Below are 98212 nucleotides of genomic sequence, written 5' to 3' on the forward strand. Positions count from 1 at the left end.
TCGAGGACGAGTTCGACATTATCATCACGATGAACATGCAGGCGGAGATCGAGAATGTCGGCCAGCTGGTCGACGCGGTCGAAAAGCTGAAGCAAGCCTGATCCCGAAGCGCCCGAGACGGACCCTGCCATGACCGAAGCCGCCGCCCAGCCCCATGCCCTGCCCGCCGATGCGCCCGAAATCGCACCCGAGCGCGACCTGCTGTCCAAGTTCGACGGCCTGATCGCCGAGCGGCAGGCGCTGCTCGATTCCGGCGTCACCGATCCCTTCGCGATCGTGATGGAACAGGTAAAGTCGCCCACCGAGGCGGTGATCCGCGGCAAGGACACGATCCTGCTCGGCACCTACAACTATATGGGCATGACCTTCGACGCCGACGTCATCGCGGCAGGCAAGGAAGCGCTGGAGAAGTTCGGCTCGGGCACCAATGGCAGCCGGATGCTCAACGGCACCTTCCACGACCATATGGAAGTCGAACAGGCGCTGCGCGACTTCTACGGCATGACCGGCGCGATCGTGTTTTCGACCGGCTATATGGCGAACCTGGGCATCATCTCGACGCTGGCGGGCAAGGGCGAGTATGTCATTCTCGACGCCGACAGCCATGCGTCGATCTATGACGGTTGCCAGCAGGGCAATGCCGAGATCGTCCGCTTCCGCCACAATTCGGTCGAGGATCTCGACAAGCGGCTGGGCCGCCTGCCGAAGGAACCCGCCAAACTGGTCGTGCTGGAGGGCGTCTATTCCATGCTGGGCGACATCGCCCCGCTGAAGGAGATGGTCGCCGTCGCCAAGAAGCATGGCGCGATGGTGCTGGTCGACGAGGCGCATTCGATGGGCTTCTTCGGCCCCAACGGGCGCGGCGTGTACGAGGCACAGGGGCTGGAAGGCCAGGTCGATTTCATCGTCGGCACCTTCTCCAAGTCGGTCGGCACGGTCGGCGGCTTCGTCGTGTCCAACCATCCGAAGTTCGAGGCGGTGCGCCTCGCCTGCCGTCCCTATATCTTCACCGCCTCGCTGCCGCCGTCGGTCGTCGCCACCGCGACCACCTCGATCCGCAAGCTGATGACCGCGCATGACAAGCGCGAGCGGCTGTGGTCGAACGCCCGCGCGCTGCACAGCGGGCTGACGGAGCTGGGCTTCAAGCTGGGCACCGAGCATTGCTACAGCGCGATCGTCGCGGTCATCCTGGAGGATCAGGAGCAGGCGGTCATCATGTGGCAGGCGCTGCTGGACGGTGGTCTGTACGTCAACATGGCGCGCCCCCCGGCGACCCCGGCGGGCACCTATCTGCTGCGCTGTTCGATCTGCGCCGAGCATACGCCCGAACAGATCCGGACGGTGCTGGGCATGTTCCAGGCGGCGGGCAAGGCGGTCGGCGTCATCGGATAAGTCGAAGCCTGCGGCTTTGCATTGTCCGATCGTTGCGATAGCGTCGCGGGCGTGATCGAGCAGCAGGATCTGGGAGGGGTCGGCCGTTGGCGGACCTTCGCACTGATCGCGATGGCGGTGGCCGGCGCGGCGACCCTCGTCCTGCTCATCGTCACGCTGGGCCACGCCAATCACGAACGCGACCGCGCTCTCGAACTGCAAAGCCGCAGCTATGACGTGATGATCCTGGCGCGGACGCTGGCCGGCACGATCGCCCGGTCGGAGGCGTCGCTCGGCCGTTACGTCATTTCCGGCGACCGCAAGCTGGGCCAGCTCTATTCGGAGGAATGGTCGCTGGCCGGCGCGCAGCTCGACCGGCTGGACCAGCTGATCGAAAATCCGCGTCAGCAGGCCTTTGTCGACCGGCTCCGTACCGCCTATGATGCGCGCGGCGACGAACTGTCCAGCATCGCGCTATCGACCACCTATCACCGCGACCGTCAGGCCTATTCGCTATATTATGCGGCGCGGCAGGCCGATGCGCTTCTCCAGATCAACCAGACGCTCAACGCGCTGATCGGCGGCGAGCGTACCTTGCTCGAACAGCGCAGCGCGGATGCCAGCGCCACGGTGGAGCGATCCAACCGACTGGCCGGCGGGCTGGCGCTGTTCGGCGTCGCGCTGGCGATCGGCGGCATCTTCCTTGCCTGGATGATCATCCGCGCCGAAGGCGAGCGCGCCGAAGCCCGTGCCGAGGCGCATGCCGAACGCGCCCGCGCCGAGGAACTGGCCAGCGCGGTCGAGGCCGCGACCGAGGAACTGAAGGTTCAGGAAGCCAAGCTGCGCCAGGTCCAGAAGATGGACGCGCTCGGCCAGCTGACGGGTGGCATCGCGCATGATTTCAACAATATGCTGGCGGTCGTGCTGGGCGGACTCGAACTGGCGAAGCGGGCGAGCGCGCCCGAGGACACCCATCGCCATCTCGACAGCGCGACCGAGGGCGCGCATCGCGCCGCCGCGTTGACCCGCCGCCTGCTGATGTTCAGCCGCGAAGAGGCGCTGACCCCGGAAGCGCTGCATCCTCGCCAGCTGGTAACGGGCATGCGCGACCTGCTCGACCGGACGCTGGGTGACGGGGTGAAGGTGACGGTCGAGGACCGGACCAGCAACTGGACGATCTTCGGCGATCGTACCCAGATGGAAAATGCCATCCTGAACCTCGCGGTCAACGCGCGCGACGCGATGGACGGGCGCGGCGAGCTGACCATCCGTACCGCCGAGGCGCGAGTGACGCCCAACGAACTGCCCCGCGCGGGTGCGGGCGACTATGCCGTCATCTCGGTCGCCGATACCGGCGCGGGCATGACGTCGGAGGTGGCCGAGCGCGTGTTCGAGCCGTTCTTCACCACCAAGCCCGCCGGCAAGGGCACCGGCCTTGGGCTCAGCCAGATTTTCGGGCTGGTCGGCCAGATGGGCGGCGACGTCACCATCCGCACCGCGCCGGGCGCGGGCACGACCGTCCATCTCTATTTCCCGCGCCATGTCGCGGCGATGCCGGCCCCCGCCCCCGTCGAGGCGGCCGCACCCGAGGCGGTTCCGGAGGATGCGGGCGGCCTGCGCATCCTGCTGGTCGAGGATGATCCGCGCGTGCTCGCCGCGACCATGGGGGCTTTGCAGGAGCTGGGGCATGATCCGGTGCCCTGCAACGATCCGCGCGAGGCCGAAGGGCTGCTGGCGCGTCATCCCGGCATTCGCCTGATCGTGTCGGACGTGCTGATGCCGCACCAGACCGGCCCCGAACTGATCGCCAGCCTGCGTCCGCGCTATCCGGATGTCGCGGTGCTGTTCGTCACGGGCTTTGCCGGCGACGCGCAGGCGACAGGGTTCGAGGGGCATGAGGTGTTGCGCAAGCCCTTCACGCTGATGGGGCTGGAACGCGCGGTCGCGGCGGCGCTGAAGCGAGCCGAAGGGCCGGTTTGCGCGGCGGCTTGAGGTGTGGGCGTGGCCTTCGACTTCGCTCAGGCTGAACGGCTGTTGTATTGAAGGCCTGTGCCCAAACCTCCGTTCAGCCTGAGCGAAGTCGAAGGCCAAGGGAATCCTTCGCAAACAAGGGGTGACGCGCCCTGCCCCGCCTCGTATAGCCATGGCCGTTTTATCGCGCGAGTGATGTCCCCCGCATGAAATCCATCGATCGCTACATGGCCAGGCTGATCGCGTTGCCGCTGTTCGCGACGCTGATCATCGCCGCCATGCTGCTGGTGCTCGACCGCATCCGCCGCCTGTTCGAATTCGTCGCGACCGAGGGCGGGCCAATCAGCGTGGTGTGGCGGATGCTCGCCAACCTGCTGCCCGAATATCTTGGTCTCGGCATCCCGATCGGGCTGATGCTGGGCATCCTGCTCGCCTTCCGCCGGCTGGCCACTTCGTCCGAGCTGGACGTGATGCGCGGCGTCGGCATGAGCTATACGCGGCTGCTGCGCGTGCCGTACATGTACGCGATCGTGCTCGCCGCGCTGAACCTGGCGATCGTCGGCTATGTCCAGCCGGTCGCGCGCTATTATTACGAAGGGCTGCGCTACGAGCTGCGCACCGGTGCGCTGGGCGCGTCGATCAAGGTCGGCGAGTTCACCCATCTGGGCGACCGCATGACGCTACGTATCGAGGAAAGCCGCGACAATGGCCGTGACCTGTCGGGCATCTTCGTCCATGCCAATACGTCGAAGGGCGACTGGATCGGCGTGACCGCCGAGCGCGGGCGCTTCCTGGCGACCGACGATCCCAACGTCATCATCTTCCGCCTGACCAACGGCACGCTGATCCACAATCGGCCCGAATTCCGCGCGCCGCGCGTGCTGACCTTCTCCAGCCACGACCTGCCGATCGACCTGCCCAAGTTCGATAATTTCCGTCAGCGCGGCGGCCGCGACCTGGAGTTCACCCTGCCCGAGCTTGCCCGCCACGGGCAGGAGGCGCAGAGTGCGGAGGCGCGCGCCGGCAGCCGGGCCGAATTCCACTTCCGCCTGGTCGAGGTGGTGACGATGTTCCTGCTGCCGCTGCTGGCGGTATCGCTGGGCATCCCACCCAAGCGATCGACCTCGGCGCTGGGCGTGTTCCTGTCGATCGTGATGCTGGTCACCTATCACAAGGTGAACCAATATGCCGCCGACATCGGCGCGCTCGGCCGGGTCGATCCGCTGATCGCGCTATGGGTGCCGTTCGCGATCTTCGCCGGACTGGTATTCTGGATGTATTATGTCACCGCCTATGTGCCCGGTGGCCAGCCGATCGGCGTGCTGGAGCGCGGCTTCGCCAAGCTGGCCAAGCTGATCGGTCGCCTGCTGCCCGGCCGCCGCCGCAAGAAGGCCTATACCGCATGAGCCTGTCGAGCATCTTCCCGTCGCGGACCATCGCCATCTACATGGCCAAGATGTTCCTGCTGCGCACCTTCGCGATCCTGTTCGCGCTGGTCATCGTGTTGCAGGCGCTCGACATCCTGAGCGAGTCCGGATCGATCCTGGCGGCGCCCGGCAATGGCGAGGCGCAGGTGTGGCGCTATGTCTCGCTGCGCGCGCCGCAGATCATCGCCTTCATCCTCCCCTTCTCGGTGCTGCTCGGCACCATCCTGACCTTCTTCACGATGAACCAGAATTCGGAGGTCATCGCGCTGAAGGCCGCCGGCCTCTCGGCGCATCAGGTGCTGGCACCGCTGCTCGTGGCCAGCGCGGGCGTGGCGGTGCTGAGCTTCGCCTTCAACGATCGGATCGTGCCGCGCGCCACCGCGACGCTGAGCGCGTGGCAAAAGGTCGAATATGGCCCCATCCCGATCGACAGCGGCGACCGCTCCAACGTGTGGGTGCGCGACGGCGACGATCTGATCTCGGTCAATCTGGTGCAGGGGCGCGGCGGCAACACCCAGCTGGGCGGCGTGACGCTGTACGACCGCAAGGGCAGCGGCAGCCTGCAGGCGATCATCCGCGCGCCGCGTGGGCGCCGCTCGGGCGATGGTTGGCAGATCGGCCCGGCCACCCGATTCGAGGTCGCCTCGGGCAAGCTGACATCGGTTCCGTCGATGATCATCGGGCGTGGCGTGACGCCCGAACAGCTGACGCTCGCCAGCGTCAATGCCGACGGCCTGTCGTTCAAGGGGCTGTCGAACGCGATCGACGACCTGCGCGAGGCGGGGCGGCCGACCAAGACGCTGGAGGGATCGCTCTGGCACAAATTGTCCGCGCCCATGTCGGCGGTGCTGATGCCGCTGCTGGGCGCGGTCGCCGCGTTCGGCATCGCACGCTCGGGCAAGCTGTTCGTCCGCGCCGTGATCGGCATGGCGCTGGGCTTCGCCTTTTTCGTGGCGGACAATTTCTCGATGGCGATGGGCGATCTGGGTGCCTACCCGCCCTTCCTCGCCGCCTGGGCGCCGATTTTGCTGTTCCTGCTGATCGGTGAAGCGGTGCTGTTCCGGACGGAGGAGTGAGGGGGTAAACCCCGTATGCCGTTCAGCCTGAGCGTCGTCGAAGGCCGGCCTAGCCGCTGGGTTCGCCCGTGCACTTCGACTTCGCTCAGTGTGAACGGGGCTTGGGGTGCTTGGCCCGACGCCTCGAGCCCTGCCTCGCCTTCACATTCTTAGACGACTGGCTTCGGCGACCTGGTCAGACAGAACGGGTATGGAAGGTATGGGATATGGGTTGGCGATTTGACGCCCGCCCCGAACACCACCTTCCGTTCGCACTGAGCGAAGTCGAAGTGCACGCCCCGGACATCGCCTCTTGGCGGACCGAGTCCCGTGGCCTTCGACTACGCTCAGGCTGAACGGAGGTAGTTCACTTCCCCCGACGGATCGTGCTCAGGCCGATCTTGGCGACCAGCCCCGGCAGGCCCTTGTAGCTCGCCTTGTGATAGGGCGATTCCGGCGTCACCGCCGCGCTGATCCGGCGATGCGCCTCGCCCAGCGCATGATAGGGCAGCGACGGCAGCAGATGGTGGAGCGCATGATAGCGCAGGCCCACCGGCGCCCACAGACCCGGCAGCAGCGAGGGCGGCGGGACGTTGACCGAGTCGAGATACTGCGCGGTCACCGTCATCGGCTCGCCGTCATTCTCCCAGAGATGCGCGACCAGCGTGCGAACCTGGTTTAGCACCGCGACGGCCGACCCGATCGCGAAGCCGATCGCGAAACCGCGCAGCGGGATGACGCCGGTCGCGACCATCGCCACCAGTGCCATCGCCCAGATCGAGGCGGCCGCATCGGTGCGGTTGAACAGCGTCAGTGCCTCGCCCTCGGGCATGCGGCGACGAAATTGCGGATTGATCGCCAGCGCCGAATAGCGCTCGACCACGATCTTGCGCAGACCCGGCACCACCCAGGACAAGGGCGACAGGATCGCGAACCGGATCAGCAGACCGAGCGGCGCCAGCGCCGACACCAGGATGAACACCGGCAGCGTCCATGGCTTCATCAGCGCCAGCGGCAGATATTCGGGATCGTCGGCGGTGCCGTAGCGCGTCTTGGCATGGTGCAGATTGTGCACGCCCTCATACATGAAGGCCGGTGTCAGCAGCGGCACGCCGACCAGCGCGTTCCAGCCGGTGCGGAAGCCCGGCAGCGCCGAATGCTTCATATGGCTGATCTCATGGATGAACAGCAGCGCGCGGTACAGCGCCAGCACCGACACGACCGACGCCGCGACGATCACGCCCGTGGACCCCGCCGTCACCGCGACGCCGAGCGCGGCATAGCCGAGCAGCGCGCTACCCACCATGTCCGCCCAATAGAGGCGCGGCCGCGGCGCGATCAGGTCGCGCGTCATCTCGGCGGCGGCACGCAACATCGCCTTGTCGTCCGCAATCGGGACGCGCGCCGCCGGGGCCGCATGGCCCGCCGTCGGGCCGGTTCGGAAAGAAAGCGTCGATTCCATAGGGCTATCCTTTGCTCCCACATAGTGGCGACACGGTGGCATTCCCACGGCCGGGGATGACGGAATCCTCACTCGCTATGATCGACCAAGCCGGTTAGGACGGGGCCATACATCTTTCCCGGACGCGATCACCCATGGCCCTTTCCATTCGCCCCGTCGCCGGCAAGCGCGACCGCAAGACCTTCGTCGACTTCCCCTTCTCGCTCTATGCCGACGATCCGCACTGGGTCCCGCCGCTGAAGGGCGAAGCGCTGGGCCTAATCACGCCGGAGAAGAATGGCTGGTACAGCCATGCCAAGGCGCAGCTGTTCCTGGCGGAGGAGAATGGCACGGTCGTCGGGCGCATTTCGGCGCATCTTGATACGCTGGCGCTGGAAATGGACCCGTCCAAGGGCTTCGGTCCGGGCACCGGTTTCTGGGGCCTGATGGACGCCACGCGCGAGGACGTGTTCCGCGCGCTGCTCGCCAAGGCCGAGGGCTGGCTGCGCGAACAGGGCATGACCCGCGCGATCGGTCCGGTCTCGCAATCGGTGTGGGAAGAGCCTGGCCTGCTGGTCCAGGGCTTCGATCAGGACCCGACGATCATGATGGGCCATGCGCGCCCCGAATATCAGGGCTGGATCGAGGCGGCCGGCTATTCGACGATCAAGCAGCTCTTCACCTATGAGCTGGACATCACGCAGGAATTCCCGCCGATCGTCCAGCGCATCATCAAGTCGGGGGAGAAGAACGAGCGCATCCGCGTGCGCGAGGTGAACAAGGCCAAGTTCGAGGAAGAGGCCGCGATCATCCTGAGCATCCTGAACGATGCCTGGTCCGATAACTGGGGCTTCATCCCGCTGACCCCGCCCGAGATCAAGGATGTTGGCGTCAAGCTGAAGCCGATCGTGTTCAACGACCTGATCCGCATCGCCGAACTGGACGGCAAGCCGGTCGCCTTCATGATCACCCTTCCCGACCTGAACGAGGCGATCAAGCCGTTAAAGGGCAGCCTGCTGCCCTTCGGCTGGGCCAAGCTGCTGCTCTGGCTGCGCGCGCCCAAGGTGCGGACGATGCGCGTGCCGCTGATGGGCGTGGTCAAGGAATTGCAGTCGTCGCGCATGGCCAGCCAGCTGGCCTTCATGATGATCGAATATATCCGCCGCGCCTCGGTCACCAAATATGGCGCATCGCGCGGAGAAATCGGCTGGATTCTCGACGACAATCAGGGAATGCGCTCGATCGCCGAGACGATCAACAGCCGGGTCAACAAGACCTACAACGTCTATGCGCGCGATCTGACCTGATGACCCTCACGGGCGGGGCCGCCATAGTGCGGCCCCTGCCCTGTCGGCCCTCACTTCTTCTTCTGGTTGAGATAGTCGAGCGGATCGATATTGCGCCACAGCCACTGGGCGCGCGTCCGGCAGACCTTGCCGCGCAGAATGTGGTCCTCCTCGACATCGTTGAAGCAATAGCGGACCGGCTTGGTCTTGGCCGGGGCGACGGTCGCGACCGCCGCTGTCATGGTGGCGGGCTTGGCCTCGCCATCGCGGGGCAGAGCGACCGGCTGGCTGAGGGCGGCGAGCATGGCGATGAACATCATGGCGTGTCTCCTGTCCTGCGGCTCAGTTGCGCTTGATCTTGCCGGTCGGCACCGCGCCATCGCGCGCGATCCATTCGTCGGCGGTGTGGCAGACCTTCACCGGGATACGCGAACCGGTCAGCCGGTCGACGACGCACAGCCGCGTGGCGGGCGGCAGGCTGGCGATGACGCTGGCAGCATCGACGAAGCGGCCGGCCTGGGGCTGCGGCGCCACCGGGGCGGCGGCCGTCGCCGGGTCCGGCGCGGCGGAGGAAAGGGTCGAGGCGATCAGCAGCGAAATCAGCATGGTGGTAACTCCCTTTTGCGTCGGAGCGTGTCCGACAGGTGCGTTACTGCATTAGTCATGCCATACAGTTAGGACGCTGTATTTGCGTTGTTTTCACTTTTTAGAGGGTGGTGAGATCACCCAACCATTGGGTTGTTGCGCCAATGATGGGTGAATGACCCGAACGGCCGGGCTACCAACGACGGCATTTTTCAATGCCGTGGAGGTTTCAGACCTGAGGTCGGATATTGAATCGGCGCTCCAAAGCCCCTCCCCTTCAGGGGAGGGGTTGGGGTGGGGCCTATCGACGAAACCTGCACCCGTGGAAGCGCCCCACCCCCGGCCCCTCCCCTAAAGGGGAGGGATGAGTACACGCCTAAGCCCCTCAGGCGTCGCGCAATTTCACCCAGGTTGGAGCATGGTCGCTGGCCTTTTCCCGCCCGCGATAGCTTTTGTCGACGCCGGCATCGACCAGCCGGTCCGCCGCCTGCGGGCTGAGCAGCAGGTGATCGATCCGGAACCCGGCATCACGCTGCCACGAGCCGGCCTGGTAGTCCCAGAAGGTCCACACCCCGCCCTTGGGCGCGCGGGTGCGCAGCGAGTCGGTCCACCCCTGCGCCAGCAGCCGGCGATAAGCCTGACGGCTCTCGGGCTGCATCAGTGCATCGCTGGCCATGGCGGGCACCGAGAAGGTATCGTCGTCATTGGGGATAACGTTATAGTCGCCCGCCAGCACCGCCGGCACTTCCTCCGCGAGCAATTCGCGTGCCCGCGCCGCCAACCGCTCCATCCAGCGCAGCTTGTAATCGAATTTCGGCCCTGGGCGCGGATTGCCATTGGGCAGGTAGAGCGAGGCGACGACCAGGCCGTTGACCTCACATTCGAGATAGCGGCTATGCTCGTCTTCGACCTCGCCGGCGAGGCCTCGCTGCCGCTCGACCGGCTGGGTGCCCCGCGCCAGCACCGCGACGCCGTTCCAGCTCTTCTGGCCGTGCCAGACGACGCCGTACCCCGCCGCCTCGATGTCCGCCACCGGGAAGGTCTCGTCACTGGTCTTCAACTCCTGAAGACAGACGATATCGGCATCCGCCTCCGCCAGATATTCGAGCAGGCGCGGCAGACGGGCCTTGATCCCGTTGATGTTGTAGGTGGTGATCTTCACGTCAGACCGCGAAGCTGGTGCCGCAACCGCAGCCCGAAGCCGCGTTGGGATTGGTCACGCGGAAGGCAGCGCCGCCCAGCGATTCGACATAATCGACCTGCGCGCCGCGGACGAGGTCCAGGCTGATGCTGTCGACGACCAGCCGGACGCCATCGGTCTCGGCGATCATGTCGTCATCGGCGGGCGTGTCGGCCAACCCGAATTTATATTGAAAGCCCGAACAGCCGCCGCCTTCGACCGAGAGACGCAGGATGGCGGGCTTGTTCTGCCGCTCGGCGATCGCCGCGACGCGAGCCGCAGCGGCCGGGGTCAGCGCGATTTCGGAAATGCTGGTGGCCATATGGCTCAGATAGGCGCGGGCGCGGCGGGCGGCAATCCCATGGGGCAGCGCTGGGACGGATCGACATTCCGTCCATTCCGCCCCTGCAAGGGGAGCTGGGACTATTCGAATGATGGTGGAGGGGTGTCCCCGATCACGCGGAAGCGATCCCATTCCGTAGACCGGCATACCCCTCCGTCAGGCCTGCGGCCTGCCCCCCTTTCAGGGGAGGAATGAGAGGAATGTCGATCCGGCCGGGATCGGTGCCGCGATCAGTCCTGCGCGGCGGGACCGTCGGTCGATACCGGGATCTGGTGGATGCTGTGGTCCTGCGACGCCATCAGATAGTCGCCGGTGGTCAGGAACGGCACGGGATTGACGGCATGGCCGTCCATGCGGACCTCATAATGGAGGTGCGAGCCGGTCGAACGGCCGGTCGAACCCATCAGCGCGATCAGCTGGCCGCGCGTCACCTTGGCGCCATCGGCCACCAGCAGCTTCGACAGATGGCCATAGCGGGTCGCGATGCCCTTGCCATGGTTGATCTCGACCAGGTTGCCATAGCCGCCCTGCCAGCCCGAATGGCTGACGATGCCGTCGGCGGTGGCGTAGATGGGGGTGCCGATGGGGCCGGGGATGTCGACACCGGCATGCATCGCGGCGGTGCCGCGGAACGGGTCGGAGCGGATGCCGAAATTGCTGGTGAACTGGAGCTTGTCGACCGGCTGGACCGAGGGAATGGCGATCACGCCCTTCTGCACCCCGTCCATCTTCTTCCAACTTTGGAACAGCGTGCGGAACTGCTGGTCGGCGCGGAAGTCGGCGGATGCCTCGGTGCTGCTGGCGGGGATGAATTCGCCGCCGACCGCTGCCGAGCCCTGATGCGGCGCCTTGGGGGCCGGTGCGGGTGAGGAGGCGGCGAATGCGCCCTGCGTGCCCAGGCCGATAATGGCGGTGGTGAAACAGAGAGTCCGAAGACGCGAGGCAATCGATTTACCCGAAATCACAAGCTGCTTCATCGAACCCCGACACCTTGCTGCCAAGCGCCCCCACAGTCGGGATTGCCGGCCTTCGTCCATCCAATCCTGTTTCGCAGCCCCACCGCGTTACAGACGCTCAGCTTGTGCCTGTTCGGGTTCCATGTCGGCAAGAGGCGCATAGAAGTCTCGCGTCAGACCGGCTGTCGCGCGCGCCGAGTCGTTCAACGGTGGCTTAACGACGCCCCGGAAATGGCGGCGGACCAGCATCCGCCACTGTTCCGCCGGGTCGATGTCCTGCCCGGCGGCCAGATAGCCGAACCATTTCGCGCCGAATCCGACATGGCGAATCTCGTCGGTATAGATGCGGTGGAGGATGCGCGCCGAGGCTTCGTCGCCCCCCGCCTTGAAGCGGGCCACCGTCTCCGGCGTCACGTCCAGCCCGCGCGCCTCCAGCACCATCGGCACGACGGCCAGCCGCGCCATGGCGTCATGCGCGGTTTCCTCCGCCGCTTCCCATAGGCCGGCATGGGCGGGCAACTCGCCATAACCCGACCCCAGTGTGCGCAGCCGCCGGTGGAGCACGGCGAAATGCATCGCCTCATCGGCGCCGACCGAAATCCAGTCGTCGACGAAGGTGCGCGGGAATTGCGCGCCGAACCGCCCGGCGGCATCGAAGGCCAGGTCGATCGCGGCGAACTCGATATGCGCCAGCGCATGGAGGAGCGCGATCCGTCCCTTTTCCGATCCCCCGCGTCCGCGCTTGGGCATGCGATTAGGGGGCAGCAATTCGGGACGCGCGGGCCGTCCCGGCGCATCGGGCATGGCCGTGTCGAATTCATGCGCCAGCGTGCCACGCCGCCAGGCGCGCGCGACCGCCCGCGCCCGCCGGACCTTGGTCAGCGGATCGCTCTCGCGCAGAACGTCCGCGCAGGCCTGGGCGATCGTCGTCAAAGCGTGCGCGCCGCCTCCAGCACGGCCTGCGCATGGCCGGGCACCTTCACCTTGCGCCAACTGGTCGCCAACCGGCCTTCGCGATCGAACAGGAAGGTCGCGCGCTCGATGCCCATATAGGTCTTGCCGTACAGCTTCTTCTCGCCCCAGACGCCGAACGCCTCGCACGCCGCACCATCCTCGTCGCTGGCGAGCTCGACCGTCAGGTCATATTTCGCCGCGAACTTCTGATGCCTGGCGGGGCTGTCCTTGGAGATGCCGATGACCCGCACGCCCGCCGCGCGGAAATCGGTGGCCAGCGCGGTGAAGTCCTGTGCCTCGCGCGTGCAGCCGCTGGTGTCGTCCTTGGGGTAGAAATAGACGACGAGCGGCCCCGCCAGATCGCCGAGCGCCAGCGCGCCGCCATCCGGGGTCGTCACCGTCACCGCCGGGATCGCATCACCCTGTTCCATCGCTCACTCTCCTTGCCAGACCCGCGTCACCTCCTGCCGCGTCGCTTCCAGCGTTTCAACCACCGCGTCCCAGTCGGCCACGCCCATGGCGCGTGCGATCAGCGGGCGGGTGGCCGGTGCCGGCTCCTGCCCATCGGGAATCAGCAGGCGGAAGGCGACGAGCGCACGGGTCAGCACGTCATGCGCCTGCACCATGCCAGCGGGCATCAGCCCTCGCTCGACCAGCCGCGCGATGGCGCGCCCCAGATCGGGGTCGAACCCGGTCCGCGCGATCAGCTGGGTCCGGTGCACCGCGAACTCCAGATCGACCAGACCACCGGGCAGCAGCTTGACGTCGAGCGGCCCCTGCGGCGGCTTATGCCGCGCCATCTCGGCCCGCATCTCGCCTGCTTCGGTCGCGATGTCGCGGGGCGGGCGGGCGCCGTCCAGCACCTCGGCGATGATCGCGGTGACCGAGGCGCGCGCTCCCTCCGATCCGAAGACCGGCCGTGCGCGGGTGAGTGCCATATGCTCCCAGGTCCAGGCATCTTCGCGTTGATAACGTGCGAAACTCTCGATCGACACGACCAGCGGCCCCTGCGTGCCCGAGGGACGCAACCGGGTGTCGACCGGATAGAGCGGCCCCGCCTGGGTCGGCACCGACAGCGCCGCCGTCACCCGCTGCGCCAGACGATTATAGTAAAGCGTCGCGCCGAGCGGCTTGGGGCCATCGGACTCGGCCGCAAAATCGCCGGTGAAAAGATAGACGAGGTCGAGGTCGGAGGCATGGGTCAGCGCCGCGCCGCCCATCCGGCCGAGCGCCAGGATGATCAGCTCACTGTCCGGCACTCGGCCATGCGCGGCGGTGAATTCATCGACCGTCGCCTGCGCCAGCACGCCGATCGCCGCCTCCGCCACCCGCGCATAGCCACCCGCCACCTCCAGCGGATCGGCGCGCCCCGCCACGATCTGCGCGCCCAGCGCGAAGCGGAGTTCGCCGACCACCCGGCGGACATGGTCCAGCCGGTCCTGATAATCCTGCCCCGCCTCGCCGCCGCGCATCGCCCGCTCGAGGAAGCGGACCGCCGGCAAGGGCTCGAAGGCCGAAGCGTCGATCAACCCGTCGAGCAGCGCCGGACGCCTTGCCAGTTCGGCGGCCAGTGGCGCGGCGTGGCTGAGGATCGCGACCGTCAGATGCGCCAGTGCGGGCCGCGCTTCCAGCAGGCGGAAGATGTTGATCGCACTCGTGATCCGCTCGAACAGCGAATCGAGCTTCAGCAGCGCGGCATCGGGATCGGGGGCCTCCCCCAACGCCTCGACCAGGGTCGGCAGGACGGCATCCAGCGCCTCGCGCGCCGCCGCGCTGCGCAGCGCGGGGTAATCGCCGCCACGCCAGGCCGCGATCCGCCGCGCCGCCGCCTCGATGTCTCGCAGCCCCGCCGCCTCCAGTCGCGCGTGGAGCAACACCGGATCATGCGGCAGGCGCGGCCGCTCATCGGCGTCGAGCGCGTCATAAAGGCGGCCGACCTGTTCGGTCACCGGTGCCAGCATCGCCACCAGCGCCGCGCCGTCCGCCATCCCGTGCAGATGCGCCACCCGGTTCAGCCCGTCGCCCTTGGGCAGTTGGTGAGTCTGGCGATCGTCGATCATCTGCACCCGGTGCTCGATGGTGCGCAGCGTCTCATAGGCCGCGCAGAGCGCCGCCGCGTCGCCCGCATCGATCCGCCCGGCCTCGGCCAGCCGGGTCAGCGCGTCGCGTGTCGCCGGCACCCGTAGCGCCGGGTCACGGCCGCCATGGATCAGCTGGTGGATTTGCGCGAAGAACTCGATCTCGCGAATGCCGCCGCGCCCGCGCTTCAGATCATAGCCCGGCCCCAGCGCCTGGCCCTGTGCATGATGGTCGCGGATACGCCGGGTCAGGTCGCGGATTTCGCCGACCGCGCCGAAGTCGAGCGCACGTCGCCAGACGAAAGGCCGGATCGCATCGAGGAACCGCTGTCCCAGCGCCATATCCCCCGCGGCCGCGCGCGCCTTGATGAAGGCCGCGCGCTCCCAGGTCAGCGCCTGGCTCTCATAATAGGCGATCGCGCCTTCGACGGGAATCGCGATCGGCGTCGCCTCGGGCGAGGGCCGCAGCCGCAGGTCGACGCGCAGCACATAGCCCTCCCCATCGCGCGCCTGGAGCAGTTCGACCACCCGCTTGCCGATCCGCACCGCCGCTTCCTCGGGCTCCTCGCGCGGACGGCGCGGCAAGGTCAGCGGATCGAAGATCAGGATGGGATCGATGTCCGAGGAATAGTTCAGCTCGCGACTGCCCTGCTTGCCCAGCGCGATCGCGGCGAAGCCGACCGGCTCGGCATCGGGCGTGCGCTCCAAAATCGCGGCGCGGATCGCCCGGTCGAGCGCGGCATCGGCGAAGTCGGTCAGCCGCCGCGTCACCGCCGTCAGGTCATAGACCCCCGACAAATCCCCGAGCGCAACCGTCAACGCCAAGGCCCGCCGCTCGCGTCGCAGGGCCATGCCCGCCGGCAGATTGGGGTCGAGCAGCGGCGGATCGGGCAAGCGCCCCTCCCGCGCCGCCGCCTCGATCCCCGGCTCCCGGTCGAGCAGCATCCCCAGGAAAGGCGAATAGGCGCGCGCGCGGGTGACGGCGTCGATCAGGGCGGTAGGGGGCGTGGCGATCATTGCCCATTCCTAATCGGCCGACGCGCGCAGGACAAAGGCTTTAGAAAGGCTTAATACCACCGCTTCATAATTTTAGAAACTTGTCAATCCCTCACCCGTTATAGAAACATGATGAGCACCGAACACGGCAACAGCGACGTCCATATCGTCCGCGCGCCACAGCGTACGGACGATATCGGCTGCGCGCTGCGTTCGGCGTTCTCGCGCCCGCTACGGCTGCCCGATCAATGGGTGAAGTTGCTGGCACGACTGGATCGGCGGTCGCACCGACTTTGAACGATTATAGCCGCTGGCCGGGTGGGCAACGGTCATAGCTTTTATCCATCCCTGCCAGATAGCCTGCCACGGGTGAAAGACCGACTTCTGCACGCAAACGGTCCACCGTCTTTTCATCCTCAAGCGGCTGATACACTCGCTGGCCGTTATCGCACATCGCTTGGGTCGCATAACGCTGCTTGCCAGTGATCTTCAGCATCACACGGTCGTAGAGATTAGGCATAGTCCCCCTTCGACACTTCGCCGCTCGGGACGAGCGGCTCCTTGGCGCGAAGCACACGGAGCTGGAACGCCGGGTCGGCATCGGCATGTTGGACCAACAGCCAAGCCTGACGGGCCGCATCGTCGCCAACCTCCGAACGCTTCGGCCACCCCTGAACGGCGAAGATGGTCTTGAGCCATTCGGTGTTTCTGAAATCCTCAACCCGTCGTGCCGTCATCAGGCGCGACAGGATGATCGCCTTTACCGGCTCGGGAACGGCGGGTGCGTTGGCCATGCTACCCGACCCCCACGTGGCGGAGTAGCGCAGCATCTGCTCACCCATCGGGCGCGCCATCAGCAGATCGTGAAGCTTGGCTGTTCTGGAAGCACCAATCTCCTTGGCCGCCTCCACCGCGATCAAATAGGTGTCCGCGATCGACACGGCCGTTTCGAGCGAGTGCCGGAAGGCAGCGAAACTCGACCAATGCGAGGTGTCGAGCGCCGAGGCCACCTGCGCGTAGACGAAGTCGCCGACAGGCGCACCGGTCAATTGGGGATGAGCAACGCCGAGCCCGCAAAGTTCTGTACGCGTCTTGGCAAGGGCATCCATATAGGAGCTTTCAGCCAATCCCGCACCTGCTTATCCTGTGCCTTTTCTTCGGGCGTCGCATCCGGGAAACGCCCCTTCATCCATTTGTAATCGCCCGGATCAAAGCGATCCCCCTTGATATAGGGCTTCAGGACGTCCGGGATCGGCGGCGTGGCCGCTGTCAGCAGAAAAACAGAAAAGATCAGAGCCAGTGTGCGCACGACCGGACCGGACAAGGTCACGCAAACCCTGTCAAGCCGAACACCTCCGACACAAAAAAGCCGCCCCGGTGGAAATCGGGACGGCCGTTCGTGAGGATAAAGGATGCGAGAGCGCTTACCGCCCGCCGCTCAACTGGTCGACATCGCCCATGATACTGTCCAGCGCGGTCTTGCTGCTGTCCGTTTCGTGCAGACGGCGCGAGGGCAGCGAACCCTCGGTCAGGATCGCCTCCAGCGCGACGCGGCCGCGTGCGACGCGGCTCTTGATCGTGCCCACCGCGACATTGCATATTTCGGCGGCTTCCTCATAGGCGAAGCCGCCGGCGCCCACCAGGATCAGTGCCTCGCGCTGCGGCTGGGGCAGATGCATCAGCGCACGCTGCATATCGCCGAGCTCGACATGGCGGTCTTGGCTGGCGGGGGCCGCCAGGATGCGGTCAGCGACCAGATCGTCCCACTCGCCCTTGAAGCGCGCGCGGCGCATCTGCGAGAGATAGAGGTTGCGCAGGATGATGAAGGTCCAGGCGCGCATATTGGTGCCCGCCTGAAAGCGCTTGCGCGCCGCCCAGGCCTTCAGCAGCGTTTCCTGAACCAGATCGTCGGCCAGATCCCGGCTGCCCGACAGCGAGCGGCCAAAGGCGCGAAGATGGGGAATGACACGCGCCAGCTCGGACTTGAACTCGGAATCGGGCAGGGCGATGTGCTCGACGGGTGCGTCGGCCTCGATTTCGTCCCGCGTCAGTGGCTGCGTCATGAAAATCCGATCGTCGGAGTCGACCGTCCCGGCGGTCGGCTCAAAATGTAAGACGGCTGAATGGCATTGGCCAGCCAAGCCCGAGATTTATTCAAGGCTCCCTGGGTCAGCGCAGCACCAGATAGGCAAAGATCACGATCACCAGCACCAACGATATGGGCAGGATGTACCGCGTGACGTGCGGCGTCGATCCTGCCCGGGCGTCCTGCTTGCTGACATGGATGGGTTTCTGGGGATCAACCATGTCAGCCTAACGCCTCCAAACCGTTTTGGGTCCGTAACCGAAATTCTTTTGCCCGTGCTTACTCCGCCGGGACCGTGCTCTGATCGAAGAACAGCGCCTGGCTGATCGCCGCCTTCACCGTCGACCGCTGGAACGGCTTGGTGATCAGGAAGGTCGGCTCGGGCCGCTCGCCGGTCAGCAGACGCTCGGGGAAGGCGGTGATGAAGATCACCGGCACCTCGAACTCGGCCAGGATGTCCTTGACCGCGTCGATGCCTGAGCTGTCGTCGGCCAGCTGGATGTCGGCGAGCACCAGCCCCGGACGATCCTCCATCGCCAGCGCGACGGCCTCGTCGCGGGTCACGGCGACGCCGGTCACTTCATGGCCCAGGTCGCGCACGATCGTCTCGATATCCATCGCGATGATCGGCTCGTCCTCGATGATCAGCACGCGCGCACGGGTCTGCTTCTCGATTTCGGCCAGCGCCTCGGAGACGAGATTCTCGACCTCGCTCGGCTCGACGTCGATCAGATAGGCCGCGTCCTCGGGCGTGAAGCCCTCCATCGCGGTCAGCAGCAACGCCTGGCGCGACAGCGGCGTCATCCGGGCGAGACGCGCGCGCGCCACGCCTTCGTTGCCGTCGGCATCGACACCGTCATTGTCCAGTTCGTCATAATTGGCCGACGACCAGATGCCCTGGAACATGCGGTACAGGCCAAGACGCGGATCGACGTCGCGCGGGAACTGGTCCGGCGCCGCGACGATCGCCTCCAGCGTCGCGCGAACATATTTGTCGCCGTGCATCTGGCTGCCGGTCAGGGCCCGGCCATAGCGCCGCAGAAAGGGAAGATGGGGCGCAAGCTGCTGTCCAAGCGACATGGGTAATAATCACTCCCTGAGGTGTTCGCGGGTACTCATGTGCTGGGCCCCGCAGCCGTTTTCAATGCCGTTACCGGAAATCCCGAATGCGGCGCCGTGAGCGATCACACCCATATGGAATTTTCGTATCTCTGCGGGAACCAACAAGATCGAATTTGGTTTCATCGGCACATCAACTATGGCTTTGGCGTTTCGCCCACGGCGGCGCCCGGGCCTGCCATTGCGTCGGTTGCCCCGCTAGTGGGTCATGCAGGGGGATATTTTGAGTTTGGGCAACAAGACGAAGAAGACGCCTTCCCCGACGCCGCAAAAGGGTGTGGAGAAAGATGCGGGCTCGGCCCTGCGCCAGGCGTATCAGAAGACCGTCGACGAACAAATCCCAGACGAGATGCTTGACCTTCTCAGCAAGCTGGACTGACGTCCGGCTGCATGGACAGCACGCCTCCCCAATCCGCTGATGTCGAACCGACCGAGCGCGTCCGCCCCCCCTCCCCGCGGCTGACCACCGGCGCCAGGCTGGTGCTGGTTCTCGGCAGTACTCTGTTCGTGCTGGCCGCGATCGCGGTTTTCGCCACCTTGCAGACGACCCGTCTCGCCGACAGCGAGGCGAGCGGCCGGCTGCGCATCGCCGCCAACGAAGACGCACGTGCCATCGCCACCGAGTTGATGGGTGACATGACCGCGCTGCGCGTCGCGGTCCGCGCGCTCGGCCAGGACCCGCTCGACGCCCCCAGCTGCGCGCGCGCGCAGGGCGTCTTCGCCCAGCAGTCGATGACCGGTGCGCGCTTCCTGATCACCGACCGCGCCGGACGCACGCTGTGCGGCGATCCGCTGCCCGCCGCGCTGCCGACGCCTGTCGACGGGTCGCCGATCGGCGCGGACCTGTTGCCCGGCCAGGGGCTCGTCCTCTCGGTCGCCAGCCATGACGGCCGTGCGCAGGCGCGCGCCTTCTTCCCGCTGGCCTTCCTCCGCTCGCTGGTCGACCAGAACAGCCACAGCACGCCGATCGAAAGCGTGATGGAGCTGGACGGCGAATCGCTTTCGATCGAAAGGCTCGCGAGCCAAGGTCCGCTGGAGCGGATGAAGACGATGCGCACCGAACTCGGCGTCGCCGGGCTGGTGTTGCGCACCTCGGCACCCAGCGCCCCGATCACCTCCTCGCTGATCGTCGCGCTCGCGCTGCCGCTGCTGATGTGGCTGGCCGCCGTGCTGATCGGCTGGATCGTCGTCGATCGCCTGTTGATCCGCCCCTTGCGTCAGCTGCGCGGCATCGTCGCCGCCTATCAGCCGGGCGAGACACTCGACATCTCGCAGGTCGAGGCCGCGCCCGCGCAGGAAATCCGCGATCTCGCCGAAACCTTCGAAGCGATCACCCAGACCGTCGCCACGCACGAGGCCGGGCTGGCCGACGGCCTGGTCCGCCAGACCAAGCTGACGCGCGAAGTCCATCACCGCGTGAAGAACAATCTTCAGGTCATCTCCAGCCTGATCAATTTCCACGCGCGCGGCGCGACCGGTCCCGAGGCGATGGCCGCCTATTCCTCGATCCAGCGGCGCGTCGATGCGCTGGCGGTCGTCCACCGCCATCATTTCGCCGAGCTGGAGGATAATCGCGGGCTGAACCTGCGGACGATGATCGGCGAACTGGCCGCCAATATTCGCGCCACCGCGCCCGAGGGTGCCTCAGGCATCGGCATCTCGCTCGACGTCGCGCCGCTGCTCGTCAACCAGGACGTCGCGGTCGCGGTCGCCTTCCTGGTCACCGAGACGCTGGAGCTGGCGATGAACTGCGATCCCGCCGCGCAGATCCGCGTCGCGATCAAGCCGGCCGAGGATGAAGGCCGCGCGGTCGTTCGCGTCGTATCGCGCGCGCTGGTCGAAACCGATCGACTGCGCGAACTGATCGGCAAGCGCTATGGCCGCGTGATGGAAGGGCTGGCCCGCCAGTTGCGCGCGCCGCTGCATCACGATCCGCTGACCGGCGCCTATGAGATCGCGATTTCGATCGTCGGACGCGATTGACCGCCTGGGGCGGATCGACACTCGGGCCGCCCCTTTTCTTTCCTTCCCGTAAAGGGGGCCATCGGAAGGCGTGTGAGGGGTATCTCCCTCGTGGTTGCGGCCGGTCTCTTAAACGCCCCCGTCAGACCTGTCGGCCTGCCACCTCCCCTTGCCTGGGGCGAAACGGGTGAACGTCAGCCCTATCCGCCTCCACGAAAAAGATTCGCAGTTGCGCAAATTCGCTGGAACCCATGCCCGCTCAGTGGGTTTTGATCTTCGGATAGCGAACTTATGCCCCCCCGCTCTCGCTGTCCAAGACATAGGCCTGGAAGCATCCACCCTCCCCCCCCCCCCGGTGATGCTTCCAGGCCTTAATCATTTCTCCCCACATCGCCGCACTTGTCCGTGACACAGCCGGAACGAAACCGTTTGCCGTGCATTCGGCAGGCACGAGTTTTGTCAAAAGGAGACACGGAATGCGCAAGCTCATGGGTCTGGCCATCGTCGCCAGCGCGCTGCTGGTCAGCGCTTGCAACACGGTCGAGGGCGTTGGCCGCGACGTCAGCTCGGCTGGCAACACGGTCGCCAAGACGGCCAACGACGCCAAGTAAGCCCGTCACCCGGCTGGATGCGTTTCAAGGGCTCCGGCGGTCTCCGCCGGGGCCTTTTTCGCGTCTTGGCATGCGGGGATTCCCTTGGCCTTCGACTTCGCTCAGGCTGAACGGGCGTTGTAGCTGGCCCCGATCCCCCACCGCGGTTCGGCCTGAGCGAAGTCGAAGGCCACGCCCCACCCCCAATAAAAAAGGCCCCGGCTTTCGCCGAGGCCCCTTCAACCAAGCCCACAAACCCGATCACGCGACAGCGTCGGCGTCCGCCTCTTCCGTGTCGCCCTGCTTCGCCCGGCTGCGTTCGGTGAACCAGATACCGATGATCGCCAGTTCGTAGAGGATGATCAGCGGCACCGCGAGCAGCACCTGCGACATTAGGTCGGGCGGGGTCAGCACCGCCGCGATCGCGGTCGCCGCCACGATCGCATAGCGCCGCGCGCCGATCAGCTGCTTGCGGGTGACGATCCCGGCCCGCTCCAGCAGCATCAGCAGCACCGGCAGCAGAAAGGCCAGACCGAAGGCGAACAGGAACTGCATCACGAAGGACAAATAGTTGCCGATCGCCGGCAGCGCCTCGCGCTTCACGCCGCCGACCATGCCGTCAAAGCCCAGCAAGAAGTGCAGCGCCATCGGGATGGCGATATAATAGGCCATTGCTGCGCCCATCAGGAACAACACGGGCGTTGCCAACAGGAAGGGCAGCAGCGCCTTCTTTTCCTTGCGGTACAGCCCCGGCGCCACGAACTGCCAGAGCTGGTTGGCGATTACCGGAAAGGCGATCATCATCGCTGCGAAGAAGGCGACCTTCACCTGGACGAAGAACGCCTCGAAAATCTCGGTATAGATGACGGTGCCCTGCCCCGCCGCCAATAGTGGCCTGGCCAGGAAGCCGAAAATCGCCTCCGAGAAGTACATCGACACGCCAAAGGCGATGCCGATCGCGACGATGCAATAGAGCAGCCGCCGACGCAGCTCGATCAGATGTTCAAGCAGAGGCGCGCGGCTGGCGTCGATTTCGTCATGCTCGCTCACGATGCGGCGCCCTCATTGGGGCGGGGCGTGTGAGGATCGACCGGCGCGGGGCCGATGACGGGCTTTTCGACCATCACCGGTCGGTCGCTCTGATCGTCATGCTGCGTAGCGGTCGCCGAGCCATGGTCCGGCGAATGATCGACCAAAGCCGGCGAGGTCGGGGTCGGGGTCGGGGCCGGCGCCGGATCGTTCACCGCCGGGGGCGCATCGGCGGCATGCTCGCGCATGATCCGCTCATTCTCCGCCGCCCAGCGCTTCTCCATCTCCTCCAGCTCGGCCTCGCGCACCATATTGTCAAAGCCCTGGCGGAACTGGCGCGAGACGCCACGCGCCTTGCCCACCCAGTAACCGACGACGCGCATCGCCTTGGGCAGGTCCTTGGGACCGATGACGACGAGCGCCACGATGGCGACGAGCAGGAACTCGCTCGAGTCGATGTTGAACATGGAAATCCGGTGCTAGCTGGGAAACCGGATCAGCGATCGTCGCGCACGCGCTCGCCATCGCGGTCGAAGGCGGGCTCGGCCGACTTCTGCGCCTCGATACGGGCGGATGGCTTGGCGGGCTTTTCGTCTTCCTCGGCCATGCCCTTCTTGAAGTTCTTCACGCCCTTGGCGACATCGCCCATCAGGTTCGAGAAACGGCCGCCGCCGAGCAGCAGGATGGCGACGATGGCGAGGACAAGAAGGTGGATCGGGCTGAAGCTGCCCATGGCACGTCTCCTGGGAATCTATGGTCTATCTAGGCCTTGGCATCGCCAGCGGCAATGGTCGAGCGATGCGGACAAGCCCCGATCAGGGATGCGGAGCCGTGCCTGCGCATTGTGACGTAGCGGTGACGCAAAGGAAAGCTCATTCGCCGTCCGACGCCGCCGATGCGGCGTTATCCGCCTCGTCATCCAGTTTTTCGAGAGCGAGGTCGACCGGATCGAGCAGCCCGGCGGCGCGCAGGTCCTCCAGCCCCGGAAGGTCGCGGCGGCTGGTCAGCCCGAAATGCTGGAGGAAAGCGGGCGTCGTCGCATAGATCAGCGGCCGCCCCGGCACCTCGCGGCGGCCGGCGGGGCGAACCCACCCCGCCTCCATCAGCACGTCGAGCGTGCCCTTGGAGATGGCGACGCCGCGGATCGCCTCGATCTCGGCGCGGCTGACGGGTTCGTGATAGGCGATGATCGCCAGCGTCTCGATCCCGGCGCGCGACAGGCGGCGCGCCTCCTCGCGGTCGCGGCGCAGCAGATGCGCCAGATCGGGCGCGGTCTGGAAATGCCAGCGATCGCCGCGCCGGACGAGCGCGATGCCCCGGCCGCGATACTGCGCCTCCAGCGTGTCGAGCGCGGCGCGGATGGCGGCATTGTCGGTATCCGCGACATAGGCGCGGATCGAATCGATCCCCATCGGTTCGGTCGAGGCGAACAGCACGGCCTCGACCGCGCGGACTATCGGGTCGATCTCGCTCATGCCGGCTGACGCACGAACAGCGGCGCAAAGGGTTCGGCCTGTCGCAGCTCGACCTTGCCCTGCCGCGCCAGTTCCAGCACCGCCAGGAAACTGGAGGCGAGCGCCGAGCGCCGCAGACGCTCGCTGCCATCGGGCAGGAAGGTCTCGATCGCCGACCAGTCGACGCGGGCTCCCACCAGCATCGAGACCCGCTCCAGCGCGGCCTCCAGCGTCATCACCTGTCGATCGGCGACGACATGCATGACCGGGCGGGTACGCGCGTTGATCCGGCCATAAGCGGAGATCAGGTCATAGAGTTCGGCCTGCCACAGCGCCTTGCGCTGCACCGCCAGCCCCTCGGGCGCGCCGCGTGCGAAGACATCGCGGCCCAGCCGATCCCGCGCCATCAGCCGCGCGCCCGCCTCGCGCATCGCCGCCAGCCGTTCGAGCCGGAGTTGCAGACGCAGCGCCAGTTCCTCAGGGTCGGGCTCCTCCTCGGGCTGACGCGGCAGCAGCAGCGCGGATTTGAGATAGGCGAGCCATGCCGCCATCACGAGATAATCGGCGGCCAGCTCCAGCTGCATCCGCCCCGCGCGGTCGACGAAGCGGAGATATTGCTCGACCAGCGCGAGAATCGAGATTTGGCGCAGATCGACCTTTTGCGACCGGGCCAGCGACAGCAGAAGATCGAGCGGCCCCTCCCACCCGTCCAGATCAAGCGTCAGCTGTTCCCCCGTCATCACCGAACAGCTTAGCGACGATCCGCCGTGAAGGCGAGACACGCCGGACCGACCGACTGACGACGACCTTTAAATCATCACCTGTTGATTTATCTGCAGGCGCCATGACGACCATGATCACCCGCCGCGCCCGAGGGCGTCCGCGTAAAGAGGAAGGCCCCGATCCCCGTCAGATCCTCGACGCCGCCGTCGCCGCCTTTGCCCAGCATGGTTGGGAGGGGACCCATCTGCGTCAGGTCGCGGAGGCGGCCGGGGTCGACGCCGCGCTGATCGCCCGGCGCTATGACGGCAAGATGGGGCTGTGGCAGGCGATCGTCGACGATGTCTCGCGCCGGCTGGAGGACATGTTCGCGGATGTCGCGCAAGGCCCCGACGCACCGGCGCGGGACCGGCTGGCCGGTGCGGTCGAGGCGTTTGTGCGACTGAACCTGAAGCTGCCCGATCTGGGCCGGTTCTTCATCGACCAGATTTCGCGACCGGGCGTGCGACGCGACTATGTGATCGCGCGGATGTGGGAGGTGTACCGCGCCGCCATGCTGCCGATCGTGGCAGAGGCGCACGGTTCCGCCCGGCCGGGACGCGATCCGGCGGTGTATGTCAGCCTGCTCCTGGGGGCGGTGGCGATGCCGTTGATGATGCGATCGGTGACGATGGCGGACTGGCAAGACCCGGTGGCGCGGGAGGCGTTTGTGCAGAATGTGCTGCGGCTGTTCGCCGAGCGATGACCCTTATTCCTCCCCTGCAAGGAGAGGGGGACCATGCGGCGCATGGTGGAGGGGGATCGCCACTTGGGATGTCCTATGGGGAAGCCCCCCTCCGTCAGGGCCGCGCCCTGCCACCTCCCCGCGCCGGGGAGGATTTGGGATTCAATCCGCCAGCGCGAGGAGCGCGTCGCGGCGGGCGATCAGGTTGGCGAAGTCACCCTCCCCCGCCCCGACACTGGCCATGGCCCGATCGAGCCGCGCCCGAGCCGCCTCGGTGATTGCAGGCACGCAGCCCGCGATCTCGACCATCTCGTCCATCCGCGCCCAACAATCGAGCACGAGGTCGCACCCCGCCGCCAGCGCACCTGCCGCCTTCTCGCCGGCAGTGCCGCTCAGCGCCTTCATGTCGATGTCGTCGGTCATCAACAGACCGTCGAAGCCGATGCGCCGGCGGATGATGTCCTCGATCACGATCGGCGACAGCGTGGCGGGGCGCTCGGCGTCCCACGCCTCGAAGACGATATGGCTGGTCATGCCCATCGGTGTGGCGGCCAGCGTGCGGAAGGGTTCGAGGTCGACCGCCAGCTCCGCCTCGCTCGCGGTAACGGTGGGGAGCAGATGGTGCGAGTCGACCAGCGCGCGGCCATGGCCGGGCATGTGCTTGACCACGCCGACGACACCCGCCGCCGCCAGCCCCTCCAGCATCGCGCGCCCGAGCGCCGCGACCTGCATCGGCTCCGCGCCATAAGCCCGGCACGCGATCGCCTCGGTCGTGTCGCTTTGCGCAACATCGAGCAGCGGCGCGCAGTCGACGGTGATGCCGACCTCGCGCAGCATCAGGCCCAGCGCCTGGCCATTGGCGCGCATCGCCTGGATCGCCGACATCGGCGCGATGGCATAGAGTTTGGCGAAGGCGGGCCCGGCGGGGAAAGCCGGCCATTCGGGCGGCCCCATCCGCGCGACACGGCCCCCTTCCTGATCGATCAGGATCGCCAGATCGTCACGCCCCGCCAGCGCGCGCAGATCGTCGGTCAGCGCGCGCACCTGCGCCCGATCGACGATGTTGCGCTTGAACAGGATATAGCCCGCCGGTTCGACCGAGGCGAAGAACGCCCGTTCCTCGGGGGTGAGCACCGGGCCCGACAGGCCGTAAATGACGGGGATCATGGCAGGCTCCGGCCCCCGGCGCGCCAGCACCGGGGGTGTGATCGATCAGCTGGCGACGAAGCAGGCCTCGCCCGCGACGCGCAGACGGCCGCAAATATCGGCGGCCTGGTTGGCGCTGCCGGTGTTGACGCGCAGGCGGTAGAGCGTCTTGCCGTTCGACGCGACCGGCTGGACCACCTTGCCCAGCGCCGCGACATAGGAAAAGCGCTTGGAGAAACGGTCCCAGGCCGCATTGGCCGAGGCCTCGCTGGGATAGGCGCCCAACTGGACCATCGAACCGCTGCCCGAAGGGGCAGCCGGCGCGGGCCGTGCGGCGGTCACCGGTGCGGGCGCGACCAGCTTGCCGCCCGATTCGGGCACCTGCGCCACGGCGTTGCGACCGCCATTGGGTTCGCTCGGCTTCTGGACGACGCGGGTGCCGTTCATCGGCGCTTCGGGCACGGCGCGCAGATCGATCGCGCCGGTGCCGCCGGTCTTGCCCGCACTGGTGGCGATGGCGGTGTCGCCCTCGCCCTTGACCTTCAGCCCGCCGGGATCGGCCGGACGCACCTTGTAATCGCCCTCGGGCGCGGCGATCAGCGCGCCGTCACCGTCGCTCGCGGCGCGGCTCGCCTGCCATTTGTAGAAGCCGAAGCCGATCGCGGCCAGGATCGCCAGGCCGATGATGACCAGCGCCACGACCTTGCCGATGCCGACGCCCTCGGGTTCGTCGGGCTCGACCGTCTCCAGCCAGGGGAGACGATCCTCCTCGGGCCGGTCATATCCGCGCAGGTCCATCTCGTCCGCCATCACTTCATCTCCGACACAGCCTCGACGCCCATTAGCGCCAGACCGTTACGAATGATTTGCCCGATCCCATCGGCCAGGAAAAGACGCGCGGTGGTGACGGCGGCGTCTTCGGCGATCAGGAAGCGGCGATCGGGGCGATCATTGCCGACATTCCAGGCGGCATGGAAGGCCGCCGCCAGGTCGTAGAGATAGAATGCGATACGATGGGGTTCGCGCGCGGCGGCCGCCGTCTCGACGATGCGCGGGAATTGCGCGGCCAGCTTCACCAGCGCCAGATCCTCGGCATCGAGCAGCGCCAGATCGGCATCGCCGCCCGCAATCCCCGCCTCGGCTGCGCGACGCTTGAGCGAGGCGATGCGGGCATGGGCGTACTGCACGTAGAAGACGGGATTGTCCTTCGACGCCTCGACCACCTTGGCGAAGTCGAAGTCCATCTGCGCGTCCGAGCGCCGGGTCAGCATCGTGAAGCGCACCACGTCCTTGCCGACCTCGCGCACGACGTCCGCCAAGGTGACGAAATTGCCCGCGCGCTTCGACATCTTCACCGGCTCGCCACCGCGCAGCAGGCGGACCATCTGGACGAGCTTCACGTCGAACTTGGTCTTGCCACCGGTCAGCGCCTCGACCGCCGCGACGATGCGCTTGACGGTGCCGGCATGGTCGGCACCCCAGATGTCGATCAGCTGATCGGCATCTTGCGCCTTCTGATAGTGATAGGCCAGGTCGGCGCCGAAATAGGTCCAGGCGCCGTTCGACTTCTTGATCGGCCGATCCTGATCGTCACCGAACTGGCTGGAGCGGAACAGCGGCAGTTCGACCGGCTCCCAGTCCTCGGGCGTCTCGCCCTTGGGGGCTTCCAGCACGCCGTCATAGACCAGGCCGCGCGAGCGCAGCTCGGCCTCGGCGGCCTCGGGCTTGCCCGCCGCCTGCAACTCCGCCTCGGAGGAGAAGAGGTCGTGATGGATGCCGAGCAGCGCCAGATCCTCGCGGATCATCGCCATCATCGCCGCCACCGCGCGGGTGCGGAACAGGGTCAGCCATTCGCTCTCGGGCGCATCGACGTACTTGTCGCCATATTCGGCGGCGAGTTCGGCACCGATGGGCTTCAGATACTCGCCCGGATACAGGCCTTCGGGAATTTCGATCGTCGCGCCCAGCGCCTCGCGGTAGCGCAGGTGCGCCGAGCGGGCGAGCACGTCGACCTGGCCGCCGGCGTCGTTGACATAATATTCGCGGATGACCTTATGGCCCGCGAACTCCAACAGCGTGGCGAGCGCGTCGCCCACCACCGCGCCGCGGCAATGGCCCATATGCATCGGCCCCGTCGGATTGGCCGAGACATATTCGATATTGACGGTCACACCCTGCCCACGCGCCGAACGGCCATAATCGCCGCCCGCCTGCGGGATCGCGGCCAGTTCGTCACGCCACGCCGCCTCGGTCAGCCGCATGTTGAGGAAGCCCGGCCCCGCGACCGAGACGCTCTCCACCTCGTCCAGCTTGCCCAGCTCGGCGGCGATCGCCTCGGCCAGCGCGCGCGGATTGGTGCCGGCGGGCTTGGCCAGCACCATTGCGGCGTTGGTGGCGAGGTCGCCATGGCTGGCGTCGCGCGGCGGCTCGACCGTGACGTTGCGGCGATCCAGCCCGCCGGGCAGCGTGCCGGCGGCGACCAGCGTGTCCAGCGCCGCATCGATATGCGCGGCAAAGCGGGTGTAGAGGGTCATCACATCGTCCGATCGGGGTAGCAAAGCGTTGCGCTTTAGCGAGATCGGCGCGCCGCTTCAAATCATGCTTGGCCCCCGTTCGAGACGGATGCCCAGGACGGATGCACCCATTGCAATCGCGGCACAGGTCTTTGCAGTTGCCGGCCATGCTGCACCGCAATAAATTGTCGGACGAAAGTTGAAAGCGCGGGCAAACGCGCGAGAGGACCTGATCCGGCTCAACGCACAATGCGGGAGTTTCGATCATGCGCAAGACCATTCTGATCCTGGCCGCCACCGTCGCCGCCGCCGTTCCGACCTTCGGTGCCGTCGCCGCCGAGGGCGAGCAGCGCTTCGTTCACGAAGGCAGCACCTATGTCTACACCCGGTCGGTCGACAACGGCCACCCGGTCATCGAAGGCCACCGCTATCCCGGCGGCGAGGCGTTCCGCTTCGTCGTGAAGGGCCACCGCGTGACCGGCTTCACCGGCAACGGCCCGGTGTCGTTCAGCACCTACGAAGCCAAGGGCGCGACCGGCGCCGGCATCGAAACCAGCGCTCGCTGATACGCGGCACCGGTTCCGAACGGCATAGGCGGCTCGCCCCCGACGGGGCGGGCCGCCTTCTCTTTGCGGGAAAGCCCGCCCCCGTACCCGAAAATCCCATCGCCATGGCACCATTACGCATCCGTATTGGTTATGCGGCGCGAGGGTTCGGGACACAGGGACATGCAGACAGAACAAGGAATCTTACGTCTCTCCATCGCGGTGACGTTCCTGATGGCGGTGCTCGGCGCGGTGATCGGTCTGATCGCGGGGTCGTCGGCGATCATGTTCGACGGTGTGTACGGCCTGATCGATGCGGTGATGACCGGGCTGGCGCTGATGGTCGCGCGGCTGATCGCGGCGTCGAACGCGGCCGATGCGATGGGCCAGAGCTATAGCAAGCGCTTCACCATGGGCTTCTGGCATCTCGAGCCGATTGTGCTGGGGGTGAACGGCATGCTTCTGACCGGCGCGGCGCTCTATGCGATGCTGGATGCGACCCGCATCATCCTGGGCGGCGGCCATGCGCCCTCGTTAGGCGCGGTTCTGATCTATACGGGGATCAGCCTCATCATCGACCTGGGGATGGCGTTCTACGTACGCCGGGCCAACCGGTCGATCGGGTCGGAGTTTGTGGCGATGGACGCGCGCTCCTGGGGCATGACGGCGGCGCTCAGCGGGTCGCTGTTCGCCTCTTTCGTCATCGGCCATGCGATCGACGGCGGCCGCTGGGCGTGGATGACCCCCTATATCGATCCGGTCGCGCTGCTGATCATCTGTATTGTCATCATCCCCGTGCCGATCGCCAGCGTGCGCAAGGCGCTGTCCGAAATCCTGCTCGTCACCCCCTATGACCTGCGGGTGCAGGTCGAGGATGTGGCGGACAGGATCGATGCCGCGCACGGCTTTCTGGGCCACCGCGCCTTCGTCGCGCGGGTCGGGCGCGGCATTCAGATCGAGCTGAACTTCATCGTGCCGCGCCACTGGCCGGCACGCCGCCTGGAGGAATGGGACGCGCTGCGCGACGAGATCGGCCAGGCGCTGGGCCATGACAGCCCGGACCTATGGCTGACGATCGTCTTCACCACCGACCCCGAATGGGTCCATTGACGCGCAAGGCCGAGGCGATCTGCCCTCGTCGAAGTGTGACGACCATGTGTCGGCCGAAGCAAGCCCCTCCCCTTAAGGGGAGGGGTGTTCTTTGGCAGATTGTCGCGCGTCAGAACCCCTCGGGCAGGTCGATCGGGCCGACGATCTGCTGGTAGCTGCGCACGGCGTAGCGATCGGTCATGCCAGCGATGAAGTCGGCGATATGCCGGCTGCGCTCGGGTTCGGCCTCGGGCAGGCGTTCGCGCCATTCCTCGGGTAGCAGCGCCGGGTCGGCGCGATAGGCGGCGAACAGACCCTTGACGATGCCATGCGCCGCATCCGCCGCCGCCAGCTGGCGCGGGTGGTGATAGAGATTGGCGTACATAAAGCGCTTCAGGTCGCGCTCCTCGACCCGCATCGCGTCCGAAAAGCCGACCAGCGCGCGGCCAGCGGCGCGGACATCGGCGACGTCCCCTACCCCGCTCTCGGCGATCCGCCGCCGCGTCTCGGCGACCAGATCGTTGACCATCACCCCGATCTGTGAACGGATCAGCTCGCTCGCCAGCCGCTTGGGGGCGACATCGGGAAACTTCGCCCGCGCCACGTCCCAGCCGCGCGCAACCAGCGGCACCGCCAGCATCTGGTCGAGCGTCAACAGCCCGGCACGCAGGCCATCGTCGATGTCGTGATTGTCATAGGCGATGTCGTCGGCCAGCGCCGCGACCTGCGCCTCCAGCGAGGCATGGCTCTCCAGATCGAGCGGGAAGTCGGCATCCGCCTCACGCAGCGCCCAGCCGGGATGGCGCACCGGCCCGTTATGCTTGGCCAGCCCCTCCAGCGTCTCCCAGGTCAGATTCAACCCGTCCCAGCGCGGATAGGGCCGCTCGATCGCCGTCAGCGTGCGCAGCGTATGGCCGTTGTGATCGAACCCGCCCTGATCGGTCAGCGCCGCCTTCAGCGCATCCTCGCCGGCATGGCCGAAGGGCGGATGGCCGATGTCATGCGCCAGGCACAGCGCCTCGGTCAGGTCTTCGTTCAACCCCAGCGTGCGCGCGATCGTCCGGCCGATCTGCGCGACCTCCAGGCTATGGGTCAGGCGGACACGAAAATGGTCGCCATCGGGGGCCATGAAGACCTGCGTCTTGTGACGCAGCCGGCGGAAGCTGATCGAATGGATGATCCGGTCGCGGTCGCGCTGGAACGCGTCGCGCGGGCCACGCTCCAACCCCTTGGTCTCGTCATGGCGGCGTCCCCGGCTCTGCTCGGGAAACGACGCCCAGGGCGCGAAGCGGGTCATCGCGTTACTTCGCGTCGAGCCGCGTGACCGCCTGCCCCGCCTCGCTGCTGACCGGGAAGGCCGACACGCCCTTCTTGGCCAGCTTGTTGACGAACGCCCGCGCCTCGTCATCGGTCTTGAACGGGCCGGTCAGCACGCGGTGCGTCGCGCGCAGCGGCGTCTTGTAACCCTGATGCCCAGCGAAGAGTTCGGGCGCCTTGGCCTTGGTTGCGGCCCAGGCCTTGGGCAGGTCGCTCTCGTTCGCGCCGCCCGCGACCTGGACCCAGATGCGCGACGGGTTGGCGCGCGCCTTGCGCTTCTCCTCGGCGGCTTCCTTGTCGGCGAGCGCCTTCTTCTCGGCCTCGGCCTTTTTGAGCGCCAGCGCCTTCTTGTCGGCGGCGGCCTTGGCGAGCTTGGCCTTGCGCTCGGCGGCAATCGCCTTGGGATCGCGGACGGGCGGCTCGACGACTTCGGCCGCCTTTTCGCGCGCGGCCTCATCCCGCTCGGCCTTGGCCTTCGCCTCGGCCAGGACGCGCTGCGAGCCGCTGCTCATCGGCGTATTGGCGGCGATCACGGCGGGGCGGTCCGGCCCCTCGACGCCGAGTTCGGAAGCGGGGATCGACAGATTGGCGACGATCCGCGCCAGCACCGAATCCTCACGCACCGCCCGTGCCGCCGCGAGCGAAGTGCGACGCGGTGCCGACGCCACGGGGTTCGGCGCCGGTGCCGGTTCCTCGGTCCGGGGTGGCAGCGGCTGGATCATCGCGGTGGCCACCGCCGTCGGGGTCGGTGCGGTCGTCGCGGTCTGCGCCATCTCGACCGGCGGCGTGACGGGCGTGGCCTGTGCGACCGATGTCGCGGGCGTCGCCTGTACGACCGACGTCGCCGTTGATGGCAGCGGTTGCACCGTCGCGGTCTGCCCGACCTGGGTCGGCGATGTCGTCGTCGGCAGCGGCTGGATCATGGGCCGCGCCGGCTCGGTCGCCGCAACGCTGGTGGCGGGCGCTGAACTCGTTGCCGCCGGCAGGGACGAGGTGAAACCGGGCAGCGGCTGAACCATGCGCATGGGCGCGGCGGCGGGCGTGACTCGCTGCTCGGTCGGTGTGCGCACCGGCGTGGCCGATGCCATCTGGACCGGCGCGGGCGGCGGCGTCGTGCTGGGAACGCTGGCGGCCAGCGCCACACCGCGATTGCCGCGTGCCGTGGTGCGGCCCGCACGACGCGGATCGGTCCGCGTCGCGACGGGGGCTGCGACCGGGGTCGCCGCCGCCATCTGTACCGGCGCGGTGGTCGGCGTCAGCGCGGGGAGAACCGGTGCCAGCCGCGCATCGGCCAGCCGCTCGGGCGTGGCGCGCGTCTCGCCGAAATGCACGGCAAAAGCGCGGTCGACCGCCGGCAGGGTCGGCAGACGCTGGAAAAAGGGTTGCAGCCCCTGAGCCAGCTGCGGCGGCATCATCGTCGCGGCGATGCGCGTCGCCTCGGGCATGTCGCCGGTCATCGCCAGGATGAAGGCGCGCGCACGCCAGGCGGCGCGGTCGGTCTTGCGCAGCAGCGGGTCGAGCTGTTCGAGCGCCTGCTCGCGCTGCCCCGAAATGCCGAGCGACAGCGCATAGCGGCGGATGATCTCGTCGGTCGGCGCGCTGGCGATCGCGGTGCGATATTCGCGCTGCGCCCGGGGCTGATCGCCGACCAGGTCATAGGCAAAACCGCGATCGGCCGCGAACTGCGCGCTCGGCAGTCCCGCCGCCTCGGCCTGCGCGAAGTAACGCAGCGCCTCGCCCGGCCGCTCGGAGCGGACGAGGATCGACCCCATGCCCGCCTTGATCCGGGGATCGCGCGGATCGACCTTTTCGGCACGCGCCAGCAGCGATGCCGCACCCGACAGGTCGTCGAGATGAATGGACAGCTGCGCCGCTTCGATCAGCGCGTTCACGTCGCGCGGGTTCTGCGCCACGCGGCGCATCACGTCCCCCAGCCGATCGGCATCGGTCGTACCGGGAAGCGCCTGGACCATCGCCTGGGCCAAAATCGGAAACGGAGCGGTCGCCAGCATCAGGGCGAGCGCCAACGAAGCGCGGGAAAGGAAGGTCGGCGTCATGGGACTGGGTCCCATAAAGCGCGTTTCGCGCCGCCGGGCAATGGGGATCGCACGCGCCGCGCGCCCGGTTGTTCCGCACGGTCGACCAAAAGGCGGGGCCAGCTGGGGGATCAGCGCGGATGGCGGGTTAGGATCGCGGCCGAGCCCTGTCAGGCCATCAACGCTTGGATCGGACGGGGCGCTGTTCCTTGGACCGAATCCTTCCGAGGTCTTCAAGGGCGTCGGCAGATCGAAGAACGGCATATCCCGGAGAGGGGGACAGACGGCCATTCCCGTCCCCTATGCCTTCACGATCACAGGAATGGCGGATGGCGTCAGGCAAGTCCCTCCCCTTCAGGGGAGGGGTTGGGGTGGGGCCTCACCCATCACGAAGCGCTCGCGGAAGCGCCCGACCCCCATCTCTCCCGCTGCAGGGGATCACGCAAAACTCTTAGCATCACCCCGCGCAGGCCGAGCTCCGGTTGGGTAAGCGCTGATAAGCGATGGAAAACGTTCAGCATCTGAACCCCGGCCTCCACTGGGGTGAAGTTCGGAGAGCGAGGAAGCGCCAATTTCGCAACGATTCCCTGACGGAGGGCTTCTCCACATACGACGTGCTCGCGGATAGGCCCCACCCCCGTCCCCTCCCCTGAAGGGGAGGGGTGATGTCGTTTCGGGCTTCCCGGCTCCGATCGCGATCATCACGGCGGATAGAGCCACATCCGCCACCCGCTCCCGTCGCCTATGCGGCAACGAAAAGGCCCACCCGATCGCTCGGGCAGGCCCTTTGCAACGTCTTCGCCAGTCGGACCGGCGAAAGCCTCTTACTGGTTGTTCTGACGATGCAGGAAGCGCGGGATGTCGAGCGACGAGTCGCCCGAGCCTTGCGCATTGTCGTCACGCTGCGCACCGCGCGCCGCGTTGGACATGCGCTCGAACAACGTACCACCCAGCTTCACGCGCGGTGCGGGCTGGGCCGGCACCTCGCCGGCTTCGCTGCCGGGGGCCAGCCAGCGGCGGCGGGCTTCTTCCGAACCGGGCGCCGGTTCGACCGAAGCGCTGTGGGTCGGGGCCTGGGGCTGGGCCGGTGCGGCGGGGACCATCGTGTCGGCACCCAGGACCAGTTCGTCCTCCTGCGCCGGCTGCGGCGCGGCGGGGGCCGCGACCGGCGCCGGCGGCGGCGTCACCACCGGTGCGGCCGGGGTCACGCTGGGCGACGGTGCGGGCTGTGACACGACGGGGGCGGGCGTCGGGGCCGGGGCGGCGACCTGCGACGCAGGGGTGGCGGCGGTCGGCTCGCTCGGGCGATAGCTGGGCGTGTCGTCGGTCTTGCGCGCCATGCCGCCCATGCTGAAGCTGCTGCGCTGCGCCTCGACCGGCGCGGCGGCACCCGGCTTCACATCGGCGTCGATACCGGTGGCGACCACCGACACGCGGATGCGGCCTTCCAGTTCGGGATTGAACGCCGAACCCCAGATGATGTTGGCTTCGGGATCGACCAGCTCGCGAATGTGATTCGCCGCCTCGTCCACTTCGAGCAGGCGCATGTCGTCGCCGCCGGTGATCGAGATGATGACGCCCTTGGCCCCCTGCATCGACACGCCGTCGAGCAGCGGGTTGGCGATCGCCTTCTGCGCCGCCTCGATCGCGCGATTGTCGCCGGTGGCCTCACCGGTGCCCATCATCGCCTTGCCCATCTCCTGCATCACCGAGCGGACGTCGGCGAAGTCGAGGTTGATGAGGCCCGGCATGACCATCAGGTCGGTGATGCCGCGCACGCCCTGCTGCAGCACCTCGTCCGCCATCGCGAACGCTTCCTTGAAGGTGGTGTTGGCGTTGGCGATCAGGAACAGATTCTGGTTCGGGATGACGATTAGCGTATCGACGTACTTCTGCAGTTCCTCGATGCCGCCATCGGCCGACTTGGCGCGACGATTGCCCTCGAACGCGAACGGCTTGGTCACGACGCCGACGGTCAGGATGCCCATGTCACGCGCCGCCTTGGCGATGACCGGGGCCGCACCGGTGCCGGTGCCGCCGCCCATGCCGGCGGCGATGAAGCACATGTGGCTGCCCTCGAGCATCTTGGAGAGATCCTCGATCGTCTCCTCGGCGGCGGCGCGGCCGATTTCCGGACGGCTGCCGGCGCCCAGCCCCTGCGTGATCTTGGCACCCAGCTGGACGCGACGCGGCGCGATCGACTGCTTCAGCGCCTGCGCGTCGGTATTGGCGACGAGGAAATCCACGCCCTGCACCTCGGCGCGCATCATGTTCGCGATCGCGTTGCCGCCGGCACCGCCGACACCGATCACCGCGATACGCGGCGTCAGTTCGTCGACCTCGGGTGCGATGAATTCGATGCTCATCCCAATTCTACTCCGCCGTTCCCGGTCGATACGCTAAGACCGGGCCCCTGAATAACTGTTAGTGCACCAGCGACCCGCCCGGTGCCAACCCAAAACTGCCCAGCATCGGGCCAATTTGCTTAATAATTCGCCTTCGCCGCCTGAATCAGCCGCCGGAACAGCCCCATGCCGCTCGGCCGGTGAACCGTCTGGTTCGTCGGCGCGATGCTGCGCAGGTCGATCGGGTCGGTCGCGGCATAGAAAGCCAGACCCGCAAGCGTCGCGAAAGCCGGCCCGCCATGCGCATCGGGCAGACCGGCCAGCCCGCGCGGCCGGCCGATCCGGACCGAGCGGCCCAGCGCCTGCTGCGCATAGTCGGCAATGCCCTTCAGCTCCGCGCCGCCGCCGGTCAGCACGACCTGACGCCCCACCGGCCCCTCGAACTTCAGATGCTGGAGCGCCTTGCGAATCTCGCCCATCTGATGCTCCAGCCGCTGGCGGATCACGCCGATCAGCTGCGCCTTGGTGATCTGCATCGTGTCGCCACCATCCTCGGCCGAGATCGGCGTCACCTGGATCATGTCGTGATTGTCGCGCGGGGAGGCATTGGCCGAGCCGTGGAAGCACTTCATCCGCTCGGCCATCTGCCGCCGGGTGCCGAAGGCGGAAGCGACATCGTCGGTGATGTCCGCCGCGCCCATCGGCAGCGAACACAGCCCCACCAGCATCCCGCCCGCGAACAGCGAGACATTGGTGATCCCCGCCCCCATCTCGACCAGTGCGACGCCCAGTTCGCGCTCTTCGTCCGACAGACAGGCCAGCCCCGTCGCCACCGGCGCGGCGATGATCGACTTGACCTCCAGATGCGCGGAACGGACGCACAGATCGAGATTGCGCACCGGCGAGCCGTCGGCGGCGACGACATGGATGTGCACGCCCAGCCGATCGGCATGCAGACCCAGCGGTTTCTTCACGCCGGTCAGCCCGTCCAGCGTGTAAAGCGCGGGCTGCGCGTGCAGTACCATGCGGCCTTGCGGGTCGATCGAGTTGCGCCCGGCCGCCAGCAGCGCGTCGATGTCGCCCTGTTCGACCTGATGGCCGCCCAGCTCGAACTCGACCTCGGCCACGTCGGACACCAGGCCACCGGCCGAGAAACCGACCCAGACATTCTCAATATTCAGCCCCGCGATCCGCTCGGCCTGTTCGACCGCCTCGCGCACCGCCGCCTCGGTCGCGCCCATATCGGCGATATAGCCGCGCTTGACGCCCCGGCTCTCGCGCTGGCCAGTGCCCAGCACGATCAGTTCGCCGCCATCGCCCTTGCGCGCGATCAGCGCGGACACTTTGGACGACCCGATGTCCAGCGCGGTGATCAGCCCCTCGGGTGCAATCTTTGCCATGACCTTGCTACCCCTGTGATGCCCCTTCGGCCGCTGCCGCCTCCGCGCCATTCCCGGGCGCGACATCGGCGGCACCGCCCCCGGCCTTTGCCGGATCAGCGAGCGCATGATTCTGATTCAAACCGGGCTTGCGCGCAACCAGCTTTGCAGGGTCGCGCATATCGAAGCGCAGCCAGCCGCGCCCCAGCAGCGGCCGCGAGCCGTCCATCGCGGCGAACTTCATCAGCGCCGCCCCCGCCCCGTCCTCGGGTAGCGCCAGCGTCTCGCCGCTGTCGAAGGTCAGATCCCAGCGGCGATTGCCGATCCAGGTCGCCGCCTTCACACGCGGTTTGAGCGCGGGTGCGGCGGACAACAACGCCTGATAGGCCGGCTCCTGCAAATTCGCGCCCGGGCCGATGATCAGCGGCAGGTCGGGCATCGCCTCGGCCCGCACCGGCTCCAGCAGCACGCCGCCCGCGTCGATCAGGGTCAGCTGGCCGTTATCCTGCCACACCGCCGCCGGGCTGCGCTCGTCGATATCGACCAGCAGCGTATCGGGCAGCCGCCTGGAGACATGCGCGTCCTTGATCCAGCCGTAGCGGAGCAGCTTGGCGCGGACATCCTCCAGATTGACGAGCGGCATCGCCCGGCTCTGCTGGTCGAGCGCGACGGCATAGACGGTCATCCGGTCCATGCGCTTCAGGCCGGTCACTTCGATCTGCTGGACGCGAAAACCGGCATGGCCCGCCTGCTCGGCGATCGCAGTGCCGATCATGCCGGGCACACCGACATAGGTCGCGACCGCCAGCACCGCCGCACCCGCGCCGCCCAGGATCGTCCAGGTAACGGCCTTCTTGATCGTCTCCTCGCTGACCGGCACCTTGGCGAGCAACCGCTCGCTCAGCGTCGCGCGCTTGACCGGCTGGCGACGGCGCGGTGCCGGGCGGCGCGGCGGCGGGCCGCGCTTGATCGTGCGGCTCATCCCGCCTGATCCTTGTACCACTGGAGCGCTTCGTCGACGATCGCCTGGACCAGCGTGTCATAATCCATGCCGACATGGCGGCCCTGTTCGGGCACCAAGCTGAGCGGGGTCATGCCGGGCTGGGTGTTGACCTCCAGCAGGAACAGTCCGTCGACGCCGCGCTCATCGTCCCAGCGGAAGTCGGAGCGTGAGGCGCCGCGACAGCCCAGGATGCGATGCGCCTCGAGCGCGAGCGACTTGCAGGCCTCGGCGATTTCGTCGGGAATCTGTGCGGGGCAGACATGCTCGGTCAGGCCATCGGTGTATTTGGCGTCGAAATCGTACCAGCCGTTCTTGGGCTTCAACTCGGTCACGCCCAGCGCGCGGTTGCCCAGCACAGCGGTGGTCAGTTCGCGGCCCCGGATATAGGGCTCGGCCAACAATTCCTCGAATTCGGCCCAGGGCCCGCTCGCATCGCGGGCAATCGGGCTGCCATGGTTGCTGGTGTCGGCAACGATCGCGACGCCGACCGAGGAGCCCTCATTGACGGGCTTGAGCACATAGGGGCGTGGCAGCGGATCGGCGGCGAACAGCTCTTCCGACTTCACGATGCGGCCGCCGGGCATGGGGATGCCGTGGGGCACGAGCGCCTGCTTGGTCAGCACCTTGTCGATCGCGATCACCGAGGTGGCGAGACCCGAATGGGTATATGCTATGCCCATCAGGTCGAGCATCCCCTGCACCGTGCCATCCTCACCGGGCGAGCCGTGCAGCGCGTTGAAGACGAGGTCGGGCTTGGCCTCGACCAGCCTGGCCGCAAGATCGCGGTCCATGTCGATCCGGGTGACACGGTGGCCGTTCCGCTCCAGCGCATCGGCAACGCCCGCCCCCGACATCAGCGACACCGGCCGCTCTGCCGACCAGCCGCCCATCAGTACGACGATATGCATCACGCGATCCTTGTTATTTGCGTGGAGTCTTCTTCAATCCTCCCCAAGCTATGCTTGGGGAGGATTGGGGATGCCGTCTTCACTTCGCCACCCCGACGCGCTGGATTTCCCATTCGAGCGTCACGCCCGACTGAGCCTTTACCTTGGTCCGGACCTCTTCGCCCAGCGCCTCGATGTCCGCCGCGGTGGCGTTGCCGAGGTTGAGCAGGAAGTTGCAATGCTTCTCCGACACCTGCGCATCGCCCAGCGTCAGCCCGCGACAGCCCGCCGCATCGACCAGCGCCCAGGCCTTGTGGCCATCCGGGTTCTTGAAAGTCGACCCTCCGGTCTTGGAGCGTAGCGGCTGCGATGCCTCGCGTGCGGCGGCGATGCGATCCATCTCCGCCTGGATCGCGGCAGGTTCGGCGGCGTGCCCCCGGAAGGTCGCCTCGACCACCACCGTGCCGTCGGTCAGGTTGGAGTGGCGATAGGTGTATTCGAGATCGGCGACACCCAGCGTTTCGACCATGCCGTCGCGACGGACGACGGTGGCGGAAACCAGCACATCGGCCACCTCACGACCATAGGCCCCGCCATTCATCCGCACGAAGCCGCCGACCGTGCCGGGGATCGAGCGCAGAAACTCCAGCCCACCGATCCCGGCATCGCGCGCGTTGGACGAGACGAGGATGCCCGAAGTGCCGCCGCCACAGGTGATGACGTGCCCCTCCCCTGCCCGCGCATAGCTGAACGGCTTGCCCAGACGGATCACGACGCCCGGCACGCCGCCGTCACGCACGATCAGGTTGGAGCCCAAGCCCAGTACCATGACCGGCACCTCGCCCCCGAGCGCCTTCAGGAACGCCGACAGGTCGTCGACATCCTTGGGCTCCAGCAGATATTCGGCCGCTCCGCCCGCCTTGAACCATACCAGCGGCGCCAGCGGCGCAGCCGGGGTCAATCGGCCGGCGGTGTCGGGCAGGTTCATCGGCACGCCTCGATGGCGCTTGCCAGACCCGCCGCCCATTTGGTGATGTCGCCCGCGCCCAGGCAGACGATCATGTCGTCCGCACGGATCGAGCTCGCCAGTTCTTCGGCCAGCGCGTCGGCGTCGGCCACCGTGGCCGTCGAGCGATGCCCGCGCCGCTTCAGCCCCTCGACCAGCGCAGAGGCGTCGACGCCCTCGATCGGCTGTTCGCCCGCCGCATAGACCGGGGTCACCAGCACACGGTCGGCGTCGTTGAAGGCGGTCTGGAACTCTTCCATCAGATTGCCGAGCCGGGTGAAGCGGTGCGGCTGCACCACCGCGATCACGCGACCGCGCGCGCTTTCGCGGGCGGCGGCCAGCACCGCGCGGATTTCCACCGGATGATGGCCATAATCGTCGATGACGGTCGCCGTGCCGCCGTCCACCGCGATCTCACCGACCTTGGTGAAGCGCCGCTTGACCCCGCCGAACTGGCCGAAGCCCTGCTGAATGGTGGCGTCGTCGATGCCCAGCTCCAGCGCCACGCCGATCGCGGCCAGCGCGTTCTGGACATTGTGACGGCCGGGCATGGGCAGCTCGATGCCCTCGATCGAACGGCTGGAGCCGTCACGGTGGCGGATGATCGCCTCGAACCGATTGCCGCCGGGAATCGGCGTGACGTTGACGCCGCGCACGTCCGCCTGCGCCGAGAAGCCATAGGTCACGACGCGGCGGTCCCGGACGCGCGGCAGGATGTTCTGCACTTCGGGATGGTCGAGGCACAGCAACGCCGCGCCGTAGAAGGGCACATTCTCGACGAACTCTACGAACGCGTCCTTCACCCGGTCGAACGAACCATAATGATCGAGATGCTCGGGGTCGATATTGGTGACAACCGCGATCGTGCCGTCGAGCCGCAGGAAGCTGCCGTCGCTCTCGTCCGCCTCCACGACCATCCAGTCGGAAGCGCCCAGACGGGCGTTCGAGCCATAGCTGTTGATGATGCCGCCATTGATGACGGTCGGGTCGACGCCCCCGGCATCGAGCAGCGCCGCGACCATCGAGGTGGTCGTCGTCTTGCCATGCGTGCCCGCCACCGCAACGGTGGACTTCAACCGCATCAGCTCGGCGAGCATCTCGGCGCGGCGCACCACGGGGATGCGGCGTTCGAGCGCGGCTTCGACTTCGGGGTTGGAGCGGGTGATCGCGGTCGAGGTCACGACCACCGCCGCATCGCCCAGATTGTCCGCCGCATGGCCGATGGCGACCGGGATACCCTTGGTCCGCAGGCCCTGCACGACATAGCCCTCGGCCACGTCGGAGCCCTGCACCCGGTAGCCGAGATTCTTCATCACCTCGGCAATGCCCGACATGCCGATGCCGCCGATGCCGACGAAGTGGATCGTGCCGATATCCGTGGCGACGCCCTTCATGCGCCTGCTCCCACCAAATTCCGTGTCCCTTGTGATTTGCCCACCGGCAAGACCATGCGCGGTGCGTCGAGGCTTTCGACCAGATCGGCGAGGTCGCTCGCCGCGTCGGGCCGGCCGCAGGCGCGTGCGCGGACCGCCGCATTCTCCAGCGCCGCCGGGTCGAGGCCCAGCTTCTGCATCTGCTTGGCGAGTTCGACCGGCGTGAAATCCTTTTGCGCGATCGTCCGCGCGCCGCCCGCCCTGGTCATCTCGCGCGCGTTCACCGTCTGGTGATCGTCGGTCGCGCTGGGTAGCGGCACCAGGATCGCCGGGCGCCCCGCGACCGTCAGCTCGGCCAGCGTCGAGGCCCCGGCCCGCGCGATCACCAGATGCGCCCAGGCAAGCTGCTCGGGCAGGTCGGGCAAATAGGTGGCGAGTTCGGCCGGAATCTCATGCTCGGCATATTTGGCGCGCACCGCGTCGATATCCTCGATCCGCGCCTGATGCGTCACCTGCAAGCGCCGCCGGAAGGTGACGGGCAGCATGGCAAGGCCGTCGGGCACGACCTGGCTGAGAATGCTCGCCCCCTGGCTGCCGCCAGTGACGAGGACGCGGAAGATACCATCCTCTTCCAGCAGCGGATAGGGTCGCGAACGTAAGCTGAGCACCTGATCGCGCACCGGATTACCGATCAACCGGGTCTTGTCCGCATGCTTGGCGCTCAGCCGCTGCGTATCCTCATAGGACAAGGCGATCGCATCGACCTTGCCCGCGACCAGCCGGTTGACCCGGCCCAGCACGGCGTTCTGCTCATGGATCGCGGTGGGAATTCCTTCCGCAAACGCCGCCAGCAAAGCGGGCATCGCGGGATAGCCGCCGAACCCGATGACCGCCGCCGGGCGGAAGGTCTTGTAGAGTTCGCGCGCCATCGCCCGGCCGCGCCACATCTCGCGCAGCGCCTTGGCCCAGCCGACCGGCCCGCCCGCAAAGCGCCCGGCTGGCAGGACGTGCGTCTGGATATCCTCGAACAGCCCCGGAAAGCGTACGCCGCGTGCGTCCGACACCAGCGCCACGCGGTGCCCGCGCCGGGTCAGCTCGGCCGCCAGCGCGGCGGCGGGGACCATATGGCCGCCGGTTCCCCCGGCGGCGAGGACGAAGTGACGGCTCATTGCCCGCTCCACCTGACTACATAGGGGCTGCGCGTCAGGAACGGGTTGCGCCGCGTGAATGCCAGCAACAACCCCATCCCGATCGACAGCGCGATCATCGACGAGCCGCCATAGCTGATGAACGGCAGGGTCATCCCCTTGGACGGAGCGAGCCCCGTATTCACCGCCATCGAGATCAGCGCCTGCGCGCCGAACTGCACCGCCAGCCCGGAGGCGGCGTAGAGCTTGAACTCGTCCTGTTCGTCAAGCAGCTTCACGAATACGCGCACCACGATCGCCAGAAAGACGAGCGCGATGATGGCGCAGGCGATCAGCCCGAATTCCTCGCCGATCACCGAATAGATATAGTCGGTATGCGCCTCCGGCAGGCCGAACTTGGCCGCACCGCCGCCCGGCCCGGTACCGGTCCAGCCCCCGGCGGTCAGCGTGTTGTGCGCGGCATTGACCTGGAAATGGTCGGCCGCACCCTCGCCATCGACGTCGGGGAACAGGAAGGCGTTGATGCGGCTGCGCGCCACACCATAGAACATATAGGCCATGACCAGCCCGATCGGCGCCAGCGACCCGATCGCCAGCATCACGCGCATCGGCGTGCCCGAGATCATCAACAGCGCGATCCAGACCAGACAGAAGACGATCGTCTGCCCGAAATCGGGTTGCAGCATCAGCAGCCCCGCGACCAGCCCGGTCATCCCCATGGTGATCAGCGTGGCAGGCAGATCGCGTTCCTTGGCCTTCAGCGACAACAGCCAGGCGGTCGTCACGATGAACATCGGTTTCAGGAACTCGGACGGCTGGAACTGCGCGATGCCCACGCCGATCCAGCGCCGCGCGCCGTTGATCTCCACCCCGATAAAGGGCGTGACCGCCAGGATCGCGATCAGCACGCCAGTGCCCAGCACCGCCATACGCCGCGCGGTGACGACCGGCAGCATCGACACGCCGAACAGCACGGGTAGCGAGACGCCGACCCACATCACCTGTCGCCAGAAATAATAGAGCGGCGTGAACTTCCGATGCTCGCCCGAATAGCGCATCGCGGTCGCGGGGCTGGCGGCAGCGACCGCGATCAGCCCGATCGCGATCAGGAACAGGGTGAGCAGCAGCAGCACCCGGTCGATGTCCCAGAACCAGGTGCCCAGCGGGGAACGGTCGCCGCGCCCGCCGCGTCCCTTCATCGATCCGATCAGGCCGGGGCGCGGCGCCTTGGGCGTGCGGTCGGTCATGCCAGCGCCTCCACGGCGGCGCGGAAGGCATCACCCCGCGCTTCGTAATCGCGAAACTGATCGAAGCTGGCGCAGGCCGGCGACAGGAGGACCGTGTCCCCCGGCCGCGCGGCGGCGGCGGCATGCGCGACGGCTGCCTCCAGCGTGCCCGACTGCTCGACCACCGGGACCTTGTCCTTCAACAGGTCGAAGAACAACGGCGCGGCCTCGCCGATCGTATAGGCCGCGACGACATGATCCAGATGCGCGGCGCAGGCGTCGAGGTCGTCGCCCTTGCGCTTGCCGCCGACGATCCAGTGGACGCGGGGGAAGGCCGCCAGGGCGGGGGCGGTGGACTCGGGGTTGGTCGCCTTGGAGTCGTTGACGAAGGCCACGCCATGCCGGGTGGCGACATGCTGCATCCGGTGCGGCAGGCTGGCATAGCTGGCCAGTCCGGCCTCGATCGCGGCCGCGTCGATCCCCAGAGCCCGCGCCACGGCGATCGCAGCCTGCGCGTTCTGGGCATTGTGCGGCCCTTGCAGCGCCGGCCAGCGGCGCTGGTCGATCACCATGTCCGGCGCGATCGTCACGAGGTCGTCGGTGCGGCCCGCCAGCCCTTGCGCGATATTGGCCGAGGCCTCGTCGCCGGTGCCGACCACCGCGACATGGCCCGCCGTCTGCATCGCGAACAGGCGCGCTTTGGAGGCGGCATAGCCCGCAAAGCCGTCATAGCGATCGAGATGATCGGGCGTGATGTTCAGCAGCACCGCGACGTCGCAATCAAGGCTGGTCGTCAGGTCGATCTGATAGCTGGACAGCTCCAGCACATAGACCCCGCCCTCGGGCAGAGGCTCCTGCCTCAGGATCGGCAGGCCGATATTGCCGCCCATCAGGGTCGGGACGCCCGCCGTCTTCAGGATGTGATGGACCAGCGCGGTCGTGGTCGACTTGCCGTTGGTGCCGGTGATGCCAACGACCTTGTGCGGCGGCAGGTCCTTATGCGCTTGGGCGAAGAGTTCGATGTCGCCGATGACGGGCACTCCCGCCGCGCGCGCGGCTGCGGCCAGCGGATGAGTGTTGAGCGGAACACCCGGCGAGACGATCAGTGCGTCAATCTCTGGATCTATCCAGTCGGAAAAATCGTCGATGAACAGCCGCTCGCCGCTCAAATGCCCCCATTGCGCGAACACGGCCTCGCGCCTTGCCGCATCGTCATCCCAAGCCAGTACGTCCGCCCCGCTGGCCAACAACGCAGAAACGGTCGCGGCGCCGGAGCGCGCCAGCCCCAGCACCGCGAAAGTCTTGCCCGCCCAGTTGCGCGAAACGATCATCGCAGCTTCAACGTCGACAGGCCCGCCAGCATCAGCACCAGCGCGATGATCCAGAAGCGGATCACCACCGTCGGCTCCGACCAGCCGAGCTGTTCGAAATGATGGTGGATCGGTGCCATGCGGAACACGCGCTTGCCGGTCCGCTTGTAGAAGAAGACCTGGATGATCACCGACAGCGCCTCGACCACGAACAGGCCGCCGATGATGCCCAGCACGATCTCGTGATGCGCGACGACCGCGATGGTGCCGAGCGCGCCGCCCAGTGCCAGGCTGCCCGTATCGCCCATGAACACCGCCGCCGGGGGCGCGTTGAACCAGAGGAAGGCGAGACCCGCGCCGATCACCGCACCGCAGAAGATGGCGAGCTCACCGGCACGCGGGACATGCGGGATGCCGAGGTAATCGGCGAACTTCACGTTGCCGACCAGATAGACGATGACCAGGAACGCCACGCTGGCGATGATGACCGGCATGGTCGCGAGGCCATCGAGGCCGTCGGTCAGGTTCACCGCATTGCCGAACGCCACGATCGTGAAGGCGGCGAAGACCGGATAGAAGATACCCAGATCGATGTACATGCGCGTGGTGAAGGGCAGATAGAGCGGCGTACCGTTCTGCCCCATGATGATCCACGCCGCAATGCCCGCGATCAGGAACTCCAGCAACAGCCGCGTCCGCCCCGACACGCCGGCGGTCGAGGCTTTGCGGACCTTGTCATAATCGTCGAGGAACCCGATCGCGCCGAAGCCCAGCGTGACGAACAGGCAGGCCCAGACGAAGGGATTGCTCAGGTCCATCCACAGCAGGATCGACATCGCCATGCTGGTCAAGATCATCAGCCCGCCCATGGTCGGCGTGCCGCGCTTGGCGAGGTGCGTCTGCGGCCCGTCGGCGCGGATCGGCTGCCCCTTGCCCTGGCGGACACGGAGCCAGCCGATAAAGCGCGGACCTATGATCAGGCCGATGAGCAGCGCGGTCGCGATCGCCGCGCCCGAACGGAAGGACAGATAGCGGATGAGGTTGAGAAGGCCCGGAAACCCGAGATGCTCCGCGATCCAATACAACATTATCCTTGCGCCCCGCCCCGTCGAGATTCCTGGCCCAGAGCGGCGACGACGCGCGCCAGCCCGACTCCGTTGGACCCCTTGATCAGCACCACGTCATCGGGCGCGATGATCGAGGCCAGCGCGGCGTGCGCGGCCTTTGCGTCGGTCACATGGACGAAATCGACCCGCCCCTCAAGCGCGGCGGCCAGCGGCGCCATCGTTTCGCCGACCAGCAGCGCCTTTTCGACGCGCGCGGCAAGGATCGGTTCGGCGAGACCGGCGTGATAGTCGGCCGAGTCGTCGCCCAGTTCGCGCATCTCGCCCAGCACGGCGACATGCCGCCCCGGCTCCTCGGCCAGCACCGCCAGCGTGGCGCGCATCGAGGCGGGGTTCGCGTTGTAGCTTTCGTCGATGATCAGCGCGCCGTTGCCGGCCCGGAACCGCGCGCCGCGCCCAGCGAGCCCGCCGAGTTCGGCCAGCGCGAGGCCCGCCAGCCCCAGATCGCCGCCCGCCGCATCGACCGCCGCCAGCACCGCCAGCGCATTGGACACCCAATGCCGGCCCGGCTGCGACAGGGTGAAGTTCAGCTCGCGCTCGCCGATCCGCGCGGTGACGAAGCTGCCGCCATTGGGACCACGCATCGCCTCCATCGCATGGACGTCGGCGGCGGGATCGAAGCCGAAGGTCACGATCCGCGCGGCATAGGGCCGGGCGGCGGCGATCAGCCGGTCGCGATGCGGGCTGTCATAGGGGATGATCGCGGTGCCGCCCGGCTCCAGCCCCTGGAAAATCTCTCCCTTGGCGTCGGCGATGGCGGATTCGTCGGCGAAGAATTCGGTATGCGCGGGCGCGATGGCGGTGACGATCGCGATGTGCGGGCGCACCATCCCGGTCAGCGCGGACAGTTCGCCCGCATGGTTCATCCCCATCTCGAACACGCCGGCGCGCACGTCACGCGGCATCCGCGCTAGGCTGAGCGGCACGCCCGTATGGTTGTTGTAGCTCTTGACCGAGCGGTGCACCCGCCCCTGCCAGCCGCGTTCGAGCGCGGCGTAGAGCGCTTCCTTGGCGCTGGTCTTGCCGACCGATCCGGTGACGCCGATGATCGTCGCCTCGGTCCGCGCCCGCGCGGCACGGCCCAGATCCTCCAGCGCGCGAAAGCTGTCGGCGACTTGGACGTGCGGGTGGGCGGTATCGGAGCTGACCAGCGCGCCCGCCGCGCCCTGCGCAAAGGCCTGATCGAGGAAGCGGTGGCCATCGGTCGCTTCGCCCAGCATCGCGACGAACAGATCGCCGGGGCCGACTTCGCGGCTGTCGAAAGCGACGCCCGTCACCGCGAACGCGCCCGACGCCTGTCCCCCGGTCGCGGCGGCGATCTCGTCGGCGGTCCACAGGCTCATGGCTTTTCTCCGGGGCGCGCGCCGTAATGCAGCGACAATTTGCGACGAGGCCGCTCGACGGGCTCGGCGGCGATCGGCGCGGGCACGGGCACGGGCGTGGCGTCGTTCGCCAGCGCGACGGGGGGTTCGACCGGCTCGGCGGCGGGCACGTTGGCGGCGGTCGTCATACCGCGCACTCGCGTGCCACCGCGACATCGTCGAAGGGCAGGACGAGATCGCCGACGATCTGGCCCTGCTCATGCCCCTTGCCCGCGATCAGGACGATGTCCTGCTCCCCCGCTTCGGCGATGGCGGCGGCGATGGCTTCGCGGCGGTCGCCGATCTCGATCGCGCCGGTCGCGCCGCGCATGACCTGCGCGCGGATCGCGGCGGGGTCCTCGGTACGCGGATTGTCGTCGGTGACGATCACCCGGTCCGCCTGCATCGAGGCGACCTGCCCCATCGCCTCGCGCTTGCCGGGATCGCGGTCGCCGCCCGCGCCGAACACCACGATCAGTCGACCGCCGGCATGGGGTTTCAGCGCCGCGATCGCGGCCTCCAACGCATCGGGCGTATGGGCGTAATCGACATAGACCGGCGCACCGCTGCGCGCGATGGCAGCCCGTTCCAGCCGGCCACGCACCGGCTGCAACCGGGCGAGATTGGCCAGCGTCGCCGCGACATCGCCGCCGGTCGCCAGCACGAGGCCGGCCGACACCAGTGCGTTGGCCGCCTGATAGGCGCCGATCAGCGGCAGCTGGACCTTGTGGGTCGCGCCATGCTCGTCTTCGATCACCAGACCCTGGCCGAGCAAGGTCGGATGCCGCTCGACCAGCTTCAGCGTCGATCCGCGCGTGCCGACCGTGATCAGATTGTTGCCGCGTGCGCGCGCCAGATCGATCACCCGGCCGCTCTGGACGTCATCGGCCCAGACGACCGCTGTCCCGGTGGGCGACAGCACTTCGGAGAACAGCCGCATCTTGGCCGCCAGATAAGCGCCCATATCGCCATGATAGTCGAGGTGATCGCGCGACAAATTGGTGAAGGCCGCCGCCGACACCTCCAGCCCCTCGGTGCGATATTGGGTCAGGCCATGGCTCGACGCCTCGAACGCCAGATGGGTCACGCCTTCGCGCGCGAGGCCAGCGACGTTGGACAGGAAGGTGACGACATCGGGCGTGGTCAGCCCGGTATAGGTCCGCTCGTCGGCGGTGGTCACGCCCAGCGTGCCGATCGAGGCGGCGTGATGCCCGGCCATGCGCCACAGCTGGCGCGTCATCTCGACGGTCGAGGTCTTGCCGTTGGTGCCCGTCACCGCCACCGCCGTGGCCGGGAACGGCGCGAAGAAGGCGGCGGCCAATTGCGCGAAGGCGGCGCGGGGTTCGTCCGACGCGATATGCACCGCGCCCTCGACGGTCACGCCGGGCCGCGCCACGACCGCGATCGCGCCGCTGCGCACCGCATCGGCGATGAAGTCCTCGCCATTCACCCGCGCGCCCTGAAAAGCGCCGAAGATGGTGCCGGGGGCGACCTTGCGATGGTCGATCGCGAAACCGGTGACGAGGGCGTCGCCGCCCTCGCCCGAAATGCCGTGGTCCAGTTGGTTCAGTTTCATGCCATCGCCCTTATCGGCCATCGATCGGCGGCCGGGTCGGGTCCTGCCACAGGGTAGGTAGAATGTCGGACACGTCGATGTCCTTGTTCGCATCCGGCACTACGCCCAGCATCGCGCCGACCCGCGTGATGGTGCGGCCGACGACGGGCGCGGCGTTCCAGGCTGCGGTCTTCCACCCGAACGTCTCCTTCGTACCCTGTGGCGAGTCGAGCATCGCCACGACGACATAACGCGGCGCATCCATCGGGAAAGCCGCGGCGAAGGTGGCGACGTTGCGCGACCGGTCATAGCCGCCCGCCACCGCGGCCTCGGCCGTGCCCGTCTTGCCACCGACGCGGTATCCCGGCGCATCGCCCTTGCGACCCGTGCCGCGCATCACGATCAGACGCAACATCTGGCGCATCTTGAAGCTGGTCGCCTCGCTGATCACGCGGCGGCCCTGCGGCGCATGGCCGGGCGCGACCTTCATCAGCGTGGCCGGACGCCAGATGCCGCCATTGACCAGCGTCGCATAGGCCGAGGCGAGATGCAGCGGCGTCACCGCGATGCCATGGCCATAGGCGGTCGTCATCGTCGTCGTCCGCGCCCAATAGGTCGGCAGCAGCGGCCGGCCCTTTTCGCGCAGCTCGATATCGGGCTTGGTGTCGAAGCCCAGCTTCTTGAACATCGCCTGCATCCGCTGCGGCCCGATTTCGTCGGCGACGCGCGCGGTGGCGATGTTGGACGAATAGATCAGCGTCTCGGCCATGTTCAGCCAGCGCTTGGGGTCGCCCGCCTCGTCATGGATCGTATAGCCGCCGACCTTGAGCGGATGGGTCGCGTCGAAGCGGCGCTGCATCGAGGTGACGACGCCATTCTCGATCGCGGTGGCCATGGTGATCGGCTTGAAGGTCGACCCCAACTCGAACACGCTCTGCGTCGTGATGTTGCGCAGTTCCTCGGTGCCCGCCATGCCGACCCGGTTGGGATTGAAGGTCGGCATCGATACCATCGCCACGACCTCACCGGTATGGACGTCGAGCACGATGCCGCCACCGGCGCGCGCGCGGAAGGTGTTCATGGCGCGGCCCAGTTCGCTCTCCATCGCCGCCTGGACGCGGGTGTCGATCGACAGGGCGACGGGCTGGCCCGCGCGGGCGGGGTTCAGCAGCCGCTCGTCGAGCACGCGCTCCATGCCGCTCACGCCGTGGCCATCGGTCGACAGGAAGCCCAGCGCGTGCGCGGCCAGCGTCGATTGCGGATAGAGGCGCTGCGTCTCGCGGTCGAAGACGATGCCCGGCTCGCCGATCGCGTTGACCTGCTCGACCAGCGTCGGGCTGGCGCGGCGTTGCAGATAGACGAAATTGGCCTTGCGGGTAATCTGGTTATAGAACCAGGCCTGGTCGCCGCGATCGGGCATCAGCGCGGCCAAGCGCGCGGCGATCTCCATCGGATCGCCGATCAGCTTCTTGGGGTGGACCGCGATCGTCCAGCTGTCGATCGTGCGGGCCAGCGGCGATCCGTTGCGGTCGACGATGTCGCCCCGCGCGGCCAGCGTCGCAGTGCGCTGCGCCGCATCGGCGGGCCCGGCGAAGATGGCGAGCAGGGTCAGCCGCCCGATCACGACCAGCACGGCCGCGCCGAACAGCATCATCAGCATCATCAGCCGCATATGCGTCGTCGCGACCAGCGCATGGCGCTGGCCGGCGGTACGTTGGCTGGTGGAGGGACGCGCGACGAGAACGCTCAACGCTGCCGCCGCGATTCGGACTTGGCCCCCTTCAGGATGTCACCCAGCGTCGTGTCGGACAGCAGCTGGCGGTCGAGCATCGCCACCGCCTGCGGCCGCACCTTGGCGACGGCGGCAGCGGTGCGCACCTGCGCGATCGGCGCGGGCTTGCCGACCTTGGCGGTCACGATCCGCTCGGACACGGCCTTGACCACCTGCGGCTTGGGCAGATCGACCTTGGCCAGCTTGACGACGGGGGCGGGCGCGATCGTCTGGATGTTGGGCTGGGCGGCGGGAACAGGCAGCGGCTCGACCGGCTGCGGCTGCGAGGGGACGAGAAGGGCGGCGGTCTGGATCGCGCCGCCGGCAGGGCCGCGCCTCACGTCGAGCGAGGCGAGCTGCGTCTCGTCCCCGACGAACTGGCCTGCGATCGGCGCGGTCAGGGCCAGCGTGTCGCCGTTCCACTTCTCGAGCTGCGCCAAGTTCGCGCGCGTGTCGAACTCGGTCTCCAGCGCGCGGATGTCGCGCTCGGCGGTGCGGATGCGCGTGTTGACGTCGTCGAGCTTCTTGCGCTCCGCCGCGACCTGGAGCGAGACCAGGTAGAAGCCCAGGACGACCGCCACGCAGCTCCCGAACCACCCTATCCCCTTCAACCGATACGCCGCCGTCATACGCCCAACTCCTGAGTCAACTCGCCCCCCGGCGCCCACCCCTGCCCCGCCGACCAGGCGGGGGATTCCGTTCGCGTCGCGAAACGCAGCGTGGCCGAACGCGCGCGCGGGTTGCGCGCCAGCTCGGCGGCGCCTGCCCGCACGGCCTTGCCGACCGCGGTAAACGTCGGTGCCCGCGCCGCCGCCTGCTGCGGCAGATGGCGCGAGCCGCCCGGCAACTGACCGGCCCGCTCCCGAAAGAAGCGCTTCACCATCCGGTCTTCCAGACTGTGGAAGGTCACAATCGCCAATCGGCCACCCGGCTTCAACGCGCGCTCGGCCGCCGCCAGCCCCTCGGCCAGTTCATCCAGCTCGCGGTTCACATGGATGCGGATCGCCTGGAAGGTCCGCGTCGCCGGGTCCTTCTTGTCATGCGGGCGATAACCGAGCGCACGGCGGACCACGGCGGCCAACTCGCCGGTGCGGGTCAGCGGGCGGGCCGCGACGATCGCCTGTGCCACGCGGCGCGAGCGCGGCTCCTCGCCATAATGATAGAGGACGTCGGCGATCGCGGCTTCGTCGGCGGTGTTCAGGAAATCCGCCGCCGACTCGCCTGCCTGCGCCATGCGCATGTCGAGCGGCCCGTCGCCCTGGAAGGAAAAGCCGCGCTCGGCCTGGTCGAGCTGCATCGACGACACGCCGATGTCGAGCACGACACCGTCGACCGGCGCCGGCAGCGCCTGGTCCAGCCCGGAGAACTCGCGGTGGACCAGAGTCAGCCCCGGCTCGGCCTGGACCAGCGCCTGGCCATTGGCGATGGCATCGGGATCGCGGTCGAAGGCGATGACCTTCGCCCCCCGGCCCAGCATCGCACGGGTATAGCCGCCTGCCCCGAACGTGCCGTCGACATGCGTCTCGCCGGGCGTGATGGCGAGCGCATCGAGCACTTCGTCGAGCAGGACGGGGATGTGCGGGGCGTCGTTGACGGTGGGGCTCACAGCGCGATCCCCTTTTCGTGGCAGTGGAAGCGCGCGGCGGAGATCATCTTGGCCGGCAGGCCCGGCGTCTCGACCAACGTCTTGGGGTCCCAGATTTCGATATAGTCGAACGTGCCCCAGAAAAAGGCGTGCGCGGTGATGCCGGCATGGAAGCGGGGAAAGCCCGGCATGATGAAACGGCCCGAGCCATCGAAGGGCACGGCTTCGCCATTCGCCAGATCGCGCTTGATATTGTAATCGATCCGGCCATCGGGACCACGCGACATCTCGGTCCGTGCGTCCAATTCCTTTTTCAGCACCGCGACATAACCCGGGTCATAAGCGATCAGACAGCGCTCGGTTTCGTGAACGGCGATGATGATCGTTCCGCCGTCTTTTCCATCGGGGCGCGGCGCGTTCTGGGCCAGGGTGGAGCGAAGGGCGTTAGGGATGGCGACGCGACCCTTGTCGTCGACAAGGCCAATGCCACTTCCCTGATACAAACCCCGTTCGGACACGCCAACCTCGCACATGGCGCGCACGGCCTCACTGCCCCGAACCACGACCCTCGCCGCGATCCGACCATCTTACGACAACAGTGAGCCTGCCCCTCTGTTGGGGTAAGATTTACCTATAGCAACGGCGGGAGGCAACGGGATTTTTGGGGATAAGCGGGGAAATCGCCCCGAATATGGGACTTATGCGATGAACCGCCGGGCGCATGACGGGAAACGCGCCCAAGCCTATTAACCACAAAGCCCGGAAATCCGGGCTTATGGTGCCCTTTCCCCGATTTTCCCCGGCGATTTGCGGCGGTCGTTCGGCGCGACACGCGGGCCCGAAATTTTACGATCGAGCCTGCATCTCCGGGTCCGGAATCGGCATGTTCCCGATTCGGTCCGGAATGGACGGACCTGGGCTGAATCGGCGCTCGCCTTACTCCTCACCTGGAAGGAGTGATGGCAGGCCGAAAGCCTGACGGATGAGTGTCGCCGATGGTGAGGTCAGAGCTTCGTTCGCCGCCAGTTACGCCCCTCCACCATGCTGCGCATGCCCCCTCCCCTTGCAGGGGCGGAATAGAGAGGGAGGATCAGGGTTGCGCCGACTCCGCCGGTGCCTGGCTGTTGACCGGCGCGGGGGCCACGCCCAGTTCGGCCAGCGGCTCGTTGGTCGGTGCGGTGGTGTTGGTCGCGGCCATATCGGCGACCATGTTGGTCTGGGCCGCCCCCGCGACCGCCGCCGGCGGTTCGTCGCGGTTCAGCGAGCCGAGGATCGTGCTGGCGAGCGCGATCAGCAATATCACGGCGGCCAGGCCGATCATGCCGACTTTGACACGCTGCATGATATGATGGTGGTCGTGTGACTTCATGGAATTCTGTATCACTATCGTGCGCCTGCGCTTCTGTCGACCGCCGGACGCAAACGGTTCCGGCGCTTACAGTCCCTTCTCGGCCCGCCACGCCGGGTCATGGAGCGTGGAGAGGTAGCGAAACCCCGTATCGCACAAAATGGTTGCGATCCGCTTATTCGGCCCCAGCGAACGCGCCAGCGCCACCGCACCCGCGACGTTGATGCCCGAGGACAGGCCAAGGCACAGCCCCTCCTCGCTCAAAAGCCGCTGCACCCAGTACCAGCCATCGGCGTCGGAGATGCGGAACTGCGCATCGACCGGCGCGCCGTCGAGATTGGCGGTGATCCGCCCCTGCCCGATACCCTCGGCCACCGACGACCCTTCGGACTTCAGCTCGCCACAGGCATAATAATTGTAGAGCGCCGCGCCATGCGGGTCGCTGAGCGCGATGACGACATTCTCATCATGCGCCTTCAGCCCCATGCCGACCCCCGCAAAGGTGCCGCCGGTCCCCGCCGCGCAGGTGAAGCCGTCGACCCGCCCATGCATCTGGTTCCAGATCTCCTCGGCGGTGCCCACGATATGCGCGCGGCGATTGGCGATATTGTCGAACTGGTTGGCCCAGATCGCATTCTCCGTCTCCTCGGCGATCCGGCGCGAGGTGTGGACGAAGTGACAGGGGCTGGAATAGGGCGCGGCCGGCACCAGGACCAGCTCGGCCCCGAGCGCGCGCAGCGTGTCCATCTTCTCGCGACTCTGCGTCTCGGGCATCACGATGATCGTGCGATAGCCCTTGGCGTTGGCGACCAGCGCCAGCCCGATGCCGGTATTGCCCGCCGTCCCCTCGACGATCGTGCCGCCGGGGCGCAGCGCGCCGCGCGCCTCGGCATCCTCGACGATGAACAGCGCGGCGCGATCCTTCACGCTCGCCCCCGGATTGGCGAATTCGCACTTGCCGAAGATGTCGCATCCGGTGGCCTCGCTCGGCCCTTTCAACCGGACGAGCGGGGTGTTGCCGATCAGGGCCAGGGTATCGGGGGTCGCATCCATGATCGCTAGATGGCCTCTGCCCCGGGCCACGGCAAGCAAAGCCTTGCTTGCCCACCCCAAAGCCCCATCATCGACCGGATCGCGACGTCCGCTTGCACCATTCCGGTGAACGCTACGGCATCTATCGACTTGACGCATGGTTGCTGCATTTGCGAAGCACCGCCCCGCTATGAAGAGCCTCCTCCCCCTCATCGTCGCCGCACCGCTGTTCGCCCTGGCAGCGTGCAATTCGCAGCCCAGCCAGCCCGAGGTCGTCGACACCAATCCCGACCCCATGGCCAACATCCTCGCCAATCGCGCGCCGGTGGAACTGCCGCCCGCGATCAAGGCCGACAAGACCTTCCGCTGCAAGGACCAGAGCCTGGCCTTCGTCACCTTCTTCCAGGGCGACAAGCAGGCCAATGTCCGCCTGAAGCAGGGCGACACCCCGGTGAAGCTGACCGCGCCGGCCGCCGGTGAGGCGCTGACCGCCGAGGGCGGCTGGAAGATGACGGGTGACGAGAAGAACATCACCCTGACCACCCCGAACAAGGCCGCGCAGACCTGCCACGTCTGAGGCCATGAAAGCCTTCGCGTTCGAATATCGGACGATAGGGACTTGATCGAAAACCGGCCGGCGGGGATACCTCCGCTGGCCTTTTTCTTGTGAGGTACAGCCGGGAGGTCGAAGAACCGCGTGGCCGCGATCGCGATTTACAGTCTGAAGGGGGGCGTGGGAAAGACCAGCATGGCGGTCAATCTCGCCTGGTGTGCCGCAAGTCTTTGTGCGCGCCGGACTTTGCTATGGGACCTCGACCCCCAGGCCGCCTCGACCTGGCTGCTCGGCGGCCCGGCGCGCGGGGATCAGGCGCAGGCCATCTTCTCGCGCGACATCGCGGTCGACCGGCTGGTGCGCAAGACGGACATCCCCCGCCTGTCGCTGATCGGGGCCGATGATTCGCTGCGCGGCCTAGATTTCCTGTTCCATGCGCTCGACAAGAAGAAGCGGCTCGACAAGCTGATCGACGGGCTGGACGATTACGACCGCATCGTCCTCGACTGCCCGCCCGGCCTGACCGAGACGACCGAACAGGTGCTGCGCGCCGCCGATCTGATCGTGGTGCCGGTCGTCCCCTCCGCGCTCGCCACCCGCGCGCTGGAAGTGGTCGATACGCATGTCCGCGGCCGGGTGCCGCTATTGCCCGTCCATGTCATGGTCGACCGCCGCCGCAAGCTCCATGCCGAGGCGGTCGCCGCCCAGCCCGACTGGCCCGTCATCCCGATGGCGAGCGTGGTCGAGGCGATGGGCGAGCACCGCGCCCCCGTCGGCGCCTTCGCCCCCCGCAGCGCGGCGACGCAGGCCTATAGCGAGTTGTGGCGCACCGTCGAACGGCGGCTGACCAGCAGATGAGCACCGGGGCCATCGAACGCCTGACCCCGCACCTCGTCCTAGGGGCCTATGCGGTCGGTGTGTTCCCGATGGCCGATACGCGCGATACCGATCACGTCTATTGGGTGGAGCCGCGCAAGCGCGCCGTCCTGCCGCTCGACGGGTTTCATCTGTCGCGCTCGCTGCGCAAGACGGTCGCATCCGACCGGTTCCGCGTGACCGCCGACACCGCGTTCGAATCGATCATCCGGCTATGCGCCGAAAGCGTCGCCGACCGGCCCGAGACCTGGATCAACTACGCCATCGAGCGGGTGTTCATCGACCTGTTCGACATGGGCTTTGCCCATTCGATCGAATGCTGGGACGGCGACGAGCTGGTCGGTGGCCTCTATGGCCTGAGCCTGGGCCGCGCCTTTTTCGGCGAATCGATGGTCAGCCGGCGGACCGATGCGTCCAAGGTCGCGCTGGTCTGGCTGGTCGCACGGCTGCGCGCGGGCGGCTATAATCTGCTCGACTGCCAGTTCCAGACGCCGCACCTCGCCACCATGGGCGCGGTCGAGATCGGGCGCGACGATTATGTCGCGCTATTGTCCGATGCGTTGGCGGGCGTGGTCGGCCCCGGTGCGTCCGCCGCCGGAGCCTCAGCCCCCGGCGATTTCGGCGCGCTCGACCGTCTGGGTGCAGGCCCCGGCGCTGCGGCCGGCACCGTGTCGGGACCGGTTTCGGGCCAGGACATCGTGCAGTTCTTGGCCCAGACGTCATAGACCGGATGCTGGACGACGTTCAGCGCCGGCCGTTCCTTGAACACCCAGCCCGAAAAGACACGCCGCCACTTCTGATCCGCGCCATGCACGTCCAGCTGGACGAAGGCCCCGGTCAGCTGCTCGGTTTCCCAGGACGCTGTCTTTTCGCAGGCGCGCAGGCGGACGATCGCGTCGCCGACACGCACCGCCTGGCCGGGCTTGAGCGTCAGCTCGCGCGATACGCCGTTCCGCTTGTTGAGCAGGCCGACCACCGCCACCCGCTCCGCCATCGGCGTGCCACCGGTCGGCAGGCCCGCCTGGCCCGCATCGACCGATTCGATGCCCGACGCGCCGCCGGGGCGATCGGGCAGGATCTGGCTGACGGCCGATTCGTCGCCACGCGCCGCGCGATCATCGGTCAGCGCCTGATAGCCGAACCAGCCACCGGCCCCGAGCGCGGCGGCCAGCACTGCGCCGGCCAGCCAGCGGGTCTTGTTCACCCCTCGGGCGTCCAGGCTTCATAGTCGCCGGTCGCGGCGGCACGCTGGCCACCCTTTTCCAGCGCGCCCGACGGACGATAGGCGAGCGCGGTGCCCGTCATGTTGGGGATGGCCGGCTTCTGCCAGGCGCGACGCGGCGGCAGCGAGCGGTCGGGCACGTCCTCGACCTGATGATGCAGCCAGCTGAACCATTCCGCCGGCACGCGGCTGGCATCGTTCGAGCCCTTGTAGATGACCCAGCGGCGCGGACGCCCGGCGGTGTCGCTGCCGCCCTCGTAATAGACGTTGCCGTGCGCGTCCTCGCCCACCTGCGCCTTGCCGCGCAGACCGAACCAGGTGCCAATGGTGGCGCCGTTCCACCAGGTGAAGGGATTGAGGTTGATGCCCATGACGCGCCGTGTAGCCCGGCTCTCGCCAGCCTTCAACCGCGTTCCGCGTCGCGCGGCCAGGAGACGGCGTCCCCTTCCGAAATGCCGAGCTCGGCCGAACGCCCGCCGACCAGCTCCAGCACGGCCGCGACCGGCTCGCCCGAGGGGACCGGCGCCTCGCTGAACGGCACGGTGTTCTCCGCGATGCGCGCGATCGTGCCGTCGGCGCGGATGAAGAGGATGTCGAGCGCGGTCGGCGTGTTCTTCATCCAGAAGGATGCCTCGCGCGGTGCGGTGCCATCGGGCGGATAGGGCGCGAACAACATGCCGCCATCGGGCGTCAGGTCGGTACGGTACATCAGCCCCTGCGCCTGCTCGCCCGTGGTCCTGGCCCGCTCCACCTGGAAGACATGCGCGCCTTGCGCGGTGCGGATCGTCACCGGAATGGTCGCGGCCTTGCGCGCCTCGGTGCTCTCGGCCTCCTGCGTGGCGGCGCCGGAGCATCCCGCCAGCGCGATCGCGATGGCCAGCGCCGCGCATGAACCAGGGCGAATCACGCCGCCCCCCGCGCCGTCACCGCCACTGCCAGCGGCCCTTTCGGCCCGTCGACGATCCGCGCTGCCAATGGCTGGCCGGGTTCGACCTCGACGATGCCGCCACGCCGCAGCGTTTCCATGTGTACGAAGATGTCCGCCCCGTCGCTGTCGCGCAGCAGGAAGCCATAGCCCTTCAGCCGGTTGAACCATTTGACCGCGACACCCTCGGCCTCGCCCGCCTGGTCGACCAGCGCGGTGGGATCGATACGATCGGGCGAGCGTGGGCGCTTGGGCTGTTCGGGCACGGCATGGGTCAGGTCGATCGAGACGACTTCGCGCGCCTGATAGCCGCGCCCGCGTTCGACCGCGATCATCTCCACCCGTGCGCCCTCGGGCAGGCTGCGCCGGCCATGCGCCTGCAGCGTGGTGAAGTGCAGCAGCACATCCCCATAGGTCAGGTCGTCCGCGACCGCGAAGCCGAAGCCCCGCGTCACATCGAACCATTTGACGACCCCCGCCAGCCTTACGGCGTTGTCCGCCGTCTCGCCTTCGAAGCCGCCTCCTTCATTCGGCGTATCTTCCAGCATCTCATGCACCCTTGAAGGCTATTGCTAGCATCATTGCTCGCAGTCGCAACGTAAGGCGGCGCATTTTTCCTGGTCCGATCTGGGACCGATACCAAAAATTCGTTTGTTTTTCCGTCAGCCCTCGTCGTCGTCCAGCATTTCGCCCGGCGCCGCCGACACGATGCGGCGCGCCAGGGCCATGTCGTGGCCCGCCCGCATCATCGCCGCGAACTGCTTTTCCCGCACGACGCGGTCGGTCTCTCCATCCCCGAACGGCCCGATTCGCCGCCGCCGGGCAAAGGCCAGCGCGGCATCGCGTGCCGCCTCGGCGACCTGGGACGCGACCGCCTCGCTATCCTCTTCCCCGATCCGCGCCGCGTGCAGTGCCTGACGCACCCGGCGCGCGCCCAGCCCCCGCCGGGCCAGCGCGGCGGCCTTCGCCTCGGCATAGGCGCGGTCGTCGATATAGCGCAGTTCCACCATCTTCGCCGCCAGCCCTTGCGGGTCGGGTGCGCCCTCGCCCGCCCAGCCGCGTTCGCGCAGCTTGCGGCGCAGATAGTCGATCAGCTTGCCCTCGGTGGTCGCGAACCGCTCGACATAGCGCAGCGCCAGCCGCTCCATCAGGGCGGGATCAAGGGGCTTGGGCGGGCGACGTTCGGCGGACACGCCTTGTTTGTGCCACAGTGACCACGGATTTAGAACGCGGGAAGCCGCTATTGTCGGCGAATACGGAATCGCTCGTCCCCGCCGGTCGGTGGTACGAGGCGCAAAAGCATAAGGAACGAAGGCAAGGCCATGACGATCGAGCACCATCAGGACGACGCGCGCGCCATCATCGCGACGCCGACCGAAGATGCGCTGCCGCGCCGCTTCGCCGACTTCGCGACGTTGGGCGAGGCGCTGGACTATGCTGCCGCCGGCTCGCGCGGGCTGAACTTCCATGACGCGCGCGGCACCCTGACCCGCCCCTATCCCTTCCGCGAACTGCGCGAGGATGCGCTGGCCTGCGCCCGCCGCCTGATCGCCAGCGGCGTGCAGCCCGAGGAGCGCATCGCGCTGGTCGCCGAGACGGGCCCGGAATTCGCCGCTTTGTTCTTCGGCGTCGTCTATGCCGGCGCCTGGCCGGTCCCGCTGCCGCTGCCGACTTCGTTCGGCGGGCGCGACAGCTACATCGAACAGCTTCGCGTCCAGCTCGCCAGCTGCGACCCCAAGATGCTGATCTTCCCTCCCGAACTGGCGCAGATGGCGGGCGCCGCCGCCGAAGCGGCGGGCGTCGAGGGGATCGACTGGGACAGCTTCGCCAAGCGCGAAGCCCCCGAAGCGACGCTGCCCGAGGCGAAGTCGGACGCGATCGCCTATCTGCAATATTCCAGCGGCTCGACCCGCTTCCCGCATGGCGTGGCGATCACCCATCATGCGCTCTTGAACAACCTGGCCGCGCACAGCCATGGCATGAAGATTCAGGAGAGCGACCGCTGCATCTCCTGGCTGCCCTGGTATCATGACATGGGTCTGGTCGGCTGCTTCCTGTCGCCGATCGCCAACCAGGTTTCGACCGATTACCTCAAGACCGAGGATTTCGCGCGCCGCCCGCTCGCGTGGCTCGACATGATCAGCCGCAATCCGGGCACCTCGGTCAGCTATTCGCCGACCTTCGGCTATGACATCTGCGCGCGCCGCATCTCGTCGCAGACCAAGGCGTCGGACCGCTTCGACCTGTCGCGCTGGCGGATCGCGGGCAATGGCGCGGACATGATCCGCCCCGACGTGATGCAGAGCTTCGTCGACGCCTTTGCCGATGCAGGCTTCCCCGCCACCGCCTTCCTGCCCTCCTATGGCCTGGCCGAGGCGACGCTGGCCGTGTCGATCATGCCGCCGGGCGAGGGTATCCGCGTCGAACTGGTCGAGGAAACCCAGTTGTCGGGCGGCGCGCAGGGCACCGATCGCCCGCAGCGTTTCCGCGCCATCGTCAATTGCGGCAAGCCCGCGCGCGACATGGTGATCGAAATCCGCGAGGAAGACGGCACCCCGCTCCCCGACGGCGCGATCGGCAAGGTCTGGTGCAAGGGCCCGTCGGTCATGGTCGGCTATTTCCGCGACCAGGCCGCGACCGATGCCTGTCTGGTCGATGGCTGGCTCGACACCGGCGACATGGGGTACATGTCGAAGGGCTATATCTACATCGTCGGCCGCGCCAAGGACATGATCATCGTAAACGGCCGCAACCACTGGCCGCAGGACATCGAATGGGCGGTCGAGCAGCTGCCGGGCTTCAAGGCCGGCGACATCGCCGCCTTCGCCATCACCACGCCGGGCGGCGAGGAAACCCCCGCCGTGCTGGTCCAGTGCCGCAGCTCGGACGATGAAGAGCGCCTGCGCCTGCGCGACGAGATCCGCGAGCGCGTGCGCGCGGTGACCGGCATGAACTGCGTGATCGAACTGATCCCGCCGCGCACCCTGCCCCGCACCAGCTCGGGCAAGCTGAGCCGCGCCAAGGCCCGCAACCTGTATCTGGCGGGCGAGATCAAGCCGTACGACGTCGCGGCCTGATTTCGGCCTGACGGTCTAGAAAGGGGCTCGGTCGAAAGGCCGGGCCCCTTTCCGTTTCCCACAAACTCCGTTCAGCCTGAGCGAAGTCGAAGGCCAAGGGCCACACTCTCCAATCCGCTACCCCGGCGGGGGCCGGGGTCCAGTTGGGGTGAACGATCGAGCGCGCCACGGGCTAGCGGGCTATCGAGCCACGGTCTTCGTTGGGGTGGTATTTATCCTTGGGCAACCCTTCGCCCGTAGCCTTCGACTTCGCTCAGGCTGAACGGAGCGTGGGGAATGCCGGATGAGGCCAGCCTCAATCCTTCAACGGATCATGCCCCCAATTCATCAGCGAGTAGCGCCACGGCGAATGCTCAACATCCTTGTCCGGCCCGCCCTGCTTCAGATGGCGGTGCACATAGCCGACGACCTTCTTCATATGCGCATAGTCGTCGTCAGTCAGATCGGCCTTCTTTTTATGCTTGATCGCGACGATCTTGCGACCTGAATCATGCCCGACGCTCTCGTCGGAGCCGCCCTTCTTCTGGCCGACCTCTTTCGATTCGTCGGTATCGAGGAACTTCTCCAGCTCGGCGGGGGCCATGTTCACGGCCTCCTTGAAATCGGCGTAAATCTGCTCGTGGTCGTCGGCCATCATCGGCTCCTTTCGCGGCGATCAACGCCGCCCGGCCGATTTCGGGTTCAGCCGAGCATCCCCTGATAGCTTTGCGGCGGCACGGGCAGCGTCGCGCGCGTCGCGGTGCCGACGACCAGGATCAGGCCAAGCACCACCGCCGTCGCCACGACGATCCGCCGATCCCCCCGCCATGGGCGCGCCAGCACCAGCCCGAGTGCGCAGGCGATGATCGCCCAGAGATGATAGCGGAAATCCGACGCCACGCTGATGACGAGGAAGCTCGCCTCCTGCCCCAGCGTCGAGGCGAACAACGCCCCCGCCAGCCCCGCCCCACGCGTGACCGCCAGCCCCCCGGCGGCGAGCACCAACCAGACGATGGGCCACATGATCGGCAGGTCGACCCAGGCCCCCGCCATCGTCTGCCACGCCAGCGCCACCCGCCCCGGCTCCCCCAGGCCGATCGCGTTGGGTTCGGTCGACTGCGGCGGGTCGGCATTGATCCAGCGCGCCGGCACCGCCCATCGCCAGGTCGAGTTGAGGTGCGTCAGACGCTGGGCTGCATAGGCGAAGGGATGATGCACAATGGCGGGGGCGAGCCGCGCATAAAGCGACCCCGGCGCCATCGCCTGGAACCGGGCGAGCAGCGTGCCGCACCGGTCCGGCTCCCCCAGCGGGTCCCAGAAGAACGGCCGGACACAGGCCTTGGCCCGCAGCCCATCCACCTCCGCCGGCGTGAAGCCCAGACGCGGGTCGTACGGCACGCGCACCGCGATCCCCGCCAGATCGTAGAGCGCCTGGGCGCGCGCCACCCCGCTCGCCTGCGCGCCGAGCAACCGGTGGTTGACGACCGGCGCAACAGCGAGCGTCGCCAGCGTCAGCGCGGTGGTGAGCGCGATCCGCCGCCCCCAGCGCTCGGCGAGCAGGAACGCGACCAGCGGCGCGATCGCGAAGATGGCATTGGCGCGGACCAGCGCGGCATAGACCAGCAAGACCGCGACCAGCAGCCAGGCCCAGCCCGGCACCGCCCGTCCGCGCAGCCGCCACCAGCCGACCAGCCCCACCGCCGCCAGCGTCGCAGCCGTCATCTGCGCATCCTTCAGCACCGAGACCTGCCAGCCCAGCCAGGGCGGCACCAGCCCGATCGCCAACACCGCCAGCGCCGCGCGCGGCCGCCGATCGACGATCCCCGTCGCGATGCTGCCCAGCCCGAGCCACCAGCCCGCCAGCTGAAGCACCAGCATCGGCCCCGCCCCCTGCCGTCCGAACAAGGACCAGAGCCGCGCCATGATCGGCGGATGCCAATCGTTGTAATGCCCGCTCAGCACCTGATCATATTGGGTGACGCTGTCATATTGCGCATAACCCGGCGCGAAGACGAGGACGCTCAGCCCGAACAGGATAAAGGTCGCGATCATGATGCGCAGGCGGTGGGAATGGGCTTGGGTCAAGGCGCGCCGATCAACTGGGTCGATAGCTCCGATGCGGCCAAATCCCCTCGTTTCGCAAGCGGAATGCGGCTGAATGGATGCGATCGGGCGGTGGGGACCGGGATTGATCCGGGGCTGCCTTCGATTCGGTGACGCTACTTGAGGAAAGCGTCTTGCGTGGCCTTCGACTTCGCTCAGGCTGAACGGAGCGAGGGAATGGCATCACTTCCTAACCCGTTCAGCCTGAGCGAAGTCGAAGGCCAAGGGAATTCCCCAACGAAAAAGGGGCCCGCAATCGCGAGCCCCCTTCCCATAACCGATGGCGTAATAATCAGATGTGGATCGCGCGCCCATAAGCCGCGAGCCCCGACTCGTGCATCGATTCCGAGATGGTCGGGTGCGCGAACACCGTTTCCATCAACTCGGCCTCGGTCGTCTCCAGCTGGCGGGCGACGACATAGCCCTGGATCATCTCGGTCACTTCCGCGCCGACCATGTGTGCGCCCAGCAACTCGCCCGTCTTGGCGTCGAACACCGTCTTCACGAAGCCCTCGGCCTCGCCCAGCGCGATCGCCTTGCCGTTGCCGATGAAGGGGAACTTGCCGACCTTCACCTGATAGCCGGCTTCCTTCGCCTTCGCCTCGGTGAAACCCACCGACGCGACCTGCGGACGCGAATAGGTGCAGCCCGGGATGTTGCCCTTGTCCATCGCGTGCGGGTGGACATCCTTGTTGCCCAAAGCCTGCGCGATGGCCTCGGCGGCGATCACGCCCTCATGGCTCGCCTTGTGCGCCAGCCACGGCGCGCCGGTCACGTCGCCGATCGCCCAGATACCGTCGACATTGGTGCGGCCATAGCCGTCGGTCTTGATGTGACCGCGATCGGTCTCGATACCCAGCTTGTCCAGACCGATATTCTCGGTGTTGGGGACGATGCCGATGGCGACGATGGCGTGGCTGAATTCGGCCGTCTCGACCTTGCCGTCCGGGCCCTTCATCGCGGCCTTCACGCCGGACGCGGTGGCTTCCAGCTTTTCCAGACCGGTCTTGGTCTTGATCGTCATGCCGAACTTGGTCAGCTGCTTGGTCATGAACTCGCTGACTTCGGCGTCCTCGACGGGCATGATCCGGTCGAGCATCTCGACGATGGTCACTTCCGCGCCCATGTCGTTGTAGAAGCTGGCGAACTCGACGCCGATCGCGCCCGATCCGATGACCAGCAGCTTGGTCGGCATGGCGGGCGGCACCATCGCATGGCGATAGGTCCAGATCCGCTCGCCGTCCGCCTTGGCGAAGGGCAGGTCGCGGGCGCGCGCGCCGGTGGCGACGATGATGTGCTTGGCGGTCAGTTCGGTGGTCTTGTCACCCTGGACGACCGACAGCTTGCCCCCATTCTTATCGGCGCCCGTAATGGTGCCGACGCCCTCATGGACGGCGACCTTGTTCTTCTTCATCAGGCCCTTGACGCCCGCATTCAGCTGGCCCGCCACCTTGCGGCTGCGATCGACCACCTTCTCCAGGCTGAACGAGGGCTTCTCGACCGACAGGCCGTACTGCGCGGCATGGGTCATGTAATGATAGACCTCGGCCGAGCGCAGCAGCGCCTTGGTCGGGATACAGCCCCAGTTGAGGCAGATGCCGCCCAGCCGCTCGCGCTCGACGATCGCGACCTTCAGGCCGAGCTGGCTCGCGCGGATCGCCGCGACATAGCCGCCGGGGCCGGAGCCGAGGACGATAAGGTCGTAAGTGTCAGCCATAACGCATCCTTGTCACGAAAAACCCAGTGAAGGCGCCGTAGGGCACTGCATACGCCGCCGTAGTGAAACCGGGCGGCATGAAGAAACTGAGCGGGACGATTGCCCCCGCCAAAGCTCCAACCATGCCACCAAAAATACTATTCCCAATCAGGGATCGTCCAAGGTACCGCGACGCGACGAAGGCCAGCGGGAACCCCACGATCAGCATGAAAGGGCCGCTGACAATCGCCGCCGCACATGACGATATGATTGCCAGCATCACAAACCCAAAAACTTCCCAGAGGCTCGGCCACCCCCATGGCACCGATTCATAGATCGCAACCATTCCGAACGTCATGGGGAGCGCCGTGAACGAGCCACATATCCACGCCCTTCCACAAGCCGCGAAGACACTGGGACCATCCACTGCCTCCGCATCGTCCATGGACCTTACCCCGCCATCGGCGGAACGGTACGCGGCTTGCGGTCCCGGTCGGTCGCCACGAACACGAAGCGCGCCTGCGTCACCTTGGTCGCATCCTCGACATGGCGGGCGCGGCGCCAGGCCTCGACCTCGATCGTCATCGACGTGGTGCCGACGCGGACGAGCTGGGCATAGACCGAGACTTCGTCGCCGACGAGGACGGGGGCGTGGAACTTCATCCCCTCGACCGCGATCGTGACCGCACGGCCGCCCGAATGACGCGACGCCACCGAGCCGGCCGCGAGGTCCATCTGGCCCATCAGCCAGCCGCCGAAGATGTCGCCATACGGATTGGCGTCGCCGGGCATCGCGGTGACGCGGATGACGGGGACGAGATCAGGCAGCGTGCTCATTGTTCGGAATGCCGGCGGGCCATGCGGTCGGCGATGCGCGCGCGGTGGAGCGGGCCGATGCCCATCACCACCGTCGCGACCATCGCCGCCGCCCCGCACCACCAGATTTCGGCGCGGGCCAGAGGATAGGCCCAGGCGGCGGCGCGGGTCATGATCACCGCCGCCACCAGCCCGAGGACGATGTAGAACAGCTCGATCCGAACCCGCATGGCCCCCGCCCCCGGACCGTCAGGCCAGCATCGCCAGCGGACGCTCGACCAGCTCCTTGAACACCTTCATCAGCTCGGCGCCGTCGGCCCCGTCGATCGCACGGTGGTCGAAGCTGCCGGTCGCCGACATGACGGTCGCCACGCCCAGCTGGTCGTCGACGATATAAGGGCGCTTCTCGCCCGCGCCGATCGCCAGGATCATGCCCTGCGGCGGGTTGATGACCGCCTCGAACTGCTTGATGCCGAACATGCCCATGTTCGAGATCGAGGCCGTGCCGCCCTGGAATTCATGCGGCTGCAGCTTGTTGTCGCGGGCGCGGGTGGCCAGGTCCTTCATCGTGGTCGAGATGGACGACAGCGAACGCGTATCCGCCTCCGACACGATCGGGGTGATCAGGCCGGCCGGGGTCGACACCGCGACCGAGATGTCGGCGCGCTTGAAGCTGATCAGCTGGTCCGGCGTGAACATGACGTTGCACTTGGGCACCGCCATCAGCGCGACACCCAGCGCCTTGATGAGCATGTCGTTGACCGACAGCTTCACACCGCGCGATTCGAGACCGGCGTTCAGCTCGCCACGCAGCTTCAGCAGCGCGTCGAGGCGCACGTCCACCGTCAGATAGATGTGCGGAACCTGCTGCTTCGACTCGGTCAGGCGGCGCGCGATCGTCTTGCGCATGTTGGACAGCTTCGACGCTTCGTGCGGGATGTCCGGCACCTGCGCGGGCTTGGGCGCGGCGGCCGGGGCGGCAGCGGCTTCCGACGACGAAGCGCTAGCAGCGGGAGCGGCGGCCTTGGCCTGACCCGGCTGCGCATTCTCGACGTCGGCCTTCACGATACGGCCGTTCGGGCCCGAGCCGGTCAGCGCCGACAGGTCGAGGCCCTTTTGCGAGGCGATGCGACGCGCAAGCGGGCTGGCGATCGCGCGGCCATTGCCGGCGCTCGATCCGCCCTGCTTGCCCGAATCGACGGGCTTGCCGTGATCCTCGGCCTGGGTCAGCGTGCGCTCGGCGGGCTTGGCTTCGCTGCCGGTCTTGTTGGGATCGGTCGGATCGGTCGGCATGGGGTTGGCCGGGGCCGGGGTTTCCGACTTGGTGGGGGCCTGGACCGACGAAGCGTCCTCGCCCTCTTCGGCCAGGATCGCGATGACGGTGCCGACCTTCACATTGTCGGTGCCCTCGGCGACGAGGATCTTGGCGATGACGCCTTCATCCACCGCCTCGAATTCCATCGTGGCCTTGTCGGTTTCGATCTCGGCCATGATGTCGCCGGACTTCACCGTGTCCCCTTCCTTCACCAGCCATTTGGCCAGCGTGCCTTCCTCCATGGTCGGCGACAGCGCGGGCATCTTAATCTCGATCGACATGGAGGTCCTCTCGGGGGAAAACGAATTCCGTAGCGGCCCGTCTCTTGCGCCCGAATTGCGCTCGGTCAAGTCATGGCCTTGCATGAAATACTATGTAACGGCATCCGTTGGAGACAATTAGGGGGCCGCGATGCGTATCTATCTGGTCGTGATCGACGACAGTCCGGAATCCAGGATCGCCCTGCGCTTCGCCGCCAGGCGTGCGGTGAAGACCGGCGGCGGCGTCGAAATCCTGACGATCCTGCCGCCGCAGGAGTTCATCGCGTTCGGCGGCGTGCAGGCGACGATCGAGGACGAGGCGCGCCAGCAGGCCGAGGCGCTGGTCGCCAGCGCGGCGGGCGCGATCCTCGACGAATCGGGGCTGCGTCCCGCCATCACGGTGCGCGAGGGCGACGGGCCGAAGGTAATCCGCGAACTGATCGCCGCCAATCCGGAGATCGCGGCGCTGGTGCTGGGAGCCGCCGCGAGTGGTGCACCGGGGACGCTGGTCAGCCATTTCTCGGGCACCGATGCGGGCGCCCTGCCCGTGCCGATCATGATCGTGCCGGGGTCGCTGACGCTGGAGGCGATTGATCGGTTAAGTTGAGAGGGGAATCGCGTGGCCTTCGACTTCGGCGCTAGGCGCCGAAGTTTATCCTGAGCGGCTGGCTTGCCAGCCAGCCAAAGGGCTCAGGCTGAACGGAGGTTTGGACGCCCTTGAACTCGGCCGGTATTCCTCAAACCCGTTCAGCCTGAGCGAAGTCGAAGGCCACGCCCGGCACTCTGCCCCAGGCCAGTCTCGTGATCGATCAACCACTTGCCACCCCCGCCCCGCTCGGCCAGTCTCGCCCGCATGATCCTCCCCCTGCTTCTCGCCGCCGCCGCGACACCGGCCGCCGCCCCCTCCCCCGCCCGGCTGAAGGCCGATGTCGAAGCGCTGGTCGGGTTCGGCACGCGCCATACCGCCTCGACCACCACCGATCCCAAGCGCGGCATCGGCGCGGCGCGCGACTGGGCGGCGCGGCAGTTCGAGACGATCGGGCAGAGCTGTAACGGCTGCATCACCGTCGAGCGGATCAACCGTCGCTTCACCGGCCCGCGCGCACCGAACGGCGTGATGGTCGAGGACGTGCTGGGCATCCAGCGCGGGCGCGATCCGTCGCGGGTCGTCATCGTCGGCGCGCATATCGACAGCCGGGTTACCGACGTGATGGACGCGACCTCCGACGCGCCGGGGGCCAATGACGACGCCTCGGGCGTAGCGCTGGTGCTGGAGGCGGCACGCCATCTGTCCAAGCAACAGTTCGACGCGACCATCGTCTATGCCGTCTTTTCGGGTGAGGAGCAGGGCCTATGGGGCGCGACCCTGCTTGCCGATACCGTCAAGGCCCGGAACTGGCGGGTGTCGGCGATGCTCAACAACGACATCGTCGGCAACACGATCGGCCAGGGCGGCGTGCGCGAGGCGCGCTGGGTCCGTGTCTTTTCGGAAGGCATCCGCGCGTCCGAAGGGCTGCCCCAGCAGATGCAGCGGCGCGGAAACGGCGGCGAGGATGACGGCCCCAGCCGCGCGCTGGCAAAGGCGATCGACGGCATCGCCGACAAGCTGGGCGGGCTGGACGTGTTCCTCGACCGCCGGCCGGACCGCTTCGGCCGTGGCGGCGATCACGAGCCGTTCCTGAAGCTGGGCTATCCCGCCATCCGCTTCTCGGTCGCCAATGAGGATTGGGACGCGCAGCATCAGGACCTGCGCAAGGAAGGCAATGTCGCGTTCGGCGACACGATCGACAAGATGGACTTTCCCTATCTGGCGAAAGTGACGGCGATCAACATCGCCACGCTCGCCCGGCTGGCCGCCGCACCCGCCGCGCCGGACAAGGTGACGATCAGCGGTGCCTTGTCACGCGATACGAAGGTCGAATGGGCGGCCGTGCCGGGGGCCGTCCGCTACCGCGTCCATTGGCGGCGCAACGATGGTCAGGAGTGGACTCAGTCGCGCGACGTGACCGAGCCGGGCACCGTGCTGACCCAGGTGCCGGTCGACGATCACTTCATCGGCGTGTCGGCGATCGCGGCGGACGGCGCCGAAAGCCTGGTCACCTTTGGCGGACGCTGATCGGGTCGTAGGGTAAAAGGATGCCGCTCCGTGGGAGTTGGTCGGAGCGGCATCCCATATTTCGACCCGGCGTCTCCTCGGGTCGAACTCCCCCCTGGGGAAGGCGTCAGCGACGAACCAGCTTGCTCCGGGTGCGTATGCGGCGCGGGGCCGTGCGCACAACTTCGGTCGTGGTGGTGGTCGTCGTCACCGGCGGACCCTGTACGACAACCGTGGTCACCGTGGGGGCCGGATAATAATAGCCGCCTTCATAATAGCCTGGCCGGCCTGACGCAAGCGTACCGACGGTCGTCGTCGTCGTGACGGTGCTGCCGTCGCGCGTCACCCAGCGGCGTCCGGTCGCGGGCGGCGGCGGCGGTGGAGCATAGTCGTCCCGATAGCCATAATCGGGCTGACCATAATCGTCATAGCCCGGCGCCATCCGCGTCCGCCGATCCTCGGCCCGGTCGATCGCATAGCCCGCCGCCGCGCCGACGCCCGCCCCGATCAGCGTACCGCCCAGCCGATCGTCACGCCCGGCAATGACGTTGCCGGCGATGCCGCCCGCCACCGCTCCGATCGCCGCGCCGCCCAGGCCCCGGTCACGCCGGACCGGCGAAGGCGGTGGCGGCGGATAGCCGGCCCCCGCATAATCGGGCGCGCCCGCCCCGTCCCAGTCGAGGCCGGCCATGCTGTCATAGACCCCACCGCGCGGATCGATCAGCACCGCATCGTCATAATAGCGCGACCAGCGATAGCCCGCCGGCGGCTGCGGCAGGCGATAGACCGCCCAGTCGTCGATCGCGAAGCGCGGGCTGTTCCAATAGCCGGGCAGGACGGTACCGCGCACCGGCCGGCGATAGGCGGGCCAGCCGCCCGGCGCATTCGCCCCACCCCACCAGCGACCACCGACCAGGCTGCCCCAGCGGTCGCGGCGCACCGGCCCGGTGCCCACGGTGCGCGTCGTCACCTCGGGCCGGACCATGGTCGGCGATGCGGTGTCGATATTGGGCCGCGGATAGCTGGCGCCGGCGCGCAGCGGGGCACGCTCCTGCGCCACCACCGGTGCGCTCACCATGGTGGCGAGGGATAGGCTGATCAGATGCGACAAGGTCCGCATGGCGTGGCAAATTTCCCCTGTTTCAAGGCTTGGACGTCCCCCCAAACGCCCGGGCCGCAACAAAGGTTTGTTACCAGCGCGGCCCTTTTGCCGATAGCGCCGCGCATCGTCCCGAATCGGGTCAGACGGGTCAGCTCGCCTTGCCCGCGAGCCGGGGGGCGAGCAACGTCATCAGCGCTTCGCAGCCCGCCTGATCCTCGGCATCGAAACGGTCGGGGACCGGGCTGTCGAGATCGAGCACACCGAGCACCTGGCCGTCATGGACGATCGGCACCACCAGTTCGGACCGGCTGGCGGCGTCGCAGGCGATATGGCCCGGAAAGGCGTGGACATCGGCCACGCGCTGCGTCTCGCCGGTGGCGACGGCCGCGCCGCACACGCCCTTGCCGACGGGTATGCGGATGCACGCCGCCTTGCCCTGAAACGGCCCCAGCACCAGTTCGCCCGCCACCATGCGGTAGAAGCCCGACCAGTTGAGATCGGGCAGATATTGCCCGATCAGCGCGGCGGCATTGGCCATGTTGGCGATCGCGTCGGCCTCTCCGGCGGTCAGCGCGTCGAGCGCGGCGTGGAGGTCATGATAAAGCTCCGCCTTCGATCCGGCGGCGATGTCGAACTGATACATGGCCCGAATGTAGTCGGCCGGGGGCGCTGCGTCATCCCCCGGCCGGCCCGATCGCGATCAGCTCGCCAGCGCCAGCCTGGGACCGGACCGCCGCATCTCGACCATGGCGTGATGGCCGCCCCGCTGGGCCGCGTCATGGCCCAGCCGGAACTGCGCGACTTCGCGAGCCAGCACATCGGCCTCGGCCGCCAGTTGGCGCGCCGCGGCGGTCGCCTGTTCGACCATCGCCGCATTCTGCTGGGTCGTACCGTCCATCTCGGCGACGGCGGTGTTCACCTGCTGCAGCCCCGTCGCCTGCTGCTCGGCGGAGGCGGCGATGTCGGAGACAAGCGTGCTGATCTCGGCGATGCGCTTGAAAATCGTCTCCAGCGAGCGCCCCGTCTCGCTGACCAGATCGACGCCCATGCCGACCTGGGTCGTCGAGGCCTGGATACGGTCCTTCACGTCCTTGGCCGCATCGGCCGAGCGCTGCGCCAGCGCGCGGACCTCGCTCGCGACGACCGCAAAGCCCTTGCCCGCGTCACCGGCGCGCGCGGCTTCGACGCCGGCGTTAAGCGCCAGGAGATTGGTCTGGAAGGCGATACCGTCGATGACGCCGATGATCTCCGAAATCTCGCTCGATGAGCGTTCGATCGCGCCCATCGCGTCGACCGCGCGGCGCACCACATCACCCGACTGCTCTGTGTCCTTGCGCGCCGCCGCGACGATCGCGTTGGCGCGGTTGGCCCCGCCGGCGGTGGCGCGAACGCCGGTCGTGATCTCGTCCATCGCGGCGGCGGTTTCCTCCAGGCTGGCCGCCTGCTGCTCGGTCCGCTGCGACAGGTCGTCGGAGGCCGATCGCACCTCGCCCGCCCCGGTCTTCACATGCCCCGCCGACTGGGCGACCCGCGCCAGCGTCTGCGCCAGCCGGTCCATGCTGGCGTTGAACGAACGCGCCAGCCCCTGATATTCGATCGGCAACGTATCGCCGACCCGGTGGGCGATATTGCCATGGCCCAGTTCGTCCAGCGCCGCCGCCAGTTCGCGGACGACCAATTCCTGCTTTTCGACATTGGCGACCTGCGCCAGCGCCGCGCCACGAAACACCTCGACCGCCGAGACCATGGTGCCGATCTCGTCGGCCCGCCCGCCCCCGTCGAGCGTCAGCGTCAGGTCGCCATCGGCCATGCGACGCATCGCATCCGCCGTGCCGCCGACCGGCCCCAGCACCCGGCGAAGAATATAGAAGATTCCCCCCGCCATCATCGCCGCCAGGATCAGGCCGAGCACGGCCAGGATCGCCAGCGTGCCGTGCAGCTTCGACAGGCTGAATGCCGCCACCTGGGACTTGGCGGTCGCGACGTCCTCGACCAGCGCGTCGATCGCCTGACGGTGCGCGGTGTAGAGCGCGGTCAGCCGCGCATAGCTGGCCTGCATCGCGGGGCGATCGCCACGCCGGATCGCCGGCAAGGTCGTCTGGTCCAACTCCTGCCAGAACGCATCGGCCGGACCGCCCGCGCGGTCGACCAATTGCCCCTTCAGCCCCTGCTCGATCCCGGACGCCTTCCACCGGGCGAGGCTGGCGCGGAAATCGGTTTCCAACCGCTTCAGGCGCGGACCACGATCAGCCAGCGATGCCGGATTCTGGACCAGCAGCGTCGCTTCCAGATAGGGTTCGATGATATAGGCCGGGGGCGGCAGGATGTCGGCCTGAAGGTCGCCGATCGCCTGATTGGCCTCGTCCACCGGGCCGCCGATCCGGATCGTGTCGATCTCGAATCCGGTCACCGCTCCACCGAGCAGCAAAACACCCAACGCCACGACGCCGCCCGTGCGGCACTTACTCTTGATACTCAAAGGACAACTCCTGGTTGCCCCGGAGATGCGTCACCACCCACTAATGATAGGTTATTTATGAGTTGGAAATATTTGTTTCATGATTGCAACGGCTTGATCAAATATTTCAAATTGTATTGGTTTTACGTACAGTAATTTATGACATAATCTTCATGAAAACTTGGGAGAATTGAGCATGTTGGGCCGGCCGGGCCGAATCAATCGAAGCGGACCTTGCCCCGTCCCGCCTTGACCGCGCTGCGCCCCTTCTTGGCATCGACACGACGGGTCTGGGACGCCTTGGTGGGCTTGGTCGGACGGCGCTTCTTGGGCACCAGCGTCGCTTCGCGGACCAGGGCGATCAGCCGTTCGCGCACCTCACGCCGGTTCATCTCCTGCGATCGGCTGGCATCGGCGCGCAAGGTGAGGACGCCGTCACGGCTCAGCCGCGTGCCCGCCAGCACCGCCAGCCGCATCTTCACCGCCTCTGGCAGGCTGGGCGAGTTGGCGACGTCGAACCGCAGCAGCACCGCGCTATCGGTGGTGTTGACATGCTGTCCACCCGGCCCGGAGGCGCGGGTGAAGCTCTCGCCGATCTCGCGCTCGTCGATCGCGATGGCGCGGGTCACCGGGATCAGCGCCATCGCCCGCGCCCTATTCGGTGAACGCGCCGAAGCGTTCGGGAAGCGGGGCCTCCGCTATGATCGGGTCCTTGGCCTCGCCACGCGGAACGGTCAGGCTGGCGGCGTGGAGCAGCATCCCCCCGGCCTCGCCCGCGCCGTACACCAGATCGCCGACGACGGGCGCGCCGAGCGCGGTCGCGGCATGGACGCGGATCTGATGCGTGCGCCCGGTCTGGGGCCGGAACTCGACCAGCGTACGCCCGCCCTCATGGCGCAGCGCGCGCCAACCGGTCCGCGCCGCCTTGCCCGCCGGGTCGGCGACGATCCGCCAGCCTTCCTCGATGGTCGACACCTTCGCGAGCGCCAGGTCGATCATCCCCTCGCCCTCGACCACGCCGTTCAGCACCGCCAGATAGCGCTTTTCGACCAGGCCGCCCTCGAACGCCTGCTGGAAACGGGCATGCGCCTTGGGATTGCGCGACAGCAACAGGCAGCCGCTGGTGTCGCGGTCCAGCCGGTGGACCGGCACCGGCCAGCGTTTGAACCCGAATTTGAGCGACTCGAGGTGATTTTCGAGGCTGATCGATCCGTTGCGGGGCCGATCGACGGGCAGGCCCGCCGGCTTGTCGATCACCAGCGCCTCGCCGTCGATGAATAGTACGCGATCTCCGTGCATGCCGCTCCCTTGCCACCGCGCGCGCCGACATGCCAGAGGCGCGCGCGTCATGCCCCCGCTTCCCGCCGCTTTCCTGCGCGCCGTCGCGCTTCTGTGCTTCGCCGTAGCGCCCAGCCTTGCCCAAGCCCAGTCCTGCGACGGCGTGCTACCCTCGCCCGGCCCCGATGGCCGTCTGGCGGGACACTTCCCCTATGGCGACGCGCCGTCCTCCGAACTGGTCGAGGCGCCGGCGGGCTTCGCCATCGGCCAGCCCTGCTATGTCCGGCGCGAGATGCTACCCGATCTGGAGCGGCTGCTCGCCGCCGCACGTGGTGACCCGGCGGTGATGGGCCAGTTGCGCGCGCTGTCCTGCCACCGCGCGATCGCCCGGCAGAACCGCGTCTTCTGCCGCGACCGGGAAAGCAGCGCGGCGGAGCGCGCCGTATCGGTGGCGCCGGCGGGGCATAGCGAACATGCCACCGGCTATGCGATCGACTTCGCCGTCCGCCCTGCCAATGGCTGCCCGGATGCCGAAGCCTGCATGGCCGCGACGCCCGCCGCCCGCTGGCTGTTCGCGAACGGGCCGCGCTTCGGGTTCGAGATGAGCTTTCCTGCGGGTAATAGCCAGCGGGTGAAATGGGAGCCGTGGCACTGGCGCTGGGTCGGCACCAGCCCGACCGCGCCCGGCGCGGCGCAAGCGCGGGCGGTGTTCGCCAAGGCACGCGCGCAGTTTCCCGCCAATCCGGGCGTGCGCGATCCGTTGCGGGTGGAAGTGACCAGTCCGCCGCCGGTGCCGGTGGTGGCGGCTCCGCCCGTTCCGGTGAAGAAGGGGAAACGGCGATAGGGTTTCCCTTGGCCTTCGACTTCGCTCAGGCTGAACGGAGGGCTAGGATTAGAGCTGCCTTCGCCGATCACCCCGACCGCCGTTCACACTGAGCGGAGGGTTGGGATCGGAGCCGCCTTGGCCGATCGCCCCGACCTCCGTTCGCACTGAGCGAAGTCGAAGTGCACGTCCGGCGGTAGCCACAAAGACGAAGAAGCGGTGATAACGAATCCCGTGGCCTTCGACTTCGCTCAGGCTGAACGGAGTTTAGGGATGATTGTCCTCCACGGCCGTTCAGCCTGAGCGCAGTCAAAGGCCACGTCCCAACGCCCGCCGCGCGGTAACCAAAAAAACGGGGGCACCCATCGGCACCCCCGTCCTTTACATCATCCGAACAGCTTGGCGGCCGTCTCGGCGATGCGCTTGCCCTGATAGCGGGCACCGTCCAGATCGACCTGGCTCGGCTGGCGGCTGCCGTCGCCGTCCGCCAGCGTCGATGCGCCGTAGGGCGTGCCGCCATGGACTTCCTTGACGCCCATCTGGCCCTGGAAGCCGTAATCCAGCCCAACAATTGTCATGCCGTGGTGGATCAGGTTGGTCAGGACCGAGAACAGGGTGGTTTCCTGCCCGCCATGCTGGCTGGCGGTCGAGGTGAAGGCGCCGCCGACCTTGCCGACCAGGCCGCCCTTCATCCACACGCCGCCGGTCGTGTCCCAGAACGCCGCCATCTGGCTCGCCATGCGACCATAGCGGGTCGGCGTGCCAACGATGATCGCGTCATAGTTGGTCAGCGCGTCGGGGCCCTCGATCTCGGGGTGCGCGGTGTCGGTCTTGAAGTGCGCGGCGGCGACCACTTCCGGCGGCGCGGTCTCGGCGACGCGGCGGATGTCCACCTCGGCCCCGCCGGCGCGCGCGCCCTCGGCGATGGCGTCGGCCATCTGCTCGATGTGACCATAGGACGAATAATAAAGGACCAGAACCTTGGCCATGTGATGATACTCCCTTCCTGAAAGCGTGAAATTATTCGGAATCGACCAGAACGATCTCGGCATCCTCGACCGCCGTGATCGTCACCGTGCGACCACCCGACAGCGCCGCGCCATCCCGCGCTGCGAACGGCACACCATCGATTTCGATCCGTCCCGTCGCCGGCACCAGATAGGCGTGACGTCCCGCGCCCACCGTATGTTCGATGCTCTCGCCGGCATGCAGGGTGGCGGCCAGGACACGGGCTTCGGCGCGGATGCGCAGCGCATCGCCATCCTCCTCGAACCCGCTGGCGAGCGTCACGAACTTGCCCGAGCGTTCGCCCTTGGGAAACGGCTTGGCGCCCCAGCTGGGCTGGCCGCCCCGCGTGCGCGGTTCGATCCAGATCTGGAAGAGCGTCGTCGGCTCGGCCTCCAGATTATATTCGGCGTGACGCACGCCCGACCCCGCGCTCATCACCTGGACATCGCCCGCAGCCGTGCGGCCGACATTGCCCATCGAATCCTGGTGCGTGATCGCGCCGGTGCGGACATAGGTGATGATCTCCATGTCGGCATGGGGATGCGGCGGGAAACCGGCATTGGGGGCGATGACGTCGTCGTTCCAGACCCGGATCGCGCCCCAACCCATGCGGGCCGGATCATAGTAGTTGGCGAACGAGAAATGATGCCGCGCATCCAGCCAGCCATGATTGGCGTGGCCCAGGCTTTCGAAGCTGCGGCGGTCGATACCCTTCTCGGCGGTGATAGCAGTCATGGAATTTCTCCCTTGGTTGCCCTCAAGATAGGGCCGATTATGATCGCGTAAACGGAAACGCTGGAAACCGATCGTTTCCACGTTCATTGTAGCGGCGCGGCCCGGCCATGGACCGCTTTGGGGGGATAGAGGGTCGAGGATGCGTCTGCCGGATCTGGAAGCCTGGGCGATCTTCGCCGCCGTGGTCGAGCATCGCTCGTTCAGCGCCGCCGCCGATGCGATCGGCCTGTCCAAGGCGACCGTCTCCAAGGCGATCACCCGGCTGGAGGCGCAGCTCAACCAGTCGCTGTTCCACCGCACCTCGCGCCGGCTGGCGCTGACCGAGGCGGGCAAGCCGCTGGCCGATCACGCCGCGCGCATCCTGGCCGAGGCGCGCGCCGCCGAGGAGGCCGCGCGCGACGCCGCCAGCGCGCCCGCCGGCCGTATCCGCCTCGCCGCGCCGATGTCCTTCGGGGTCAGCAACATCGCGCCCGTCATCGCCGATTTCCTGGCCGCGCATCCCGGTATCGAGATCGAGCTCAGCCTGTCCGACGCACGGGTCGACATCGTGGCGGAGGGCTATGACGTCGCGCTGCGCATCGCCGACCTGCCCGACAGCTCGCTGCGCGCGCGGCGGCTGTGCGGCATCTCGACGCATATCGTCGCCTCGCCCGGCTATCTGGCCGACCATGGCGAGCCGCGCCATCCCAACGAATTGGGCGAGCATCGCCTGCTCAGCTATTCCAACATCACCGGTCCCTGGCGCTTCCGCCATCCCAACGGTGCGGAGGTGTCGGTGCGGCCGCAGGGGCCGCTGACCGCCAATAGCGGCGATGCGCTGGTCCCCGCCGTCGTCGCGGGCCTGGGCATCGCGCGCCTGCCCGGCTTTATCATCGGCCCGCATCTCGCCAGCGGCGGCGCCGTCGAGATCCTGACCGAATGGACGCCGCCGCCGATCGGGCTGCATCTGCTCACCCCGCCCAGCCCGCTCAGGCCCGCCCGTGTCGAGGCGCTGATCACCTGGCTGGCCGACCGGGTGCGCGATCCCTGTACCGCGCATAAGCCGGGAGCCACGGCATGAACCGGCTGCGCCCCGATGCGGACGATGCGCGCTTCATCCGCCGGATCGTCCTGATCCTGCTGATCCTTGCCATCACCGCCGCGCTGTTCCGTGCGGGCGACCTGCTGATCCTCGCCTTCGGATCGATCCTGGGCGCGATCGTCATCCATGCCATCGCGGACCTGTATGCCGATCACCTGCCGCTGGGACCCAAGCGATCGCTGACCCTGTCGATCGTCACCGTGCTGGCGGTGCTGGGTTTTCTGGCCTGGCTGTTCGGTGTCGCCTTTCGCCAGCAATTGAACACGCTGGTCACCCAATTGCCGATCCTGCTCGACCAGCTGGCCAACTGGGCCTCGCAGTCGCCCGTCGGCGAAAAGATCGTCGATGCGGTGCGTGCCGCCTATGCCGGCAGCCGGGTGGCGCAGGACATCAGCGGCATCGTGTCGGGCGCGGGCGAGTTCGTCCTGAACTGCCTGCTGCTGCTGGTCGGCGCGCTGTTCTTCGCCGCCGATCCTAAGGTCTATGAGCGCGGCTTCCTGCTGCTCATACCTCGCTCGATGCGGCCCGCGCTGGAGGATGCGCTGTTCGACACGGGCTCGACCTTGCGCCTGTGGCTGCGTGCGCAGCTCATCCAGATGACGACGATGGGCGTGCTGGTCGGCATCGGTCTGGGCATCGCCGGCGTACCGTCGGCCGCCGCGCTTGGCCTGCTGACCGGGCTCAGCGAGTTCGTGCCCTATGTCGGCCCGATCGCGGCGATGCTGCCGGCGCTCGGCCTTGCCGCCCAGGGCGGCAATGGCGCGGTGATCGGCACGCTCGTCACCTTCGCGGTCGTCCGGCTGATCCAGACCAACGCCATCACCCCCTTCGTCACCAGCCGCGTCGTCGCCATCCCGCCGGCGATCACGCTGTTCGCGATCATCGGCATCGGCACCATTTTCGGGTTGTTCGGGCTGTTCTTCTCGGCCGCCTTGCTCGTCGTCGCCTTCACCCTGATCCGCAGCCTGTATCTGCGCGAGGTGCTGGGCGAGGATATTCCCCGGTCCGAACACAAGACGCTGCTCGGCCCGAACGCATTTTTGAAAAAGGATGCGTCGAGTCCCGATTAGGAGCGAATTAACCTTTTGCGTTCATATCCGCGTTGGTTAATGAACGGAATTTCAGATCGCCGGGGGCCTCACGGAGGGCGATCATCGCGAATGGGGACTGCCGATGCGCGTATTGTTGATCGAGGACGAACCGACGACCGCCAAGGCGATCGAGCTGATGCTCGGCAGCGAAGGCTTCAACGTCTATACCACCGACCTGGGCGAAGAGGGCCTGGATCTGGGCAAGCTGTATGATTACGACATCATCCTGCTCGACCTGAACCTGCCCGACATGCATGGTTACGACGTGCTGAAGCGTCTGCGCGTGGCGCGCGTGTCGACGCCGGTCCTGATCCTGTCGGGCATCAACGAGATGGACTCGAAGGTGCGCAGCTTCGGCTTCGGTGCCGATGATTACGTCACCAAGCCCTTCCACCGCGAAGAACTGATCGCGCGCATCCACGCCGTCGTCCGCCGCTCCAAGGGCCATTCGCAGTCGATCATCCGTACCGGCAAGCTGGCGGTCAATCTCGATGCCAAGACGGTCGAGGTCGACAATGCCCGCGTCCATCTGACCGGCAAGGAATATGCCATGCTGGAGCTGCTGTCGCTCCGCAAGGGCACCACGCTGACCAAGGAGATGTTCCTGAACCATCTCTATGGCGGCATGGACGAGCCGGAACTGAAGATCATCGACGTCTTCATCTGCAAGCTGCGCAAGAAGCTGAGCCTGGCCTGCGACGGTGAGAATTATATCGAGACGGTCTGGGGCCGCGGCTATGTGCTGCGCGAACCCGATGAGATCGGACAGGCCGAACAAGCCGTCGCCTGATCGGGCGGTTTGTCGGGGAGATACGGGCCGGTTCGCGGGGGCGCGGGCCGGCCCTTTTCTATGGTGAGGCCCCATGGCCTTCGACTTCGCTCAGGCTGAACGGAGCGAGGGGACAAGACCCGATCAAAAATGCCGTTCAGCCTGAACAAACACGTCGTTCAGCCTGAGCGAAGTCGAAGGCCACGCCCCACCCTATCCATCAGGCGATGACGCGCCGCCGCCGCAGCGCCAGGACCAGCAACGCCAATCCCCCCGCCATCAACCCCATCGTGGCCGGCTCCGGCACCGGGGTCGGCGAACCGCCGCCGCTGCCACCCGGCGTGACCGGCACGTTCGGCGTGGTGGGCACATAGGTGCCGATATAGGTCCCCAGATGGAATTCCCCATTCTGGGTCAGGCTGGCGAACACCGCCGAACCTTCGATATAATTGCCGGTCGTCGCCGCCGCCTTGGGCGCCAGCACCGAGCCCTTCCAGGCGGTGGTCAGCTCCAGGCTGGTCGCGGTCGGGAAATTCCAGATGACATGCTCGCCCAGGCCGCTCGCATCGCCCAGGAAATTGTCGTCCAGCCGCACCGCGCTGCCGGTGACATTGACGATGACCGTGTCCGCGCCGTTGCGGTTGAACGCGATCTCGCCAAAGCGCGACAGGTCGGCGGCGTTCAGGTTGAACACCGCGACGCCATTGGCGCCCGGCACCGCATTGAAGGTCGCGCGGTTGCCGACGATGCTGACCGCGCCGGTCGCCGCCAACGCCGCATAGCCGTTGGACAGATCGGTCATGCTGCTGGTGAGCAGCGTCTTCTGCTGGTTCAGCCCCGTGACGAAACCCGGATCGCTCGCGCCCAGCCCGGCTTGCACGATATTCTGGTTGATATTCGTGTTGGACAGCGTGCCACCGACCTTCACCGTCTGCACCCCGCCATTCAGGTTGAACCCGCCGACGACATTGCCGCCGACCAGCGCGCCCGAGCCGTTGTTGAGGTTCTTCGTACCGCCCAGCACGTCGCCGACCACGGTCAAACCGGGCAGCGCATAGTTGGACGGTGCCGGCGTGCGGATCTGGTAATTGGACGAATTGCCGCTCAAATTGCCGCCGACGAAGGTCCGCCCCTCCACCTCGGAACTGGAGGTCAGATCGCCGAGCACGATCAGATTCCATTCCTTCAGCGCATCGATGCCGACGACCGGCCCGGCCATGGCGATGGAGGGCAAGGCGGCGGTGATCAGCGCGACGAAAGAAATACGGTATTTCATGGGGATCGGCCTAACCCAAAAGCCTTGCCGATCCCTTATGGATGTCGTCCCGTTTCGGGATCAGCGGCGCTCCCACACCTTTTGCCCGCCGATCCACGTCTCCTCGACCTTGGTCGCGCGCAGCTGGGTCGGGTTGGCGTCGAGCGGGTTGCGGTCGACGATGACGAAGTCCGCCTGCTGGCCATGGCCCAGCCGGCCGAACAGCTCCTCGGCGAACCCGGCATAGGCGCCGTCCATGGTGAAGGCGCGCCACGCCTGTTCGCGGGTCACGATCTCCTGCGGCTGCCACCCGCCATAGGGCTGGCCGTCCGGCCCCTGGCGCGTGATCGCGGCGGCCCAGCCGGCGAAGGGATCGGGGCTTTCCACGGGATAGTCCGATCCGAAGACGAGCGGCGCGCCGTTCTTCAGCATCGTGTTCCAGGCATAGGCCCCCGCGAGCCGCGCCGGCCCCAGCCGTGCCTCCGCCATGGTGCGATCGCTGGTTTCGTGCACCGGCTGCATCGAGGCGATGATGCCATGCTTGCCGAAGCGCGGCAGGTCGGCGGGATCGACGATCTGGGCATGTTCGATCCGCCAGCGCCGATCGCCCTTATAGGTTTCGGCCAGTTCGTCGATCGCGTCGAGCACCTGCGCATTGGCGCGGTCGCCGATCGCGTGGACGGCGACCTGATATTTGTCCATCGCCGCGCGGCTCATCAGGTTGCGGATCACATCGTCCGACATGAAGCCCAGACCCGTCTGGCCCGGCGCATCGGCATAGGGCTGCTTCAACCACGCGCCGCGCGACCCCAGCGCGCCGTCGCCATAGAGCTTCACCCCGACCAGCCGAAGCTTGTTGTTGTACAGCCACTGGGTCGGCCCGGTGCCGCCGATGCGCACGCTGTCTTCGACGCCGCCGCCATAGCTCATGATACGGACGCGCAGGTTCCCGGCATCGCCCATCCGGCGATAGGTCAGCCATTCGTCCAGCGTCGTGCCCATATCGGCGGTCGCGGTAATGCCGTGGCTGAGCAATTCGTTCTGCGCCTTCAGGAAGGCGGTGTTGCGATCCTTGGCCAGCGGTTGCGGCACCGCCTTCTGGATCAGCGCCATGGCGGCGTCGACGAACACGCCCGAGGGCTGGCCGCCGATCTTCTCGATCCGGCCGCCGGCGGGCGAGACGGTCTTTGCGGTGATTCCAGCCGCCTTCATCGCCGCGCTGTTCGCCCAGAGCGCATGGCCATCGGCACGCTCCATCACCACCGGCCGATCCGACACGATGGCGTCGAGATCAGCGGCGGTCGGAAAACGACCCAGCGCCCAGCTTTCCTGGTTCCAGCCGCCGCCCAGCACCCATTTGCGCTCGGGGTTCGCCGAGGCATAGGCCGCGATACGCGCCTTGGCCTCGTCGAGCGACTTGGTCGGCGCCAGGTCGAGTTCGAGCAGGCGGAAGCCCAGCCCCATCACATGGCCATGCGAATCGACGAATCCGGGGATCAGCACCCGCCCCTTCATGTCGGCGCGCCAGTCCAGCTTGTCGGGGCGCTTGTCCTTGGCCGACAGGAGCCGCGCGACCTTGCCATCCGGGGTCAGCAGCAGGCCGGTGAAGCGGACGACCTTGCCATCCTTATCCAGCGTCATGCCCGTCACATTGTCGATCAGCGCATCGGCCAAGGCCGCGACGGGGGTGAGCGCGGTCGCCAGCGTCGCGGCAAGCAGGATGCGAAGGGGGCGGAAGGAGGAAGCCGACTTGAGCATGGTCCGTTCCCTATCGGGTGATGAAGCGGGTGGGAAGCACACAGAATCGTCCTCCCCTGCAAGCGGAGGGGAACCAGCGAAGCTGGTGGAGGGGTGTCCCGGTTCGTGAGGGATTACGCCAGCAGCGGCGACACCCCTCCGTCAGGCCTTTCGGCCTGCCACCTCCCCTTGCAGGGGAGGAAAGTTCTAGGATCGCCGCACCACCTCGCGGATCACGAAGTGCGAGGCCAGCCGCGTCACCCCCGGCAATCGCGCCAGCGTCTCGCGGTGGATACGCTCGTAACTGTCGTCGCGGCGCACCTCGACCTGGATCATATAGTCCGCCTCACCGCTCATCAGGAAACATTCGACGATCTCGGGGCAGCGCAGGATTTCCCGTTCGAACGCCGCCATCGTTTCCTGCCGTTGGTCCTTGAGCGTCACATTGACCATCACGATCGACGGCCGCCCGCGCGCTTCATGGCTCAGGATCGCGCGATAGCCCGCGATCACTCCCGCCTCGCGCAGTTGCGCCACCCGGCGATGCGCGGCGCTGGCCGACAGCCCCACCTTCTCCCCCAGCGCGGCGCTGGTCAGGTCGGAATCGCGGGCTAGCTGGGCCAATATGCGGCGGTCGATCGCGTCAGACATGATTTCCTATTACATGGGTTAAACGCGCAATAAAATCCCGCATGTGCCGCTCAATTGGGATCGCTTTGCAAACCTCTCCCGCCCGATCGGCGCTACTATCGGCGCAGCAATCAGGAGAGTTTCGTCATGCGCGTCGGTGTGCCCAAGGAAATCAAGAACCACGAATATCGCGTCGGCCTGACCCCGCCGTCGGTGGCCGAGTTGGTCGCGGCCGGCCATGAGGTCATCGTCGAGACCAAGGCCGGCGGCGGCATCGATTTCGAGGATCAGGACTATATCGACGCCGGCGCGCGCACCGTCGCGACCGCTTCGGAAGTGTTCGACCAGGCCGAGATGATCGTGAAGGTGAAGGAGCCGCAGCCGCAGGAAGTGGCGATGCTGCGCCCGCATCACCTGCTGTTCACCTATCTCCATCTCGCCGCCGACAAGCCGCAGGCCGAAGGGCTGATGGCGTCGGGCGCGACCTGCATCGCCTATGAGACGGTCACGTCGCCGCGTGGTGGCCTGCCGCTGCTCAAGCCGATGTCGGAAGTCGCGGGCCGCATGGCGGTGCAGGTCGGCGCGCATTATCTGGAAAAGGAACAGGGCGGTCGTGGTGTGCTGCTGGGCGGCGTGCCCGGCGTGGCACCGGCCAAGGTCGCGATCCTGGGCGGCGGCGTCTCGGGCGTGAATGCCGCGCAGATGGCGGTCGGCCTGCGCGCCGACGTCACCATCTACGACATCAACAACGACCGTCTGGCCGAGCTGGACATGTTCTTCTCCAGCCAGATCAAGACCGCCTATGCCTCCAAGGCGGCGATCGCCGCGGCGGTGAAGAACGCGCATCTCGTCATCGGCGCGGTTCTGGTCCCCGGCGCTGCGGCGCCCAAGCTCGTCACCCGCGACATGCTGAAGACCATGAAGCGCGGCTCAGTGCTGGTCGACATCGCGATCGATCAGGGCGGCTGCTTCGAGACCAGCCATGCCACCACCCATGAGGACCCGGTGTTCGAGATCGACGGCGTGATCCATTATTGCGTCGCCAACATGCCGGGCGCGGTCGCGCGCACCTCGGCCTTCGCGCTGAACAACGCCACCCTGCCCTTCGCCATCCGCCTGGCGAACATGGGCGCCGAGGCCGCGATGAAGGCCGATGCGCACCTCGCCAACGGCCTGAACGTGTCGGGCGGCAAGATCCGCCACGCCGCCGTCGCCGAAGCGCTCGACCTGCCGTTCGAGGCCTGGGCGGGTTAACGCCTGTTCTGACTGCCGTTCGGTCTGGGCTTTGTCGAGGGCGCTTCGCGTGGCCTTCGACTTCGCTCAGGCTGAACGGCGGTTCGGGACATCTTCCCAATCAGGCCCGCCCCCTCCCCGCCCTCCGTTCACGCTGAGCGAAGTCGAAGCGCACGCCCCGCCCTTCGCCACGAGGGTGATCCCGTCGCCTTCGACCGCACTCCGGCTGAACGGCTTGAAGGATTTTGGTTCGCGCGGAGACGCAGAGGCGCGGAGATGATCGCTCCAGCCGCCAAGGCTGGTCGCCGATCGATACGGTGCGGCAAATCCCGCTGCTGAACTGACACCAGAGGGCCAGCCCATCCCGGCCCTCTCCGCGCCTCCGCGCGAACCAAAATCTTCGCGTCCTCGCGCCTTCGCGTGAACAGAAATAGAACGTCCGCGTTGGTGCCGGCGAAAGGATGCCGTGATGACCGACAACCCCAAATCCGAACCCTTCTCCAATGCCGAGAAGGACCCCGATGACTGGACCACCGGCGATGAAGCGATGACCGGTGCGCAGGCCAGCTATCTGAAAACCCTGTCCGAAGAGGCTGGCGAGCCGTTCGACGACGGCCTGACCAAGGCGGAAGCGTCGAAGCGGATCGACGCGTTGCAGGAAAAGACCGGCCGGGGCCAGTAAGCCCTTACGGCTCCATCAACGCCATCGCCCGGTCGAGCAGCATCACGCGCTGCGCAATGGCCGGGCGATAGGGCGCATCGGCGGGCGTCTTTTGCAGGGCCAGCCGCCACAGCGTCCGTGCCTTGGCGAACTCGCCCGCGCGCATCTGCGCCAGCCCCTCGAAAAAGAACGGCACCGGGTCGTTCGGCCCCAGCACCCGCGCGCGGCGGAAGGCGAATTGTGCGGCCGGCGACATCTGATAGCCGTCATGCGCGAACAGGACATTGCCCAGCTCGGTCCAATAGGCGACGCTGCGGGGCTTGCCGCCCACCGCGCCCAGCATGATCTGCACCGCCGTCCGCTTGTTGCCCGACCGTGCCAGCGCATCGGCGGCGGTGAACATCGTCGCCTCCTCGCCGAACCGCCCCATCAGTTGCCCGCGCAGCTCGACCAGCTCGTCGCTGTCCAGACGGGGATCGGGCCGCGCCGAAGGTGGGCTGGCGGACAGGCTCGGTCGCCCCTGCCACGCATAGCCGACGCCGCCCAGCGCCAATGCCGCGCCCAACATCGTCCAAAGCGGCCGCGGAAAGCCGCGCCACAGCGCCAGGCCGATCACGGCCCCGGCGATCAGGATCAGGACCAGCCACCCCATCATCGCCGCTTCCGAAAGCTGGAACGCGCGATCCAGGCGCCGATGCCCAGCAACAGGATCGGCGTCGCCCACAGGAGCGCGGTCGCCCCCGACAAGGGCGGATCATAGCTGACATAATCGCCATAGCGTTCGATCAGCCAGTCGCGAATCTGCGACGGGTCCTCCCCGCGTGCGATCCGCTGCCGCACCAGCGCACGCATATCGGCGGCCATGTCGGCATCGCTGTCGGCGATCGACTGGCCCTGACAGACGACGCAGCGCAGCTCGCCCATCAAGGCGCGCGCCTGCGCTTCGGCATGCGGATCGGGCAGCTGCGTATTGCCGAGATCGGGCGCGGCCGGTGCGGCCGCCAGCGCAAGGGCCAGAACCAGGCTCATCGCGCCGCCGCCACGTCGCGGACGATCTGGTCGACCTGATCGGCACGGATGTCGCCGATATATTGCCGCACGATCCGCCCGCGTCCGTCGATCAGGAAGGTCTCCGGCACGCCTGACGAGCCGAGCGACAATTGCACCCGGCTGCGGCTGTCATCGCCGATCCGGTCATAGGGATCGCCATTGCGGCGGAGGAAGGCGACGACCGCCGGCCCCTTGTCATGGATCGCGATGGCGTCGATCGGAATGCCGCGCGCCTTCAACCGCATCAGCTGCGGCGCCTCGGCGATGCAGGGGATGCACCAGCTGGCGAAGACGTTGAGCAGGTGGGGGGTGCCACGCCCGAAATCGGTGCTCGCCAGCCCGGATTTGCCCGGCACCATCGGCTCCAGCTCGAAGCTCGGCAGCGGCTTGTCGACCAGCGTCGAGTGCACCGCCGTGTCGGCCGGGCGCATCAGTCCGGCCGCGACGACCGCAAACAGCGCGCCGAACACGGCCAGCGGCGCCCAGATCAACCAACGCTTCATCCCCAAAGGGCCTCCCGCCGTCGCTGCTGCCATGCCTTCCACCAGCGCCCGACCAGCGCCAGCGCGCCGCCGAGCGCGACCAGGATGCCGCCGAACCAGATCAGCGTCACGAACGGCTTCCACCACAGCCGCAGCTGCCAGCGACCGGTCGCGGCATCCTGCTGCCCCAGTACGGTGTAGAGCTGTCCGTCCCAACCGGTCGCGATCGCGCTCTCGCTGGTCGTCGTCGGCGGATCGGTGAAGAATCGCTGCTGCGGGCGCAAGACGGTGCCCACACCGTCGCGGGTCGCGGTCAGTCGCGCCTCCAGCGCCGACCAGTTCGGCCCGACATTGGGATAGATGCGGTTCAGCTCGACCCGCCACGGCCCGACGATGGTCGCCTGTCCCGGATAGAGCGCGACCAGCCGCTCGGCGGTGAAGGCGCTGTCACAGGCCATGCCGATCAGGCTGACGCCGATACCCGCATGCGCGACCACCATGCCCCAGATGGGCAGCGGGGTGCGCCGCCAGTTGCGCTGCGTCATCGGCAGGACGCTGGCGACGATCAGCCCGACACCGAAGGACAGGCCCAGGAGCGGTAACACGCCCATGCCACCGCTCAGCGTCAGAACGAGCGCGAAACTGCCCGCCGCCGCGACCATCGGCCACAGCATGCGGATCAGCACCGCCTCGGCCTGATCCCGCCGCCAGCGCAGCATCGGCCCGACCGCCATCACCGCGACCAGCACCAGCGCGATCGGTCCGGCGGCGGCGTGGAAGAAGGGCGGGCCGACCGACAGCCGCACGCCGAACCCGGCCGCGATCAGCGGATAGAGCGTGCCGATCAGAACGATCCCCAGGATCACCGACAGCAGCAGATTGTTGACGACCAGCCCGCCCTCGCGGCTGACGAAGGTGAAGCTCCGGCCCGCGCGCACCTGCCCGATCCGCGCGCCGAACAGCGCCAGCGCGCCACCGATATAGAGCGCCAGCAACGCCAGGATGAACGCCCCGCGCCGGGGATCGACCGCGAAGGCATGGACGCTGGTTAGGATGCCCGACCGGACCAGGAAGGTGCCGATCATCGACATCGAAAAGGCGACCACGGCCAGCATCACCGTCCAGGCGCGCAGGCCATCACGCGCCGCCAGCACGTTGACCGAGTGGAGAAGCGCGGTCGCCGCCAGCCAGGGCATCAGCGACGCATTCTCGACCGGGTCCCAGAACCACCAGCCGCCCCAACCCAGCTCATAATAAGCCCAATAGGACCCCGCCGTGATGCCGATGGTCAGCAGCACCCAGGCGCCCAGCACCCAGGGCCGCATCGCACGGGCGAAAGCCGGCCCCACCTGCCCCGTCACCAGCGCGCCGACCGCGAAGGAGAAGGCCACCGACAGGCCGACATAGCCGGCGTAGAGCGTCGGCGGGTGGAAGGCGAGGCCGGGGTCCTGCAACAACGGGTTCAGCCCCTGCCCCTCAATTGGTGCCGGGTTCAGCCGCGCGAACGGGTTGGAGGCGAAGAGCAGGAAACCATAGAATCCGAGCGCGATCGCGCCCTGCGCCGCCAGCGTCGCGACATGGGTCGGCCGGTCGAGCGCCCGCTCTTTCCACGCGACCAGCGCCCCGCCCGCGCCCAGGATCGTGACCCAGAGCAGCATCGACCCTTCGTGATTGCCCCAGGCGCCGGCGAATTTGTAGATCCAGGGTTTGGCCGAATGGCTGTTCTCGGCGACCAGCGCGACCGACAGATCGGTGGCCAGGAACACCGCGATCAGCGCGCCCATCGCGATGGCGACAAGCGCGCCCTGCACGATCGCGACCGGGCCGATCGCCGCCATCGCCTGCTCGCCCGCCGCGTGCCTATGCCGCAGGGCCAGCACGCCGAGCAACAGCTGCAACCCCGCCAGCGTCGCGGCGAACCATAGCGCGGCCAAGCCCCCTTCCGCGATCACGGTTTCAGGCTCCGGCTCTCATGCATATTGCCCGCCATTTCGGGGGGCATGTATTTCTCGTCATGCTTGGCGAGCAGGTTGTTGGCGACGAAGCGGCCATCGGGCTGGAACTGCCCCTCGGCCACCACGCCCGATTTCTCGCGGAACAGGTCCGGCGTGATCCCGGCGAAAGTGACGGGCGTCGTCGCCTTGCCGTCGGTCACCACGAAGCGCACCGTCACGCCGTCGGGCGCGCGCCGGACCGACCCCGCCTCGACCATCCCGCCCAGCCGCACCGCGCGGCCCAGCGGCAACCCTTGCGCCTTCGCATCGGAGGGGGTGTAGAAGAACGCGGCCTGATCCTTCATCGCCGACATGGCGAGCAGCACCGCCGCGACGATCGCGGCCAGCGCCAGCAGCACCAGCGTGAGACGTTGGGATTTGGGCGTCATTTCTCGGCGCGCTTCATCGCCAGATAGCTGATCGCCAGCAGCAGCCCGGTGCCGCCCAGCATGACGGCGTAGGCGGCCGCGACGAAGCTCCACTGGCTCATGCGCGCGCCATCCGTCGCATCCGCGCCTCGGCCTTAGCCAGGGCGAGCAGGGTCCGCATCCGCATCAGCACGATGGCGGCAAAGAGCAGGGTGAAGCCCGACAGCATGATCGGCAGCGGCCAGAGCAGCGATCCCGCGATGCTCGATCCCGTCAGCCCGATCGACTGGCCCTGATGCAGCGTGTTCCACCACACCACCGAATAGCGGATGACCGGTAAGAGCGCGGTGCCCGCCAATCCGTACAGCGCCGGAATCCGGCCATCGCCACCGCGATCGGCATCGGCCCGGGCGAGCGCGATATAACCCAGATAGACGAACAGCAGCAGCAGCATCGAGGTCAGCCGCCCGTCCCATTGCCACCACGTCCCCCAGGTCGGCCGCCCCCAGATCGATCCCGTCGCCAGACAGAGACCGGCAAAGACCGCCCCCGGCCAGGCGATGGCGCGGCCCGCGACCTGCGCCAGCGGATGGCGCCAGACGATCAGCGACAGGCTGGCCACCGCGATCCCGCTCCACCCCGCCATGCCCAGCCAGGCGGCGGGCACATGGATGTAGAGGATGCGCACCGTCTCGCCCTGCAAATAATCGGGCGGCGTCTGGCTCAACCCCGCCCAGGCGCCGATGGCGACCAGCACCAGCCCCAGACCCAGGCATATCCCGGTCAGCGGACGAGCGATCTTCAGAAAACGCGCAGGATTCGCAAGGGTGTGCAGGGTGGCCACGATGACGTGACTGTAAGGGGGTTTTTCGGCGACGTCATCCGCCTTCTCCCTCCTTCTTTAAGCCCCTCCCGTAAACGGGAGGGGTTTGCGGAGGGCACGGTGTCTCATAGAGAGCATCGCTCGTGGCCTACCCTCCCCCATCCCCTCCCGCCTGCGGGAGGGGCGTGAGACTCATGGAGGGCGGAGGCTGTTACCGCCTTGGTTGGTCCTATCGCTATGGCTCTCGATCAGGAGACCCCAAAGGGACCATCGCCGCATCATCTGGAGGGGGTTTGGGGAGGGCACGGTGTCTCACCGAGATCGTCGCCTGCGGCCTGCCCTCCCCCATCCCCCCCGCCTGCGGGAGGGGCGTGAGACTCATCGGCGAATGGACCCGTTGATGCCTTGATTCGTCTTATCGTCACGACCCTCGATCAGGGGGCTCCAAAGGGGACCATCACCACATCATGCCCACATCCCACCGCCTGCCGCTGCTCGCCATCGCGCTCGTCACACCCACCGCCCTGTCCGCCCAGGTCGGCGAACCCCAATCCGCCACCATCACCGTCACCGGCCGGGGCCTTGCCGACCAACCCGGCGAGCGCGCGCTCGACGTCGTGACGATCGACCGCGACCGTATCACGCAGAACGCCTCGCAACGGCTGGAGAACGTCCTCGCCGACGTCGCCGGGCTTCAGCAATTCCGCCGCTCGGACAGCCGCTCGGCGCATCCGACCTCGCAGGGGATCACGCTGCGGGGCTTGGGCGGCAATGCGTCGAGCCGCGCGCTGCTGGTACTGGACGGCGTGCCGCAGGCCGACCCCTTTGGCGGCTGGGTGGTGTTCCCCGCTTATGCCACCGGGCGGCTGGGCCGCATCCGCGTGACGCGCGGTGGCGGGTCGGGCTTTTGGGGGCCGGGCGCGCTGGCAGGCACGATCGAGATGGATAGCGCCACCCCCGACCAGCTCTCCCCGCTCGATCTGGCGGTCGCCTATGGCAGCCGCCAGTCGGTCGATGCGCAAGGGTCGGCTTCACTGGTGCGGGACGGCGGCTTCCTGACCATGTCGGGGGCCTATGCGCGCGGTGACGGCTTCATTCCGATCGTCGCGGGCCAGCGCGGCCCCGTCGACCGCCCCGCGCCTTACGAGCAATATTCGGGCGCGGCGCGCGGTGTCGTCGGGATCGCACCGTCGACCGAATTGCAGATGACCCTCGCCGCGTTCCACGATGCGCGCGAGCGGGGGACAGACTTCACCGACAATCGCTCGGAGGGCGCCGATGCCAGCATCCGCCTGGTCGGGCGCGGCGCATGGGGCTGGTCGGCGCTGGGTTATATCCAGACGCGACAATTCGCCTCGCGCTATGCCAGCGTCAACGCCGCGCGGACGGCGGCGACGCTGACGCTCGACCAGTATAATGTCCCCGCCACCGGGCTGGGCGCGCGGGTCGAGGTGTCGCCGCCGCTCGGCGACTCGGTGACGCTGCGGCTGGGTGGCGACATTCGCGACACCAGCGGACGGACGCAGGAGCTGTACACCTATGTCAACGGCCTGCCGACCCGCCGGCGCGAGGCGGGCGGCGCGACGCGAACCATGGGGCTGTTCGCGGATGGCAGCGCGGCGTTCGGCATCGCGACGCTGACGGCGGCGGCGCGGGTCGATGACTGGCGCATCCGCAACGGCCGGCTGGACGAATCCGCGCTGGCGAGCGGTGCGGTGCTGACCGACACGGATTTTCCAGACCGGTCGGGGCAGGAATTTACGGGCCGCGTCGGGCTGGCCGTCCGTCCGGTCGCGCCGCTCTCGCTGCGCGCCGCCGCCTATCGCGGATGGCGGCTGCCAACGCTCAACGAGCTGTACCGGCCCTTCCGTGCGGGTGCCGATGCGACCGCCGCCAATGCCGGGCTGAACCCGGAACGGGTCAAGGGGGTCGAGGGCGGCTTCGACCTGACGCCGGCGGCTGGGCTGCGCCTGTCGGGCACCTATTTCGTCAACCGGCTGACCGATGCCATCGCCAATGTGACGATCGGCCGGGGGCCGGGGACCTTCCCCGGCGTCGGCTTCGTCGCCGCCAATGGCGTGTACCGGATGCGGCGCAATCTGGATGCGATCCGCGCCGAGGGGTTCGAACTGGATGCGAACTGGACGCTGGGACCGATCCAGGCGCGCGGCTCGTGGTCGCGGACGAATGCGCGGGTTCGCGCCTCGGGTGCCGCCGCCGCGCTCGCCGGCCTGCGCCCGGCTCAGACGCCGCGTGATCAACTGTCGGCGACGCTGGGGGTGGAACGGCGCGACGCGGCGCTCAGCGGCACGGTGCGGCATATCGGCCGTCAGTTCGAGGATGACCAGAACAGCCGCACGCTGGCGCCCGCGACGACCTTCGACGCCTATGCGGCGGTGCCGATCCTGACCCGCTGGCTGATCGAGGCACGGGCGGAGAACCTCGCCGATGCGCGGGTGGAGGCGGCGTATAGCGGTGCGGGATTGATCGAGCGGGCGACGCCGCGGACCTTGTGGATCGGGGTGCGGACGCGGTTGTGAGCGATGGGGCGTGCACTTCGACTTCGCTCAGTGCGAACGGGGTTTGGTACTGAACCTCAACCTCCGTTCAGCCTGAGCTTAGTCGAAGGCCATGTCCTGCCCTCGCCTCCTACCCCCGCTTCTTGACCAACGCGGTCCGCAGACACCGGCACACCACCTCTCCCCGCTGGTTCAGCGCCTCATGCCGGAACGTCACCAGCCCCGCGCCCGGCCGCGACTTGCTTGTCCGCAAGGCCGTCACCTCGCTCGTCGCACGCAGCGTGTCGCCCAGGAACACCGGCGCGGGCATGACCAGTTCGTCATAGCCGAGGTTCGCCACCAGTGTCCCCAGCGTCGTCTCCCCGACCGACAGCCCGACCATCAGCGAGAAGGTGAAGGTGCCGTTGACGAGAATCTGCCCGAACTCGCTCGCCTTCGCCGCCTCGGCATCGATGTGCAGCGGTTGCGGATTATGGGTCATGGTCGAGAAGAGCAGGTTGTCCGTCTCGGTCACGGTACGGCGTATGGGGTGGTCGATCCGGTCGCCGATCGTCCAGTCGTCGAAGAAGCGCCCGCTCATGCCGCGTCCTTCGCGACGATGCGGACCAGCGCGATCCCCTCCGCCACCTGCCCACCGGTCTCGGCCTTCAGGTCGGCGACGACGCCGTCGAACGGCGCGGTCAGGACATGCTCCATCTTCATCGCCTCCAACGTGACGAGCGGCTGGCCGGCGTTGACTGCCTGCCCTTCGGTCACGGCGACCGCGATGATCCGGCCGGGCATGGGCGACAGGATCGCGCCGTCCCCCGCCCCGCCCGCCGCCAGCCCATCGGCGCGCCAGCGGGTGAAGGACCAGCTTTGTCCACCCTCCGAGATCAGCACCGCGTCGGTCGGCGACGGAGGCACATCGCCCGCGTGCGCAAAATCGACCGTGATGGCGCGCCCGTCGAGCAGGAAGCGCGCGCTCCGCCGGGGTGCGGCGTTCAGGCGGAAGCCTGACAGCGCGTCCTGCCCGATCAGCGCGGCGGCGGCCTCGGCCAGCGCCTCTTCGGACGGCTCGGTCGGTGGCATCAGCGCCTCGCCCTCGCGTGCGATCAGCCCGGTATCGACCTGGCCGCTGGCGAAATCGGGATGATCAAGCGCCTCGACCAGAAAGCCCGCATTGGTGCGCACCGGCCAGATCACCGTCTCGTCCAGCGCATCGGCCAAGGCCTCGCGCGCCGCCTCGCGGGTGTCGGCATGCGCGATGACCTTGGCGATCATCGGGTCGTACCAAGGGGTGATCTCCGCGCCCTCCTCGACCCCGGTGTCTATGCGGATCGCGGGATCGTCGCCGAGGTCGAACACCTCCAGCGTGCCGATCGCGGGCAGGAAGCCCTTGGCCGGGTCCTCGGCATAAAGCCGCGCTTCGATCGCGTGGCCGTCGATGGTGAGGTCGCCTTGCGTGATTGGCAAAGGCTCGCCCGCCGCGACACGCAACTGCCATTCAACCAGATCGACGCCGGTGATCGCCTCGGTGACGGGATGCTCGACCTGGAGCCGGGTGTTCATTTCCATGAACCAGACGCGGTCAGCGCGAAGTCCTTCCGAGGCATCGGCGATGAACTCGATGGTGCCCGCGCCGACATAGTCCACCGCCTGCGCCGCGCGGACGGCAGCGCCACATACGGCGTCGCGGGTGGCATCATCCATGCCCGGTGCGGGGGCTTCCTCGATCACCTTCTGGTGGCGGCGTTGCAGCGAACAGTCGCGCTCGAACAGATGCAACACCTGCCCATGGCGATCGCCGAAGACCTGCACCTCGATATGGCGGGGCGAGAGGATGTATTTTTCGATCAGCACGCGGTCATCGCCGAACGAGGCCGCCGCCTCGCGACGGCAGGAGGCCAGCGCCTCGGCGAAGGCGGCGGGATCGTCGACGCGGCGCATCCCCTTGCCACCGCCGCCCGCGACCGCCTTGATCAGCACGGGATAGCCGACCGCATCCGCCTCGGCGGCAAGGCGGTCGGGGGACTGGTCCTCGCCCAGATAGCCGGGCGTGACGGGCACACCGGCGGCGATCATCCGCGTCTTGGCCGCATCCTTCAGGCCCATGGCACGGATGCTGTCGGGGTTGGGGCCGACCCAGATCAGCCCGGCGGCGATCACGCTTTCGGCGAACTCGGCATTTTCCGACAGGAAGCCATAGCCGGGATGGATCGCCTCCGCCCCACTTTCGCGCGCGGCGTCCAAGATGCGCGCCGCATCGAGGTAGCTTTCACGCGCCGGGGCCGGCCCGATCAGGATGGCCTCGTCGGCCATGCGGACATGGAGCGCACGCGCATCGGCCTCGGAATAGACCGCGACGGTGCGCAGGCCCATCTCGCGCGCGGTGCGGATGATACGGCAGGCGATCTCGCCGCGATTGGCGATGAGGAGGGAATCAAACATGGGTTTCAACCTCATTCCTCCCCAAGCTATGCTTGGGGAGGGGGACCATGCGGAGCATGGTGGAGGGGCAATGGGGATACCGACGAAGCCCGGCAGGACGGTGCGACGCGCAAGGGGATTGCGGCGCGAGATGACGCTGCCCGAGGTGATTCTTTGGGGCGTCCTTCGCGAACGAACCGAGGGGTTGCGGTTTCGGCGGCAGCATCCGGCGGGGGCGTATGTGCTGGACTTTTACTGCCCGGCGGCTCGGTTGGCGGTGGAAGTGGATGGCGAGGTTCATGGGCGCGCGGATCGGCCCGAGCGCGATGCGCGGCGCGATGCCTTTTTGGCGGAGCATGGTGTCGCGGTAGTGCGAATCCCTGCCCGCGACGTGCTTCGCGATCTGGACAATGTCGTCCGTTACATCGTTGCGCAGGCTCGCGACCGTGTGCCCCTCCACCGTCCTTCGGACGGTCCCCCTCCCCAAGTGAAACTTGGGGAGGAATAAGCAGGGTTCTTGAATCCTCCCCAAGCTATGCTTGGGGAGGGGGACCGCCGCGAAGCGGTGGTGGAGGGGCGTCCCCCCGCCCATCACATCCGGAACACCCCGAACCGGGGCGCCTCCGCGATCGGCGCATTCAGACACGCATCCAGCGCCAGCCCCAGCACATCCCGCGTCTGCGCCGGATCGACGATACCGTCATCCCACAGCCGTGCGGTGGCATACCAGGGATTGCCCTCGTCCTCGTAACGCTGGCGGATCGGGGCCTTGAACGCCTCGACCTCGTCCGGCGTCCAGTTGTCGGCGTCGCGGTGGACGGTCGCCAGGACGCTCGCCGCCTGTTCGCCGCCCATCACGCTGATCCGCGCATTGGGCCAGGTGAACAGGAAACGCGGCGAATAGGCGCGCCCGCACATGCCGTAATTGCCCGCCCCGAAGCTGCCGCCGATCAGTATGGTGATCTTGGGCACCTGCGCCGTCGCCACCGCCGTCACCAGCTTGGCACCATGCTTGGCGATCCCTTCGGCCTCATAACGGCCGCCGACCATGAAGCCGGAGATATTCTGGAGGAACAGCAGCGGGATACGCCGCTGGCAGGCCAGTTCGATGAAGTGCGCGCCCTTCTGCGCGCTCTCCGAGAACAGCACGCCGTTATTCGCCAGGATCGCGACCGGCTTGCCATGGATATGCGCGAAGCCGCACACGAGCGACGCGCCATACAGCGCCTTGAATTCGTGGAAGCGCGATCCGTCGACCAGCCGGGCGATGACCTCGTGCACGTCATAGGGCGCGCGCACGTCCTGCGGGATCAGGCCGTACAGGTCCTCCGCGGGATAAAGCGGTTCGTCCGGCTCGGCGAGGTTCACGTCGGGCATGGTCTGCGGCGGCAGCGTCTCGACGATGTCGCGGACGATCGACAGCGCATGGTCGTCACTCTCGGCGACATGGTCGACCACGCCCGACTTGCGGCCATGGGTGTCCGCGCCGCCCAGTTCCTCGGCCGAGATGACCTCGCCGGTTGCCGCCTTCACCAGCGGTGGCCCGGCGAGGAAGATCGTCCCCTGCCCGCGCACGATCACCGTTTCGTCCGACATGGCGGGGACATACGCGCCGCCCGCCGTGCAGCTGCCCATGACGCAGGCGATCTGCGGGATGCCCGCCGCCGACATCTGCGCCTGGTTGAAGAAGATACGGCCGAAATGATCGCGGTCGGGAAACACCTCCGCCTGATGCGGCAGGTTCGCGCCGCCGCTGTCGACCAGATAGATGCAAGGGAGACGGTTCTCGAGCGCGATCTCCTGCGCGCGCAGATGCTTCTTGACGGTCAGCGGGAAATAGGTGCCGCCCTTCACCGTCGCGTCATTGGCGACGATCATCACCTGCCGGCCATGCACCCGGCCGATCCCGGCGATCATCCCCGCGCCCGGCACCGCATCGTCATACAGGCCGTTGGCGGCAAGCTGGCCGATTTCGAGGAAGGGCGAGCCGGCATCGAGCAATTGCTCCACCCGGTCGCGGGGGAGCAGCTTGCCGCGCGACACATGGCGGTCGCGCGAGGCTTCGCTGCCGCCGAGGCCCGCCTGCTCCACGTCGCTGCGGAGGCGTTCGGCCAGCGCCCGGTTGTGGTGGGCATTGGCATGGAACGCCGCATCGTCGCGTGAGATGCGCGTGGGAAGAACCGCACCCATCAGATCCTCCCCATCTTTGATGGGGAGGGGGACCGCCGCGAAGCGGTGGTGGAGGGGCGAGGGGCGGGGGGGGGGGCCCCCCCCCCCCCCGGCGCGCGCCCCCCCCCCCCCCCCCCCCCGGCGGGGCCGGGGCGGGGGGGGGGGGGCGGGGGGGGCGGGGGGGGGGGGCGGCG

General features: G+C 67.5%; 101 protein-coding genes and 1 pseudogene (1 of these 102 running past the window's edge). 27 read left to right on the plus strand and 75 right to left on the minus strand.

Annotated elements, in window-relative coordinates; translation table 11 throughout:
• From GGR48_RS09535 to lptG, 5 genes are all read left to right on the plus strand, one after another.
• A protein-coding gene (locus GGR48_RS09535; protein ID WP_007405408.1) for an acyl carrier protein crosses the window boundary here: on the plus strand, nucleotides 1–101 show its 3' end. It extends 145 nt beyond the left edge of the window; 101 of the gene's 246 nt are visible here — the last part of the coding sequence; the start codon falls outside the window, past its left edge; it ends in the stop codon at nucleotides 99–101.
• Nucleotides 102–129: 28 nt separating this feature from the next.
• A complete protein-coding gene (gene spt / locus GGR48_RS09540; RefSeq protein WP_183951683.1) occupies nucleotides 130–1392 on the plus strand; it encodes a serine palmitoyltransferase in 1263 nt (420 codons plus the stop codon).
• Between the two features lie 111 nt (nucleotides 1393–1503).
• Nucleotides 1504–3363, plus strand: a complete 1860-nt coding sequence (locus GGR48_RS09545) for an ATP-binding protein (RefSeq protein ID WP_240456221.1) — start codon at nucleotides 1504–1506, stop codon at nucleotides 3361–3363.
• Between the two features lie 185 nt (nucleotides 3364–3548).
• Nucleotides 3549–4748 (plus strand): LPS export ABC transporter permease LptF, encoded by a 1200-nt coding sequence (lptF, locus tag GGR48_RS09550; RefSeq protein WP_183951684.1) that lies wholly within the window; start codon nucleotides 3549–3551, stop codon nucleotides 4746–4748.
• Nucleotides 4745–5845 carry an LPS export ABC transporter permease LptG gene (gene lptG / locus GGR48_RS09555; RefSeq protein ID WP_183951685.1) on the plus strand — a complete coding sequence of 367 codons (1101 nt, stop codon included), beginning with the start codon at nucleotides 4745–4747 and terminating at the stop codon, nucleotides 5843–5845. The genes lptF and lptG overlap by 4 nt, the downstream gene beginning before the upstream one ends.
• A 346-nt stretch (nucleotides 5846–6191) precedes the next feature.
• Here the strand turns inward: lptG and GGR48_RS09560 are convergent, their stop codons facing one another.
• Nucleotides 6192–7286 carry a fatty acid desaturase family protein gene (locus tag GGR48_RS09560; protein ID WP_183951686.1) on the minus strand — a complete coding sequence of 365 codons (1095 nt, stop codon included), beginning with the start codon at nucleotides 7284–7286 and terminating at the stop codon, nucleotides 6192–6194.
• A 134-nt stretch (nucleotides 7287–7420) separates the two neighbouring features.
• Between GGR48_RS09560 and GGR48_RS09565 the strand changes: the two genes are divergently transcribed.
• A complete protein-coding gene (locus GGR48_RS09565; RefSeq protein ID WP_183951687.1) occupies nucleotides 7421–8572 on the plus strand; it encodes an N-acetyltransferase in 1152 nt (383 codons plus the stop codon).
• A gap of 50 nt (nucleotides 8573–8622) precedes the next feature.
• Here GGR48_RS09565 and GGR48_RS09570 read toward each other — a convergent pair whose 3' ends face one another.
• The 8 genes from GGR48_RS09570 to GGR48_RS09605 all read right to left on the minus strand — a co-directional run bounded on the left by GGR48_RS09570 (nucleotide 8623) and on the right by GGR48_RS09605 (nucleotide 15664).
• A complete protein-coding gene (locus GGR48_RS09570) occupies nucleotides 8623–8871 on the minus strand; it encodes a hypothetical protein (RefSeq protein ID WP_183951688.1) in 249 nt (82 codons plus the stop codon).
• Between the two features lie 22 nt (nucleotides 8872–8893).
• Nucleotides 8894–9157 carry a hypothetical protein gene (locus tag GGR48_RS09575; protein ID WP_183951689.1) on the minus strand — a complete coding sequence of 88 codons (264 nt, stop codon included), beginning with the start codon at nucleotides 9155–9157 and terminating at the stop codon, nucleotides 8894–8896.
• Between the two features lie 364 nt (nucleotides 9158–9521).
• Nucleotides 9522–10298 (minus strand): exodeoxyribonuclease III, encoded by a 777-nt coding sequence (gene xth / locus GGR48_RS09580; RefSeq protein WP_183951690.1) that lies wholly within the window; start codon nucleotides 10296–10298, stop codon nucleotides 9522–9524.
• Between the two features lies 1 nt (nucleotide 10299).
• Nucleotides 10300–10638: an iron-sulfur cluster insertion protein ErpA gene (erpA, locus tag GGR48_RS09585; RefSeq protein ID WP_183951691.1), complete on the minus strand. Its 339-nt coding sequence runs from the start codon at nucleotides 10636–10638 to the stop codon at nucleotides 10300–10302.
• Between the two features lie 251 nt (nucleotides 10639–10889).
• Nucleotides 10890–11636: a M23 family metallopeptidase gene (locus GGR48_RS09590; protein WP_183951692.1), complete on the minus strand. Its 747-nt coding sequence runs from the start codon at nucleotides 11634–11636 to the stop codon at nucleotides 10890–10892.
• An 87-nt stretch (nucleotides 11637–11723) separates the two neighbouring features.
• Nucleotides 11724–12548, minus strand: a complete 825-nt coding sequence (locus tag GGR48_RS09595; protein ID WP_183951693.1) for a ferritin-like domain-containing protein — start codon at nucleotides 12546–12548, stop codon at nucleotides 11724–11726.
• The gene (locus GGR48_RS09600) at nucleotides 12545–13000 is read right to left on the minus strand and encodes a peroxiredoxin (protein WP_183951694.1); all 456 of its coding nucleotides are present in this window, start codon (nucleotides 12998–13000) and stop codon (nucleotides 12545–12547) included. Before GGR48_RS09600 ends, GGR48_RS09595 begins: the two co-directional genes overlap by 4 nt.
• A 3-nt stretch (nucleotides 13001–13003) precedes the next feature.
• Nucleotides 13004–15664, minus strand: coding sequence for a bifunctional [glutamine synthetase] adenylyltransferase/[glutamine synthetase]-adenylyl-L-tyrosine phosphorylase (locus GGR48_RS09605; protein ID WP_183951695.1), 2661 nt, complete (start codon nucleotides 15662–15664; stop codon nucleotides 13004–13006).
• Nucleotides 15665–15775: 111 nt separating this feature from the next.
• Here GGR48_RS09605 and GGR48_RS09610 point away from each other — a divergent pair, with 111 nt between their 5' ends.
• Nucleotides 15776–15940 carry a hypothetical protein gene (locus tag GGR48_RS09610; protein ID WP_183951696.1) on the plus strand — a complete coding sequence of 55 codons (165 nt, stop codon included), beginning with the start codon at nucleotides 15776–15778 and terminating at the stop codon, nucleotides 15938–15940.
• A gap of 4 nt (nucleotides 15941–15944) precedes the next feature.
• On the opposite strand, the gene GGR48_RS09615 is transcribed toward GGR48_RS09610, so the two are convergent.
• The 6 genes from GGR48_RS09615 to GGR48_RS09640 form a co-directional block, all read right to left on the minus strand.
• Nucleotides 15945–16163: a DUF6624 domain-containing protein gene (locus GGR48_RS09615; RefSeq protein ID WP_206362553.1), complete on the minus strand. Its 219-nt coding sequence runs from the start codon at nucleotides 16161–16163 to the stop codon at nucleotides 15945–15947.
• A complete protein-coding gene (locus GGR48_RS09620) occupies nucleotides 16156–16752 on the minus strand; it encodes a hypothetical protein (RefSeq protein ID WP_183951698.1) in 597 nt (198 codons plus the stop codon). The genes GGR48_RS09615 and GGR48_RS09620 overlap by 8 nt, the downstream gene beginning before the upstream one ends.
• On the minus strand, nucleotides 16689–16973 hold the full coding sequence (locus GGR48_RS09625) for a hypothetical protein (RefSeq protein WP_183951699.1): 285 nt from the start codon (nucleotides 16971–16973) through the stop codon (nucleotides 16689–16691). The genes GGR48_RS09620 and GGR48_RS09625 overlap by 64 nt, the downstream gene beginning before the upstream one ends.
• 94 nt (nucleotides 16974–17067) lie before the next feature.
• Nucleotides 17068–17706, minus strand: coding sequence for a sigma-70 family RNA polymerase sigma factor (locus tag GGR48_RS09630; RefSeq protein ID WP_183951700.1), 639 nt, complete (start codon nucleotides 17704–17706; stop codon nucleotides 17068–17070).
• A gap of 106 nt (nucleotides 17707–17812) precedes the next feature.
• On the minus strand, nucleotides 17813–17950 hold the full coding sequence (locus GGR48_RS09635; RefSeq protein WP_183951701.1) for a hypothetical protein: 138 nt from the start codon (nucleotides 17948–17950) through the stop codon (nucleotides 17813–17815).
• A gap of 58 nt (nucleotides 17951–18008) precedes the next feature.
• The gene (locus GGR48_RS09640) at nucleotides 18009–18809 is read right to left on the minus strand and encodes a response regulator (protein WP_183951702.1); all 801 of its coding nucleotides are present in this window, start codon (nucleotides 18807–18809) and stop codon (nucleotides 18009–18011) included.
• A gap of 247 nt (nucleotides 18810–19056) precedes the next feature.
• On the opposite strand from GGR48_RS09640, the gene GGR48_RS09645 reads away from it, so the two are divergent.
• The 3 genes from GGR48_RS09645 to GGR48_RS09655 all read left to right on the plus strand — a co-directional run bounded on the left by GGR48_RS09645 (nucleotide 19057) and on the right by GGR48_RS09655 (nucleotide 21421).
• Nucleotides 19057–19227 (plus strand): NepR family anti-sigma factor, encoded by a 171-nt coding sequence (locus GGR48_RS09645; RefSeq protein ID WP_240456184.1) that lies wholly within the window; start codon nucleotides 19057–19059, stop codon nucleotides 19225–19227.
• A gap of 11 nt (nucleotides 19228–19238) precedes the next feature.
• Nucleotides 19239–20831, plus strand: a complete 1593-nt coding sequence (locus tag GGR48_RS09650; protein ID WP_183951703.1) for a sensor histidine kinase — start codon at nucleotides 19239–19241, stop codon at nucleotides 20829–20831.
• Nucleotides 20832–21286: 455 nt separating this feature from the next.
• Nucleotides 21287–21421 (plus strand): entericidin A/B family lipoprotein, encoded by a 135-nt coding sequence (locus GGR48_RS09655; protein ID WP_183951704.1) that lies wholly within the window; start codon nucleotides 21287–21289, stop codon nucleotides 21419–21421.
• Nucleotides 21422–21661: 240 nt separating this feature from the next.
• On the opposite strand, the gene tatC is transcribed toward GGR48_RS09655, so the two are convergent.
• From tatC to GGR48_RS09680, 5 genes are all read right to left on the minus strand, one after another.
• Nucleotides 21662–22450 (minus strand): twin-arginine translocase subunit TatC, encoded by a 789-nt coding sequence (tatC, locus tag GGR48_RS09660; protein WP_183951705.1) that lies wholly within the window; start codon nucleotides 22448–22450, stop codon nucleotides 21662–21664.
• The gene (gene tatB / locus GGR48_RS09665; protein WP_183951706.1) at nucleotides 22447–22896 is read right to left on the minus strand and encodes a Sec-independent protein translocase protein TatB; all 450 of its coding nucleotides are present in this window, start codon (nucleotides 22894–22896) and stop codon (nucleotides 22447–22449) included. The genes tatC and tatB overlap by 4 nt, the downstream gene beginning before the upstream one ends.
• 29 nt (nucleotides 22897–22925) lie before the next feature.
• Complete coding sequence (locus GGR48_RS09670; protein WP_007405493.1) at nucleotides 22926–23162, minus strand: Sec-independent protein translocase subunit TatA; 237 nt, start codon at nucleotides 23160–23162, stop codon at nucleotides 22926–22928.
• A gap of 139 nt (nucleotides 23163–23301) precedes the next feature.
• Nucleotides 23302–23904 (minus strand): SMC-Scp complex subunit ScpB, encoded by a 603-nt coding sequence (scpB, locus tag GGR48_RS09675; RefSeq protein WP_183951707.1) that lies wholly within the window; start codon nucleotides 23902–23904, stop codon nucleotides 23302–23304.
• Nucleotides 23901–24623, minus strand: a complete 723-nt coding sequence (locus tag GGR48_RS09680) for a segregation and condensation protein A (protein WP_183951708.1) — start codon at nucleotides 24621–24623, stop codon at nucleotides 23901–23903. The genes scpB and GGR48_RS09680 overlap by 4 nt, the downstream gene beginning before the upstream one ends.
• Before the next feature lie 104 nt (nucleotides 24624–24727).
• On the opposite strand from GGR48_RS09680, the gene GGR48_RS09685 reads away from it, so the two are divergent.
• Nucleotides 24728–25348, plus strand: coding sequence for a TetR/AcrR family transcriptional regulator (locus GGR48_RS09685; protein WP_183951709.1), 621 nt, complete (start codon nucleotides 24728–24730; stop codon nucleotides 25346–25348).
• Between the two features lie 141 nt (nucleotides 25349–25489).
• On the opposite strand, the gene GGR48_RS09690 is transcribed toward GGR48_RS09685, so the two are convergent.
• The 3 genes from GGR48_RS09690 to argS are packed head-to-tail and all read right to left on the minus strand — an operon-like array spanning nucleotide 25490 to nucleotide 29007.
• Complete coding sequence (locus GGR48_RS09690; RefSeq protein ID WP_183951710.1) at nucleotides 25490–26494, minus strand: glycoside hydrolase family 3 protein; 1005 nt, start codon at nucleotides 26492–26494, stop codon at nucleotides 25490–25492.
• 45 nt (nucleotides 26495–26539) lie between these two features.
• Complete coding sequence (locus tag GGR48_RS09695) at nucleotides 26540–27283, minus strand: SPOR domain-containing protein (protein WP_183951711.1); 744 nt, start codon at nucleotides 27281–27283, stop codon at nucleotides 26540–26542.
• On the minus strand, nucleotides 27283–29007 hold the full coding sequence (argS, locus tag GGR48_RS09700; RefSeq protein WP_183951712.1) for an arginine--tRNA ligase: 1725 nt from the start codon (nucleotides 29005–29007) through the stop codon (nucleotides 27283–27285). Before argS ends, GGR48_RS09695 begins: the two co-directional genes overlap by 1 nt.
• A 245-nt stretch (nucleotides 29008–29252) precedes the next feature.
• Between argS and GGR48_RS09705 the strand changes: the two genes are divergently transcribed.
• Nucleotides 29253–29552, plus strand: coding sequence for a hypothetical protein (locus tag GGR48_RS09705; RefSeq protein WP_183951713.1), 300 nt, complete (start codon nucleotides 29253–29255; stop codon nucleotides 29550–29552).
• 162 nt (nucleotides 29553–29714) lie between these two features.
• Entirely contained in the window at nucleotides 29715–30641 is a 927-nt protein-coding gene (locus GGR48_RS09710) for a cation diffusion facilitator family transporter (protein WP_183951714.1), read from the plus strand.
• Between the two features lie 109 nt (nucleotides 30642–30750).
• Here the strand turns inward: GGR48_RS09710 and GGR48_RS09715 are convergent, their stop codons facing one another.
• The 21 genes from GGR48_RS09715 to GGR48_RS09815 all read right to left on the minus strand — a co-directional run bounded on the left by GGR48_RS09715 (nucleotide 30751) and on the right by GGR48_RS09815 (nucleotide 55447).
• Nucleotides 30751–31917 (minus strand): deoxyguanosinetriphosphate triphosphohydrolase, encoded by a 1167-nt coding sequence (locus tag GGR48_RS09715; RefSeq protein WP_183951715.1) that lies wholly within the window; start codon nucleotides 31915–31917, stop codon nucleotides 30751–30753.
• 4 nt (nucleotides 31918–31921) lie between these two features.
• Nucleotides 31922–33994 carry an SPOR domain-containing protein gene (locus GGR48_RS09720; RefSeq protein ID WP_183951716.1) on the minus strand — a complete coding sequence of 691 codons (2073 nt, stop codon included), beginning with the start codon at nucleotides 33992–33994 and terminating at the stop codon, nucleotides 31922–31924.
• A gap of 803 nt (nucleotides 33995–34797) precedes the next feature.
• On the minus strand, nucleotides 34798–36339 hold the full coding sequence (gene ftsZ, locus GGR48_RS09725; protein WP_183951717.1) for a cell division protein FtsZ: 1542 nt from the start codon (nucleotides 36337–36339) through the stop codon (nucleotides 34798–34800).
• Between the two features lie 119 nt (nucleotides 36340–36458).
• Nucleotides 36459–37718, minus strand: coding sequence for a cell division protein FtsA (ftsA, locus tag GGR48_RS09730; RefSeq protein ID WP_183951718.1), 1260 nt, complete (start codon nucleotides 37716–37718; stop codon nucleotides 36459–36461).
• Nucleotides 37719–37725: 7 nt separating this feature from the next.
• The gene (locus tag GGR48_RS09735) at nucleotides 37726–38679 is read right to left on the minus strand and encodes a cell division protein FtsQ/DivIB (protein WP_183951719.1); all 954 of its coding nucleotides are present in this window, start codon (nucleotides 38677–38679) and stop codon (nucleotides 37726–37728) included.
• A complete protein-coding gene (locus GGR48_RS09740; RefSeq protein ID WP_183951720.1) occupies nucleotides 38676–39608 on the minus strand; it encodes a D-alanine--D-alanine ligase in 933 nt (310 codons plus the stop codon). Before GGR48_RS09740 ends, GGR48_RS09735 begins: the two co-directional genes overlap by 4 nt.
• 79 nt (nucleotides 39609–39687) lie before the next feature.
• Entirely contained in the window at nucleotides 39688–40575 is an 888-nt protein-coding gene (murB, locus tag GGR48_RS09745) for a UDP-N-acetylmuramate dehydrogenase (protein WP_183951721.1), read from the minus strand.
• Nucleotides 40572–41987 carry a UDP-N-acetylmuramate--L-alanine ligase gene (gene murC / locus GGR48_RS09750; RefSeq protein WP_183951722.1) on the minus strand — a complete coding sequence of 472 codons (1416 nt, stop codon included), beginning with the start codon at nucleotides 41985–41987 and terminating at the stop codon, nucleotides 40572–40574. The genes murB and murC overlap by 4 nt, the downstream gene beginning before the upstream one ends.
• Nucleotides 41984–43135 (minus strand): undecaprenyldiphospho-muramoylpentapeptide beta-N-acetylglucosaminyltransferase, encoded by a 1152-nt coding sequence (gene murG, locus GGR48_RS09755; protein WP_183951723.1) that lies wholly within the window; start codon nucleotides 43133–43135, stop codon nucleotides 41984–41986. Before murG ends, murC begins: the two co-directional genes overlap by 4 nt.
• Nucleotides 43132–44361: a peptidoglycan glycosyltransferase FtsW gene (locus tag GGR48_RS09760; protein WP_183951724.1), complete on the minus strand. Its 1230-nt coding sequence runs from the start codon at nucleotides 44359–44361 to the stop codon at nucleotides 43132–43134. The genes murG and GGR48_RS09760 overlap by 4 nt, the downstream gene beginning before the upstream one ends.
• On the minus strand, nucleotides 44358–45671 hold the full coding sequence (gene murD / locus GGR48_RS09765; protein ID WP_183951725.1) for a UDP-N-acetylmuramoyl-L-alanine--D-glutamate ligase: 1314 nt from the start codon (nucleotides 45669–45671) through the stop codon (nucleotides 44358–44360). Before murD ends, GGR48_RS09760 begins: the two co-directional genes overlap by 4 nt.
• The gene (gene mraY, locus GGR48_RS09770) at nucleotides 45668–46738 is read right to left on the minus strand and encodes a phospho-N-acetylmuramoyl-pentapeptide-transferase (RefSeq protein ID WP_183951726.1); all 1071 of its coding nucleotides are present in this window, start codon (nucleotides 46736–46738) and stop codon (nucleotides 45668–45670) included. The genes murD and mraY overlap by 4 nt, the downstream gene beginning before the upstream one ends.
• The gene (locus GGR48_RS09775; RefSeq protein WP_183951727.1) at nucleotides 46738–48117 is read right to left on the minus strand and encodes a UDP-N-acetylmuramoyl-tripeptide--D-alanyl-D-alanine ligase; all 1380 of its coding nucleotides are present in this window, start codon (nucleotides 48115–48117) and stop codon (nucleotides 46738–46740) included. The genes mraY and GGR48_RS09775 overlap by 1 nt, the downstream gene beginning before the upstream one ends.
• A complete protein-coding gene (locus GGR48_RS09780; RefSeq protein WP_183951728.1) occupies nucleotides 48114–48284 on the minus strand; it encodes a hypothetical protein in 171 nt (56 codons plus the stop codon). The genes GGR48_RS09775 and GGR48_RS09780 overlap by 4 nt, the downstream gene beginning before the upstream one ends.
• Entirely contained in the window at nucleotides 48281–49711 is a 1431-nt protein-coding gene (locus GGR48_RS09785; protein WP_183951729.1) for a UDP-N-acetylmuramoyl-L-alanyl-D-glutamate--2,6-diaminopimelate ligase, read from the minus strand. The genes GGR48_RS09780 and GGR48_RS09785 overlap by 4 nt, the downstream gene beginning before the upstream one ends.
• Before the next feature lie 10 nt (nucleotides 49712–49721).
• Nucleotides 49722–51440, minus strand: a complete 1719-nt coding sequence (locus tag GGR48_RS09790; RefSeq protein WP_183951730.1) for a peptidoglycan D,D-transpeptidase FtsI family protein — start codon at nucleotides 51438–51440, stop codon at nucleotides 49722–49724.
• Nucleotides 51437–52090, minus strand: coding sequence for a hypothetical protein (locus GGR48_RS09795; RefSeq protein ID WP_183951731.1), 654 nt, complete (start codon nucleotides 52088–52090; stop codon nucleotides 51437–51439). The genes GGR48_RS09790 and GGR48_RS09795 overlap by 4 nt, the downstream gene beginning before the upstream one ends.
• Nucleotides 52087–53067 (minus strand): 16S rRNA (cytosine(1402)-N(4))-methyltransferase RsmH, encoded by a 981-nt coding sequence (rsmH, locus tag GGR48_RS09800; protein ID WP_183951732.1) that lies wholly within the window; start codon nucleotides 53065–53067, stop codon nucleotides 52087–52089. The genes GGR48_RS09795 and rsmH overlap by 4 nt, the downstream gene beginning before the upstream one ends.
• Nucleotides 53064–53579 carry a division/cell wall cluster transcriptional repressor MraZ gene (locus tag GGR48_RS09805; protein ID WP_183951782.1) on the minus strand — a complete coding sequence of 172 codons (516 nt, stop codon included), beginning with the start codon at nucleotides 53577–53579 and terminating at the stop codon, nucleotides 53064–53066. Before GGR48_RS09805 ends, rsmH begins: the two co-directional genes overlap by 4 nt.
• 557 nt (nucleotides 53580–54136) lie before the next feature.
• A complete protein-coding gene (locus GGR48_RS09810) occupies nucleotides 54137–54388 on the minus strand; it encodes a hypothetical protein (protein WP_183951733.1) in 252 nt (83 codons plus the stop codon).
• A 93-nt stretch (nucleotides 54389–54481) separates the two neighbouring features.
• Nucleotides 54482–55447 carry a cysteine synthase A gene (locus GGR48_RS09815; protein WP_183951734.1) on the minus strand — a complete coding sequence of 322 codons (966 nt, stop codon included), beginning with the start codon at nucleotides 55445–55447 and terminating at the stop codon, nucleotides 54482–54484.
• 169 nt (nucleotides 55448–55616) lie between these two features.
• Between GGR48_RS09815 and GGR48_RS09820 the strand changes: the two genes are divergently transcribed.
• The 3 genes from GGR48_RS09820 to aat all read left to right on the plus strand — a co-directional run bounded on the left by GGR48_RS09820 (nucleotide 55617) and on the right by aat (nucleotide 57580).
• Entirely contained in the window at nucleotides 55617–56003 is a 387-nt protein-coding gene (locus tag GGR48_RS09820; protein WP_183951735.1) for a hypothetical protein, read from the plus strand.
• Nucleotides 56004–56123: 120 nt separating this feature from the next.
• Nucleotides 56124–56837 carry an AAA family ATPase gene (locus tag GGR48_RS09825; protein ID WP_183951736.1) on the plus strand — a complete coding sequence of 238 codons (714 nt, stop codon included), beginning with the start codon at nucleotides 56124–56126 and terminating at the stop codon, nucleotides 56835–56837.
• Nucleotides 56834–57580, plus strand: coding sequence for a leucyl/phenylalanyl-tRNA--protein transferase (aat, locus tag GGR48_RS09830; RefSeq protein WP_183951737.1), 747 nt, complete (start codon nucleotides 56834–56836; stop codon nucleotides 57578–57580). The genes GGR48_RS09825 and aat overlap by 4 nt, the downstream gene beginning before the upstream one ends.
• 35 nt (nucleotides 57581–57615) lie before the next feature.
• Here the strand turns inward: aat and GGR48_RS09835 are convergent.
• The 5 genes and pseudogenes from GGR48_RS09835 to GGR48_RS09855 form a co-directional block, all read right to left on the minus strand.
• Nucleotides 57616–57849, minus strand: a pseudogene (locus GGR48_RS09835) (DUF2155 domain-containing protein); the annotation flags it as partial.
• Between the two features lie 206 nt (nucleotides 57850–58055).
• Entirely contained in the window at nucleotides 58056–58448 is a 393-nt protein-coding gene (locus GGR48_RS09840) for an NADH:ubiquinone oxidoreductase subunit NDUFA12 (RefSeq protein WP_183951738.1), read from the minus strand.
• Nucleotides 58449–58480: 32 nt separating this feature from the next.
• Entirely contained in the window at nucleotides 58481–58984 is a 504-nt protein-coding gene (locus GGR48_RS09845; protein WP_338110543.1) for a DUF192 domain-containing protein, read from the minus strand.
• On the minus strand, nucleotides 58981–59550 hold the full coding sequence (locus GGR48_RS09850) for a cold-shock protein (protein ID WP_183951739.1): 570 nt from the start codon (nucleotides 59548–59550) through the stop codon (nucleotides 58981–58983). The genes GGR48_RS09845 and GGR48_RS09850 overlap by 4 nt, the downstream gene beginning before the upstream one ends.
• Nucleotides 59551–59664: 114 nt before the next feature.
• On the minus strand, nucleotides 59665–60150 hold the full coding sequence (locus GGR48_RS09855) for a RecX family transcriptional regulator (protein WP_240456220.1): 486 nt from the start codon (nucleotides 60148–60150) through the stop codon (nucleotides 59665–59667).
• A 174-nt stretch (nucleotides 60151–60324) separates the two neighbouring features.
• Here GGR48_RS09855 and GGR48_RS09860 point away from each other — a divergent pair, with 174 nt between their 5' ends.
• Nucleotides 60325–62079 (plus strand): fatty acyl-AMP ligase, encoded by a 1755-nt coding sequence (locus GGR48_RS09860; protein ID WP_183951740.1) that lies wholly within the window; start codon nucleotides 60325–60327, stop codon nucleotides 62077–62079.
• Between the two features lie 295 nt (nucleotides 62080–62374).
• Here the strand turns inward: GGR48_RS09860 and GGR48_RS09865 are convergent, their stop codons facing one another.
• From GGR48_RS09865 to GGR48_RS09895, 7 genes are all read right to left on the minus strand, one after another.
• Entirely contained in the window at nucleotides 62375–62713 is a 339-nt protein-coding gene (locus GGR48_RS09865; protein WP_240456183.1) for a DUF3140 domain-containing protein, read from the minus strand.
• Nucleotides 62714–62760: 47 nt separating this feature from the next.
• The gene (locus GGR48_RS09870) at nucleotides 62761–64110 is read right to left on the minus strand and encodes a hypothetical protein (RefSeq protein WP_183951742.1); all 1350 of its coding nucleotides are present in this window, start codon (nucleotides 64108–64110) and stop codon (nucleotides 62761–62763) included.
• Nucleotides 64111–64453: 343 nt separating this feature from the next.
• Nucleotides 64454–65878: a dihydrolipoyl dehydrogenase gene (gene lpdA, locus GGR48_RS09875; protein WP_183951743.1), complete on the minus strand. Its 1425-nt coding sequence runs from the start codon at nucleotides 65876–65878 to the stop codon at nucleotides 64454–64456.
• Nucleotides 65871–66203: a hypothetical protein gene (locus GGR48_RS09880; protein WP_206362551.1), complete on the minus strand. Its 333-nt coding sequence runs from the start codon at nucleotides 66201–66203 to the stop codon at nucleotides 65871–65873. The genes lpdA and GGR48_RS09880 overlap by 8 nt, the downstream gene beginning before the upstream one ends.
• 104 nt (nucleotides 66204–66307) lie before the next feature.
• Entirely contained in the window at nucleotides 66308–66694 is a 387-nt protein-coding gene (locus tag GGR48_RS09885; protein WP_183951745.1) for an acyl-CoA thioesterase, read from the minus strand.
• The gene (locus tag GGR48_RS09890) at nucleotides 66691–66903 is read right to left on the minus strand and encodes a hypothetical protein (RefSeq protein ID WP_183951746.1); all 213 of its coding nucleotides are present in this window, start codon (nucleotides 66901–66903) and stop codon (nucleotides 66691–66693) included. Before GGR48_RS09890 ends, GGR48_RS09885 begins: the two co-directional genes overlap by 4 nt.
• A gap of 19 nt (nucleotides 66904–66922) precedes the next feature.
• Complete coding sequence (locus GGR48_RS09895; protein WP_183951747.1) at nucleotides 66923–68269, minus strand: pyruvate dehydrogenase complex dihydrolipoamide acetyltransferase; 1347 nt, start codon at nucleotides 68267–68269, stop codon at nucleotides 66923–66925.
• Between the two features lie 130 nt (nucleotides 68270–68399).
• Here GGR48_RS09895 and GGR48_RS09900 point away from each other — a divergent pair, with 130 nt between their 5' ends.
• Together GGR48_RS09900 and GGR48_RS09905 are read left to right on the plus strand one after the other, a co-directional pair.
• Complete coding sequence (locus GGR48_RS09900; RefSeq protein WP_183951748.1) at nucleotides 68400–68855, plus strand: universal stress protein; 456 nt, start codon at nucleotides 68400–68402, stop codon at nucleotides 68853–68855.
• A gap of 246 nt (nucleotides 68856–69101) precedes the next feature.
• Entirely contained in the window at nucleotides 69102–70364 is a 1263-nt protein-coding gene (locus GGR48_RS09905; protein ID WP_183951749.1) for a M20/M25/M40 family metallo-hydrolase, read from the plus strand.
• Nucleotides 70365–70470: 106 nt separating this feature from the next.
• Here the strand turns inward: GGR48_RS09905 and GGR48_RS09910 are convergent, their stop codons facing one another.
• The 5 genes from GGR48_RS09910 to GGR48_RS09930 all read right to left on the minus strand — a co-directional run bounded on the left by GGR48_RS09910 (nucleotide 70471) and on the right by GGR48_RS09930 (nucleotide 75202).
• Nucleotides 70471–71454, minus strand: a complete 984-nt coding sequence (locus GGR48_RS09910; protein WP_240456182.1) for an RcnB family protein — start codon at nucleotides 71452–71454, stop codon at nucleotides 70471–70473.
• A gap of 139 nt (nucleotides 71455–71593) precedes the next feature.
• Nucleotides 71594–72088: a GAF domain-containing protein gene (locus GGR48_RS09915; protein ID WP_183951751.1), complete on the minus strand. Its 495-nt coding sequence runs from the start codon at nucleotides 72086–72088 to the stop codon at nucleotides 71594–71596.
• A gap of 57 nt (nucleotides 72089–72145) precedes the next feature.
• On the minus strand, nucleotides 72146–73924 hold the full coding sequence (locus GGR48_RS09920; RefSeq protein ID WP_240456181.1) for a methyl-accepting chemotaxis protein: 1779 nt from the start codon (nucleotides 73922–73924) through the stop codon (nucleotides 72146–72148).
• A 197-nt stretch (nucleotides 73925–74121) separates the two neighbouring features.
• The gene (arfB, locus tag GGR48_RS09925) at nucleotides 74122–74547 is read right to left on the minus strand and encodes an alternative ribosome rescue aminoacyl-tRNA hydrolase ArfB (protein WP_183951752.1); all 426 of its coding nucleotides are present in this window, start codon (nucleotides 74545–74547) and stop codon (nucleotides 74122–74124) included.
• Nucleotides 74548–74557: 10 nt separating this feature from the next.
• Nucleotides 74558–75202, minus strand: a complete 645-nt coding sequence (locus GGR48_RS09930; RefSeq protein ID WP_183951753.1) for an RluA family pseudouridine synthase — start codon at nucleotides 75200–75202, stop codon at nucleotides 74558–74560.
• Nucleotides 75203–75251: 49 nt separating this feature from the next.
• Between GGR48_RS09930 and GGR48_RS09935 the strand changes: the two genes are divergently transcribed.
• Nucleotides 75252–76025 carry a M15 family metallopeptidase gene (locus tag GGR48_RS09935; RefSeq protein WP_183951754.1) on the plus strand — a complete coding sequence of 258 codons (774 nt, stop codon included), beginning with the start codon at nucleotides 75252–75254 and terminating at the stop codon, nucleotides 76023–76025.
• A 365-nt stretch (nucleotides 76026–76390) separates the two neighbouring features.
• Here the strand turns inward: GGR48_RS09935 and wrbA are convergent, their stop codons facing one another.
• Entirely contained in the window at nucleotides 76391–76993 is a 603-nt protein-coding gene (gene wrbA, locus GGR48_RS09940; RefSeq protein WP_183951755.1) for an NAD(P)H:quinone oxidoreductase, read from the minus strand.
• Nucleotides 76994–77024: 31 nt separating this feature from the next.
• Nucleotides 77025–77747 carry a pirin family protein gene (locus GGR48_RS09945; RefSeq protein WP_183951756.1) on the minus strand — a complete coding sequence of 241 codons (723 nt, stop codon included), beginning with the start codon at nucleotides 77745–77747 and terminating at the stop codon, nucleotides 77025–77027.
• Nucleotides 77748–77886: 139 nt separating this feature from the next.
• On the opposite strand from GGR48_RS09945, the gene GGR48_RS09950 reads away from it, so the two are divergent.
• The 3 genes from GGR48_RS09950 to ctrA all read left to right on the plus strand — a co-directional run bounded on the left by GGR48_RS09950 (nucleotide 77887) and on the right by ctrA (nucleotide 80709).
• A complete protein-coding gene (locus GGR48_RS09950) occupies nucleotides 77887–78807 on the plus strand; it encodes a LysR family transcriptional regulator (protein WP_183951757.1) in 921 nt (306 codons plus the stop codon).
• Nucleotides 78804–79898, plus strand: coding sequence for an AI-2E family transporter (locus GGR48_RS09955; RefSeq protein WP_183951758.1), 1095 nt, complete (start codon nucleotides 78804–78806; stop codon nucleotides 79896–79898). The genes GGR48_RS09950 and GGR48_RS09955 overlap by 4 nt, the downstream gene beginning before the upstream one ends.
• A gap of 103 nt (nucleotides 79899–80001) precedes the next feature.
• Nucleotides 80002–80709: a response regulator transcription factor CtrA gene (gene ctrA / locus GGR48_RS09960; protein ID WP_183951759.1), complete on the plus strand. Its 708-nt coding sequence runs from the start codon at nucleotides 80002–80004 to the stop codon at nucleotides 80707–80709.
• A gap of 199 nt (nucleotides 80710–80908) precedes the next feature.
• Here ctrA and GGR48_RS09965 read toward each other — a convergent pair whose 3' ends face one another.
• The 3 genes from GGR48_RS09965 to GGR48_RS09975 all read right to left on the minus strand — a co-directional run bounded on the left by GGR48_RS09965 (nucleotide 80909) and on the right by GGR48_RS09975 (nucleotide 84331).
• Nucleotides 80909–81964, minus strand: a complete 1056-nt coding sequence (locus tag GGR48_RS09965; protein WP_183951760.1) for a choice-of-anchor A family protein — start codon at nucleotides 81962–81964, stop codon at nucleotides 80909–80911.
• A gap of 60 nt (nucleotides 81965–82024) precedes the next feature.
• Nucleotides 82025–83701 carry an amidohydrolase gene (locus GGR48_RS09970; protein WP_183951761.1) on the minus strand — a complete coding sequence of 559 codons (1677 nt, stop codon included), beginning with the start codon at nucleotides 83699–83701 and terminating at the stop codon, nucleotides 82025–82027.
• A gap of 186 nt (nucleotides 83702–83887) precedes the next feature.
• Nucleotides 83888–84331: an Lrp/AsnC family transcriptional regulator gene (locus tag GGR48_RS09975; RefSeq protein ID WP_183951762.1), complete on the minus strand. Its 444-nt coding sequence runs from the start codon at nucleotides 84329–84331 to the stop codon at nucleotides 83888–83890.
• 126 nt (nucleotides 84332–84457) lie between these two features.
• On the opposite strand from GGR48_RS09975, the gene ald reads away from it, so the two are divergent.
• On the plus strand, nucleotides 84458–85564 hold the full coding sequence (gene ald, locus GGR48_RS09980) for an alanine dehydrogenase (RefSeq protein ID WP_183951763.1): 1107 nt from the start codon (nucleotides 84458–84460) through the stop codon (nucleotides 85562–85564).
• A 448-nt stretch (nucleotides 85565–86012) separates the two neighbouring features.
• Nucleotides 86013–86225 carry a DUF3072 domain-containing protein gene (locus GGR48_RS09985; protein WP_183951764.1) on the plus strand — a complete coding sequence of 71 codons (213 nt, stop codon included), beginning with the start codon at nucleotides 86013–86015 and terminating at the stop codon, nucleotides 86223–86225.
• 4 nt (nucleotides 86226–86229) lie between these two features.
• Here the strand turns inward: GGR48_RS09985 and GGR48_RS09990 are convergent, their stop codons facing one another.
• From GGR48_RS09990 to ccmC, 6 genes are all read right to left on the minus strand, one after another.
• On the minus strand, nucleotides 86230–86859 hold the full coding sequence (locus GGR48_RS09990; RefSeq protein ID WP_183951765.1) for a tetratricopeptide repeat protein: 630 nt from the start codon (nucleotides 86857–86859) through the stop codon (nucleotides 86230–86232).
• Nucleotides 86856–87233 (minus strand): cytochrome c-type biogenesis protein, encoded by a 378-nt coding sequence (locus GGR48_RS09995; RefSeq protein WP_183951766.1) that lies wholly within the window; start codon nucleotides 87231–87233, stop codon nucleotides 86856–86858. Before GGR48_RS09995 ends, GGR48_RS09990 begins: the two co-directional genes overlap by 4 nt.
• Nucleotides 87230–87757 (minus strand): redoxin family protein, encoded by a 528-nt coding sequence (locus tag GGR48_RS10000; protein WP_183951767.1) that lies wholly within the window; start codon nucleotides 87755–87757, stop codon nucleotides 87230–87232. The genes GGR48_RS09995 and GGR48_RS10000 overlap by 4 nt, the downstream gene beginning before the upstream one ends.
• Entirely contained in the window at nucleotides 87754–89688 is a 1935-nt protein-coding gene (locus GGR48_RS10005) for a heme lyase CcmF/NrfE family subunit (RefSeq protein WP_183951768.1), read from the minus strand. The genes GGR48_RS10000 and GGR48_RS10005 overlap by 4 nt, the downstream gene beginning before the upstream one ends.
• On the minus strand, nucleotides 89685–90119 hold the full coding sequence (ccmE, locus tag GGR48_RS10010) for a cytochrome c maturation protein CcmE (RefSeq protein WP_183951769.1): 435 nt from the start codon (nucleotides 90117–90119) through the stop codon (nucleotides 89685–89687). The genes GGR48_RS10005 and ccmE overlap by 4 nt, the downstream gene beginning before the upstream one ends.
• A gap of 97 nt (nucleotides 90120–90216) precedes the next feature.
• A complete protein-coding gene (ccmC, locus tag GGR48_RS10015; protein WP_183951770.1) occupies nucleotides 90217–90942 on the minus strand; it encodes a heme ABC transporter permease CcmC in 726 nt (241 codons plus the stop codon).
• A 446-nt stretch (nucleotides 90943–91388) separates the two neighbouring features.
• Here ccmC and GGR48_RS10020 point away from each other — a divergent pair, with 446 nt between their 5' ends.
• Nucleotides 91389–93461: a TonB-dependent receptor gene (locus GGR48_RS10020; RefSeq protein ID WP_183951771.1), complete on the plus strand. Its 2073-nt coding sequence runs from the start codon at nucleotides 91389–91391 to the stop codon at nucleotides 93459–93461.
• 109 nt (nucleotides 93462–93570) lie between these two features.
• Here the strand turns inward: GGR48_RS10020 and GGR48_RS10025 are convergent, their stop codons facing one another.
• Together GGR48_RS10025 and GGR48_RS10030 are read right to left on the minus strand one after the other, a co-directional pair.
• On the minus strand, nucleotides 93571–94020 hold the full coding sequence (locus tag GGR48_RS10025; RefSeq protein ID WP_183951772.1) for a MaoC family dehydratase: 450 nt from the start codon (nucleotides 94018–94020) through the stop codon (nucleotides 93571–93573).
• Complete coding sequence (locus tag GGR48_RS10030; RefSeq protein WP_183951773.1) at nucleotides 94017–95870, minus strand: acetyl/propionyl/methylcrotonyl-CoA carboxylase subunit alpha; 1854 nt, start codon at nucleotides 95868–95870, stop codon at nucleotides 94017–94019. The genes GGR48_RS10025 and GGR48_RS10030 overlap by 4 nt, the downstream gene beginning before the upstream one ends.
• Nucleotides 95871–95940: 70 nt before the next feature.
• On the opposite strand from GGR48_RS10030, the gene GGR48_RS10035 reads away from it, so the two are divergent.
• On the plus strand, nucleotides 95941–96357 hold the full coding sequence (locus GGR48_RS10035) for an endonuclease domain-containing protein (protein ID WP_276208031.1): 417 nt from the start codon (nucleotides 95941–95943) through the stop codon (nucleotides 96355–96357).
• An 83-nt stretch (nucleotides 96358–96440) separates the two neighbouring features.
• Here the strand turns inward: GGR48_RS10035 and GGR48_RS10040 are convergent, their stop codons facing one another.
• Nucleotides 96441–98039: a carboxyl transferase domain-containing protein gene (locus tag GGR48_RS10040; RefSeq protein ID WP_206362550.1), complete on the minus strand. Its 1599-nt coding sequence runs from the start codon at nucleotides 98037–98039 to the stop codon at nucleotides 96441–96443.
• Nucleotides 98040–98212 lie beyond the last annotated feature (173 nt).

The organism is Sphingomonas pseudosanguinis (genome assembly GCF_014196255.1).
Classification (GTDB): domain Bacteria; phylum Pseudomonadota; class Alphaproteobacteria; order Sphingomonadales; family Sphingomonadaceae; genus Sphingomonas; species Sphingomonas pseudosanguinis.

Excerpts from the sequence above, each read along its gene's own strand:
- GGR48_RS09870 (WP_183951742.1), bottom strand. The coding sequence starts at position 64,110 with ATGATCGCGACCTTTATCCTGTTCGGGCTGAGCGTCCTCGTCTTCGCG.
- GGR48_RS09950 (WP_183951757.1), top strand. The coding sequence starts at position 77,887 with ATGCGTCTGCCGGATCTGGAAGCCTGGGCGATCTTCGCCGCCGTGGTC.
- GGR48_RS09840 (WP_183951738.1), bottom strand. The coding sequence starts at position 58,448 with ATGGGCATCAACCTCAATCCCTTCACCTGGTGGAACGGCGCCACCATT.
- tatB (WP_183951706.1), bottom strand. The coding sequence starts at position 22,896 with ATGTTCAACATCGACTCGAGCGAGTTCCTGCTCGTCGCCATCGTGGCG.
- GGR48_RS09655 (WP_183951704.1), top strand. The coding sequence starts at position 21,287 with ATGCGCAAGCTCATGGGTCTGGCCATCGTCGCCAGCGCGCTGCTGGTC.
- ctrA (WP_183951759.1), top strand. The coding sequence starts at position 80,002 with ATGCGCGTATTGTTGATCGAGGACGAACCGACGACCGCCAAGGCGATC.
- GGR48_RS09565 (WP_183951687.1), top strand. The coding sequence starts at position 7,421 with ATGGCCCTTTCCATTCGCCCCGTCGCCGGCAAGCGCGACCGCAAGACC.
- GGR48_RS09740 (WP_183951720.1), bottom strand. The coding sequence starts at position 39,608 with ATGCATATCGTCGTACTGATGGGCGGCTGGTCGGCAGAGCGGCCGGTG.
- spt (WP_183951683.1), top strand. The coding sequence starts at position 130 with ATGACCGAAGCCGCCGCCCAGCCCCATGCCCTGCCCGCCGATGCGCCC.
- GGR48_RS09975 (WP_183951762.1), bottom strand. The coding sequence starts at position 84,331 with ATGTCTGACGCGATCGACCGCCGCATATTGGCCCAGCTAGCCCGCGAT.
- GGR48_RS09880 (WP_206362551.1), bottom strand. The coding sequence starts at position 66,203 with ATGGTTGCGATCTATGAATCGGTGCCATGGGGGTGGCCGAGCCTCTGG.
- ccmE (WP_183951769.1), bottom strand. The coding sequence starts at position 90,119 with ATGACGCCCAAATCCCAACGTCTCACGCTGGTGCTGCTGGCGCTGGCC.
- GGR48_RS09735 (WP_183951719.1), bottom strand. The coding sequence starts at position 38,679 with ATGAGCCGCACGATCAAGCGCGGCCCGCCGCCGCGCCGCCCGGCACCG.
- GGR48_RS09915 (WP_183951751.1), bottom strand. The coding sequence starts at position 72,088 with ATGTATCAGTTCGACATCGCCGCCGGATCGAAGGCGGAGCTTTATCAT.
- GGR48_RS10020 (WP_183951771.1), top strand. The coding sequence starts at position 91,389 with ATGCCCACATCCCACCGCCTGCCGCTGCTCGCCATCGCGCTCGTCACA.
- GGR48_RS09705 (WP_183951713.1), top strand. The coding sequence starts at position 29,253 with ATGCGCAAGACCATTCTGATCCTGGCCGCCACCGTCGCCGCCGCCGTT.
- murB (WP_183951721.1), bottom strand. The coding sequence starts at position 40,575 with ATGAACCTGCCCGACACCGCCGGCCGATTGACCCCGGCTGCGCCGCTG.
- GGR48_RS09710 (WP_183951714.1), top strand. The coding sequence starts at position 29,715 with ATGCAGACAGAACAAGGAATCTTACGTCTCTCCATCGCGGTGACGTTC.
- GGR48_RS10000 (WP_183951767.1), bottom strand. The coding sequence starts at position 87,757 with ATGAAGCGTTGGTTGATCTGGGCGCCGCTGGCCGTGTTCGGCGCGCTG.
- GGR48_RS09695 (WP_183951711.1), bottom strand. The coding sequence starts at position 27,283 with ATGGCGGACGAGATGGACCTGCGCGGATATGACCGGCCCGAGGAGGAT.
- GGR48_RS09680 (WP_183951708.1), bottom strand. The coding sequence starts at position 24,623 with ATGACGGGGGAACAGCTGACGCTTGATCTGGACGGGTGGGAGGGGCCG.
- GGR48_RS09810 (WP_183951733.1), bottom strand. The coding sequence starts at position 54,388 with ATGCAGCGTGTCAAAGTCGGCATGATCGGCCTGGCCGCCGTGATATTG.
- GGR48_RS09820 (WP_183951735.1), top strand. The coding sequence starts at position 55,617 with ATGAAGAGCCTCCTCCCCCTCATCGTCGCCGCACCGCTGTTCGCCCTG.
- GGR48_RS09855 (WP_240456220.1), bottom strand. The coding sequence starts at position 60,150 with ATGGAGCGGCTGGCGCTGCGCTATGTCGAGCGGTTCGCGACCACCGAG.
- GGR48_RS09905 (WP_183951749.1), top strand. The coding sequence starts at position 69,102 with ATGATCCTCCCCCTGCTTCTCGCCGCCGCCGCGACACCGGCCGCCGCC.
- GGR48_RS09650 (WP_183951703.1), top strand. The coding sequence starts at position 19,239 with ATGGACAGCACGCCTCCCCAATCCGCTGATGTCGAACCGACCGAGCGC.
- GGR48_RS09575 (WP_183951689.1), bottom strand. The coding sequence starts at position 9,157 with ATGCTGATTTCGCTGCTGATCGCCTCGACCCTTTCCTCCGCCGCGCCG.
- GGR48_RS10025 (WP_183951772.1), bottom strand. The coding sequence starts at position 94,020 with ATGAGCGGGCGCTTCTTCGACGACTGGACGATCGGCGACCGGATCGAC.
- GGR48_RS09805 (WP_183951782.1), bottom strand. The coding sequence starts at position 53,579 with ATGTGCGAGGTTGGCGTGTCCGAACGGGGTTTGTATCAGGGAAGTGGC.
- scpB (WP_183951707.1), bottom strand. The coding sequence starts at position 23,904 with ATGAGCGAGATCGACCCGATAGTCCGCGCGGTCGAGGCCGTGCTGTTC.
- murD (WP_183951725.1), bottom strand. The coding sequence starts at position 45,671 with ATGATCGTTTCGCGCAACTGGGCGGGCAAGACTTTCGCGGTGCTGGGG.
- GGR48_RS09930 (WP_183951753.1), bottom strand. The coding sequence starts at position 75,202 with ATGCACGGAGATCGCGTACTATTCATCGACGGCGAGGCGCTGGTGATC.
- GGR48_RS09760 (WP_183951724.1), bottom strand. The coding sequence starts at position 44,361 with ATGACCGACCGCACGCCCAAGGCGCCGCGCCCCGGCCTGATCGGATCG.
- GGR48_RS09935 (WP_183951754.1), top strand. The coding sequence starts at position 75,252 with ATGCCCCCGCTTCCCGCCGCTTTCCTGCGCGCCGTCGCGCTTCTGTGC.
- GGR48_RS09615 (WP_206362553.1), bottom strand. The coding sequence starts at position 16,163 with ATGCCTAATCTCTACGACCGTGTGATGCTGAAGATCACTGGCAAGCAG.
- GGR48_RS09635 (WP_183951701.1), bottom strand. The coding sequence starts at position 17,950 with ATGGTTGATCCCCAGAAACCCATCCATGTCAGCAAGCAGGACGCCCGG.
- GGR48_RS09630 (WP_183951700.1), bottom strand. The coding sequence starts at position 17,706 with ATGACGCAGCCACTGACGCGGGACGAAATCGAGGCCGACGCACCCGTC.
- GGR48_RS09815 (WP_183951734.1), bottom strand. The coding sequence starts at position 55,447 with ATGGATGCGACCCCCGATACCCTGGCCCTGATCGGCAACACCCCGCTC.
- GGR48_RS09620 (WP_183951698.1), bottom strand. The coding sequence starts at position 16,752 with ATGGATGCCCTTGCCAAGACGCGTACAGAACTTTGCGGGCTCGGCGTT.
- GGR48_RS09545 (WP_240456221.1), top strand. The coding sequence starts at position 1,504 with ATGGCGGTGGCCGGCGCGGCGACCCTCGTCCTGCTCATCGTCACGCTG.
- GGR48_RS09590 (WP_183951692.1), bottom strand. The coding sequence starts at position 11,636 with ATGAAGCAGCTTGTGATTTCGGGTAAATCGATTGCCTCGCGTCTTCGG.
- lptF (WP_183951684.1), top strand. The coding sequence starts at position 3,549 with ATGAAATCCATCGATCGCTACATGGCCAGGCTGATCGCGTTGCCGCTG.
- GGR48_RS09985 (WP_183951764.1), top strand. The coding sequence starts at position 86,013 with ATGACCGACAACCCCAAATCCGAACCCTTCTCCAATGCCGAGAAGGAC.
- GGR48_RS09885 (WP_183951745.1), bottom strand. The coding sequence starts at position 66,694 with ATGAGCACGCTGCCTGATCTCGTCCCCGTCATCCGCGTCACCGCGATG.
- GGR48_RS09955 (WP_183951758.1), top strand. The coding sequence starts at position 78,804 with ATGAACCGGCTGCGCCCCGATGCGGACGATGCGCGCTTCATCCGCCGG.
- argS (WP_183951712.1), bottom strand. The coding sequence starts at position 29,007 with ATGACCCTCTACACCCGCTTTGCCGCGCATATCGATGCGGCGCTGGAC.
- GGR48_RS09640 (WP_183951702.1), bottom strand. The coding sequence starts at position 18,809 with ATGTCGCTTGGACAGCAGCTTGCGCCCCATCTTCCCTTTCTGCGGCGC.
- ftsZ (WP_183951717.1), bottom strand. The coding sequence starts at position 36,339 with ATGAGCATCGAATTCATCGCACCCGAGGTCGACGAACTGACGCCGCGT.
- ald (WP_183951763.1), top strand. The coding sequence starts at position 84,458 with ATGCGCGTCGGTGTGCCCAAGGAAATCAAGAACCACGAATATCGCGTC.
- GGR48_RS09890 (WP_183951746.1), bottom strand. The coding sequence starts at position 66,903 with ATGCGGGTTCGGATCGAGCTGTTCTACATCGTCCTCGGGCTGGTGGCG.
- GGR48_RS09995 (WP_183951766.1), bottom strand. The coding sequence starts at position 87,233 with ATGAGCCTGGTTCTGGCCCTTGCGCTGGCGGCCGCACCGGCCGCGCCC.
- murC (WP_183951722.1), bottom strand. The coding sequence starts at position 41,987 with ATGAAGGGCGTCGCCACGGATATCGGCACGATCCACTTCGTCGGCATC.
- GGR48_RS09600 (WP_183951694.1), bottom strand. The coding sequence starts at position 13,000 with ATGGAACAGGGTGATGCGATCCCGGCGGTGACGGTGACGACCCCGGAT.
- lpdA (WP_183951743.1), bottom strand. The coding sequence starts at position 65,878 with ATGGCTGACACTTACGACCTTATCGTCCTCGGCTCCGGCCCCGGCGGC.
- GGR48_RS09990 (WP_183951765.1), bottom strand. The coding sequence starts at position 86,859 with ATGATGGGGTGGCTGGTCCTGATCCTGATCGCCGGGGCCGTGATCGGC.
- GGR48_RS09645 (WP_240456184.1), top strand. The coding sequence starts at position 19,057 with ATGCAGGGGGATATTTTGAGTTTGGGCAACAAGACGAAGAAGACGCCT.
- erpA (WP_183951691.1), bottom strand. The coding sequence starts at position 10,638 with ATGGCCACCAGCATTTCCGAAATCGCGCTGACCCCGGCCGCTGCGGCT.
- GGR48_RS09780 (WP_183951728.1), bottom strand. The coding sequence starts at position 48,284 with ATGACGACCGCCGCCAACGTGCCCGCCGCCGAGCCGGTCGAACCCCCC.
- lptG (WP_183951685.1), top strand. The coding sequence starts at position 4,745 with ATGAGCCTGTCGAGCATCTTCCCGTCGCGGACCATCGCCATCTACATG.
- GGR48_RS09715 (WP_183951715.1), bottom strand. The coding sequence starts at position 31,917 with ATGACCCGCTTCGCGCCCTGGGCGTCGTTTCCCGAGCAGAGCCGGGGA.
- GGR48_RS09895 (WP_183951747.1), bottom strand. The coding sequence starts at position 68,269 with ATGTCGATCGAGATTAAGATGCCCGCGCTGTCGCCGACCATGGAGGAA.
- GGR48_RS09860 (WP_183951740.1), top strand. The coding sequence starts at position 60,325 with ATGACGATCGAGCACCATCAGGACGACGCGCGCGCCATCATCGCGACG.
- GGR48_RS09610 (WP_183951696.1), top strand. The coding sequence starts at position 15,776 with ATGAGCACCGAACACGGCAACAGCGACGTCCATATCGTCCGCGCGCCA.
- GGR48_RS09670 (WP_007405493.1), bottom strand. The coding sequence starts at position 23,162 with ATGGGCAGCTTCAGCCCGATCCACCTTCTTGTCCTCGCCATCGTCGCC.
- GGR48_RS09795 (WP_183951731.1), bottom strand. The coding sequence starts at position 52,090 with ATGACGGCGGCGTATCGGTTGAAGGGGATAGGGTGGTTCGGGAGCTGC.
- GGR48_RS09775 (WP_183951727.1), bottom strand. The coding sequence starts at position 48,117 with ATGAGCCTGTGGACCGCCGACGAGATCGCCGCCGCGACCGGGGGACAG.
- GGR48_RS09965 (WP_183951760.1), bottom strand. The coding sequence starts at position 81,964 with ATGAAATACCGTATTTCTTTCGTCGCGCTGATCACCGCCGCCTTGCCC.
- GGR48_RS09865 (WP_240456183.1), bottom strand. The coding sequence starts at position 62,713 with ATGGCCGACGACCACGAGCAGATTTACGCCGATTTCAAGGAGGCCGTG.
- GGR48_RS09685 (WP_183951709.1), top strand. The coding sequence starts at position 24,728 with ATGACGACCATGATCACCCGCCGCGCCCGAGGGCGTCCGCGTAAAGAG.
- GGR48_RS09900 (WP_183951748.1), top strand. The coding sequence starts at position 68,400 with ATGCGTATCTATCTGGTCGTGATCGACGACAGTCCGGAATCCAGGATC.
- GGR48_RS09605 (WP_183951695.1), bottom strand. The coding sequence starts at position 15,664 with ATGATCGCCACGCCCCCTACCGCCCTGATCGACGCCGTCACCCGCGCG.
- GGR48_RS10030 (WP_183951773.1), bottom strand. The coding sequence starts at position 95,870 with ATGTTTGATTCCCTCCTCATCGCCAATCGCGGCGAGATCGCCTGCCGT.
- GGR48_RS09945 (WP_183951756.1), bottom strand. The coding sequence starts at position 77,747 with ATGACTGCTATCACCGCCGAGAAGGGTATCGACCGCCGCAGCTTCGAA.
- arfB (WP_183951752.1), bottom strand. The coding sequence starts at position 74,547 with ATGGCGCTGATCCCGGTGACCCGCGCCATCGCGATCGACGAGCGCGAG.
- murG (WP_183951723.1), bottom strand. The coding sequence starts at position 43,135 with ATGAGCCGTCACTTCGTCCTCGCCGCCGGGGGAACCGGCGGCCATATG.
- GGR48_RS09570 (WP_183951688.1), bottom strand. The coding sequence starts at position 8,871 with ATGATGTTCATCGCCATGCTCGCCGCCCTCAGCCAGCCGGTCGCTCTG.
- aat (WP_183951737.1), top strand. The coding sequence starts at position 56,834 with ATGAGCACCGGGGCCATCGAACGCCTGACCCCGCACCTCGTCCTAGGG.
- GGR48_RS09970 (WP_183951761.1), bottom strand. The coding sequence starts at position 83,701 with ATGCTCAAGTCGGCTTCCTCCTTCCGCCCCCTTCGCATCCTGCTTGCC.
- GGR48_RS09690 (WP_183951710.1), bottom strand. The coding sequence starts at position 26,494 with ATGATCCCCGTCATTTACGGCCTGTCGGGCCCGGTGCTCACCCCCGAG.
- mraY (WP_183951726.1), bottom strand. The coding sequence starts at position 46,738 with ATGTTGTATTGGATCGCGGAGCATCTCGGGTTTCCGGGCCTTCTCAAC.
- GGR48_RS09785 (WP_183951729.1), bottom strand. The coding sequence starts at position 49,711 with ATGAAACTGAACCAACTGGACCACGGCATTTCGGGCGAGGGCGGCGAC.
- GGR48_RS09850 (WP_183951739.1), bottom strand. The coding sequence starts at position 59,550 with ATGCTGGAAGATACGCCGAATGAAGGAGGCGGCTTCGAAGGCGAGACG.
- ftsA (WP_183951718.1), bottom strand. The coding sequence starts at position 37,718 with ATGGCAAAGATTGCACCCGAGGGGCTGATCACCGCGCTGGACATCGGG.
- GGR48_RS09560 (WP_183951686.1), bottom strand. The coding sequence starts at position 7,286 with ATGGAATCGACGCTTTCTTTCCGAACCGGCCCGACGGCGGGCCATGCG.
- GGR48_RS09720 (WP_183951716.1), bottom strand. The coding sequence starts at position 33,994 with ATGACGCCGACCTTCCTTTCCCGCGCTTCGTTGGCGCTCGCCCTGATG.
- GGR48_RS10040 (WP_206362550.1), bottom strand. The coding sequence starts at position 98,039 with ATGGGTGCGGTTCTTCCCACGCGCATCTCACGCGACGATGCGGCGTTC.
- GGR48_RS10035 (WP_276208031.1), top strand. The coding sequence starts at position 95,941 with ATGGGGATACCGACGAAGCCCGGCAGGACGGTGCGACGCGCAAGGGGA.
- wrbA (WP_183951755.1), bottom strand. The coding sequence starts at position 76,993 with ATGGCCAAGGTTCTGGTCCTTTATTATTCGTCCTATGGTCACATCGAG.